The sequence below is a fragment of the Mycobacterium paraffinicum genome, assembly GCF_025822865.1.
In the GTDB taxonomy this organism is placed as follows: Bacteria; Actinomycetota; Actinomycetes; order Mycobacteriales; family Mycobacteriaceae; genus Mycobacterium; species Mycobacterium paraffinicum.
This window is the reverse complement of record NZ_JACKUR010000021.1, coordinates 571280-684676: the sequence shown is the minus strand read 5'-3', so window position 1 is coordinate 684676 and position 113397 is coordinate 571280. Positions and strand designations below refer to the sequence as shown.

General features: G+C 68.9%; 111 protein-coding genes, 1 tRNA gene and 2 pseudogenes (2 of these 114 only partly in view). 37 read left to right on the top strand and 77 right to left on the bottom strand.

Features of this window, described 5'->3' with window-relative positions; genetic code table 11:
- Together H7J89_RS11790 and H7J89_RS11785 are read left to right on the top strand one after the other, a co-directional pair.
- Nucleotides 1–2858: the 3' portion of a Kelch repeat-containing protein gene (locus tag H7J89_RS11790; RefSeq protein WP_264043620.1), read on the top strand. The gene continues 292 nt to the left of window position 1, outside the view; the window shows 2858 of its 3150 coding nt (coding positions 293–3150); its start codon lies beyond the left edge, outside the window; the stop codon is at nt 2856–2858.
- Nucleotides 2858–3388 carry a nitroreductase family deazaflavin-dependent oxidoreductase gene (locus tag H7J89_RS11785; RefSeq protein ID WP_264043618.1) on the top strand — a complete coding sequence of 177 codons (531 nt, stop codon included), beginning with the start codon at nt 2858–2860 and terminating at the stop codon, nt 3386–3388. The genes H7J89_RS11790 and H7J89_RS11785 overlap by 1 nt, the downstream gene beginning before the upstream one ends.
- On the opposite strand, the gene H7J89_RS11780 is transcribed toward H7J89_RS11785, so the two are convergent.
- Nucleotides 3333–3755 carry a hypothetical protein gene (locus H7J89_RS11780; RefSeq protein WP_264043616.1) on the bottom strand — a complete coding sequence of 141 codons (423 nt, stop codon included), beginning with the start codon at nt 3753–3755 and terminating at the stop codon, nt 3333–3335. The genes H7J89_RS11785 and H7J89_RS11780 overlap by 56 nt on opposite strands.
- Before the next feature lie 194 nt (nt 3756–3949).
- Here H7J89_RS11780 and H7J89_RS11775 point away from each other — a divergent pair, with 194 nt between their 5' ends.
- Nucleotides 3950–4411, top strand: a complete 462-nt coding sequence (locus H7J89_RS11775; protein WP_264043614.1) for a hypothetical protein — start codon at nt 3950–3952, stop codon at nt 4409–4411.
- Nucleotides 4412–4414: 3 nt separating this feature from the next.
- On the opposite strand, the gene hsaB is transcribed toward H7J89_RS11775, so the two are convergent.
- From hsaB to hsaA, 4 genes are read right to left on the bottom strand one after another with little or no spacing between them, the layout of a single operon-like run.
- Nucleotides 4415–4978 carry a 3-hydroxy-9,10-secoandrosta-1,3,5(10)-triene-9,17-dione monooxygenase reductase subunit gene (hsaB, locus tag H7J89_RS11770; RefSeq protein ID WP_264043612.1) on the bottom strand — a complete coding sequence of 188 codons (564 nt, stop codon included), beginning with the start codon at nt 4976–4978 and terminating at the stop codon, nt 4415–4417.
- Nucleotides 4979–4980: 2 nt separating this feature from the next.
- Nucleotides 4981–5883: an iron-dependent extradiol dioxygenase HsaC gene (gene hsaC, locus H7J89_RS11765; RefSeq protein ID WP_264043610.1), complete on the bottom strand. Its 903-nt coding sequence runs from the start codon at nt 5881–5883 to the stop codon at nt 4981–4983.
- Nucleotides 5883–6755, bottom strand: coding sequence for a 4,5:9,10-diseco-3-hydroxy-5,9,17-trioxoandrosta-1(10),2-diene-4-oate hydrolase (gene hsaD / locus H7J89_RS11760; protein ID WP_264043608.1), 873 nt, complete (start codon nt 6753–6755; stop codon nt 5883–5885). Before hsaD ends, hsaC begins: the two co-directional genes overlap by 1 nt.
- Nucleotides 6756–6757: 2 nt before the next feature.
- Nucleotides 6758–7942, bottom strand: coding sequence for a 3-hydroxy-9,10-secoandrosta-1,3,5(10)-triene-9,17-dione monooxygenase oxygenase subunit (gene hsaA / locus H7J89_RS11755; RefSeq protein WP_264043606.1), 1185 nt, complete (start codon nt 7940–7942; stop codon nt 6758–6760).
- A 157-nt stretch (nt 7943–8099) separates the two neighbouring features.
- Between hsaA and H7J89_RS11750 the strand changes: the two genes are divergently transcribed.
- Together H7J89_RS11750 and H7J89_RS11745 are read left to right on the top strand one after the other, a co-directional pair.
- Nucleotides 8100–9182 (top strand): ferredoxin--NADP reductase, encoded by a 1083-nt coding sequence (locus H7J89_RS11750; RefSeq protein ID WP_264043604.1) that lies wholly within the window; start codon nt 8100–8102, stop codon nt 9180–9182.
- A 50-nt stretch (nt 9183–9232) separates the two neighbouring features.
- Nucleotides 9233–9766, top strand: a complete 534-nt coding sequence (locus H7J89_RS11745; RefSeq protein WP_264043602.1) for a hypothetical protein — start codon at nt 9233–9235, stop codon at nt 9764–9766.
- A 139-nt stretch (nt 9767–9905) separates the two neighbouring features.
- On the opposite strand, the gene H7J89_RS11740 is transcribed toward H7J89_RS11745, so the two are convergent.
- The 4 genes from H7J89_RS11740 to H7J89_RS11725 all read right to left on the bottom strand — a co-directional run bounded on the left by H7J89_RS11740 (nt 9906) and on the right by H7J89_RS11725 (nt 14342).
- Nucleotides 9906–10466: a hypothetical protein gene (locus tag H7J89_RS11740; RefSeq protein WP_264043600.1), complete on the bottom strand. Its 561-nt coding sequence runs from the start codon at nt 10464–10466 to the stop codon at nt 9906–9908.
- A gap of 5 nt (nt 10467–10471) precedes the next feature.
- Nucleotides 10472–11056 (bottom strand): hypothetical protein, encoded by a 585-nt coding sequence (locus tag H7J89_RS11735; RefSeq protein WP_264043598.1) that lies wholly within the window; start codon nt 11054–11056, stop codon nt 10472–10474.
- Nucleotides 11057–11181: 125 nt separating this feature from the next.
- Nucleotides 11182–11928: a TIGR04255 family protein gene (locus tag H7J89_RS11730; protein WP_264043596.1), complete on the bottom strand. Its 747-nt coding sequence runs from the start codon at nt 11926–11928 to the stop codon at nt 11182–11184.
- Between the two features lie 290 nt (nt 11929–12218).
- Nucleotides 12219–14342 carry an acyl-CoA dehydrogenase family protein gene (locus H7J89_RS11725; RefSeq protein WP_264043595.1) on the bottom strand — a complete coding sequence of 708 codons (2124 nt, stop codon included), beginning with the start codon at nt 14340–14342 and terminating at the stop codon, nt 12219–12221.
- A 347-nt stretch (nt 14343–14689) separates the two neighbouring features.
- Between H7J89_RS11725 and kstR the strand changes: the two genes are divergently transcribed.
- On the top strand, nt 14690–15289 hold the full coding sequence (gene kstR, locus H7J89_RS11720) for a cholesterol catabolism transcriptional regulator KstR (protein ID WP_040621610.1): 600 nt from the start codon (nt 14690–14692) through the stop codon (nt 15287–15289).
- 48 nt (nt 15290–15337) lie between these two features.
- Here kstR and H7J89_RS11715 read toward each other — a convergent pair whose 3' ends face one another.
- Nucleotides 15338–16417, bottom strand: a complete 1080-nt coding sequence (locus H7J89_RS11715; protein WP_264043591.1) for an Rv3575c family transcriptional regulator — start codon at nt 16415–16417, stop codon at nt 15338–15340.
- Nucleotides 16418–16546: 129 nt separating this feature from the next.
- Between H7J89_RS11715 and H7J89_RS11710 the strand changes: the two genes are divergently transcribed.
- Genes H7J89_RS11710 through H7J89_RS11680 form a run of 7 tightly spaced genes read left to right on the top strand, consistent with a single transcriptional unit; the run spans nt 16547 to nt 22906 of the window.
- Complete coding sequence (locus tag H7J89_RS11710; protein WP_264043589.1) at nt 16547–17485, top strand: metal ABC transporter solute-binding protein, Zn/Mn family; 939 nt, start codon at nt 16547–16549, stop codon at nt 17483–17485.
- On the top strand, nt 17482–18306 hold the full coding sequence (locus H7J89_RS11705; RefSeq protein ID WP_264043587.1) for a metal ABC transporter ATP-binding protein: 825 nt from the start codon (nt 17482–17484) through the stop codon (nt 18304–18306). Before H7J89_RS11710 ends, H7J89_RS11705 begins: the two co-directional genes overlap by 4 nt.
- Nucleotides 18303–19163 carry a metal ABC transporter permease gene (locus H7J89_RS11700; protein WP_264043585.1) on the top strand — a complete coding sequence of 287 codons (861 nt, stop codon included), beginning with the start codon at nt 18303–18305 and terminating at the stop codon, nt 19161–19163. The genes H7J89_RS11705 and H7J89_RS11700 overlap by 4 nt, the downstream gene beginning before the upstream one ends.
- A 37-nt stretch (nt 19164–19200) precedes the next feature.
- Nucleotides 19201–19914 (top strand): sensor domain-containing protein, encoded by a 714-nt coding sequence (locus H7J89_RS11695; RefSeq protein ID WP_276042032.1) that lies wholly within the window; start codon nt 19201–19203, stop codon nt 19912–19914.
- Between the two features lie 59 nt (nt 19915–19973).
- Nucleotides 19974–20732 (top strand): LamB/YcsF family protein, encoded by a 759-nt coding sequence (locus H7J89_RS11690; protein WP_264043581.1) that lies wholly within the window; start codon nt 19974–19976, stop codon nt 20730–20732.
- A complete protein-coding gene (locus tag H7J89_RS11685) occupies nt 20732–21649 on the top strand; it encodes an MBL fold metallo-hydrolase (RefSeq protein ID WP_264043579.1) in 918 nt (305 codons plus the stop codon). Before H7J89_RS11690 ends, H7J89_RS11685 begins: the two co-directional genes overlap by 1 nt.
- 33 nt (nt 21650–21682) lie before the next feature.
- On the top strand, nt 21683–22906 hold the full coding sequence (locus tag H7J89_RS11680; protein WP_372513768.1) for an SLC13 family permease: 1224 nt from the start codon (nt 21683–21685) through the stop codon (nt 22904–22906).
- Nucleotides 22907–23114: 208 nt separating this feature from the next.
- Here the strand turns inward: H7J89_RS11680 and H7J89_RS11675 are convergent, their stop codons facing one another.
- Nucleotides 23115–25733: a helix-turn-helix transcriptional regulator gene (locus H7J89_RS11675; protein ID WP_264043574.1), complete on the bottom strand. Its 2619-nt coding sequence runs from the start codon at nt 25731–25733 to the stop codon at nt 23115–23117.
- Nucleotides 25734–25912: 179 nt separating this feature from the next.
- Here H7J89_RS11675 and H7J89_RS11670 point away from each other — a divergent pair, with 179 nt between their 5' ends.
- Entirely contained in the window at nt 25913–27391 is a 1479-nt protein-coding gene (locus H7J89_RS11670; RefSeq protein WP_264043572.1) for an FAD-dependent oxidoreductase, read from the top strand.
- Here H7J89_RS11670 and H7J89_RS11665 read toward each other — a convergent pair.
- The 6 genes from H7J89_RS11665 to carD are packed head-to-tail and all read right to left on the bottom strand — an operon-like array spanning nt 27312 to nt 32358.
- Nucleotides 27312–28271, bottom strand: coding sequence for a glycerophosphodiester phosphodiesterase (locus H7J89_RS11665; RefSeq protein ID WP_264043570.1), 960 nt, complete (start codon nt 28269–28271; stop codon nt 27312–27314). The genes H7J89_RS11670 and H7J89_RS11665 overlap by 80 nt on opposite strands.
- A gap of 20 nt (nt 28272–28291) precedes the next feature.
- Nucleotides 28292–29224, bottom strand: coding sequence for a 23S rRNA (guanosine(2251)-2'-O)-methyltransferase RlmB (gene rlmB / locus H7J89_RS11660; protein ID WP_066955427.1), 933 nt, complete (start codon nt 29222–29224; stop codon nt 28292–28294).
- Entirely contained in the window at nt 29225–30643 is a 1419-nt protein-coding gene (gene cysS / locus H7J89_RS11655) for a cysteine--tRNA ligase (protein ID WP_264043567.1), read from the bottom strand.
- A gap of 50 nt (nt 30644–30693) precedes the next feature.
- Nucleotides 30694–31170, bottom strand: a complete 477-nt coding sequence (gene ispF / locus H7J89_RS11650; RefSeq protein ID WP_264043565.1) for a 2-C-methyl-D-erythritol 2,4-cyclodiphosphate synthase — start codon at nt 31168–31170, stop codon at nt 30694–30696.
- Complete coding sequence (ispD, locus tag H7J89_RS11645) at nt 31167–31853, bottom strand: 2-C-methyl-D-erythritol 4-phosphate cytidylyltransferase (RefSeq protein ID WP_264043563.1); 687 nt, start codon at nt 31851–31853, stop codon at nt 31167–31169. The genes ispF and ispD overlap by 4 nt, the downstream gene beginning before the upstream one ends.
- Before the next feature lie 16 nt (nt 31854–31869).
- A complete protein-coding gene (gene carD, locus H7J89_RS11640) occupies nt 31870–32358 on the bottom strand; it encodes an RNA polymerase-binding transcription factor CarD (RefSeq protein WP_007166539.1) in 489 nt (162 codons plus the stop codon).
- Between the two features lie 297 nt (nt 32359–32655).
- Here carD and H7J89_RS11635 point away from each other — a divergent pair, with 297 nt between their 5' ends.
- Genes H7J89_RS11635 through disA form a run of 3 tightly spaced genes read left to right on the top strand, consistent with a single transcriptional unit; the run spans nt 32656 to nt 35764 of the window.
- Entirely contained in the window at nt 32656–33204 is a 549-nt protein-coding gene (locus H7J89_RS11635; protein WP_264043561.1) for a copper chaperone PCu(A)C domain-containing protein, read from the top strand.
- 59 nt (nt 33205–33263) lie between these two features.
- The gene (gene radA / locus H7J89_RS11630; protein WP_264043559.1) at nt 33264–34694 is read left to right on the top strand and encodes a DNA repair protein RadA; all 1431 of its coding nucleotides are present in this window, start codon (nt 33264–33266) and stop codon (nt 34692–34694) included.
- Nucleotides 34691–35764 (top strand): DNA integrity scanning diadenylate cyclase DisA, encoded by a 1074-nt coding sequence (gene disA / locus H7J89_RS11625; protein WP_264043557.1) that lies wholly within the window; start codon nt 34691–34693, stop codon nt 35762–35764. The genes radA and disA overlap by 4 nt, the downstream gene beginning before the upstream one ends.
- Here disA and H7J89_RS11620 read toward each other — a convergent pair.
- Entirely contained in the window at nt 35761–36564 is an 804-nt protein-coding gene (locus H7J89_RS11620) for a hypothetical protein (protein WP_264043555.1), read from the bottom strand. The genes disA and H7J89_RS11620 overlap by 4 nt on opposite strands.
- 125 nt (nt 36565–36689) lie before the next feature.
- Nucleotides 36690–37307 carry a carbonic anhydrase gene (locus H7J89_RS11615; protein ID WP_264043553.1) on the bottom strand — a complete coding sequence of 206 codons (618 nt, stop codon included), beginning with the start codon at nt 37305–37307 and terminating at the stop codon, nt 36690–36692.
- Between H7J89_RS11615 and H7J89_RS11610 the strand changes: the two genes are divergently transcribed.
- Nucleotides 37306–38217, top strand: a complete 912-nt coding sequence (locus H7J89_RS11610; protein ID WP_264043551.1) for an iron-sulfur binding domain-containing protein — start codon at nt 37306–37308, stop codon at nt 38215–38217. The two genes, H7J89_RS11615 and H7J89_RS11610, sit on opposite strands and share 2 nt — an antisense overlap.
- Here H7J89_RS11610 and H7J89_RS11605 read toward each other — a convergent pair whose 3' ends face one another.
- From H7J89_RS11605 to H7J89_RS11570, 8 genes are all read right to left on the bottom strand, one after another.
- Nucleotides 38218–39696, bottom strand: coding sequence for a hydrogenase large subunit (locus H7J89_RS11605; RefSeq protein ID WP_264043549.1), 1479 nt, complete (start codon nt 39694–39696; stop codon nt 38218–38220).
- On the bottom strand, nt 39693–41159 hold the full coding sequence (locus H7J89_RS11600) for a proton-conducting transporter transmembrane domain-containing protein (RefSeq protein WP_264043546.1): 1467 nt from the start codon (nt 41157–41159) through the stop codon (nt 39693–39695). The genes H7J89_RS11605 and H7J89_RS11600 overlap by 4 nt, the downstream gene beginning before the upstream one ends.
- Nucleotides 41159–41821, bottom strand: a complete 663-nt coding sequence (locus tag H7J89_RS11595; protein ID WP_264043544.1) for a hypothetical protein — start codon at nt 41819–41821, stop codon at nt 41159–41161. Before H7J89_RS11595 ends, H7J89_RS11600 begins: the two co-directional genes overlap by 1 nt.
- On the bottom strand, nt 41818–42768 hold the full coding sequence (locus H7J89_RS11590; RefSeq protein ID WP_264043845.1) for a respiratory chain complex I subunit 1 family protein: 951 nt from the start codon (nt 42766–42768) through the stop codon (nt 41818–41820). The genes H7J89_RS11595 and H7J89_RS11590 overlap by 4 nt, the downstream gene beginning before the upstream one ends.
- 5 nt (nt 42769–42773) lie before the next feature.
- Nucleotides 42774–44669 (bottom strand): proton-conducting transporter transmembrane domain-containing protein, encoded by a 1896-nt coding sequence (locus H7J89_RS11585; protein ID WP_264043843.1) that lies wholly within the window; start codon nt 44667–44669, stop codon nt 42774–42776.
- Between the two features lie 77 nt (nt 44670–44746).
- A complete protein-coding gene (locus tag H7J89_RS11580; RefSeq protein ID WP_264043543.1) occupies nt 44747–45226 on the bottom strand; it encodes an NADH-quinone oxidoreductase subunit B family protein in 480 nt (159 codons plus the stop codon).
- A gap of 5 nt (nt 45227–45231) precedes the next feature.
- Complete coding sequence (locus H7J89_RS11575; RefSeq protein ID WP_264043540.1) at nt 45232–45567, bottom strand: lsr2/espR transcriptional regulator; 336 nt, start codon at nt 45565–45567, stop codon at nt 45232–45234.
- Between the two features lie 102 nt (nt 45568–45669).
- Complete coding sequence (locus H7J89_RS11570; protein ID WP_264043538.1) at nt 45670–46440, bottom strand: alpha/beta fold hydrolase; 771 nt, start codon at nt 46438–46440, stop codon at nt 45670–45672.
- A 63-nt stretch (nt 46441–46503) separates the two neighbouring features.
- On the opposite strand from H7J89_RS11570, the gene mhuD reads away from it, so the two are divergent.
- The 3 genes from mhuD to H7J89_RS11555 all read left to right on the top strand — a co-directional run bounded on the left by mhuD (nt 46504) and on the right by H7J89_RS11555 (nt 48864).
- The gene (gene mhuD, locus H7J89_RS11565; RefSeq protein ID WP_264043536.1) at nt 46504–46824 is read left to right on the top strand and encodes a mycobilin-forming heme oxygenase MhuD; all 321 of its coding nucleotides are present in this window, start codon (nt 46504–46506) and stop codon (nt 46822–46824) included.
- Nucleotides 46799–48163 carry a serine hydrolase gene (locus tag H7J89_RS11560; protein ID WP_264043534.1) on the top strand — a complete coding sequence of 455 codons (1365 nt, stop codon included), beginning with the start codon at nt 46799–46801 and terminating at the stop codon, nt 48161–48163. Before mhuD ends, H7J89_RS11560 begins: the two co-directional genes overlap by 26 nt.
- A gap of 260 nt (nt 48164–48423) precedes the next feature.
- Complete coding sequence (locus tag H7J89_RS11555) at nt 48424–48864, top strand: pyridoxamine 5'-phosphate oxidase family protein (protein WP_264043532.1); 441 nt, start codon at nt 48424–48426, stop codon at nt 48862–48864.
- Between the two features lie 23 nt (nt 48865–48887).
- Here the strand turns inward: H7J89_RS11555 and H7J89_RS11550 are convergent, their stop codons facing one another.
- From H7J89_RS11550 to H7J89_RS11460, 19 genes are all read right to left on the bottom strand, one after another.
- A complete protein-coding gene (locus H7J89_RS11550) occupies nt 48888–49433 on the bottom strand; it encodes a histidine phosphatase family protein (protein ID WP_264043530.1) in 546 nt (181 codons plus the stop codon).
- Nucleotides 49430–50221 carry a CbtA family protein gene (locus tag H7J89_RS11545; protein ID WP_264043528.1) on the bottom strand — a complete coding sequence of 264 codons (792 nt, stop codon included), beginning with the start codon at nt 50219–50221 and terminating at the stop codon, nt 49430–49432. Before H7J89_RS11545 ends, H7J89_RS11550 begins: the two co-directional genes overlap by 4 nt.
- Before the next feature lie 4 nt (nt 50222–50225).
- A complete protein-coding gene (locus H7J89_RS11540) occupies nt 50226–50441 on the bottom strand; it encodes a CbtB domain-containing protein (protein WP_066955490.1) in 216 nt (71 codons plus the stop codon).
- Between the two features lie 139 nt (nt 50442–50580).
- Nucleotides 50581–50961, bottom strand: a complete 381-nt coding sequence (locus H7J89_RS11535; RefSeq protein WP_264043526.1) for a YbjQ family protein — start codon at nt 50959–50961, stop codon at nt 50581–50583.
- Nucleotides 50962–51030: 69 nt separating this feature from the next.
- The gene (gene clpC1 / locus H7J89_RS11530; RefSeq protein ID WP_264043524.1) at nt 51031–53565 is read right to left on the bottom strand and encodes an ATP-dependent protease ATP-binding subunit ClpC; all 2535 of its coding nucleotides are present in this window, start codon (nt 53563–53565) and stop codon (nt 51031–51033) included.
- Nucleotides 53566–53877: 312 nt separating this feature from the next.
- A complete protein-coding gene (gene lsr2 / locus H7J89_RS11525; RefSeq protein WP_066955505.1) occupies nt 53878–54216 on the bottom strand; it encodes a histone-like nucleoid-structuring protein Lsr2 in 339 nt (112 codons plus the stop codon).
- Between the two features lie 124 nt (nt 54217–54340).
- On the bottom strand, nt 54341–55843 hold the full coding sequence (gene lysS / locus H7J89_RS11520) for a lysine--tRNA ligase (protein ID WP_264043522.1): 1503 nt from the start codon (nt 55841–55843) through the stop codon (nt 54341–54343).
- 48 nt (nt 55844–55891) lie between these two features.
- On the bottom strand, nt 55892–56707 hold the full coding sequence (locus tag H7J89_RS11515) for a type III pantothenate kinase (RefSeq protein ID WP_264043520.1): 816 nt from the start codon (nt 56705–56707) through the stop codon (nt 55892–55894).
- Nucleotides 56708–56709: 2 nt separating this feature from the next.
- Nucleotides 56710–57129 (bottom strand): aspartate 1-decarboxylase, encoded by a 420-nt coding sequence (gene panD, locus H7J89_RS11510; protein ID WP_264043518.1) that lies wholly within the window; start codon nt 57127–57129, stop codon nt 56710–56712.
- On the bottom strand, nt 57129–58067 hold the full coding sequence (gene panC, locus H7J89_RS11505) for a pantoate--beta-alanine ligase (RefSeq protein ID WP_264043517.1): 939 nt from the start codon (nt 58065–58067) through the stop codon (nt 57129–57131). The genes panD and panC overlap by 1 nt, the downstream gene beginning before the upstream one ends.
- Nucleotides 58064–58975: a Rossmann-like and DUF2520 domain-containing protein gene (locus H7J89_RS11500; RefSeq protein WP_264043840.1), complete on the bottom strand. Its 912-nt coding sequence runs from the start codon at nt 58973–58975 to the stop codon at nt 58064–58066. Before H7J89_RS11500 ends, panC begins: the two co-directional genes overlap by 4 nt.
- 116 nt (nt 58976–59091) lie before the next feature.
- Nucleotides 59092–60465 carry a DUF6779 domain-containing protein gene (locus H7J89_RS11495; RefSeq protein ID WP_264043515.1) on the bottom strand — a complete coding sequence of 458 codons (1374 nt, stop codon included), beginning with the start codon at nt 60463–60465 and terminating at the stop codon, nt 59092–59094.
- 86 nt (nt 60466–60551) lie between these two features.
- Entirely contained in the window at nt 60552–61028 is a 477-nt protein-coding gene (locus H7J89_RS11490) for a DUF3180 domain-containing protein (protein WP_264043513.1), read from the bottom strand.
- Nucleotides 61028–61576 carry a 2-amino-4-hydroxy-6-hydroxymethyldihydropteridine diphosphokinase gene (folK, locus tag H7J89_RS11485; protein ID WP_264043511.1) on the bottom strand — a complete coding sequence of 183 codons (549 nt, stop codon included), beginning with the start codon at nt 61574–61576 and terminating at the stop codon, nt 61028–61030. The genes H7J89_RS11490 and folK overlap by 1 nt, the downstream gene beginning before the upstream one ends.
- Before the next feature lie 121 nt (nt 61577–61697).
- Nucleotides 61698–62099, bottom strand: a complete 402-nt coding sequence (folB, locus tag H7J89_RS11480; RefSeq protein WP_067205910.1) for a dihydroneopterin aldolase — start codon at nt 62097–62099, stop codon at nt 61698–61700.
- Nucleotides 62092–62925, bottom strand: coding sequence for a dihydropteroate synthase (gene folP / locus H7J89_RS11475; protein WP_264043509.1), 834 nt, complete (start codon nt 62923–62925; stop codon nt 62092–62094). Before folP ends, folB begins: the two co-directional genes overlap by 8 nt.
- A gap of 19 nt (nt 62926–62944) precedes the next feature.
- Nucleotides 62945–63559 carry a GTP cyclohydrolase I FolE gene (folE, locus tag H7J89_RS11470; RefSeq protein ID WP_264043507.1) on the bottom strand — a complete coding sequence of 205 codons (615 nt, stop codon included), beginning with the start codon at nt 63557–63559 and terminating at the stop codon, nt 62945–62947.
- 15 nt (nt 63560–63574) lie between these two features.
- Nucleotides 63575–65965 carry an ATP-dependent zinc metalloprotease FtsH gene (ftsH, locus tag H7J89_RS11465; protein WP_264043505.1) on the bottom strand — a complete coding sequence of 797 codons (2391 nt, stop codon included), beginning with the start codon at nt 65963–65965 and terminating at the stop codon, nt 63575–63577.
- A gap of 265 nt (nt 65966–66230) precedes the next feature.
- Complete coding sequence (locus H7J89_RS11460) at nt 66231–66647, bottom strand: VOC family protein (protein ID WP_264043503.1); 417 nt, start codon at nt 66645–66647, stop codon at nt 66231–66233.
- Between the two features lie 132 nt (nt 66648–66779).
- Here H7J89_RS11460 and H7J89_RS11455 point away from each other — a divergent pair, with 132 nt between their 5' ends.
- From H7J89_RS11455 to H7J89_RS11445, 3 genes are read left to right on the top strand one after another with little or no spacing between them, the layout of a single operon-like run.
- Nucleotides 66780–67751 (top strand): alpha/beta fold hydrolase, encoded by a 972-nt coding sequence (locus tag H7J89_RS11455; RefSeq protein ID WP_276041909.1) that lies wholly within the window; start codon nt 66780–66782, stop codon nt 67749–67751.
- A complete protein-coding gene (locus H7J89_RS11450) occupies nt 67748–68935 on the top strand; it encodes an LLM class flavin-dependent oxidoreductase (protein ID WP_264043501.1) in 1188 nt (395 codons plus the stop codon). Before H7J89_RS11455 ends, H7J89_RS11450 begins: the two co-directional genes overlap by 4 nt.
- Nucleotides 68935–69948, top strand: coding sequence for a zinc-binding dehydrogenase (locus H7J89_RS11445; protein WP_264043499.1), 1014 nt, complete (start codon nt 68935–68937; stop codon nt 69946–69948). Before H7J89_RS11450 ends, H7J89_RS11445 begins: the two co-directional genes overlap by 1 nt.
- A 22-nt stretch (nt 69949–69970) precedes the next feature.
- Here H7J89_RS11445 and H7J89_RS11440 read toward each other — a convergent pair whose 3' ends face one another.
- The 4 genes and pseudogenes from H7J89_RS11440 to H7J89_RS25745 all read right to left on the bottom strand — a co-directional run.
- On the bottom strand, nt 69971–70255 hold the full coding sequence (locus tag H7J89_RS11440; RefSeq protein ID WP_046184805.1) for a WXG100 family type VII secretion target: 285 nt from the start codon (nt 70253–70255) through the stop codon (nt 69971–69973).
- A 29-nt stretch (nt 70256–70284) separates the two neighbouring features.
- Nucleotides 70285–70537 (bottom strand): annotated as a pseudogene (locus tag H7J89_RS11435) (WXG100 family type VII secretion target).
- Between the two features lie 72 nt (nt 70538–70609).
- Entirely contained in the window at nt 70610–71722 is a 1113-nt protein-coding gene (locus tag H7J89_RS25645; RefSeq protein ID WP_276041908.1) for a PPE family protein, read from the bottom strand.
- 695 nt (nt 71723–72417) lie between these two features.
- Nucleotides 72418–72699: pseudogene (locus H7J89_RS25745) on the bottom strand (PE family protein); the annotation flags it as partial.
- A 161-nt stretch (nt 72700–72860) separates the two neighbouring features.
- Here H7J89_RS25745 and H7J89_RS11415 point away from each other — a divergent pair.
- Both H7J89_RS11415 and H7J89_RS11410 read left to right on the top strand, forming a co-directional pair.
- Entirely contained in the window at nt 72861–73211 is a 351-nt protein-coding gene (locus H7J89_RS11415; RefSeq protein WP_264043495.1) for a hypothetical protein, read from the top strand.
- A 51-nt stretch (nt 73212–73262) separates the two neighbouring features.
- A complete protein-coding gene (locus H7J89_RS11410; protein ID WP_264043492.1) occupies nt 73263–74840 on the top strand; it encodes an HNH endonuclease signature motif containing protein in 1578 nt (525 codons plus the stop codon).
- A gap of 24 nt (nt 74841–74864) precedes the next feature.
- Here the strand turns inward: H7J89_RS11410 and H7J89_RS11405 are convergent, their stop codons facing one another.
- Together H7J89_RS11405 and H7J89_RS11400 are read right to left on the bottom strand one after the other, a co-directional pair.
- On the bottom strand, nt 74865–76097 hold the full coding sequence (locus H7J89_RS11405; RefSeq protein WP_264043490.1) for a PPE family protein: 1233 nt from the start codon (nt 76095–76097) through the stop codon (nt 74865–74867).
- Nucleotides 76098–76107: 10 nt separating this feature from the next.
- The gene (locus H7J89_RS11400; protein WP_264043488.1) at nt 76108–76407 is read right to left on the bottom strand and encodes a PE family protein; all 300 of its coding nucleotides are present in this window, start codon (nt 76405–76407) and stop codon (nt 76108–76110) included.
- A gap of 383 nt (nt 76408–76790) precedes the next feature.
- On the opposite strand from H7J89_RS11400, the gene H7J89_RS11395 reads away from it, so the two are divergent.
- Nucleotides 76791–77537, top strand: coding sequence for an SIMPL domain-containing protein (locus tag H7J89_RS11395; protein WP_264043486.1), 747 nt, complete (start codon nt 76791–76793; stop codon nt 77535–77537).
- 139 nt (nt 77538–77676) lie between these two features.
- Here the strand turns inward: H7J89_RS11395 and hpt are convergent, their stop codons facing one another.
- The 4 genes from hpt to dacB are packed head-to-tail and all read right to left on the bottom strand — an operon-like array spanning nt 77677 to nt 81708.
- Nucleotides 77677–78288 (bottom strand): hypoxanthine phosphoribosyltransferase, encoded by a 612-nt coding sequence (gene hpt, locus H7J89_RS11390; protein WP_264043835.1) that lies wholly within the window; start codon nt 78286–78288, stop codon nt 77677–77679.
- 50 nt (nt 78289–78338) lie between these two features.
- Nucleotides 78339–79301: a tRNA lysidine(34) synthetase TilS gene (gene tilS, locus H7J89_RS11385; RefSeq protein ID WP_264043484.1), complete on the bottom strand. Its 963-nt coding sequence runs from the start codon at nt 79299–79301 to the stop codon at nt 78339–78341.
- Nucleotides 79280–80326 (bottom strand): Rv3626c family coenzyme F420 biosynthesis-associated protein, encoded by a 1047-nt coding sequence (locus H7J89_RS11380; protein ID WP_264043482.1) that lies wholly within the window; start codon nt 80324–80326, stop codon nt 79280–79282. The genes tilS and H7J89_RS11380 overlap by 22 nt, the downstream gene beginning before the upstream one ends.
- Complete coding sequence (dacB, locus tag H7J89_RS11375) at nt 80323–81708, bottom strand: D-alanyl-D-alanine carboxypeptidase/D-alanyl-D-alanine endopeptidase (RefSeq protein WP_264043480.1); 1386 nt, start codon at nt 81706–81708, stop codon at nt 80323–80325. Before dacB ends, H7J89_RS11380 begins: the two co-directional genes overlap by 4 nt.
- 114 nt (nt 81709–81822) lie before the next feature.
- On the opposite strand from dacB, the gene H7J89_RS11370 reads away from it, so the two are divergent.
- Both H7J89_RS11370 and H7J89_RS11365 read left to right on the top strand, forming a co-directional pair.
- Nucleotides 81823–82311: an inorganic diphosphatase gene (locus H7J89_RS11370; protein ID WP_066955591.1), complete on the top strand. Its 489-nt coding sequence runs from the start codon at nt 81823–81825 to the stop codon at nt 82309–82311.
- Nucleotides 82312–82375: 64 nt separating this feature from the next.
- A complete protein-coding gene (locus tag H7J89_RS11365) occupies nt 82376–83068 on the top strand; it encodes a hypothetical protein (protein WP_264043477.1) in 693 nt (230 codons plus the stop codon).
- Here the strand turns inward: H7J89_RS11365 and H7J89_RS11360 are convergent.
- Nucleotides 83065–84144, bottom strand: a complete 1080-nt coding sequence (locus tag H7J89_RS11360) for a DUF475 domain-containing protein (RefSeq protein WP_264043832.1) — start codon at nt 84142–84144, stop codon at nt 83065–83067. The two genes, H7J89_RS11365 and H7J89_RS11360, sit on opposite strands and share 4 nt — an antisense overlap.
- A 92-nt stretch (nt 84145–84236) precedes the next feature.
- Between H7J89_RS11360 and H7J89_RS11355 the strand changes: the two genes are divergently transcribed.
- The 3 genes from H7J89_RS11355 to H7J89_RS11345 are packed head-to-tail and all read left to right on the top strand — an operon-like array spanning nt 84237 to nt 86594.
- Nucleotides 84237–85514: a hypothetical protein gene (locus tag H7J89_RS11355; RefSeq protein ID WP_264043830.1), complete on the top strand. Its 1278-nt coding sequence runs from the start codon at nt 84237–84239 to the stop codon at nt 85512–85514.
- A gap of 23 nt (nt 85515–85537) precedes the next feature.
- The gene (gene ppgS / locus H7J89_RS11350; RefSeq protein ID WP_264043474.1) at nt 85538–86239 is read left to right on the top strand and encodes a polyprenyl-phospho-N-acetylgalactosaminyl synthase PpgS; all 702 of its coding nucleotides are present in this window, start codon (nt 85538–85540) and stop codon (nt 86237–86239) included.
- A gap of 13 nt (nt 86240–86252) precedes the next feature.
- On the top strand, nt 86253–86594 hold the full coding sequence (locus tag H7J89_RS11345) for a DUF2304 domain-containing protein (protein WP_066955604.1): 342 nt from the start codon (nt 86253–86255) through the stop codon (nt 86592–86594).
- Here H7J89_RS11345 and H7J89_RS11340 read toward each other — a convergent pair.
- Nucleotides 86591–87535: an NAD-dependent epimerase/dehydratase family protein gene (locus H7J89_RS11340; protein WP_264043471.1), complete on the bottom strand. Its 945-nt coding sequence runs from the start codon at nt 87533–87535 to the stop codon at nt 86591–86593. The two genes, H7J89_RS11345 and H7J89_RS11340, sit on opposite strands and share 4 nt — an antisense overlap.
- Here H7J89_RS11340 and H7J89_RS11335 point away from each other — a divergent pair.
- Complete coding sequence (locus H7J89_RS11335; protein WP_264043469.1) at nt 87501–89309, top strand: hypothetical protein; 1809 nt, start codon at nt 87501–87503, stop codon at nt 89307–89309. The two genes, H7J89_RS11340 and H7J89_RS11335, sit on opposite strands and share 35 nt — an antisense overlap.
- A 22-nt stretch (nt 89310–89331) precedes the next feature.
- On the opposite strand, the gene H7J89_RS11330 is transcribed toward H7J89_RS11335, so the two are convergent.
- Together H7J89_RS11330 and H7J89_RS11325 are read right to left on the bottom strand one after the other, a co-directional pair.
- Nucleotides 89332–89407, bottom strand: a tRNA-Thr gene (locus tag H7J89_RS11330).
- Between the two features lie 54 nt (nt 89408–89461).
- The gene (locus H7J89_RS11325; protein ID WP_264043467.1) at nt 89462–90670 is read right to left on the bottom strand and encodes a DNA polymerase III subunit delta'; all 1209 of its coding nucleotides are present in this window, start codon (nt 90668–90670) and stop codon (nt 89462–89464) included.
- Between the two features lie 94 nt (nt 90671–90764).
- Between H7J89_RS11325 and H7J89_RS11320 the strand changes: the two genes are divergently transcribed.
- Nucleotides 90765–92450, top strand: coding sequence for an adenylate/guanylate cyclase domain-containing protein (locus H7J89_RS11320; protein ID WP_264043465.1), 1686 nt, complete (start codon nt 90765–90767; stop codon nt 92448–92450).
- 6 nt (nt 92451–92456) lie between these two features.
- Here H7J89_RS11320 and topA read toward each other — a convergent pair whose 3' ends face one another.
- The 3 genes from topA to cspA form a co-directional block, all read right to left on the bottom strand.
- Nucleotides 92457–95255 (bottom strand): type I DNA topoisomerase, encoded by a 2799-nt coding sequence (gene topA, locus H7J89_RS11315; protein ID WP_264043463.1) that lies wholly within the window; start codon nt 95253–95255, stop codon nt 92457–92459.
- A gap of 193 nt (nt 95256–95448) precedes the next feature.
- The gene (locus H7J89_RS11310; RefSeq protein WP_264043461.1) at nt 95449–96039 is read right to left on the bottom strand and encodes a hypothetical protein; all 591 of its coding nucleotides are present in this window, start codon (nt 96037–96039) and stop codon (nt 95449–95451) included.
- 143 nt (nt 96040–96182) lie between these two features.
- Nucleotides 96183–96386 (bottom strand): cold shock protein CspA, encoded by a 204-nt coding sequence (gene cspA / locus H7J89_RS11305; RefSeq protein ID WP_066955621.1) that lies wholly within the window; start codon nt 96384–96386, stop codon nt 96183–96185.
- Between the two features lie 258 nt (nt 96387–96644).
- Between cspA and sftH the strand changes: the two genes are divergently transcribed.
- Together sftH and H7J89_RS11295 are read left to right on the top strand one after the other, a co-directional pair.
- On the top strand, nt 96645–98975 hold the full coding sequence (gene sftH / locus H7J89_RS11300; protein ID WP_264043458.1) for a DEAD/DEAH box helicase: 2331 nt from the start codon (nt 96645–96647) through the stop codon (nt 98973–98975).
- A 237-nt stretch (nt 98976–99212) separates the two neighbouring features.
- A complete protein-coding gene (locus H7J89_RS11295; protein WP_264043456.1) occupies nt 99213–100250 on the top strand; it encodes a PAS domain-containing protein in 1038 nt (345 codons plus the stop codon).
- Here H7J89_RS11295 and H7J89_RS11290 read toward each other — a convergent pair.
- The 10 genes from H7J89_RS11290 to ssd are packed head-to-tail and all read right to left on the bottom strand — an operon-like array spanning nt 100247 to nt 107530.
- Nucleotides 100247–101788 carry a radical SAM protein gene (locus H7J89_RS11290; protein ID WP_264043828.1) on the bottom strand — a complete coding sequence of 514 codons (1542 nt, stop codon included), beginning with the start codon at nt 101786–101788 and terminating at the stop codon, nt 100247–100249. The genes H7J89_RS11295 and H7J89_RS11290 overlap by 4 nt on opposite strands.
- A gap of 5 nt (nt 101789–101793) precedes the next feature.
- Nucleotides 101794–102228 (bottom strand): hypothetical protein, encoded by a 435-nt coding sequence (locus H7J89_RS11285; RefSeq protein ID WP_264043454.1) that lies wholly within the window; start codon nt 102226–102228, stop codon nt 101794–101796.
- Nucleotides 102225–103010 carry a prolipoprotein diacylglyceryl transferase gene (locus H7J89_RS11280; RefSeq protein ID WP_264043452.1) on the bottom strand — a complete coding sequence of 262 codons (786 nt, stop codon included), beginning with the start codon at nt 103008–103010 and terminating at the stop codon, nt 102225–102227. The genes H7J89_RS11285 and H7J89_RS11280 overlap by 4 nt, the downstream gene beginning before the upstream one ends.
- Nucleotides 103011–103048: 38 nt before the next feature.
- Complete coding sequence (locus tag H7J89_RS11275; RefSeq protein WP_264043450.1) at nt 103049–103339, bottom strand: Rv3654c family TadE-like protein; 291 nt, start codon at nt 103337–103339, stop codon at nt 103049–103051.
- A gap of 31 nt (nt 103340–103370) precedes the next feature.
- Nucleotides 103371–103673 carry a TadE family type IV pilus minor pilin gene (locus tag H7J89_RS11270; protein WP_264043448.1) on the bottom strand — a complete coding sequence of 101 codons (303 nt, stop codon included), beginning with the start codon at nt 103671–103673 and terminating at the stop codon, nt 103371–103373.
- Nucleotides 103674–103696: 23 nt separating this feature from the next.
- Nucleotides 103697–103888: a DUF4244 domain-containing protein gene (locus tag H7J89_RS11265; RefSeq protein ID WP_264043446.1), complete on the bottom strand. Its 192-nt coding sequence runs from the start codon at nt 103886–103888 to the stop codon at nt 103697–103699.
- Nucleotides 103889–103915: 27 nt separating this feature from the next.
- The gene (locus H7J89_RS11260; RefSeq protein WP_264043444.1) at nt 103916–104512 is read right to left on the bottom strand and encodes a type II secretion system F family protein; all 597 of its coding nucleotides are present in this window, start codon (nt 104510–104512) and stop codon (nt 103916–103918) included.
- Nucleotides 104509–105312 (bottom strand): type II secretion system F family protein, encoded by an 804-nt coding sequence (locus H7J89_RS11255; RefSeq protein ID WP_264043442.1) that lies wholly within the window; start codon nt 105310–105312, stop codon nt 104509–104511. The genes H7J89_RS11260 and H7J89_RS11255 overlap by 4 nt, the downstream gene beginning before the upstream one ends.
- Nucleotides 105309–106481, bottom strand: coding sequence for a TadA family conjugal transfer-associated ATPase (locus tag H7J89_RS11250; RefSeq protein WP_264043440.1), 1173 nt, complete (start codon nt 106479–106481; stop codon nt 105309–105311). The genes H7J89_RS11255 and H7J89_RS11250 overlap by 4 nt, the downstream gene beginning before the upstream one ends.
- Nucleotides 106478–107530, bottom strand: coding sequence for a septum site-determining protein Ssd (ssd, locus tag H7J89_RS11245; RefSeq protein ID WP_264043826.1), 1053 nt, complete (start codon nt 107528–107530; stop codon nt 106478–106480). Before ssd ends, H7J89_RS11250 begins: the two co-directional genes overlap by 4 nt.
- A 513-nt stretch (nt 107531–108043) precedes the next feature.
- Here ssd and H7J89_RS11240 point away from each other — a divergent pair.
- The gene (locus H7J89_RS11240; protein ID WP_264043438.1) at nt 108044–108889 is read left to right on the top strand and encodes an HAD-IB family hydrolase; all 846 of its coding nucleotides are present in this window, start codon (nt 108044–108046) and stop codon (nt 108887–108889) included.
- Between the two features lie 444 nt (nt 108890–109333).
- On the opposite strand, the gene H7J89_RS11235 is transcribed toward H7J89_RS11240, so the two are convergent.
- The 4 genes in view from H7J89_RS11235 to H7J89_RS11220 are tightly spaced (at most 22 nt apart) and all read right to left on the bottom strand, a layout consistent with a single transcriptional unit that may run on beyond the window.
- Nucleotides 109334–110092 (bottom strand): oxidoreductase, encoded by a 759-nt coding sequence (locus H7J89_RS11235; RefSeq protein ID WP_264043435.1) that lies wholly within the window; start codon nt 110090–110092, stop codon nt 109334–109336.
- A 22-nt stretch (nt 110093–110114) separates the two neighbouring features.
- Nucleotides 110115–111743, bottom strand: coding sequence for a dipeptide ABC transporter ATP-binding protein (locus H7J89_RS11230; protein ID WP_264043433.1), 1629 nt, complete (start codon nt 111741–111743; stop codon nt 110115–110117).
- Nucleotides 111740–112603 carry an ABC transporter permease gene (locus tag H7J89_RS11225; RefSeq protein ID WP_264043431.1) on the bottom strand — a complete coding sequence of 288 codons (864 nt, stop codon included), beginning with the start codon at nt 112601–112603 and terminating at the stop codon, nt 111740–111742. The genes H7J89_RS11230 and H7J89_RS11225 overlap by 4 nt, the downstream gene beginning before the upstream one ends.
- Nucleotides 112596–113397, bottom strand: the 3' portion of a protein-coding gene (locus H7J89_RS11220; protein WP_264043429.1) for an ABC transporter permease. 125 nt of this gene lie beyond the right edge of the window; only the last 802 of its 927 coding nucleotides appear in the window; the start codon falls outside the window, past its right edge; its stop codon occupies nt 112596–112598. Before H7J89_RS11220 ends, H7J89_RS11225 begins: the two co-directional genes overlap by 8 nt.

Sequence of the window (113397 nt, the reverse complement as noted above, 5' to 3'; positions counted from 1 at the left end):
AACCCTACATCGTGATGCCGTATCACTCGGCGGACTCGCTGGCAGTCCGGCTGCGCCGGGAAGGGCCGGTCGCCTGGCCCGAGGCGTTGCACATCGGCGTAAAGCTCTGCGGCGCACTGGAAACCGCGCACCGGACCGGGACCTTGCACCGCGATATCAAGCCGGCCAACGTCCTCGTCAATGACTACGGCGAGCCGCAACTAAGCGATTTCGGCATCGCCCACATCGAAGGCGGATACGAGACCGCGACCGGGTTCTTCTCCGGGACGATCGATTTCACCGCGCCGGAGGTCATGACGGGCAACCCGGCGACGATCGCGTCCGACATGTATTCGCTTGGCGCCACGCTGTATGCGCTCATCGCGGGCAACGCCGCGCACGAGCGCAAGAAGGGCGAGGACCTGATCGCGCAGTATCTGCGCATCAGCACCACCGGGATCCCGGACATGCGGCCCGACGGCATCCCGGACGCGGTGTGCTCGGCGATCGAGAGGGCGATGTCGATCGACCCCGCCGAGCGGCCCGCCTCGGCCGAGGAGTTCGGCCGCGAGCTACAGGCCGCCCAGCGCCGCAACGGTCTGAAACCCGACGCGATGGCCATCACCGGGCGCCCCTCGGCCGTGGCGGCGGAAACCCCGTATGCCGCGCCGGTCCCGCCCGGAGGCCACAGCGAGGTGGCGCACCCGCCCCTCCCCAACACGTCGAGCATGCCCGCACCTACGCGTGCGCCGAGCGGGCACGACGACCCGACCTCCGCGATCAGCGCCCCGCTCGGGCACGAACATGCCCTGGAAACGGCGGCCCTTCCGCAGTCGGCACCCGCGGAGCTGGCGAGCTTGCTGCGTGGCGGGCAGGCGTCCGCGACGCAACCGAAGGTGCGGCCACCCCACGCCGCCCCGCCGTCGCGCCGAAACGGCGGCGCCCAGGGCCCGCCGCGCGGTCCCAGGGACCGGGCCGCCGCGTGGTTCGCGGAGCCGGGGAAGAAGCGGAACCGCATCGCGCTGGTGGCCGGAGCGGCCGCCGCGGTCGTGCTGCTGGTCATCGGCGGCGTCTTTTTCGCGCTTTCGCCGGACAACAAAGCCGGGTCGAAAGGGACGTCGGGCCAGCCGACCGCGCAGCCGCCCATGCAATGGAAACCGATCACCAACGCGCGCATTTCGCGGGACGCCGCGGCCACCACGCAGGCCGACGGCACCATCTGGATCTTCGGCGGCATCCGCAGCGACGGTGGCCTGACCGGACTGCAGGAGGGCTACGACCCCGTGATCGACAGCTGGAAGGTCGGCGACGACCTGCCGGTCCCCGTTGCGCACGCGATGGCGGTCACCTGGCAGGGCAACCCCGTGGTGCTCGGCGGCTGGAAGTCCGAGGGCGGCAAAAACGTTGCGAGCGACCAGGTTTGGCGGGTCATCAACAGCCGCTGGGTCGAGCTTCCGCACCTGTTGCAGCCCCGGGCGGCCGCGGCGGCGGCCGTGGTCGGCGACCGGCTGGTCGTCACGGGCGGCGTCGACGCAGGCGGCGCGCTGCTGAACACGACCGAGGTGTTCGACGGCAACGCCTGGACCCTCGGTGCGCCCATCCCGACGCCGCGTCAGATGCTGGCCGCGGCCTCGGACGGGAAGCTGGTGTACACCGTGGGCGGTGCCAGCGGCTCCACGGATCTGGCGACGGTCGAGGCGTACGACCCGGCCGCGAAGACGTGGACGCCGTTGCCCGCGCTGAGCCAGCCGCGCAGCGACCTCGGCGCGGCGATCGTCGACGGGCGGCTGGTCGCGGTCGGCGGCGTGTCGGCCGGACAACTTCTCAAGAGCGTCTCCGCCTTCGACCTGATGACGAAGGTCTGGTCCGCTCTGCCCGACATGACCACCGCGCGGCACGGCATGGCCGTCGACGCGGTGGAGAAGTCCGTGTACGCGATCGGCGGGTCGACCGCCGTCGGCGACGGCCAGCTGACGTCGTCGGCCGAAGCGCTGAAGCTGCCGGCCCGCCGGATCCAGCCGGCGTCGCAGTGGCGGTCGCTGCCGGACGCGCCGACGCCCCGGCTGATGACGGCATGGGCCGTGGTCAACGACAAGATCTGGATCGTTGGCGGCCTGCGCAACGGCGTCGCACTGCAGACCGTGGAGAGCTACGACCCGCACACCGGCGCCTGGGAGACCGGGCCGCCCCTGCCCATCCCGCTGCATCACGCGGCGGCGGCGGCCTACCGCGGCGAAGTGGTGGTGCTCGGCGGCACCAGTGATCAACTGGCCAACGCGTCCGACAAGGTGTTCGCGCTGCGCGGCGGCTCCTGGGTTGAGCTGCCGCATCTGACGCACGCGCGGGCGGCGCCCGCCGCGGCGGTGGTGGGCGACAAGCTCGTCGCGGTCGGCGGCCAGAACGCCAAACAGGTTGTTCCGCAGACCGAGGTCTTCGACGGCAGTTCGTGGAACGACGCCGCCGACATGCCGACACCGCGCGAACATCTGGCCGCGGTGTCGGATGGCACCTACGTGTACGCGATCGGCGGTAGGTTCCTTTCCGCCGACAAGAACTCCGCGGCGAACGAGCGGTTCGATCCGCAATCGGGCAACTGGACCAAGCTGGTGGGCATGCCGACCCCGCGCGGGAGCTACGGCGCGACCTACATCGACGGCCGCATCGTGGTCGTCGGCGGCGAGGAACCGACGATGGTGCTGAACGTCGTCGAGATGTACGACATCGCCGACGCGAAGTGGAGCACCCTGCCCCCGATGCCGACCGCGCGCCACGCCGAGGTGGTGGCGACCGTCGGGAACACCGTCTACTGCATCGGCGGCGCGAACCGGCCGACCCACGAGGGCCCGATCGCGACCGTGGAGGCGCTGGACTTCATGTAGTGACGGTCAGCTTGGTTGTCGGCTGGCTGTACGCCGCCAAGCGGTGGATGTATCGCGGGGGGAGACCGGGATTTCCGGCCAGAGTGATGAATCGGCTTTCCGCGCTGCAGTATTCAGCGGGTATGCTGTCCCCGACGCGGGCGATGACGCTCGAGGTGCTGGGACGGCGGTCCGGACGAGTGATCTCGGTCCCCGTGGTCGCCGTCGATCACGATGGCGGGCGCTACCTGGTATCGATGCTGGGCGATGACGCGAACTGGGTGCGCAATGTTCGCGCGGCGGGCGGGCGTGCGGTCATGCGCCGCAGGCACGCCGTGCCCGTACACCTGCTCGAGGTCGCCACCGACGCCCGCGCACCCATCTTGCGCCGCTACGTCGCGGTGGCGCCCGGAGCGCGCCCACACATTCCGCTGGGCAGCGACGCTCCGCTGACGGAATTCGAGCGCATCGCCGCCCACTACCCGGTCTTCCGGATCACCCCCGACGATCCGCCTCTCCCGCGAGGAAGCGGGCGCGCCGGTGGGCACTGAGGAACAGCACCGCAAGACCCAACTGGATCGCCAGGATGGGCGCCATAAAGCCGACCCGAACGAGCCCGCTGCTGATCGCATAACCCCCTGCGGCCGCGAGCCCCACGAGCACCGGGCACACCGTGAGCAGCAATACCCCTCGCCGGTCGACAGGTGCGCGGCCGGCCCACAGCAGCAGCGCCGTCCAGCCAGCCATCAAAGCCGCACACAGCGCGGCAGCGTAGCGGTAATCGGGTGCCGGGGTGAACCCGTGGAGACCGAGCATCGCGGCGGCCACGCGCGGCACCAGCAGTGGCACCACCATTACGGCATCCGCCACGGCTCCGGCCCAGTACGCGAAACGCAGCGTGTCACAGCGACCTGCCATCGACCTCACCTGCCAGTAGCCCTCGGCTTACGCGGTCTCATGATTTCGGCGTCAGCGGCGACCGGGTAGAGCCCAAGGTCACCTGGTCAGAGCCCCCGATCCCACCCCATTGTTTTACTTGCGCCAGATACGGGGATTCCACCAACGAGCCGGCGCCGCGCGCCAGGCGAAAACCGACCTGATGGGAGCCCATGATGAATAGCAGCGCTATCTGGATCGTGGTCGCCGCCGCGGCGGTCTTGGTGATTCTCGTTGCCCTAGTCGCACTGAGCAGGATGCGGCGCCGCCGACGGCAGCGGCAGGCCGAACAGATCCGCGAGCAGGCCAAGCTGGAGACGGCAAAAGTCGAGCGGCGCGAAGCCCTTGCCCAGGAAACGGCCGCCAAGGCCCGCGCCGCCCAGGCCGAGGCGGAGGCCAAAGCGGCCGAAGCCGCCCGGCTGCAGGAGCGAGCGGCCAACCATCAGAGCGAGGTCGCGGCGTCGCGCGAACAACTGCAGGAGCAGTTCAAACGCGCCGACGAACTGCATCCGGAGGCCACCGCCAAGCCGGCTGGTGAGCACGACGATCCCGACGCGGGACGGTCCTTCCAGTCGCACGAGCCGACGACCGACGCCGAGACCGTCGGGCACGACACCTACCGTGGGACGCCCGGCTGATCTCTAGAGCCAGGTGTCCTGGGTGGTGGCGGTGAGGAACGCTTCCAGGTCGTCGCGCCACTGGGCGGGTGTGGTCTTGTCCGGTTCGATCCCGGTGTATTCGCCGCGATAGAACAACAGCGGGCGCGGCTTGATCTTGGGTGCCTCCGACAGCGACTGGACCGCGCCGAACACGACGAAGTGGTCGCCGCCGTCGTGCACCGACGCCACCGTGCAGTCGATGTAGGCTAGCGACCCGTCAATGATCGGTGAGCCGAGATCGGAAGCGTGCCAGTCGATTCCGGCGAACTTGTCGGGCTCCTTCGACCCGAATCGCGCTGAAACGTTCTTTTGCTTCTCGGTCAGCACGTTGACGCAGAACCGGCCGCTGGCCTCGATGGCCTGCCAGGACCGCGAGACCTTGGTGGGGCAGAACAACACCAACGGCGGGTCCAGCGACAGTGCCGCGAACGACTGGCAGGCGAAGCCGACAGGGGCGTCGTCGTGCACCGTGGTGATGATGGTGATGCCGGTGCAGAACTGACCCAGCACCTGCCGGAAGGACCGCGGATCGATCGGCGCAGACATGACTATCCGCGGGCGCCGACCGTGAAGTCGTGGCCCCACAGGCTGACGGCCGTGCTTTCCCGGGCGACCCAGTCGTTATCCTCGACTTGCCTTCCCTCGCAGCCGAATTCGACGTCGAACCCGCCGGGTGTCTTCATGTAGAAGGACAGCATCAGGTCGTTGACGTGCCGGCCAAGCGTGGCCGACATGGGCACCTTGCGGCGCAACGCCCGGTCCAGGCAGAGCCCGACGTCGTCGGAGTTCTCGACCTCCAGCATCAGGTGCACGATGCCGCTCGGCGTCGGAAGCGGCAGGAAGGCCAGGCTGTGGTGACGCGGGTTGCAACCGAAGAACCGCAGCCACGCGGGCGCACCGTCGGCCGGCCGGCCGACCAATTGGGGCGGCATCCGCATGGAGTCGCGCAGCTTGAAGCCGAGCACGTCACGGTAGAAGTGCAGGGCCTCGTCGTCATCGCGGGTGGACAACACCACGTGGCCCAGGCCCTGCTCGCCGGTGACGAACTTGTGCCCGTACGGGCTGACCACGCGGCGGTGCTCCAGCGCGACGCCGTGGAAGACCTCCAGGCAGTTGCCGGACGGGTCGGCGAACCGGATCATCTCGACGACGCGGCGATCCGCCAGCTCGGCGGCGGTGGCCTCCTTGTAGGGCACGCCCTCGACATCGAGGCGGTTCCGGATCTCTTGCAGCCCTTCGGCATTGGCGCATTCCCAGCCGGCCTCCATGAGGTGGTCGCGCTCGCCGGGCACGATCACCAACCGGGCCGGGAAATCGTCCATGCGCAGGTAGAGCGCGCCGTCGGTGGGGCCGCTGCCCTCGACCATGCCGAGCACCTTCAGGCCGTACTCACGCCAGGCCGCCATGTCGGTGGCCTCGATGCGTAGATAGCCCAGCGATCGGATGCTCATCACGCACCTCCCAGGAAATCAACGGTCAACTTGTTGAACTCGTCGAACTTCTCCACCTGCGCCCAATGTCCACACTGCCCGAAAACGTGGAGCTGCGCACGCGGAATGGTCTTCAGTGCGACCAGCGCACCGTCCAGCGGGTTGACCCGATCCTCGCGACCCCAGATCAACAGCACGGGCTGGCGCAGCCGGTGCACCTCGCGCCACATCATCCCGAGCTCGAAGTCGGCCCCCGCGAACGACATTCCCATCGCCCGGGTCGCCGTCAGCGATTCCGGCGTGCTGGCCAGCGCGAACCGCTCGTCGATCAGCTCCTGCGTGATGAGCTTCTGGTCATAGACCATGACCCGCAGGAAAGCCTCAAGGTTTTCCCGGGTGGGTTCGACGGAGAACTTCCCCAGCCGCTTGACGCCCTCGGTCGGATCGGGGGCGAACAGGTTGATGCTCAGCCCGCCGGGCCCCATCAACACCAGCCGGCCGGCCCGATCGGGATAGTCGAGGGCGAACCGCACGGCGGTGCCCCCGCCCAGCGAATTCCCCACCAGCGGAACGCGTCCCAGCCCGAGCTGGTCGAATAGCCCCTTGAGCGCCCGCGCGGCGTAGTGGTTGAACTGCCCGTGCTCGGCGCGCTTGTCCGAAAGCCCGTAGCCGGGCTGATCGACGGCCAGCACATGGAACCGCTGCGCCAGCACTGGAATGTTGCGCGAGAAGTTCGTCCAGCTCGCGGCGCCGGGACCGCCGCCGTGCAGCAGCACCACCGTCTGGTCGTTGCCGACCCCGGCCTCGTGGTAGTGCAGCGTCAGCGGTCCGTCGACATCGACATCGGCAAAGCGCGAGGTGGACTCGAACGTCAGCTCTTCGGTAGCCGTCACGGCTAGACCATCGTGTCGCCCGGCGGCAACCCGAACTCGTTGTTCCCGAAGATCTGGTAAGCCCGCTCGGGATCGTTGGCGGCGTGCACCCGGCCGGCATGCGCGTCGCGCCAGAACCGTTGCACCGGTTGGTCGTTGCCCAGGGCGGTGGCGCCGGAAGCCTCGAACAGCCGGTCGATGGAAGCGATCGCACGTCCGGTCGCCCGCACCTGGTCGCGGCGGGCGCGGGCGCGCAGCTCGAACGGGATCTCCTTGCCCGCGGACAGCAACGAGTACTCGTCGGCGACGTTGCCGCTCAACTGGCGCCAGGCCGCGTCGATGTCGCTGGCCGCTTCGGCGATGCGCACCTTGGCGAACGGATCGTCCTTGGCCTTCTCCCCGGCGAACGCCGCGCGCACCCGCTTGCCCTGGTGCTCCACGTGCGCGTCGTACGCGCCGTAGGCCATGCCGACGATCGGCGCGGAGATGGTGGTGGGGTGCATTGTGCCCCAAGGCATCTTGTAGACCGGGGCGGTGTTCGTCTGGTACCCGCCGGCGGTCCCGTCGTTCATCGCCTTGTAGGACAGGAACCGGTGCCGGGGCACGAAGACGTCCTTGACGACCACGGTGTTGCTGCCGGTGCCGCGCAAGCCGACAACATGCCACACGTCGTCGATGCGGTACTCGCTGCGCGGGATCAGGAAGCTGCCGAAGTCGACCGGACGGCCGTCCTTGATCACTGGACCGCCGAGGAAGGCCCACGTGGCGTGGTCACATCCCGACGACCAGTTCCAGGAACCGTTGACCAGATATCCGCCGTCGGTCACCACGCCCGCGCCCATCGGCGCGTACGACGACGAGACCCGCACGTTCGGGTCGTCGCCCCAGACTTCCTCCTGGGCCTGCTGGTCGAACAGCGCCAGGTGCCAGTTGTGCACGCCGATGATGGAGCTCACCCAGCCGGTGGAGCCGCACGCGCTGGCCAGCCGCCGCACCGCCTCGTAGAACAGGGCGGGATCGCATTGCAGTCCACCCCACTGTTCGGGCTGGAGCAGGGTGAAGAAGCCGATGTCCTGCAGATCCTGAACGGTCTCGTCGGGCAGCCGCCGCAAATCCTCCGTCGCCTGAGCGCGCTCCCGAATCCGGGGCAGCAGATCATCGATGCCAGCCAAAACCGACTGCGCGTCGCGTTGTTGAATGGACGTCACTAGGTTTGCCTCCTGGGCCAAACTTACTCAGCGGACTTACACCAGAGACTAGAACACGTTCCGATTTGTGTCGAGCAGGGTATTCCTGCGGCTGGTAGCGATAGGAATCCGCTTTTCTGTAACATGTTCTAGTTGTAACGAGAGGGAGGATTGGGTCTTGGCCGAGGCCAATCTCGACGAGCCGCTCGGTGACCACGTCCTTGAACTGCAGATCGCCGAGGTCGTCGCCGAAACGGACGATGCGCGGTCGCTGGTGTTCGCGGTACCCGACGAGCCGGGCGATCCCGACATCCCGCCCGAGCGGCTGCGCTACGCACCGGGCCAGTTCTTGACGTTGCGCGTTCCCAGCGAGCGCACCGGATCGGTGGCCCGCTGCTACTCGCTGTGCAGTTCGCCGTTCACCGACGACGCGCTGACCGTCACGATCAAACGGACCGCCGACGGATACGCGTCGAACTGGCTGTGCGAGCACGCGCGGGCGGGCATGCGGATCCACGTGCTCGCGCCGTCGGGAAACTTCGTACCCAAGACGCTCGACGACGACTTCCTGTTGATGGCCGCGGGCAGCGGGATCACCCCGATCATGTCGATCTGCAAGTCGGCCCTCGCCGAGGGCAGCGGCCAGGTGACGCTGCTCTATGCCAATCGCGATGACCGGTCGGTGATCTTCTCCGACGCGCTGCGCGAGCTGTCGGCCAAATATCCCGACCGGCTCACGGTGGTGCACTGGCTGGAATCGCTGCAGGGCATGCCGAGCGTGACCGCGCTGGCGAAGCTTGCCGCCCCCTATACCGATCGCCCCGTGTACATCTGCGGGCCCGGCCCCTTCATGGATGCCGCCCGCGAAGCGCTGGAATCGCTGAAAGTTCCTGCGGCGCAGGTGCATATCGAGGTGTTCAAGTCGCTGGACTCCGACCCGTTCGCGGCGGTGAAGATCGACGACACCGCGCCGGGCGACCAGCCGCCGGCCACCGCCGTGGTGCAGCTCGACGGTGAGACCCACACCGTGTCGTGGCCGCGCAACGCCAAGCTGCTCGACGTGCTGCTAGCCAAGGGTCTCGACGCGCCGTTCTCCTGCCGCGAGGGCCACTGCGGCGCGTGCGCGTGCACTTTGCGCAGCGGCAAGGTGAGCATGGAGGTCAACGACGTGCTCGAGCAGCAGGACCTCGACGACGGCCTGATCCTGGCCTGTCAATCTCACCCGGAATCTGATTCGGTAGAAGTCACCTACGACGAGTAGTGGCGGGGTTAGGTTCACCGCTAGGGTTGGCGAACCGAGAGGGGAACGGCATGAAGCGGCTGATGACCGGGTTTGCGGTGGTCGGATCGGCGCTGACGTTCCTGCCCGGCCCGGTCGCCGGCGCGGCCAGCAACACCGCGACCACGTTGTTCCCGCTGGACGGCCCCAACCAGCTGGAGACGCGCACCATCCTGAATTGCTTCAAGTCCGACGGCCACTGCGACTTCACCGCCGGCGCGGACATGCTGACGCCCGACGGGGTGACCGGCTTCCCGCACGAGCTGTGGGCCCGCCAGACCACCGAGATCCGGTCGTCGAACCGGCTGGCCTACCTGGACGCGCACGCCACCGGCCAGTACGAGCGGGTGATGAAGTCGATGGGATCCGACGAGATCACCACCGTCTACTTCGGTGAGGGCCCGCCGGACAAGTACCAGACGACCGGGCGCATCGACTCCACCGATTGGCAGACCGGCCAGCCCAAGACCGACAACAACGTCATCGTCTGCACCCACATCCAGGTGGTCTACCCCGGGGTCAACATCACCTCCCCCAGCACCTGCGCACAGACCACGTTTTCCTAAGGACAAGAACTTAAACCGAGATCCCGATCTAGGCCTTTCCAGATACGCGAAGGCCTCCGTTCCGCTGTCGGTATTGAGCGGGGCCGGCTCCTCCAAGGACGGTCACAACTCGGTCGCCAAACAGTAGAACGACTTCCAGTCAGACTGAGTAGTGCTCGAACTCGGAGAGATTTGAGGGGAGGGTGACTCGCATCATGAACCGTGCGAATGCCTGGCCTAAATGCTCGCGATACGGACTAGCCAGTCCCACGAACGCATCGGCCGCCGCGGTCCGGTCACGGTCGATGGTGTAAAGCTCGCGAAAATTCACTACGGACCAGTCATCGAGCACGTCCTGAGCCGGGGGCAACAGGAACTCAGCGATAGTTCGCCCGGCGATCAAATCCTTGCGGTATCCCTTTTCGCTGACCGGCTTTCCCAATTCCTCAGCGAGCCGTCGATAGCTCTGGATCTCGGCCACTAGCAACCTGTTCTGTGCTCGCTTATCGATATCGCAAGACTGGGTCAGAATTATTGCGTCAGCTCTGCGAGACACCACGCGTGGAGGCTTGCCTTCTTCAAACTTGCCAGATTCTTCGAACACCCGTGTCCCTCGTAGGAGGGTGCCCTGCCAGAGTTCGTCCGTGCGCTCATACCAGTCGGCATACTTATCGGCGCCGCCAGTCTGCTCGCTATCCTCAGCATCCGGATTGATGGCCATGGAGGCTATGTCCTCCAGACCTGATGATCCTCATCGGTATAAGTACGGGGCTTCATTTCATCTTCACCGACGATCACGACGTCGACGTCCTCGTACTCGCGACTAAGCGCTGGAAGGTCAGCGAGAATATCGGTGTAGGCCAGCTCATTGGTAGCGTCCTCTCCGATAGCGCCGCCGAGCACATGCTGAATGAAGCCTGCGTTCTTGAATGCCGTTTCGAGCACGACAGTCACCACGTGCATAACCGAGCTGATGACCAACTCAATGTTCACCAAGTCTGACAGGTGCGCGCTGTGAAAATCTTTGTGCACCAACATCGGAAGCAAATCGGCGTCGACTGTATCGAGTCTGCCGGCGGTCGCTAAGACGCCAGGTGCGGTGTCTGGTGTGGATATCGCACGAAACACCGCGGGCTCGCCCCAGACACGCAGAGGCCCCGCCTCAGCTTTGACCTCGTGACACTCTGACACGTGCCGCGAATCATGCCACGCCGACAAGGGCTGCGACACCGCACCGCCGGCGACTCGTCCAAAAACCCCGCCACCACCGACGGTCGACATAGTCCCGCTACGCCTGTTCAGCAGCGTCAACTCGCCTGGATGTATGTCAACGATCCCGCCGCAAAGCAGGGGGGCATCGTCGTCGGCCCAGCCAAGAAACCTTGTCGGCCTGGCGGTCCCACCTCTGGCCCTCATTTCCGGTGCTGTCATCTCAGTCATCCGAACAACTTCCTGCATGCATCAGTGATGCTCGACTCGAATTCATGGTTCTCCCACTTATGCAGGACTGTCGCCAGCTCGACCATTTGGTCTACATCAGCGTCCGACGGCGCGGGGATAGAAAGGTCGATGTCTAGCATGAATGCAGATTCCCCCTCGACAGCGTGAGCGACGCTCGCGAAAGTCACTGTGGTCTCGATCGACGTCTCCGCCGAAATCGACTCAGAGCGAGACACGAAGGCTCGTGTCCGTGAGTCCGGTTGATGCGCCATTACAACGGGCACATTGAAATAATCAGTGGGCCTTACCGACTCGCCCGGGACGATCACCCGATTGATGTAGCGCAGGCTCACGGCTGCTGGCGTGAAGGCGCCGAATTCGTCTCGAAATGCTTTCAAAGCTTCGCGAAAACGCGTGGCTAGGCTGTCCCAGTTCTCGTACGGAGGAAGCGCATTGACACTCAGGTTGTCCTCATTCGCAACAAGCCGTCGATTCTGGTCAGAATTCGAATAGACGAACCGCAGTCCTCCGCGTTTGACTTGCAGCTGCCCGTTCTCACCGTCGACGGAGGCTTCGATTGCGGTCTGCGCGTTGGGTTCAGCCGGATAGTCGTCGCGGATCCTCGCGTACAGCAACCCCGGCGACGCCGCGGACCACGACACAGCTTCCGTGAACGTGACTTGGCAGATCACTTCAACGATCGGTGGGTTCGGGTACTTACGGCGCGGCGCAACGTCAGTCACGTCCCCACTTCCCTTCCCTCGCCCGCTTGGTTGGTCAACGAAGGTGAGCAGAGATTACCCTCGCACACTCCATTTGCCCGTTCGGCACATGCGCACATTATGAATAACGTCGGGTTGGTACCCATTCGTTCCTGCAATAACACGCCGTAAAACGGCGCACCGCATCCGTCAACCGACGGTATCGCGCCTGGTCGCAGTGTGCCACAGCTTCATAGTGACGTACCCGGACCTCTCCACAATGTTGCTGAGCCAACCTCTCAAGGGTCCCCGCGGACAAGCCTCTAGAGGGCTCAGCGCGGCAGGCCGAGGAGCCGCTCGGCGGCCACGGTGAGCAGGATCTGCTCGGTGCCGCCGGCGATGGTGAGGCAGCGGGTGTTGAGGAAGTCGTACACCGCGTGGTTGCGGACCAGCCCGCCGCCGTCGGAGACGTCCATCATGTACTCGGCCAGCGCCTGCCGGTAGCGCACCCCGATGAGCTTGCGGACGCTGGACTGCGCCCCCGGGTCCTGCCCGCCCACGGCGAGCTGGGCGATCCGCTGGTCCAACAGCGCACCGGTCTGGGCGATGACGATCAACCGCCCGAGCCGGTCCTGTTGCGCGGCGTCCAGGACGAGCTCACCCAGCACCTTGAGCAGTTCCTCCATCGGGTTGCCCAGCGCGGTGCCGGTGGCCATCGCGATCCGCTCGTTGGCCAGCGTGGTCCGCGCCAGCCGCCAGCCGTCGTTCACCTCGCCCACCACCATCTCGTCGGGGACGAGCACGTTGTCCAGGAAGACCTCGTTGAACAGTGAGTCACCGGTGATCTCGCGCAGCGGGCGGATCTCGATGCCCGGCGATTTCATGTCCACCAGGAAGTAGGTGATGCCCTTGTGCTTCGGGGCGTCGGGGTCGGTGCGCGCCAGGCACACGCCCCACCGCGCCTTGTGCGCAGCCGACGTCCACACCTTCTGCCCGGTGAGCAGCCAACCGCCGTCACCGCGCACCGCCTTGGTGCGCAGCGACGCCAGGTCGGAGCCGGCCCCCGGCTCGGAAAACAGTTGGCACCAAAGGAATTCACCGCGCAGGGTGCCCGGCACGAAGCGCTCGATCTGCTCCGGCGTGCCGTGCTCAAGGATGGTCGGCGCCGCCCACCAGCCGATCACCAGGTCCGGCCGCACCACGCCGGCCGCCGCCAGCTCCTGGTCGATCAGCAACTGCTCGGCCGGCGACGCGGCACGCCCGTGCGGCGCCGGCCAGTGCGGCGCCTGCAGCCCGGCCTCGGCGAGCGCCGCCTGCCGCTTCTCTTCGGGCAGCGCGGCGATTTCGGCGATGGCGGCGGCGATCTCCGCACGCTGCGCCTCGACGTCGGTGAGGTCTATCCCCAGGCGCCGCCGCACACCGCCCTGCGTCAGTTCGGTGACGCGGCGCAACCAGCGCTCGGCGCCGCCGAGGAAGCTGCCGATGGCGTGCGCCCGCCTCAGGTACAGGTGCGCGTCGTGTTCCCAGGTGCAGCCGATGCCGCCGAGCACCTGGATGCAGTCCTTGACGTTGGCCTTCGCGGCGGCGATGCCGATGCTCGCCGCCAAAGCGGCCGCAATCGAAAGCTGGTCAGCATCGCTGTCCGCTGCGGCGCGGGCGGCGTCGGCGGCGGCCACCTCCGCCTGCTCGGCACGACACAGCATCTCCGCACACAGGTGCTTGACGGCCTGGAAGCTGCCGATCGGCTTCCCGAACTGTTCGCGAACCTTGGCGTAGTCGACGGCGGTGTCCAGCGACCACCGGGTCACGCCCGCCGCCTCGGCCGCCAGCACGGTCGCCGCCAGTTCCTCGACACGCTGTGGCGAGGCCGTGATCTTGGTGGCCGCCGCCGACGTCAGCACCACCCGGGCCAACGGCCGGGAGAAGTCGGTGGCGTCCAGCGGCGCGATCTGCACGCCGTCGCTCTCGGAGTCGACCTGCACCCATGTCCCGCCGGCCGGCAGCAGCAGGACGCCCCCACTCGCGGCACCCAACACCAATGGCAGCACGCCCGAGGCCCGCGAGGTTTCGCTGTCGAACTGCGCGTCCCCGTCCAGCGCCAGCCCGGCGAAGCGTTCGCCGGCCGCCAGTTGCGCGAGCAGTTCGGGGTCGGAGACGACGAGCGTTGCCAGCGCCGTGGTCGCCACCGGCCCGGGCACCAGCGCCTTGGCCGCTTCCTCCACCATCGCGCACAGGTCCTCGACGCTGCCGCCGGCCCCGCCGTGCTCCTCCGGGATCGCGACACCGAAAATGCCCAGCTCGGCGAGGCGGGCGAACACCGGACGCCACGCGTCGGGGTTGCCCTGCTCGACCTCGCGGATCGCGGTGGTCCCACCGGGCCCCGCCGCCGAATTGCGGGCCCAGTCGCGCACCAGCGCACGCGCGGCGAACTGCTCGTCTGTGACGGTCGCTACCACCCTCGGGACCTCCGCGTCCTTCGACTCGACATGACGTTGGGGCCTAAGACCACCTAAGACCCCTAGCTCTCGATTCTCCTGCGTGTCTCGGGTCGCTGCGCAACTCGCCTCGTCGCAGACTAGAACGTGTTCTAATAGTGCCAGCGATCGACCGTCAAGTCGAACGCCATCACAGCAGCACATGCGGCTGTCCCGGCGGTACGGAGGTGGGAAATTCACACTCAGCATGCGTATCGTTTGCAAGCGAGCCGCCAGGAACAGGAGCAACCCGTCATATGCCAGCCGGTGCCAACTCGAGGGCCAGCGCGAGCCGCGCTTCTGACTCGCAACCGCGCGAGGTCATGAACGTGGCGGTATTGGCGGAGTCCGAACTCGGCTCGGAGGCGCAGCGGGAACGTCGCAAGCGGATCCTGGACGCCACCATGGCCATCGCTTCCAAGGGCGGCTACGAGGCGGTCCAGATGCGCGCGGTCGCGGACCGCGCCGATGTGGCGGTGGGGACGCTGTACCGGTATTTCCCGTCGAAGGTGCACCTGCTGGTGTCGGCGCTGGGCCGGGAATTCAGCCGCATCGACGCCAAGACCGACCGCTCATCGGTTGCCGGGGGCACGCCGTTTCAGCGGCTGAACTTCATGGTCGGCAAGCTCAACCGCGCGATGCAGCGCAATCCCCTGCTCACCGAAGCCATGACGCGGGCCTACGTGTTCGCCGACGCCTCCGCGGCCAGCGAGGTCGACCAGGTTGAGAAGCTCATCGACTCCATGTTCGCCCGGGCGATGGCCGACGGCGAACCGACCGAGGACCAGTACCACATCGCCCGGGTGATCTCCGACGTCTGGCTGTCCAACCTGCTCGCCTGGCTCACCCGGCGCGCCTCCGCCACCGACGTGAGCAAGCGGCTGGATCTGGCCGTGCGGTTGTTGATCGGCGACCAGAACGGCGGCTAGGCGGCGATCGCAAGCGCGGCGGCGCTGGGGGACGGGTCGCCGCCAAGACTAGGCCGGCGGACCGGCGGTGCGGCCCCGGATCAGCTCGGTGGCCAGGACCTCCGCGACCGGCAGGCCTGACCGCGGCGGACTCAGCAACAGCTCACCGGCCCGGCGGCCCTTCTGCAGGCTCGGCTGAGACACGGTGGTCAGCCCACGGCCGATCGCGTCGGGCACGCCGTCGAACCCGGTGACGGTCATCTGCCCGGGCACGTAAATGCCATGTGCGCGAAGGTAATCCATGGCGGACAGGGCCAATATGTCGGCCGTGCACATCAGCGCGGTGATCCGCGGATTGGCCTCCAGCGCCGCCTTGGCGGCGGCTCCACCGGAATCCGGCAGATGCTCGTAGCTCTCCACCACGGTCAGCGCATCGGGGTCGACGCCGGCGGCCGTCATCGCCTCCCACACGCCGATGATGCGTTCACGCTGCACGTCGAAGGCCGGCGACCGCAACCGGTCCGCGTCCACCAGCCCCTGCCGGCGGTCCCGGCCCAGCCGCATCGTCAGCAGCCCGAGCTCGCGATGCCCCAGCCCGAGCACGTAGTCCGCCAGCTCGCGCATCGCCGCCCGGTCGTCGATGCCCACCCGGGACACACCGGCGAGCCCCTTCGGCTGGTCGACGACCACGACCGGCAACCGGCGCTGCAAAACGACCTGCAGGTACGGATCCTCTTCGCACACCGAATACACGACGAAGCCGTCCACACCGGCGCCGAGCACCGCACCCGTACCGTCCTGGATGCTGCGGCCCGGCCCGACGGCCACCAGCAGCAGTCCCTGCCCCAGCTCTTCGCAGGACTGGGCGACCCCGGCGACGAAATCCCGTGCCGCCGGGTCACTGAAGAAGTAGGTCAGCGGTTCGGCCATCACCAGCCCGACCGCACCGGCCTTGCGGGTGCGCAGCGAGCGCGCCACCGGATCGGGACCGGGGTAACCCAGCCGCTTGGCCGTCGCTAGCACGCGCTCACGCAGGTCGGAGGAGAGCTGATCCGGCCGGTTGAAGGCGTTCGAGATCGTGGTGCGCGAAACCTTCAGTTCGTCCGCCAACGACGCCAGAGTCGCACGCCGGCGCGGTGCGGGGCTCACAGTCGGTGACGCTACAGCGAATCCGCACGCGCGCCTAAGCGGCTTCCACTCGTCACTTTGTAATGGAAACGATTTTCATTAGTATTATGTGTCGGCCAGTCGGCCAGCGAGAGGACATCGGACGTGCGCATGGCGCTGAAGCGGGGACGAAGCGCGGGCGCCAACGCACTGCGTTGGCTGCCTGCCGTGCTGGTCCTGCTCGTTGCCGGCACCGCGCCCACCGGCTGCGCCAGCCCGGCGCATCCGCACGCGGCCGCCGTCGTGGCCTCCACCGGCGTATGGGGCAGCGTGGCCCGGGCCATTACCGGCCGTCGCGTCGCGGTCAACGCGCTACTGGCCGGCGGCGACACCGACCCGCACTCCTATCAGGCCAGCCCGTCGGACGCGGCCGCCATCACCGACGCCAGCCTGGTCGTCTACAACGGCGGCGGCTACGACCCGTGGGTCGACCAGGTGCTGGCCGGGCATCCCGGCGTGAAATCGATCGACGCCTATGCGTTCCTGAAAAACGCCGGCACGGCAGAGCAGGCCAACGAGCACGTGTTCTACAACCTGGACGTCGCCAAATCGGTCGCGTTCGCCATCGCCGACCGGATGGCCGTCGTCGACCCGGCCCACGCCGCCGACTACCGCGCCAACGCCGCCGAGTTCTGCCGCGGCGCCGACGCGATCGCCATTTCCGAACACGCCATCGCCAGCGCCTACCCCGGCACCGGGGTCATCACGACCGAACCTGTCGCGTACTACCTGCTGGCGGCGACCGGCCTGATCAACCGCACGCCGCAAGCCTTCACCGCGGCCAACGAGAACGAAACGGATCCCGCGCCGGCCGACATGGCGTTCGTCCTCGACCTGATCGACCACCGTCAGGTGTCGGCGGTGCTGATCAACCCGCAGACCTCGACCACCGCGATCAACGGCGTGCGGGATGCCGCGCGCCGCGCCGGCGTGCCGGTGACCGAGGTGAGCGAGACGCTGCCCGACGGGTCCGATTACCTGAGCTGGCAGCGCAACACGGTCAACCAGCTGCTGACGGCGCTGCAGTCCGGCCGGTCAGTTCAGCCGTGAGCCTCGATGCGGTCCCGGCCGTCGACCGCTACCCGGATACCGTCGCGCTGCGGGGGGCCCGGCTGGCGTTCGGTGACCGCGTGCTGTGGGATCACCTCGACCTGTCGGTGTCGCGCGGCGAGTTCATCGCCGTCCTCGGTCCCAACGGCAGCGGCAAGACGTCACTCCTCAAGGTGCTGCTGGGCCAGCTGTCGCTGTCCGCCGGGGTCGCGCTGGTGGACGGCAAGCCGATGAACGCGGGCAGCGGACGCGTCGGCTACGTGCCGCAACACCGACCGATGGACCACGACGTGATGCTGCGTGGACGCGACCTGGTTCGGCTGGGCGTCGACGGACACCGTTGGGGCGCCATGCCCTTGAGATCCGCCGACCGGGCCCGCCGGCGCGCGGCCGTGCGCGAGGCGCTGCGACAGGTCAACGCCGAACACCTGGGCGACGTCCGGGTGGGGGTGATGTCGGGCGGCGAGCTGCAGCGGATTCGCATCGCGCAGGCGCTGGTCAGCGACCCGATGCTGCTGCTGTGCGACGAGCCGCTGCTGGCCCTGGACCCGGCGAACGCGAAGCTGGTGTCCGCCCTGATCGACCGCCGCCGCCGCGATGCGTCGACCACCGTCATCGTCGTCACCCATGACGTCAACCCGATCCTGTCCTACGTGGACCGGTTGATCTATCTGGTCGACGGACGATTCCGGATCGGCACCGTCGAAGAAGTGATGACCACCCGGACCCTGTCCATGCTGTATGGGGCCGACATCCAGGTGGTGAAGGTCAAGGACCGCTACGTGGTGGTGGGCGAGCCGACCGACTGGGCCCACCAGTGAACCATCGGCTCACCGGCGTCCTGGCCCACCTGCTCGACTTCGACGTCACCGCCCACCTGCTCGGCCACGACTTCGTCCAGCAGGCCCTGCTCGCGGCCGCGCTGCTGGGGCTGGTGGCCGGGCTGATCGGGCCGTTCATCGTGATGCGTCAGATGTCGTTCGCCGTGCATGGTTCCAGCGAATTGTCGTTGACGGGAGCGGCTTTCGCACTGCTGGTCGGCGTCGAGGTGGGGGTGGGGGCGCTGGTCGGCAGCGCTTTGGCGGCCGCGCTGTTCGGAGTTCTGGGGCGGCGGGCCCGCGAACGCGATTCGGTCATCGGCGTGGTGCTGGCATTCGGCCTAGGCCTGGCGGTGCTGTTCATCTACCTCTACCCGGGCCGGACCGCGACCAGCTTCGCGCTGCTCACCGGACAGATAGTCGGCGTCGGCTACACCGGGCTGAGCATGCTGGCGCTGGTTTGCCTGCTCGTCATCGCCGTCATCGCCATGTGCTACCGCCCGCTGTTGTTCGCCACCGTCGACCCCGACGTCGCGGCGGCCCGCGGCGTGCCCGTTCGCGCGCTGGGCATCGTGTTCGCCGCATTGGTCGGCGTGGTGGCCGCTCAGGCCGTGCAGATCGTCGGGGCGCTGCTGGTGATGTCGTTGCTGATCACGCCGGCCGCCGCGGCCGCCCGAGTGGTGGCCTCGCCGGCGGCGGCGATGGTCGCCTCGGTCGTCTTCGCCGAGGTTTCCGCCGTCGGCGGCATCGTGCTGTCGTTGGCGCCGGGTGTCCCGGTGTCGGTCTTCGTCGCGGGGATTTCGTTCGCGATCTATCTGTTCTGCTGGCTGCTGGGACGACGGCAGGAAGTCGCCTCCTAAGCTTGTCGGCACAGACGGGCCCCGCGTCCGAAAGGCTCTGGTGCGTAGGCAACTTCCAATCGTCCTGCAGGCGGCGGTGTGCGCCCTCGCGGCCGGCTGCACCACCGTCGTCGGCGGTAGCGCCGCGCCCGCGGACACCCGCGGTCCGCTCACGCAGGCCCCGGTGCCCGTCACTGCCCTGGACGGGCTGCTGCTCGACGACCGGAAGGTCAACGACATCCTGGGGGCGGGCATGCGAATCCGGTTTCGCACGCAGGAGATGTGGGACTCGAGCCAGACGTTCAGCGAGAAGAGCTGCCTGGCGATGGCCGGGCCCGCCCAGCAGGCCGTATATGCCGACACCGGATGGACCGCGGTGCGCGGTGAGCGACTGGACGACAGCTATGACAACCCCCAGGTGCGCAACGACTCCGTCAACCAGGCCGTGATCGCCTACCCGACGGCCCGCCAGGCCAACGCGTTCTACGAGGCCTCGGTCCGGAGGTGGGCCGCCTGTGCCAACCGCCGCTTCGTCGACCATCCCGCCGGCCAGCCCGAGATCGCGTGGGCGGTGGCCGATTCCCACCAGGTCGGCGGCACGCTCAGCACGTCCGAAGAGCAGGTGGGCAGCGTGGACGGCTGGCGGTGCCAGCGCGCGCTCACCGCGCGCAACAACATCGTCATCGACGTGGCAGCCTGCGGCTCCTTCCTGCCCGGTGCGTCCGCGGTCGACGTCGCCCAACAGATCGCGGCCGCGGTCGTCACCCGGTAGCGACGGAAAAGCAGACCGCCTCTCCGGATGGCGCTGGCGCCGCCCCATAAGCTGGGCGGGTGGCCCGCATCGACCTCAACGCCGACCTGGGCGAGGGCTTCGGCGTCTGGCGCCTCGGTGATGACGAGGCCATGCTGCGGATCGTCACCAGCGCCAACGTGGCGTGCGGGTTCCACGCCGGGGATCCAGCCGGCTTGCTGCGGGTCTGCCGGTCCGCCGCCGAGCGCGGCGTCCGCATCGGGGCACAGGTGAGCTATCGCGACCTGGCCGGTTTCGGCAGGCGCTTCATCGACGTCGCCGCCGACGACCTGGTCGCCGATGTGGTGTATCAGATCGGTGCGCTGCAGGCGGTCGCGCGCGCATCGGGTTCCGCCGTGTCCTACGTCAAACCCCATGGCGCGCTGTACAACACGACCGTGACCAACCGCGATCAGGCGGCCGCCGTCGCGGAGGCGGTGCGGCTGGTGGACCCGGCGCTGCCGGTGCTCGGCATGGCGGGCTCGGTGTTGTTCGACGAGGCCTCGCGCCGCGGCCTGCGCACGGTGGCCGAGGCCTTCGCCGACCGCGCCTACCGGGCGGACGGCCAGTTGGTGTCCCGCCGCGAACCCGGCGCGGTGCTGCGCGACCCGGCGGCGATCGCCGACCGCGTGGTGGGCATGGTGGCCTCCGGCCGGGTCACCGCCGTTGACGGCACACCGATCGCGGTCAGCGTGGAATCGGTCTGCGTGCACGGCGATTCGCCCGGTGCGGTGCAGATCGCGACCGCCGTCCGCGACCGGCTCGCGACCGCCGGCGTCGAGATCGGGGCGTTCGGCTGATGCGGCTGAAACTCGGCCGGCCCGACATCGGACGGTATGCGGATCGGTTCGACGCGCCCGGCGCCGAACCCGGATCCCTGTCCGTGACGTGGATGGGCGTGGCGACGTTGCTCATTGACGACGGGTCGTCGACGCTGCTGACCGACGGCTACTTCTCCCGGCCGGGCCTCGCGCGGGTGGCGGCCGGCAGGGTGGCGCCGTCGCCGGCCCGCGTGGATGGTTGCCTGGCCCGGGCCAAGGTGTCCCGGCTGGAGGCCGTGATCCCGGTGCACACGCACATCGACCACGTGCTGGATTCCGCGCTCGTCGCCGACCGCACCGGGGCACGACTGGTCGGCGGCCGGTCCGCGGCCAACGTCGGGCGCGGATACGGACTCCCCGAGGACCGGATCGTCCTCGCCGTTAGCGGCGAGCCGATTGCGTTGGGCGCCTTCGACGTAACGCTGGTCGAATCGCATCACTGCCCGCCGGACCGGTTTCCCGGCGTGATCGACACGCCGGTGACCCCGCCGGTCAGGGCGTCCGCCTACCGCTGCGGGGAGGCCTGGTCGACGCTGGTGCACCACCGCCCGTCGGGCCGGCGGCTGCTGATCCAGGGCAGCGCCGGTTTCGTCAAGGGCGCGCTGGAAGGCCACCGCGCCGAAGCCGTCTATCTGAGCGCCGGGCAGCTGGGGCTGCAACCGAGGCCGTACCTGGTCGACTACTGGACCGAGACCGTGCGCGCGGTGGGGGCGCGCCGGGTGATCCTCATTCACTGGGACGACTTCTTCCGCCCGCTGTCAAAGCCGCTGCGGGCCTTGCCCTATGCGGGCGATGACCTGAACGTCTCGATCCGCATCCTGGACGAGTTGGCCGCACAGGACGGTGTCGCGCTGCACCTGCCGACGGTGTGGCGGCGCGAGAACCCCTGGGCGTGAAGCGGTTATAAAACCTTGAACCTGACCCTTGCGATGGTGCTGCTGGCTGCCGTCCTGGCCTTCGCCGTCGTGCGCCCGAAGGGCTGGCCCGAGGCGGCGGCGGCGGTCCCCGCGGCCCTCATCCTGATCGCGGTCGGCGCCATATCGGTGCATCAGGCGGTCGAGGAGGTGGCCGGTCTTTCGGGGGTGGTCGGGTTCCTGGGCGCGGTGCTGGTGCTGGCGAAGTTGTGCGACGACGAGGGCCTGTTCGAGGCGGCGGGTGCGGCGATGACGCGCGGCCGCGTCGGGTCGAGCGGACTGCTGCTGCGGGTTTTCGCCATCGCCTCGCTGATCACCGCCGTCCTGAGCCTGGACACCGCGGTGGTGCTGCTGACCCCGGTCGTGCTGGCCGGGGTCCGCCGGCTGCGAACCCCGGTGCGCCCCTACGCCTACGCCACCGCGCACCTGGCCAACGGCGCCTCCCTGCTGCTGCCGGTGTCGAACCTGACCAACCTGTTGGCGTTTCACACCGCCGGGCTTTCGTTCACACGGTTCACCCTGTTGATGGCGTTGCCGTGGGTGGGCGCTGTGGTCACGCTGTATGCGGTATTCCGCTGGTTTTTCGCCGCCGACCTGCGCGTGCAGCCGCACCCTGAGCAACCCGGGCCGGCGCCGCGGCCGCCGATTTTCGTGTTGGCGGTGGTCGGGCTGACGCTGGCCGGCTTCGCGGTCGCCCAGTCCATCGGGGTGGCCCCCGCCTGGGTGGCGCTTGCGGGCGCCGCGGCCCTGGCCGTGCGCAGCCTGAGCCGCGGGCACACCTCGGTGGTGGACATCGCGCGCTCGGCGCACGTGTCGTTCCTGGTGTTCGTGCTCGCGCTGGGCGTCGTCGTGCGGGCGGTCATGCTCAACGGCATGGACAGGGCGATGTCGGCTGTGCTGCCGGCCGGTTCGACGCTGCCCGCGCTACTCGCCATCGCCGCGGTGGCCGCGGTGCTGGCCAACGTGGTGAACAACCTGCCCGCCACCCTGGTGCTGCTGCCACTGGTCGCGCCGAGCGGACCGGTCGCGATCCTGGCCGTTTTGCTCGGAGTCAACATCGGACCCAACCTGACCTACGTCGGATCCCTGTCGAACCTGTTGTGGCGGCGGGTGCTTCGCCAGCATGACGTCGATGCGGGCGTTGGCGAATACACGCGCCTGGGACTGTGCACCGTGCCGGTGTCGCTGGTGGTAGCGGTGCTCGCGCTGTGGGCGTCAGCGCGGCTATTCGGCGTCTAGCCCATCGCCTCCCTGAATTCTGCGCCCTGCTGCAGCGCGTGCGCGGCTTCGGCGATATCCACCATGGGATAGACGTGGTAATCCAGGATCGTGGCGGAATTGGCTTGTGGTCTCAACCATCGCGCTCTCCTTTTCTCGTTGGGATCGCAACGATGTGGCCGATTCCCGTGGTGCTCAAGAGTATTCGACTACTCGAATATCCCGTGCGTCAGTCAGACACCGGTCCCGATCGGATTATCGATGCCAGTTCCTCGCGGGACTGGGCGCCCACCCGCTGGCAGGCCCGGTAGACATGACCCTCCACTGTGCGCACGGACATCACCAATTTCTCGGCGATCTGGCGGTTGGACAGGCCGGCCACGACGAGTTCGATGACATCGCGCTGGCGACCCGAGAGTTTGAGACCCACCGGAGTCCGCAACGCGGGCGTGCACAAACCGCCACATTCCTCGGCCAATTCACGGGCCAGCGCCGACGCATAGAGCCCCCGCTTGTGCTGCTGCCCTTCGATGAACGCAACAGAGGCCTGCGCCGCCGCGTCGGCGGCCGCGGCTCGATCGCCGATTGCGCGGTAGGCGGACGAAACCGCCAGGAGCCCTTCGCCGTTCGCGGCCCGCAGGGCCTCGGCGTGCGAGGCGATGGCCTCGGCCAGCGGCAACGACAGCACGTCGGCCAGCGCCCGGGCCCGCGCCGCGCCCGAGGCATCCCCCAATTGCACCGCGGCCTGCAGGCAGGCCAGTTCGTGGGTCGGCTGGCCGCGGTCGCGCGCGAGTTGCGCAGCCGCCTGCGCGGTCGCCACGGCCTCGCCCAGGCGACCGCTTGCCGCCAGGGCCCACCCACCGGCCAGCGACAAGCCGGTGTGCATGAACAAAAAGTCGGCGGGCACGCAGGCCCGCGCCCCGGCGACCGCGTCGTTCGCTTCCGCCGCGCGCCCGAGCTTGCCGTGCGCCTCGGCCAACGCGAAATAGCTCGCCGGTCTTAAACCGGTTGTTATGGCGTGTATTTGCGCCCCGGCGAGTGCTTCGTGCAGCAGCCGGACCGCGTCGGCGACGGCCCCGCGCGCCAAGTCAGCGTTTCCAAGCAGGAGGGCCAGGTTCGCGTAGGCCAGACCCGGGATTTCGCGCGCCGAGTCGGCCACTTCCTTTGCCAGGGTGACGAATTCGTCGATACGCCCAGTCAACCGGCAGGCCCGGCCGTACACCGCGCCGAACCAGAACCGCATGTGCGACGCCTCAAACGACGTCGTCGCCCGGCGTAGCGCCTGCTCGGCCACGCTTGCCAGGCAGTCGACCTCCCCCAACGCCCCCATGGCCATGATCAACGCCAGCGACGCCATCATCGCGTGGAAGTCTGGCAGCGTGTCTGAATTCAATGCAACCCTGGCTCTTTCGGAGGCAATCTCGCAGCGCGCGGCCACCGCATCAAGGCACGCCTGCACGGCCAAACGCTCGGCGACCTGCGCCGGCGTCTCGCGGGTCGCGGCCAGGCCGTCAAGGATCTCCGAGGCGTCCGCCGGCCTGCCGAGCATCCACACCAAGTTTGCCGCGCGCAGGGTCGCCCAGTGATGGCCATCGGGTGGATCGCCGTCGGTCATCGCGCGCAACGCCAACTCGGCCTGCTCGCCGCGGCCGAGCAGCATCAGGTTCATTACCCGCACCCCCGCCGCCCCCGGTGCCCCGGCCTGCGCCGCGGCGTTGGCCAGCCGGTCGGCCAGATCCAGATCCAACAGCGTCATCGCATGCCGCGCCGATTCCAGATACAGCTCGGGTTGCGGGGCCAGATCCGACTCCAGGCTCAGCAACGCCCGACGCACCGTGGCTTGCACGTCGGCGTCACCGTCCCGCCCCAGCCGCGTCGCCAACCGGCCCCGCACCTTCGACAAATACATCTCGCCGGCGCCCGCGCGGCGAAGCTCACAGAACAGCGGGTGTGCGAGTCTGGCCATCAACCCGCCGGCTGTGCGTTCGACGTTCACCAGGCCCATCGCTTCGGCGGCCACCAGGTCCTCGCGACATACCAAGTCGCACAACAAGTCAACGGGTAGCGGCTCGCATTGGGAGAGCGTGTCGACCACCAGCGCCATCCGTGGCGTCAGGCGGCCAAGCTGACGCCCCACCGTGTCGGACAAGCTCGCCGAGACCGCGACGTCTCCGTCCCACAGCCACACCCCGGCCACTTGCCGAACCCGTCCGGCCGCCATCTGATCGCTCAACAGCTGCCGAAGAAACAGCGTGTTCCCCCCGGTGAGCCGCCGGAACCGGGCCGCGCAGCGCGCATCCACCGGACCGCCCAGCGTGCGCTCGATCACCTCGCGCGTCGCGGCAGCCGAAAGCGGCTCCAAATCCAGGCGAGCCAGCAGGCCGTCCTTCCACAGCGCAGTCACCGCATCAGGCTCTTCGCTGCCGGAGCGCACCGTTACCACCAGCCGGACCCCGCCGGACTGTGCCAGCTGGTGAATCACGAGCGCGGACAACCCATCCAGCAGGTGCGCGTCGTCAACGCCCACCACCACCCGGCCCCGGCGTTGTCGCGCCACAAACGAGTCGATCACGCGCCGCACGTTGGACAGCGGATCCGACATCCCGTCACCCAGTAGGCCGATAAACGCCCCGAGGGGCAGCGCATGGGCCGACTGGGTGCCGACAATCCATTGGGTGCGCTCGCCCGACGCCCCGGCGCGCCGCAGCGCTTCGCGGGCCAACCGGGTCTTGCCCACCCCGGCGGCGCCCGCGATGAACACCCCGGAGTGCTGGTCAGCGCCGCTCAGGGCGCGGCGAATGATTGCCAACTCGCTGTCGCGCCCAATCAGCAGGTCACCGCCGATCACGCGGCGACTATAGCCGCGCGGCGGCACCGCCCGGGCCGGATTGCCACCGTTTCGGGTGTGCTTTGACCGGCCGCTGTCCGCTGCCGGTGCCCGACTCGCGTACCCGACTACGCTATCGGCGCCCACCGAGCGCTGTGAGCATGACTTTTGTCAGCCAGCGGTCAGAAAGGCGGAGTGCCATGTTCGACATGAAGGCCAGGATCGGTAGTCACGCGGTGGTGTTGGGAGCGAGCATGGCCGGTTTGCTGGCCGCGCGATCGCTAGCCGACTTCTTCGACACGGTGACGGTCGTGGAGCGTGACCCGCTGCCCGACGCCCATTCCGCTCGCCGGGGCGTCCCGCAGGGACGGCACCTGCACGCCCTGTTGGCCCGGGGAGCACAGGTGATCGAGGGGATGTTCCCCGGCGTCCTCGACGAGATGGTCCACGACGGCGCCCATCACTTTGACGGCCAGGATCTCTCCGAGCTCTACTACAACGTCGGCGGGCATCTGATCGCGCGGCGCGGCAGCGCCACCGCGCTGACCGCCTACAGCGCGACACGACCGTTCCTCGAGGACCACGTCCGCACGCGGCTGCGCGAGATTCCCAACGTCACCCTGCTCGACGACCACGTGATCCTGGGCCCGGTATCCACACAGGACCGCCACCGCGTCACGGGAGTGCGGGTGGTCTGCGGCCGCACCGGCGAACCCACCACGCTGCCCGCCGAGTTGGTCGTCGATGCCACCGGGCGCGCCGCCCGCACCCCGACCTGGCTGGACGACTTGGGGTACGACCGCCCGCGTGAGGATCGCGTCGACGTCCAGTTGACCTACGCGAGCCAGGCGCTGCGCATGACGGCGGAAGCGCCGCGGGAGCTCGGCTTCCTCATCGGTATCGTGCCCGGCAGGCCGAGGGGTTGCGGCCTGTTGCACTGCGAGAACGACACGTGGCTGCTCACCGTGATGGGGGTGGCCGGCCAGGAGCCGCCGTCGCTCGATCTTGCGGCGATGTGTGATTTCGTGGCGGACTGCGCGCCGGCCCATCTGCTCGCCGCGGTGCGAGCCGCCGAACCCATCGGGGATCCGGTGCGGCACCGGACGCCGTGCAGTCGATGGCGCCGCTACGACAAGCTGCGGCGCTTCCCCGAGGGCCTGCTGGTCATCGGTGACGCGATCTGCAGCTTCAATCCGATCTACGGCCAGGGCATGACGGTCGCCGCCCTCGAGGCGTTGGCGCTGCGCGACTGCTTGTCTGCCGGTACCGACGATCTGGCGCGGCGCTTCTTCCGCGCCGCGGCCGCGCCGATCCGCCAGGCCTGGCAGCTGTCGACCAACCCCGACCTTGCCCTGCCCGAAATCCACGGCACCGCACCGCTGGTCGCGCGGCTGTTCAACAAATACGTCGATCGGGTGCTCGCCGCGGCCGAAAGCGACACCGCCGCACTGAATCAGTTCATCAGAGTGACCTCGCTCGTGGACCCCGCGACGCGGCTGTTACGCCCGAACATGCTCTGGCGCGCCGCCCGCGGGCCCCGACCGGCCATCGATGCCGATGTCGCGCCCGCCGACGTTCCGATGACGGCGGTGCCTGAAGCTAAGCCCGGTGGTAGGCCGGCGGAAGCGGCATCCCGAGCTCGGCCAGCACACCGCGCAGCAGCGTCGGAAAGTCGGTGATGATGCCGTCTACGCCGTCGGTGATCTGTTCGCGCATCGCGGCCGCATCGTCGACCGTCCACGGGATCACCTTGAGCCCCAACGCATGCGCGCGATCGACATACGGTCTGCCCGCGACCAGCTGATACCGGGGCGAGATGATCTCCGCGCCAACCAGCTTCGCCCCGATCATCGGGTCGCCGATGGCGGCGGCGTCCTCCCCGGCCAGCCATGGCGAATCCGGCACCCAGGTCTCCTCGTTGTACAACGCCACCAACGGAATGGACGGCTCTTCCCGGTGCACCAGCGGCAGGGTACGCCAGTCGAAGCTCTGGATCTCCACCCGGTCGACCTTGCCGGCCGACCTGACCGCCGCCAGTATCACGTCGACGAACTGTTGGGGATCGGCCGAGGAGCCGGGCTTGTCGGCTGCCACCTTCGTCTCGACGTTGTAACGCACGGCCGCATGGTAGGAATCGGCCAGCGCGAACACCTCGGGCAGGACAGCTATCTTGTTGCCCCGCACCACTTCAGCATCGGGAAATTCGGCCAGCCGCCGCCCGCAGTCCAGCGTGCGAATCTGGTTCAGGGTGAGTTCGTGCACCAACTTGCCGACGTAGGGATACTGCGGATCGCCGGGGAATGCGGGCCCGGTGTCGGCGCATTTCTCGCCGTCGATCGTCGGATCGTGCCACACCAGCGGTTGCCCGTCTCTGGTGATGTTGATGTCGAGTTCGATTGTGCTGACGCCCAATTCGATTGATTTCGCGAAGGCGTGCAACGACTCTTCAGTGGTCTCCCCGCGCCCGCCGCGATGAGCCTGCAGGTCGAATTCGGGGGCTTGGGCGCCGGCGGCGGGCGCCAGCACAATGAGGAGGGCCAGCGCGACGACGAGGCGCACTGGCCACCGGCACACCGGAGCTAAGCCCTGCGCTGGCGCGCGATTTCGGCGAGCACCACCCCGGCGGCCACCGAGGCGTTCAGCGACTCGGCGTGCCCGGCCATCGGGATGGACACCACCTCGTCGCAGTTCTGCCGCACCAGTCGTGACAGCCCTTTGCCTTCCGATCCGACGACGACCACCAGCGGGTCGGCGCCGTCGATGTCGTCGACGACGGTGTCACCGTCGGCGTCCAGGCCGATCACCCGGATGCCGCGGTCGGCCCAATCCTTGAGCGTCCTGGTGAGATTGGTGGCCCGTGCCACCGGTATCCGCGCCGCGGCCCCGGCGCTGGTGCGCCAGGCCACCGCCGTCACCGACGCCGAGCGTCGCTGCGGGATCAGCACACCGTGACCGCCGAACGCGGCGACCGAACGCACGATCGCGCCGAGGTTGCGCGGATCGGAGATGTTGTCCAGCGCAACCAGCAGGGCGGGCGGTGAGTTGATCGCGGTGGTCAACAGGTCGTCGGGGTGGGCGTAGTCGTACGGCGGCACCTGCAGCGCGATGCCCTGATGGAGGTGGTTGCTCGTCATCCGGTCCAGGTCGGCACGCGGCACCTCGAGGATCGAGATGCCCGCATCCGCTGCGCGGGTGACGCTTTCGGTGACCCGCTCGTCGGCCTCGGTGCCCAGGGCCACGTATAGCGCGGTCGCCGGCACGCCGGCCCGAAGGCATTCCAGCACCGGGTTGCGGCCGAGCACCGTCTCCGTCTCGTCGGTGGCACGCTTGGCCGGCCGCCGGGGCGGCGACTGGGCGCGTTTGGCGGCGGGATGGTTCGGACGCAGGTGCGCCGGCGGTGTGGGACCGCGGCCCTCGAGCGCACGGCGACGCTGGCCGCCCGAACCGACGGTGGGCCCCTTCTTGCTGCCCGCTTTGCGTATTGCCCCGCGGCGCCGCGAATTGCCGGCCATCTAGTTGCCGGGCTTTTCTTCGCGGGCCAACAGCTCCCACTGCGGCCCGTCCGCGGTGTCGGTGACCTCGATGCCGGCGATCTTCAGCCGGTCCCGAATCTCGTCGGCGAGCGCCCAATTGCGTTGCTCGCGAGCCTTTTCCCGGTTCTGCAGTTCTGCACGCACCAACACCTCGACCGCGGCCAGCGCGGCCGTCGTCTCGTCGCGGGTTTCCCAGCGTTCGTCAAGCGGGTCGCAACCGAGGATGCCCATCATGGTGCGGATCGCGCGGGCTTGCTGCAACGCACCGTCGTGGTCGCCGGTGTCGAGCGCGCGATTGCCCTCGGCCCGGGCGTGGTGCACCTCGGCCAGTGCGGCCGGAACCGCCAAGTCGTCGTCGAGCGCCTCGGCGAACCGGGGGGGCCATTCACCGGGCTGGACGGCTCCGACGCGAACGCGGACGCGGTGCAGGAATTCCTCAACTCCCACATAGGCTTTCACCGCGTCCTGCAGCGCGGTGTCGGAGAATTCCAGCATCGAGCGGTAGTGCGCGCTGCCCAGGTAGTAGCGCAGCTCCGCCGGCCGCACCCGCTGCAACAATGCCGGTATGGCCAACACGTTGCCCAGCGACTTGCTCATCTTCTCGCCGCCCATGGTGACCCAGCCGTTGTGCAGCCAGTAGCGGGCGAATCCGTCACCGGCGGCGCGGCTCTGCGCGATCTCGTTCTCGTGGTGCGGGAAGACCAAGTCCATCCCGCCGCAATGAATGTCGAACTCCGGCCCCAGGTAGGTGCGGGCCATCGCGGAGCATTCCAGGTGCCAGCCCGGGCGGCCGCGCCCCCAGGGTGTGGGCCACGACGGCTCGCCGGGCTTGGCGGCTTTCCACAGCGTGAAGTCGCGTTGATCGCGCTTGCAGGTCGCCACGCCTTCGCCCTGGTGGACGTCGTCGATCTTGTGGCCGGAGAGCTGGCCGTACTCGGGGTAGCTGAGCACGTCGAAGTACACGTCGCCGCCCGCCGGGTACGCGTGGCCGGTTTCGATCAGGCGGTCCATCAACTCGACCATCTGGGTGATGTGCCCGGTGGCGCGTGGCTCGGCCGACGGCGGCAAGACGTCCAGGGCGTCGTAGGCGGCGCTGAACGCGCGCTCGTAGGTGGCCGCCCACTCCCACCACGGCCGGTCGGCGGCGGCAGCCTTGTTGAGGATCTTGTCGTCGATGTCGGTGACGTTGCGGATGAAGGCGACGTCGCAGCCGCGCGCCATCAGCCAGCGGCGCAGGATGTCGAAGGCCACGCCGCTGCGGACATGGCCGATGTGCGGCAGGCCCTGAACGGTGGCGCCACACAGGTAGATGGAGACGTGGCCCTCGCGCAACGGAACGAAATCACGCACGGCACCGGCCGCCGTGTCGTGTAGCCGCAAGCGGGCGCGATCGGTCACGACGTGCCAGCTTACCGGGTGGTTCCGAGTTGCCCGGCGCTGCGCGCGCCTTAGCCGGCGGCGATTATCAACGCGGTGGCGATGGCGGCGCGGCCCTCGCCGCGGCCGGTCAGGCCCAGCCCGTCGGTCGTCGTCGCCGCCACCGAGACCGGAGCCTCCAGCAGCTCCGATAGCACGCGCTGCGCCTCGGCCCGGCGCGGACCGACCTTCGGCTGGTTGCCGATCAGCTGCACAGCGGCGTTTCCGACCCGAAAACCCTCCCGGGTCACCAGATCGGCGACGTGGCGCAGCATGTCGGCGCCGCTGACCCCCTTCCAGCGCGGGTCGTCGACCCCGAAGACGGCCCCGATGTCGCCCAGCCCCGCGGCCGACAGCAGCGCGTCGCACAGCGCGTGCGCCCCCACGTCGCCGTCGGAGTGGCCGGCGCAGCCGTCGGCGTCGGGAAACAGCAGACCCAGCAGCCAGCAGGGCCGCCCGGGTTCGATCGGGTGCACGTCGACCCCGAGGCCGACCCGAAACTCGTTCACCGGCGCACGACCGCTTCGGCCAGCAACAGATCGAGCTGGGTGGTGATCTTGAACGCCAGCACGTCGCCGTCGACCACCTGGACCTGGCCGCCGACATGCTCGACGAGCGAGGCATCGTCGGTGAAATCGGCGGTGCCCGCGCGCTGGTAAGCCCGCAGCAGCAAGTCTCGGGCGAAGCCCTGCGGCGTCTGCACGGCGCGCAGTCCGGCCCGCTCGGGCGTACCGAGGACCACACCGTTGGCGTCCACGGCCTTGATGGTGTCATGCAGGGGCAGCGCGGGCACGACGGCGTTGTGCCCGGCCCGCAACGCGTCCACCACGCGCACGATCAGTTCGGGCGGCGTCAGGGCGCGGGCGGCGTCGTGGACCAGGACGTAATCGGGTTCACCGGCGAGGGCCGCCAGCGCGAGGCTCACCGATGTGGTGCGGTCGGCACCGCCGGGGACGACGGTCGCTCGCTCCCCCAGGGTCTTCCGGGCCTCGTCGACCCGGGCCGCCGGGACGGCCACCACCACGCTGTCGACGACTCCGGATTCCAGCAAACCCTCGACGGCGCGGTCCAAGAGTGTGCGCCCGCCAACCTCGCAGAATGCCTTGGGGATGCCTGCGCCCAGTCGCTCCCCCGACCCTGCGGCCGGGACCACTGCGACAACCGTGCCCGAGGAGATCGTCCCCGTGACCACCGGAAAATCAGGGCCTTCAGGAAGCGGCGGCCAGAACCTCGTCGAGGATGGTTTCCGCCTTGGCGTCGTCGGTGCTCTCGGCCAACGCCAATTCGCCGACCAGGATCTGGCGGGCCTTGGCCAGCATGCGCTTCTCGCCGGCGGACAGGCCACGTTCCTGGTCCCGACGCCACAAGTCGCGAACTACCTCGGCCACCTTGTTGACATCGCCGGAGGCCAGCTTTTCCAGATTGGCCTTGTAGCGGCGCGACCAGTTGGTCGGCTCTTCGGTGTGCGGAGCCCGCAGCACCTGGAACACCTTGTCGAGGCCTTCTTGCCCGACGACGTCGCGAACACCGACGTACTCAGCGTTGTCGGCGGGTACTCGAACTGTGAGGTCTCCCTGCGCCACCTTCAAGACGAGATATTCCTTTTGTTCCCCTTTGATGGTGCGGGTTTCAATCGCCTCGACTAACGCAGCACCGTGATGCGGGTAAACAACGGTGTCGCCGACCTTGAAGATCATCTGATTCGAGCCCCTTTCGTTACTTCAGTCTAACACGGCCGCCCAATCGCGCGTGGAGCAACGATGCAGGTCAGGGGCACAACACGCGCAGATTAGGGGTTGACAGGGGGAGCAGAACGTGCAGTGCTGCACATTACCAATGCGCCCATTCGGCTCCGAGGGCGGCCCCTGAGCGCCGCAACGGACCCCGCGGGATGGGCTCCCGCGCTGGTCTTGCGCCCCGCGCTACCGCGCGCGAAACCTTCCTACTACTGTGCATAGTTGCATCAGTAGAACCCGCCCAGCAGGAGGCATTGAGTGAACCGATTCGAGATCAGCCTCTCGTTCCGGGCCGCGCTCGTCGGCCTGGTCGCGGTGCTCGCGGTCCTGCTGAGTGGCTGCGGGGCCGGCCAGGTTTCGCAGATGGCCGTCCAGGAGCCCGCCATCAACGGCAACAAGGTCACCTTCAACAACGTGGCGCTGCGCGACATCCGCATGCAGGCCGCGCAGACCGGTGAAGCCGTGCAGCCGGGCCGGACGGTCGATCTGGTGCTGGTGGCCATCAACCAGTCGCCGGACGTGCCGGACAGATTGGTGAGCATCACCAGCGACGTCGGTTCGGTGGCCTTGAGCGGAGACGGCCGCCTGCCCGCCGGCGGAACGCTGATGATCGGGACGCCGGAGGGACAGCGGGTGGCCCCCGGGCCCTTGGGGGCCAACACCAACGCCGCCAAGGCGACGGTCACCCTGGCCAAGCCGGTCAGCAACGGCCTCCTGTACAACTTCACCTTCAATTTCGAGAAGGCCGGGCAGGCTACCGTGCTGGTGCCGGTTTCGGCCGGGTTGAACCCGCCCCAGCAAAGCTAGGCGCGCGTAACCGCCTGTCATAGCCGGGATTTGTCGTACCGGCTCGATACCGTCATGGCGTGGCAAATCCGCGCTCGCAATACCGCTGCTCCGAATGCCAGCACGTCACCGCCAAGTGGGTGGGCCGCTGCCTGGAGTGCGGCACCTGGGGCACCGTCGACGAGGCGCCGGTACTGACCGCGGTCGGCGGCCGCCGAGCGGGTTCGGCCTCGGCTTCCGCCTCCCGGCCGGTCCCGATCACCTCCGTCGAACCCAACGCCAGCCAGCACCGCTCGACCGGCGTCGGGGAACTCGACCGGGTGCTCGGAGGCGGCGTGGTGCCCGGTTCGGTCACGCTGCTGGCCGGCGATCCCGGCGTGGGAAAGTCGACGCTGCTGCTCAAAGTCGCCCATCGCTGGGCGCTTTCGGGCCGGCGCGCGCTGTACATCTCCGGTGAGGAGTCCGCCGGCCAGATCCGGCTGCGTGCCGACCGGATCGGCTGCGGCGCCGACGAGGTCTACCTGGCCGCCGAATCCGACGTGCACACCGTGCTGGACCACATCGCGACCGTGCGGCCGGCCCTGGTGATCGTGGACTCGGTGCAAACAATGTCCACGACCGAGGCCGACGGCGTCGCGGGTGGGGTCACCCAGGTCCGCGCGGTCACCGCCGCGCTGACCGCGGCCGCGAAGGCCAACGGCGTCGCGCTGATCCTGGTCGGCCACGTCACCAAGGACGGCGCCATCGCCGGGCCGCGCTCGCTGGAACACCTGGTCGATGTGGTGCTGCATTTCGAGGGCGACCGCAACGGGTCGCTGCGGATGGTCCGCGGGATCAAGAACCGGTTCGGCGCGGCCGACGAGGTCGGGTGTTTCACGCTGCACGACAGCGGAATCGAGGATGTATCCGACCCGTCGAACCTCTTCCTCGATCAACGGCCGGCGCCGGTCGCCGGGACCGCCATCACCGTGACGCTGGACGGGAAGCGGCCGCTGATCGGGGAGGTGCAGGCGCTGCTGGCGACGCCGGGCGGCGGCTCGCCGCGCCGGGCCGTCAGCGGGATCGACCACTCCCGGGCCGCGATGATCGGCGCCGTGCTGGAAAAGCACGGCAGGCTGAGCCTCAGCGTCCACGACATCTACCTGTCCACCGTAAGCGGCATGCGGCTGACGGATCCCTCGTCGGACCTGGCCGTCGCGATGGCGCTCGCCTCGGCCTACTCCGATCGGCCGCTCCCGACAACGGCGGTGATGATCGGCGAGGTGGGGCTGGCGGGCGACCTGCGGCGGGTCAGCGGCATGGAACGGCGCCTGGCCGAGGCCGCGCGCCAGGGATTCAGCATCGCGCTCATCCCGGACGGCGACGACCCCCGCCGCGAGATCGTGCCCGACGGGATGCGGGCGCTGCGGGCACCGACCATCGTCGCGGCGCTGCAACACATGAAAGCCATCGCCGAGCCGCGCAACGGCTGGACGCGTGACGCGGCGGGGCCGCACAATGACACGCTGTGACACGTCCGACACTGCGTGAGACCGTCGCCCGCCTGGCGCCGGGCACCGGGCTGCGAGACGGTCTGGAGCGCATCCTGCGTGGCCGCACCGGTGCGCTGATCGTCATCGGCAACGACGAAAACGTCGAGGCCATCTGTGACGGCGGCTTCGCCCTCGACGTCCGGTACGCGCCGACCCGGCTGCGCGAGCTGTCGAAGATGGACGGCGCCGTCATCCTGTCCACCGACGGCAGCCGGATCGTGCGGGCCAACGTGCAGCTGGTGCCGGACCCGTCGATACCCACCGACGAATCCGGCACGCGCCACCGCTCGGCGGAACGGGCGGCGATTCAGACCGGTTACCCGGTGATCTCGGTGAGCCACTCGATGAACATCGTGACCGTCTACGTCGGCGGGGAGCGCCACGTGGTGGCCGATTCCGCGACCATCCTGTCACGGGCCAACCAGGCGATCGCGACCCTGGAGCGGTACAAGACCCGGCTCGACGAGGTCAGCAGGCAGCTGTCGCTCGCCGAGATCGAGGACTTCGTCACCCTGCGCGACGTGATGACGGTGGTGCAGCGGCTCGAGCTGGTCCGGCGGATCGGCCTGGTGATCGACTACGACGTCGTCGAGCTGGGCACCGACGGTCGCCAGCTGCGGCTGCAGCTCGACGAGCTGCTGGGCGGCAACGACATCGCGCGGGAACTGACCGTGCGCGACTACCACGCCAGCCCCGAGCCGCTGTCCAAGGCGCAGATGACCGCGACACTCGATGAGCTGGACGCCCTCTCGGACACCGAGCTGCTCGAACTCACCGCGCTGGCAAAGGTTTTCGGCTACCCGACCACGGCCGAGGCGCAGGATTCGGCCGTGAGCCCGCGCGGCTACCGCGCGCTGGCCAGCATCCCGCGGCTGCAGTTCGCCCACTCCGACCTACTGGTCCGATCGTTCGGGACGCTGCAGGGCTTGCTGGCGGCCAGCGCCGGCGACCTGCAGTCGGTCGAGGGCATCGGCGCGATGTGGGCCCGCCACGTGCGTGAGGGACTATCGCAGCTCGCGGAGTCGACGATCTCCGACCCGCTGAGTTAGCCGGCTGGGACCGGGGGTGCCTCCGGCGGCGGCGCGGCGGCCGGCTGACCCGGCCCGGGCACCGGGCCCGGCGGCGGTGGCGGCTGGTTCATGATGAACGGAACCGGCTGCGAGCGCAGGTTGCCCAGCTGCACGACGAGGTTGTAGGTGCCCGGCCCGATGGCCGGCCGGGGCAGCGGGCAGTGCGGCGCCGACCCCATCCCCGTCCACGTCACCGCCGTCGTCACCTGCTCGCCCGGGGTGAATGTCTTGATCAGCGTCTCGTTGGAGGGCGCGCAGTCCAGGTTCGACCACAGGCGCTTGTTGTCCAGCGAGTACACGTATGCCGCCAGCACCGCGGCGCCGACGTCCCGCTTGCAGGACACCAGGCCGATGTTGGTGACGACCATGGTGAACTTCGGCTGATCGCCGATGAAGTACTGAGGCGCATTGGTCAGGCCCTTGACGGCCAGCGTCGAATCGGGGCAGTCGTCGCCCTCTTTCAGCACCGGCGGCGGCTGCACCGCAGCGGTCGGGGTGGGCATCTCCGGGTTCTGGCCCTGTTGCGGCGGCACCCCCGGGTTGGGTTGTTCCCCGGGCGCCCCCGGCGGAGGCGCCTGCGGCGCGGGCGAGCCGGGCTTGCTCTGAGCGGAATTGGGTTTGTCGGCACTGGCGGGCTTGGCGCCCGTGTTGTGTCCCATGAAGGCGATGACCGCGGCGACCACGATCCCTACGACGACGACCGCGACGCCCACGGCCAGGCCACGGCGCCGCCAATAGATCTCGGTAGGTAGCGGGCCACGCGGTTCCAGATCCAGCACGTTTGCAGCGTAGGTCCAGGTCACGTCGAGTTGCCTGACCCGCCTCGGCGTGTCGCGGGGTTTGCTGACTGACCGCCGTGTTAGTGACGGCCGCTGAGGCCGGCTATTCGGCCGCTATTCGCCCGCTATTCGCCTATGTCGCCGACGTGATCGACCAGGGCCGCGCGCCCGTCGGCGAGGTGATAGGTGGCGCCCGCTAGCGCCAGGGTGCCCTCGGCAATCCGATCGGCGATCGCCGACGAACGCGACACCAGCTGGGCGACCGTTTCCCGGACATGCCGTTCCTCGAACTCGTCGACGCGGCTCAGGCCGTCGCGGCGGCCCATCAGGATCGATGGCGCGACCCGCTCCACCACGTCGCGCACGAAACCGCCCGGTATCGCACCGTCGTCGATGGCGGCCAGGGCGGCCTTGACGGCCCCGCAGCTGTCATGCCCCAGAACAACGATCAGCGGCACGTCGAGGACCGTCACGGCAAACTCGATGGAGCCCAGCACCGCCGAGTCGATGGCCTGCCCGGCGGTGCGCACCACGAACATGTCGCCCAGGCCCTGGTCGAAGATGAGCTCGGCCGCCACCCGGCTGTCCGCGCAGCCGAACACGACCGCTGTGGGCTTCTGCCCACCGGCCAGGCTGGCCCGGTGTTCGACGCTCTGGCTGGGATGCTGGGGCTTCCCGGCGACGAATCGCTCGTTACCCTCTTTGAGTGCTTTCCACGCGGTTACCGGGCTGGTGTTAGGCATGGCTGACATCATGCCGCATCCGCCGGTAAACGGACGGCCAACTATTGCGGCCGACGAGTTGCTCGACTGGTACGAGCGGTCCCGGCGCGACCTGCCCTGGCGGGAGCCCGGCGTCAGCGCATGGCAGATCCTGGTCAGCGAATTCATGCTGCAGCAGACGCCGGTGTCGCGGGTGCTGCCGATCTGGCCGGACTGGGTGCGGCGGTGGCCCACCCCTTCGGCCACCGCCGAGGCCAGCGCCGCCGACGTGCTGCGCGCGTGGGGCAAGCTGGGTTATCCGAGGCGGGCCAAGCGCTTGCACGAGTGCGCGACCGTCATCGCACGGGAGCACGGCGACGTGGTTCCCGACGACGTCGACACCCTGCTGACCCTGCCCGGCATCGGCAGCTACACCGCACGCGCCATCGCGTGTTTCGCTTACCGTCAACCGGTTCCGGTGGTGGACACCAACGTTCGCCGGGTGGTGGCACGCGCCGTGCGCGGGCTGGCCGACGGGGGTTCGGCGGCGGCGGCGCGGGACATGGCCGACGTCTCCGCGCTGCTGCCCACCGACGATAGGGCGCCGCGATATTCCGTCGCCCTGATGGAACTGGGCGCGACGGTGTGCACCGCGCGAACGCCGCGGTGCGGGTTGTGTCCGCTCGCCCGGTGCGCGTGGCGGGATGCCGGTCATCCCCCGGCGCAGGGGCCGGCGCGACGTGTTCAGACGTACGCCGGGACCGACCGGCAGGTCCGCGGACTCCTGCTGGACGTGTTGCGCGGCAACGATTCTCCGGTCACCCGGGCGCAGCTGGACGTGGCGTGGCTGACCGATACGGCCCAGCGGGACCGGGCCCTGTATTCGTTGCTGGCCGACGGCCTGGTCACACAGACGGCCGACGGCCGCTTCGCCCTGGCGGGCGAAGCGTAGTCAGAGGTCGTTGCCGGCGTAGGACTGGTTGAAGCTCTTGTTGGCCAGCGGGAAGTCGGGGACGATCGTGTCGGCCATCGCGACCGGCAGCGCGGGCCAGTTGAACCACGACGGGTCGACGATCTTCGCGCGGGTGATCCGGTTGGCGGCGCCGGTTTCGACGCGGTGGACGATGGTGCCGCGCCACCCCTCGACGACGCCGATGCCGCTGCCGGGTGCGCGCGCCGCGGCCACGTTTTCGGCGTATTCGGTTGGGCCGCCATGTGATTCGATCAGATGGCAGGCCAGCTCGGTGGATGCGGCGAATTCGTCGCGCCGCACGGTGTAGCGGGCCAGCACGTCACCGGCGGCGGCGTCGGTCTCGGTGACGGGCAATGCGGTGGTGGGGTGTTCGAGCCGGGCGTCGGTGCGCATACCGCTGGCCCGGGCGACGTAGCCCAGGCAACCGAGAGCCTGGGCGTCGTCTCGCTGCAGGACGGCGGTCCCGGCGAATCGGTCGTACACGACGGAGTTGCGCAGGGTCAGCTCGGCAACCTCCGCGACGTCGGCCGCAATGGACCGCAGGTCGGCGACGTCGGGTAGCCCCCGCAGCGCGACCCCGCCCGGGCGGATGGCACCGCGCAGCAGCCGGTGCCCGGTGATATTCGCGTTGAGCCGCAGCAGTTGTTCGCGGATGCGTTGAGCGTGGGCGTTGGCGAGCCCGAACCCGACGTCGTTGGCCAGCGCGCCCAGATCGGCGGCGTGGTTGTAGAGGCGTTCGAGTTCGACCAGCAGTGCCCGCAACCGGTGCACCTCGTCGGGAAGTTCCATTCCGAGCGCGTCTTCGACGGCGAGGCAGTGGGCTAGCGCGTGCGCGGCGGAGGTGTCGCCGCTGACGCGCTCGGCCAGGTCGACCGCGCCGCCGGCCGGCCGGCCCTCGAAAAGCTTCTCCACGCCGCGGTGGACGAACCACAGTCGGGCCTTGAGCCGCAGCACGGTTTCGCCGGCGACAGAGAAACGGAAATGGCCGGGTTCGATCAACCCGGCATGCACCGGACCCACCGGGATTTCGTACACGCCGGGACCCTCGACGGTGACGAACGGGAAGCGGCCGGCGCCATCGAATGTGGGGGCGGGCGACGCGTCACCACGCATCGGATACCAGTCCTCGGGCCAGTGGGCGTGACGCACCAGCCGGCGCGCCTTGGGATGCCCCACGGGCCGGATCCCGTACAGGTCCGCGATCTCGCGCTCGAACCGGCTGGCCGGAAAGGACAGGTAGGCCAGCGATCGGACCGTCGGATCATCCTTCGGCACAACGCATTCGAGCTCGACGCGGCGATCGGGGTATCCGGCGAGGAACAGGTAGACGACACGTAGAGCGGCGCCGTCGTCGTGGCCGGCCACCAAGGCCAACCGAAATCCCTTGCCCAGCAAATCTTCTGTCGTTTCGGCCAATCTCTCCTGAGACAGCCGGTGGCGCTGCCACTGCGCCTTCATCGCGTTCCCCCGACGCCGCTGGCCGCGGCGGTGAACAGGTCGGTGAGAGGGCCGGCGGTGACACCGAGAGCGATCGACGCGGCAATGCCGACGAGTAGGGCGGCCGCCACCGTTCGCGGGACGGCGATTTCGGGAGCGCCAGCGGGGCCGCCCAGCAGGATGCGGCCCGAGTTGCGGGCCAGCGCAGCGAAGGCGACCGCAACCAGCGCCATGCCCGCGGCGAGCACCCAGGTGAGCCGCGCGTCGGCCAGCGACCGGCCGATGGCCAGCTCACTGGCGAACATCGCGAACGGCGGCATGCCGAGCAGCACGATCACGCCGACGGCGAGCGACACACCGATGAGGCGAGACCGCCGCAGCACGGCGCGGATGTCGGCTATCGCGGTCGAGTTGTGCGCGGCCTGCAGCTGGCCGCTCGCCAGGAAGAGGACCGTCTTGCCGATCCCGTGCGCCAGGACGTGCAGCAGCAGCGCGGCGATGGCCAGCGTGGTTCCGGCCGCGGCGGCGATCGCGATCAGGCCCATGTTCTCCATCGAGGAGTAGGCCAGCATGCGTTTGATGTCCGTTGTCACCGTCAGCATCAGGGCGGCGACCAGCAGCGTCGCGAGCCCGAGAACCAGCAGGCCCGACCGCATGAAAGTGGGTCCGGTGGCCGTGCCGATGATCGGCTTGAGGCGGATCAGTACCGAGAAGGCCACCGACAGCAGCACCCCGCTCATCAGGGCCGACACCGGTGCCGGAGCCTGGCTGTGGGCGTCGGCCAACCAGGTGTGGAAGGGGAACAGCCCGGCCTTGGCGCCGTACCCGACGAGCAGCAGCCCGCCCGCAAGTCGTGCGATGCCGGGATCGAGCCCGCCCGCATGGGCCGCCAGCACATCGAGGTTGAGGGCCGTACCGGCCGGCGCCCCGGCATGTTCGGCGGCGTAGTAAAGCAGGACCGTGCCCAGGAAGGCGATGGCGATGCCGACCGAGCAGATCACGACGTACTTCCACGTCGCCTCGAGCGCGCCGCGGGTGCGGCGGTGCCCGACCAGGAAGGCGGTGATCACCGTGGTCGCTTCGATCGCGATCCAGATCACGCCGATGTTGTTGGCGCACACGGCGACAACCATCGCGGACAGGAACCCCGCCGTCAGGGCCCCGTACACCCGGGCGCCGCGCGCGTCGGTGTGGCCGTGGGCGAGTTCGGCATCGAGGTACCCGATGCTGGCCCAGGTGGCCAGTGTGGCAACGATTCCGATGACGATCAGCATCGTGACGGTGAGCGCATCGAGCCGCAGCAGGCCGCCCAACGCGAACCGCGTTCCCGACCCGACCCGGAACGCGAGCGCCGCGCCACATCCGAGCACCGTCACCGCCGAGAGCACGATCAGCGTCGCTGTCGCGCGGCGCCATCCGGCAATCAGGACGGTGAGTGAGGCGCCGACCGGGGTGAGGATCGCCGCGAGCAGTAAACCGGTCATCAGTCGTGCAACTCCTGCAACGCGTCCAGGTCCGCGCCGCCGAACGCGCGGGATAGCCGGCCCGTCAGTACGCCGATCACGATGACCGCGAACAACACGTCCAGCGAGGCGCCGAGCTCGACGATCAGCGGCACCCCGGCGGTGAGCAGAAACGCGGTGGCCGCGATCCCGTTGTCCAGCATGAGGAATCCAGCGGCCTGCGACACCGCGTGCCGCCGCGTGACCATCACGAGCAGTGCGATGAGCACCACCGCGGTGGCGGCCGGCACGGCGGTGGTCGTGGCGGCGGGCTGCAGATTCACCAGGGGCCGGGTGGTGGCGAACGCGGCCAACGTCAGCGCGGCGGTGATGAGGAGCGACGTGGCGGTGTTCACCAGCGGGGTGGCCTCCCGGCGCGATCGCGCTTCGGTGCCGCCCGCGCGGGCCAGCAGCCGCGGCAGCACCGCAACCCGCAAAATCAGCACGGCCACGCCGACACCGATGAGCGCACCGTCGCCGTCGTACACCCCCCGCAGGACGGGAATGGCCGCCAGGGCGACGCCCTGCCATGCCAGCAGACGGATGATGGCGACCAAATCGCGGCGCCACACGATCAGCACGGCGGCCAGGAGCAGCCCGCCGGCGGCGAGGTCGACGAGTACCGAAAACGACCCGTACGTCATGTCGGAACCACGAAGAAGTTGGCGGCGACGACCGCAAGCAACGCCAGCAGGAACGATCCGGCCAGCAACTCGGGCACCCGGAACAGCCGCAGCTTGGCGACGAACACCTCGACGGTGGCCAGCAGCCCCGCCAGGAACGCGACCTTGGCCGCCACGGCCACGACACCGATGACGATGTCAACGGCACCGGGCCGGCCCCCCGCAATGCCCCACGGCGCGAACAGGTTTGCCAGCAGCGCCAGGAGAACGGTCAGCCGCATCCCGGCCGCCCACTCGACCAGGGCCAGCCGCGGACCGGCGTACTCGAGGACCATCGCCTCGTGAACCATTGTCAGCTCGAGATGGGTGGCCGGGTTGTCCACTGGTAGCCGACCGGTCTCGGCGACGATCACGATCACCAGCGCGGCGAACGCCAGCACCGCCGCCAGCGACACCACCTGCCCGGGGTGGGTGATCGTATGCGCCACCAGCGCACCAAGATTCGCCGATCCCGCCGGCATGGAGAGCGCGAACACCGCCAGCAGAATGGTGGGTTCGACCAGCGCGGCGATGGTGATCTCGCGGCTGGCACCCATGCCCCCGAACGAGGTGCCGGTGTCGATGCCGGCCAGGGTCAGTGCCACGGTGCCGACGAACAGCAAACCGACCACGGCGAACAGGTCGGCGCCGGCATCCAGTGGCGATCCGGTGGCTACCAGCGGCGCGATCGCGGCGATCAGCAACGTGGTTCCGGCGACGATCGCGGGTGCCGCCGCGAACACCACCGTGGTTCCGCGCGGCGTGATCTGTTGCTTGCCAAGCTGTTTGACGATGTCGCGCCACGGCTGCAAGATGCCGCCGCCGGCGCGGCCTTCCCAGCGCGCGCGCACCTGCCGGGTCAGCCCGACCACCAGCGGCGCCCCGGCCACGACGCCACCGATCTGGGCCGCGCCCGCGACATAGGACAGGACATTCATCGGGCCACCACCAGCACGATCAGCACACCGAGCGCACCGTAGGCCAGATACAGGTGCACGCTGCCGGTGTGGGCGCGCCGCACCAGCCCCGCCGCCGCCCCGACCGCCCGGATCACCGGCGCGTAGCAGCGTTCCTCGATCGCGTCCGCGATTCTGGTGCGGTAGATGATTTTGTCGGCCAGATAACGGGATTCGACGCTGTGGGTGATTTCGATGTCGGTGTCGGGTCGCAGGACGTCGTCGAAGATCCGTTGCAGCGGCTCGGCGAACGACGTGGCCGTGTATTGCATTCGCGCAGTGAGATCGTCGGCGCCACAGGCCCACAGCGGCAATGTGGCGGGCACCGGCCGCCGCCTCCGGCGCCAACGGGCGAGCGCGGCCGCGGTCAGCGTGGCCACCACGACGCCGGCGGCGATCGCGCCGGGTGCGATCGAGCCCTGGACGCCCGGCAAGCGCACCATGGCGCCAAGACCGCTGAATTCCATTGCCCGGGACGCCGGCAGCGCGGCGACCGCCTGGCGCAGCGCGGGAGCCACCACCGCGGGCGCCACGGCCAGCAGCAGGCAGGCGGCCGCCGCGATGGCCATACCGGCCAGCATGGTGTGCGGCGCCTCGCGTGCCTGCGCGGCCTGTTCGGAGCGCGGCCGCGCCAGAAATCCGATACCGAACGCCTTCACCATTGCCGCCACGCCCAGCCCCGTGGTGAGCGCGACCGCGCCGACCGCGAGCGGCGTGGTCAATGCCAAGACGGCCGAATGCTCTCGCGCAGTGTGGATCAGCGACTGCACCAGCAGCCACTCGCTGACGAACCCGGCACCCAGCGGCAGCCCGGAAGCGCCTAGCGCGGCTACCCCGAAAAGGCTTGTCGTGACCGGCATCCGGCGGGCCAGACCGCCGAGGCGGTCGAGGTCACGCAGGCCGGTGGCGGCCAACACCGATCCGGCGGCGAGGAACCCGAGGCTCTTGAATGCCGCGTGCGCGACGAGGTGCAGCATGGCGGCGGCCGCGGCGATCGTCGCCGGGCCGTTCGCGCCGGCGGCCGCGAACAGCGTGGCCGCTCCCAGCGCCAACGTGATCAATCCGAGGTTCTCGGTAGTCGAATAGGCAAGTAGCCGTTTGAGATCCGTGGCCACCGAGGCCTGCACCACGCCGTAGAGCGCCGACACCCCGCCGACGACCATCAAGGTGAGCCCCCACCACCGCGGCCCCGGGCCGAGCAGCTGCAAGTCGACGCGGCAGATGCCGTAGACCCCGAGGTTGACCATCGCCGCGCTCATCAGCGCCGAAACGGGACTGGGCGCCTCCGGGTGGGCGCGCGGCAACCACGCATGCAGCGGCACCAGCCCGGCCTTGGAGCCGAACCCCGCAAGCGTCAGCAGGAACACCGCGGTGCACGACCCCTGCGGTATCCGGTGCAGGTCCGCGAACCGGTCCGCGCCGCCCGCCGCCGACAACGCCAGCAGGCCGACCAGTATCGCCACGAATCCCAACTGGGTCATCACGGCATACACCAGGCCGGCCGAGCGCACCATCGGACGGGTGTGGTCGGTCAGCACCAGCAGCAGCGACGCGACTGCCATCAACTCCCACACCAGCAGGAAGGTCGTGACCGACCCCGCGGCGGGCACCAGCAGCATCGCCGCGACGAACGCCGGCAGGATGGCCAGGGTGACGGGGCCCAGCCGCTCGCGCCGGGCGTACCCGATCGTGTACAGCCCGACCACCACTGCGACCGCCCCGGTGATCGCCATGAAGAATCCGCCCAGCGGATCGAGCCTCAGCTCGACGCCCGCCAGCGGAAGCAACCACCCGATTCGGACGGCGTGCACCGACCCGAACATCCCCAGCCCGCCGGCCCATACCCCCGCCCCACCCAGCAGGGAGGTCAGCATCCCCGTGCTGATGTAGCTAGAGTGCTTGCCACGCAACAGGTTTGGCTCCGGCGCCACGCTGGTCGCCAAGACAGCGGTCACCTGCCGGTCACCGATCGCAGGGCCGCGACGATTTGGCTCGGCGTCGGCGGGCATCCCGGGATTTCCAGGTCCACGCACACCGTCTCGCCGACCGAGCCGGCCACACCGTAGGCGTCGCCGAATACTCCCCGATCGATGGCGCAGTCCCCGCAGGCGATCACCCGCCGGGGCCGCGGCGTGGCCTCGATCGTCGCGCGCAAGGGGCCGGCCATGTTGCGTGTCACGACACCGGTGACCAGGAGCGCGTCGGCGTGCCGCGGGGAGGCCACCAGGCGGGCGCCGAATCGCTCGGCGTCATAGACCGGACCGAAGGCGCCCGCGATCTCCACCTCGCACCCATTGCACGAACCCGCGTCGACGTGCCGGATCTGCAGCGAACCACGCACCCCCGCGGGCGGCTCGGTCGTCGCCTCCGGTGCCGGGGGTGCGGGTTCGGTGATCCGGCCGACGCGCAATGCTTTGCTGATCCAGCCCATCGGCGCTACTCCGCACCGCCGGCGCGCAGGCCTTCCAACATCGCGACGCGGTCGCTGAGCACCCCGGTGAGCACCTTGCGTGCCACCGTCAGCAGTTCGGCGATGTCCGGGGAGGCGATCGAGTAGATCATCGTGTTGCCATCCCGCAGCGCCTCGACCACCCCGGCCCGGCGCAGAACGCCGAGCTGTTGGGACAGGTTCGATGCTTCGAGCCCGACCTCGGGCAGCAGTTCGGCGACCGACTTGTCACCAACCACCAGAAGCTCCAGGATCCTGATCCGCGCCGGGTGCCCCAGCGTCTTGAAGAACTCGGCCTTGAGCTGGTACAGCGGCTCCGTCACCCAAATCTCCTGAAGATTACAAGCTTTCTATATTCGAACAATTGAAGAATTTATCATATGATGCTGCGCGTCGTCACATCGAGCGGCCAGACACCGCGACAGTCAGTCGCGTGCAGGCAGCGTCCCCAAGAAGGATTCGACCGCGTCGCGGTACACCTGCGGCGCCTCGTCGTGAATCAGGTGGCCGGCCTGGGGCACATGCAAATACGTTGCGACCGGGTTTATTTCGGCCATTTCCCGCATCTGCCCCGGCGGCGTTACCGAGTTGCCGGCCTCGATGAGCAACGCCGGGGCTCGCACCGCCCGCCACTGCTCCCAGTAGTGGCGCGTGCCCCATTCGGCGGCGATCTCGATCCATCGCGCGGTATGTCCGTGCAGGCGCCAACCGGTGGCAGTGCGGTCGAAGGCCTCCAGGAAGTACCGTCCGGCGACGGCCCCGAACTCCTCGAATACCCGCTCGGCGGAACCGAATTCGACTGGCAAGGCGTGCAGCCACGGTTCCCATGGACCCGTGGTGCGGCCCCGGAAGTCGGGGGCCATGTCTTCGAGCACCAGCGCGGAGACCAGTTCGGGACGCTGCGCGGCCAGACACCACGAGTGCAGCGCGCCCATCGAATGGCCGACCAGCGTGACCGGCGCTTCCAGTTCGCTGACCGCGTCGGCCAGGTCGTCCACGAAACGTTCGGTGCCGACCGGGTTCGGGTCGTCGACGCCGCGCCCCCGATGCCACAACGCGTCGTAGGTGTACACCACGCCCAGCCGAGTCAGCCACGGCAGCTGCCGCGACCACGTGGTACCCCGCCCCATCAGGCCGTGCACCAGCACCAACGGCGCGCCTTGACCTCCGCGGCAAGTCAGCAGTTCACTGGGCATGTCACCATCCTGCGTGCCCCGCCCTGCAGATGGACAGGCCGGGCGAAGGGGTAGCCTAGCGGCATGCCGCCAGTGGTGAAGATCAACGCAATCGAAGTGCCCGCCGACGCCGGCCCGGAGCTGGAGAAGCGGTTCGCACACCGGGCACACGCGGTCGACAACCAGCCCGGCTTCCTCGGGTTTCAGCTGCTGCGCCCGGTCAAGGGCGAGGACCGCTACTTCGTCGTGACGCAGTGGGAGTCCGAGGACGCATTTCAGGCGTGGGCGCAAGGGCCCGCCATTGCTGCCCATGCGGGCGAGCGGGCCAACCCGGTGGCGACCGGGGCCTCGCTGCTGGAATTCGAGGTTGTGATGGACGTTGCCGGCAACAAGCAGGCTGGCTAAGGGGTACTCGGCCCGGCGCCGCGCGGTGGCGCTGAGTGCCGCCGCCGCACTGGTAGTCACGCTCGCGCCCGGTTGCGCCTCCTCCCCCTCACCGCAGGCGAACGCGGCCAATCCCGGCCGGCAGATCGACGTGCGGACGCCGCCCGGTATCCGGGCACAGCAGACGCTGGACATGCTCAACTCGGACTGGCCCATCGGCCCGGTCGGTGTCGGCACCCTCGCCGCGCCCGACATGGTCAAATCGGTGGAGACCACCATGGAGTCGCTTTGGTGGGACCGGCCGTTCACCCTCAACGGCGTTGATCTGGGCGCCAGCGTGGCCACGTTGCACCTGACGTCCTCCTACGGTGCGCGACAAGACATCCGCATCCACACCGACGACGGCGGATGGGTAGATCGGTTCGACCTCGACACGCAGGCGCCGAAGATCGATTCGTGGCACGACATCGATGCGGTGTTGAGCAAGACCGGCGCCCGCTACTCCTACCAGGTCGCCAAGGTCGACAACGGGCACTGCGATCCGGTCGCGGGCACCAACACCGGTGAATCTTTGCCGCTCGCATCGATTTTCAAGTTGTACGTGCTGCACGCTCTGGCGCGTGCCATCAAGGACGGAACGGTCTCCTGGGACGATCAGCTGACCGTCACCGACAAGAGCCGCGCGGTGGGCTCGTCCGGTTTGCAACTGCCCACCGGAGCGCAGGTTTCGGTTCTGACGGCCGCCGAGAAGATGATCGCGACGAGCGACAACATGGCGACCGACCTGTTGATCGGAAAGCTGGGCACACACGCCATCGAAGAAGCGCTCGCCACAGCGGGCCACCACGACCCGGCCAGCATGACGCCGTTCCCCACGATGTACGAGCTGTTCTCCGTCGGGTGGGGTAAGCCGGACCTGCGCACCCAATGGCAGCATGGGTCAGCGCAAGTCCGCGCCCAACTGTTGGAGCAGGCGAATTCGACTCCCTACGAACCCGATCCGATCCGCGCCCACTCCCCGGCATCGTCCTACGGCGCGGAGTGGTACGGCAACGCCGAGGACATCTGCCGCGTCCATGCGGCCCTGCAGGCCGACGCCGTCGGCAAGGCCGCACCGGTCAGACAGATCCTCTCCTCAGTGGCGGGCATCCAACTGGACCGCAACGTCTGGCCTTACATCGGCGCGAAAGCCGGTGGGCTGCCCGGTGATCTGACCTTCAGCTGGTACGCCGTCGACAAAACCCAGCAGCCGTACGTGGTCAGTTTCCAGCTCAACTGGCCGCGCGACCACGGGCCGACGGTCACCGGGTGGATGCTGCAGGTCGCCAAGCAGGCCTTCGCGCTCATCGCACCGCGCTAGCGGTTGGCGCAGCGGCGGCGCATTCGGCCGATTGAGTGACGCAGACCACATACCACGCGGGACTTTTGGCCCTTCCCGACGGGTCCGGCGCCAGACGAGACTGCATAACCTGCCAGAGTCGGGGGTCCGGACGGAGGTAGCGCGGTCTTGTATGTGCAGATGGGCCGTCGGCGGCGGCAATCGAAAGTGGCTGCGCCTCATGATCTTCTCGACCACACAGGTCACACATGCGGTGGCGCGCATCGAGCGGAGACTGCCGAATGACAGCGCTGACACCGCCACGCGAGGTGAGCCAAATCGATGACCGCCAGGCGATGGGATTGCTGGCCAGTGTCGACCATGGTCGGGTGGTGTTCAACGAGAGGGCACTGCCCGCGATCCGACTGGTGAACCATGTCGTTGACGACGGGCGGATCATCGTGCGCACCCGCCTGGCAGCGAAGGTGTCCGCCGTGGTGCGGTCGGGCGCCGGCGCCGGTGTGGTGGTGGCCTACGAGGCCGACCGCCTCGATCCCGAGCGGCGGACCGGCTGGACCGTGGCGGTCACCGGGTGGGCAACCACGATCACCGACCCGCAGCAACTCGCGCGCTACGAACGACTCTTACACCCGTGGGTCAACATGACCATGGACACCATGATCGCGATCCAGCCGGAGATCATCACCGGCATCCGCATCGTCGACGACGCCGGCGGAGCATAGCCGCCCGGTCGGTCCGGCCGCAGTCAGAGGCGCAGCGTCCAACGGCCATCGCGAAAGTGCAGTCCGGTGCGACTCATCGGTGCAACGTCGATGCCCCAGAACGATTTCGGGGGTGAGTCGAGGCCGTGCAGGACCGCGGCCCGGATCACCGCGGGGTGCGTCACCGCGACGGCGGCCGACGCGCTCTCGGTCAACGAATTCAGCCACCCGGCCACCCGCCGCATCAGGTCGGTGATCGACTCGCCGCCGTGCGGGGCCCGGGTGGGATCGGTCAGCCAGACCGTCAGGTCGCCGGAGGACACGTCCTGAAGCCTCTTCCCGCGCCATCGACCGCAATTCAGGTCGGCCAGCAGCGGGTCGGGTGCGGCGTCCAATCCCAGCAGCTGCGCCGTTTGACGGGCACGTCGCTCGGGTCCGGTGAAATGCCGTGCGCCACGGACTAATTGGGCGGCGGCTTCGGCCTGTCGACGGCCCATGTCGTTGAGGGGTTCGTCGGCGGGGAAAAGCGCGGCCGCCATGGCATCGGTCATCGCGTGCGACACCAAGGTCAGCCGCACGACCTCCGTCACGCCGGGATGCTCGATGCCCGTCCGCTCCCGGCGCGCTCCTGAAGCAGCCGCCCGGCGAGCGTCGCGAACACCACGCCGATGGTCACCCACAACACCAGCTGGGTGGCCAGCGACAGCACCCTGAATTCGTAGAGGACGTCGGCGGGAAAGCCCGGATAGACGATCGCGCCCGCCGCGTCGCGCAGCGGTCCGGGCGTCTCGTCGACGTTCGGCAGCAACATCATCAGCACCGCCACCGCCGCGACGTATCCGCCCACCGCGAGCAGCCGGCCGTTCCACGCGCCGAACCGGGCCGTCAGCCGCCGCGCCAGCCACGCCGCGGCGACGGCCAGCACCACCGACGCCAGCACCATCACCAGATACCAGCCGGTGCGCGCCCCGATCGTGTCCGCCTGCCCCACCGCCGGTGGGTTCGGTGGATACTTCACGAACGGCACCAAATACACCGCGACGAACGCGGCCGCCGCCAGCAGCAGCGAAAGCGCCCGCGCCCCAACATTTGTCGCGCGCGCGGCGGCGACGCAGAACAGCACTCCGAACAGCGCGCCCATCGCGAGGCCGAAGATGAGCACACCGAAGCCCAACCCGGCGTTGGACTGGACTCCGCGGCTGAACAACTCGGCGCCGTGCTCGTGCACGCCATGGGCGTTCTCCGCGTCGGCGCGGCCGTCCTCGAAAGCGATCGCGCGGCCGGTCACCGGCTCGGCGCACAGGCGGGCGAAGGCGAACGCCAGCGCCGCGCCGACTGCACCGGCCAGCAGGCCGCGTCCGATCAGACGCTTCTCCACGCGATCAGTGGCAGGGGAAGCCGAGCAGGTGCCGCGCGTCGTGCATGAACTCGTGCACGTGCGAATCGCTGCCGAAGAGCGACACCGCTCCCTGGTCGACGCCGACGAAGTAGAGCGCCAACAGCGCCAGGAAGGCGGTTGCCGCCAACCAGACCGCGGCGCTTGCCGCCGACAGGTCAACCGATCGGGTGCGGCTGCCGGTCAGCTCGGGATTCGACACGATGGCGCTCCTTCCGGGGATATACGCGTCCCCGCTGGTGATGACGGGCCATGGGTCTGACTATCGACAGTGGCGCGACCGTTCTGGACTTTCACCAGATTCCGTTGCCCGTCAGGACGAAGTCAGTGTAAACCGGGGGTCAATGCTGTGGCGGTGGGGCACCGTAGCCCAGCTGGCTCGCCGTGTATTTCGCGGCCTCGGTGACCGGTGTGGCCTGAACCGCCGTGCCGTACGCGCAGATCTCGGTCCACACGTCGCCGATTTCGGTCGTGTCGAAACGCATTGCGACAATCGCGTTGCCGCCGCGTTTACGCGCCTCGTCGATCAACCGGCCCATCGCTTCGTTCCGGCTTTCGGCCAGGTTCTTGGTCATGCCGGCCAGCTCACCGCCGAACATGGCCTTGAAGCCCGCACCCATCTGGGAAATCGCGTTGCGCGAGCGGACGGTCAGCCCGAACACCTCGCCGCAGACGCGCTGAATCTCCCAGCCCGGGAGGTCGTTGGTGGTGACGATCAGCACAGGCGGGCTCCTTGCATGCGAAACGGGTGGTCAATCCCGTCAGAGATTAACCACCCGTTTGCTGCAGTGCTACGGCGTTTCTGGGGCCGCGTGCGCCCCGGCCTTCGCCAGGTCCGGCTCGGCCGGCGGCTTGCGGGTACCGGTGAAGGTGAACACCGCGTCCTCGCCGGCGCTCTCGCCGTCCCAGTTGTCCACGTCGACCGTGACGATCTGTCCCGGCCCGACCTCCTCGAAGAGGATCTTCTCGGACAGTTGGTCCTCGATCTCGCGCTGGATGGTGCGCCGCAGCGGGCGGGCACCCAGCACCGGGTCGAAGCCCCGCTTCGCCAGCAACGCCTTCGCCTTGTCGGTCAGCTCCATGGCCATGTCCTTGGCCTTGAGCTGCTTGCCGACCCGTTCGATCATCAGGTCGACCATCTGGATGATCTCTTCCTTGGTGAGCTGGTGGAAGACGATGATGTCGTCGATGCGGTTGAGGAACTCCGGGCGGAAGTGCTTCTTCAGCTCGTCGTTGACCTTCTGCTTCATCCGCTCGTAGTTGTTCTCACCGCCACCCTGGGTGAAGCCCAGGCCGACCGGCTTCGAGATGTCCGACGTACCGAGGTTCGAGGTGAAGATCAGCACAGTGTTCTTGAAGTCCACCGTGCGTCCCTGGCCGTCGGTGAGCCGGCCGTCCTCGAGGACCTGCAACAGGCTGTTGTAGATCTCCTGGTGGGCCTTCTCGATCTCGTCGAACAGCACCACCGAGAACGGCTTGCGCCGCACCTTCTCGGTGAGCTGGCCGCCCTCCTCGTAGCCGACGTATCCCGGCGGGGCACCGAACAGCCGCGACGCGGTGAACCGGTCGTGGAACTCGCCCATGTCGATCTGGATGAGCGCGTCGTCGTCGCCGAACAGGAAGTTGGCCAGCGCCTTGGACAGCTCGGTCTTACCGACACCGGACGGGCCGGCGAAGATGAACGAACCGGAGGGACGCTTCGGATCCTTCAGCCCGGCACGGGTACGGCGGATCGCCTTGGAGACGGCCTTGACCGCGTCCACCTGGCCGATGATCCGCTTGTGCAGCTCATCCTCCATGCGCAGCAGCCGGGTGGTCTCCGCCTCGGTGAGCTTGAACACCGGGATGCCGGTCCAGTTGCCCAGCACCTCGGCGATCTGCTCGTCGTCGACCTCGGCGACCACGTCGAGATCACCTGAGCGCCACTGCTTTTCGCGCTCGGCGCGCTGAGCGACCAGAGTCTTTTCGCGGTCGCGGAGGCTGGCCGCCTTCTCGAAGTCCTGGGCGTCGATGGCCGATTCCTTCTCGCGGCGGGCCTCGGCGATCTTCTCGTCGAACTCACGCAGGTCTGGCGGCGCGGTCATCCGACGGATCCGCATCCGGGCGCCGGCCTCGTCGATCAGGTCGATCGCCTTGTCCGGCAGGAACCGGTCGTTGATGTAGCGGTCGGCCAGGGTGGCCGCGGCCACCAGCGCCGAGTCGGTGATGGACACCCGGTGGTGCGCCTCGTAACGGTCGCGCAGACCCTTGAGGATCTCGATGGTGTGCTCCACCGTCGGCTCGCCCACCTGCACCGGCTGGAAGCGCCGCTCCAGGGCGGCGTCCTTCTCGATGTACTTGCGGTACTCGTCGAGCGTGGTGGCGCCGATGGTCTGCAGCTCACCGCGGGCCAGTTTGGGCTTGAGGATGCTGGCCGCGTCGATCGCGCCCTCGGCGGCACCCGCTCCGACCAGCGTGTGCAGCTCGTCGATGAACAGGATGATGTCGCCGCGGGTGTTGATCTCCTTGAGCACCTTCTTCAGGCGTTCCTCGAAGTCACCGCGGTAGCGCGAGCCGGCCACCAGCGAACCGAGGTCCAGCGTGTAGAGCTGCTTGTCCTTCAGCGTCTCGGGCACCTGACCGTGCACGATGGCCTGCGCCAGGCCCTCGACGACGGCGGTCTTGCCGACGCCGGGCTCGCCGATCAGCACCGGGTTGTTCTTGGTGCGCCGGCTCAGCACCTGCATCACCCGCTCGATTTCCTTCTCACGGCCGATGACCGGGTCGAGCTTGCCTTCCATCGCGGCGGCCGTCAGGTTGCGCCCGAACTGGTCGAGCACCAACGAGGTTGACGGGCTGCCCGATTCGCCGCCGCGGCCACCGGTCCCGGCCTCCGCGGCCTCCTTGCCCTGGTAACCGCTCAGCAGCTGGATGACCTGCTGGCGCACCCGGGTGAGCTCGGCGCCCAGCTTCACCAACACCTGGGCGGCCACGCCCTCACCCTCGCGGATCAGGCCCAGCAGGATGTGCTCGGTGCCGATGTAGTTGTGGCCGAGCTGCAGCGCCTCGCGCAGGCTCAGCTCGAGGACCTTCTTGGCGCGCGGCGTGAACGGGATGTGGCCCGACGGCGCCTGCTGGCCCTGGCCGATGATCTCCTCGACCTGGCTGCGGACGCCCTCGAGGGAGATACCCAGCGACTCCAGCGACTTGGCGGCGACGCCCTCGCCCTCGTGAATCAGACCCAACAGGATGTGCTCGGTGCCGATGTAGTTGTGGTTGAGCATCCGGGCCTCTTCTTGCGCCAGGACGACGACCCTGCGGGCACGGTCGGTAAATCGTTCAAACATCGGTGGTTACCTGCTCTCCCTCACCATCGGTACTAGCCTTTCAGTGGCCCACCGGTCCCCGTTGGGGCCGGAATCGCATACCTGCCATCCACTGTAATGGTCGGCCTGCCAGGGGGCATAACCTTGCGGTTCCTTGCTGTTCAAGACCCGCGGGGCCCGCTTCGGGCGATCTCCCTGTGATTACAGCGCCGTAACCGAATCAACGTGGCGCAGTGCCAATTCGTTTCCTTACTCACCGGCGATCATTTTCGCGGCCAGCGAAATGACAAACCGGCGCCCAGGCTTCTCGCCCGGACGCCGGTGAGAGGTTTGTCAGGTCGCCGCGTGGAACGCGTCGATGACGTCGGCCGGGATGCGGCCGCGCGTCGAAACGTTGTGACCGTTTCGGCGAGCCCACTCGCGGATCGCCGCGCTCTGTTCACGGTCGATCGCGCCACGGCCGCGGCCGGATCCGGAACGCCCACGCCGACGGCCGCCGACCCGACGGCCGGCTTCCACCCACTGCTTCAGGTCGCTGCGGAGTTTCGCGGCATTCTTAGACGAAAGGTCAATCTCATAGGTCACCCCGTCAAGCCCGAATTCGACCGTTTCGTCGGCTGCGCCGGCACCGTCGAAATCATCGACCAAGGTGACGGTCACTTTTTTCGCCATTAGCTTATCCTCGCATTTCGTCCTGAACAGTTGCCGAGCAGATTGGGTGAGCCTCCCCGGGTCATCAATCTGCCATAACAACGGAGCATACTCAATCCGGCCCCAAGCCGCACAGTTGCACTTTTCAAGTGGAGTGCGGCCGAACAATCGGGAACAAAACTGTCTCTCGAATTGACAGTCCGGTCAAAGACATCAACAACCGATCGATACCCATTCCCGTTCCGGTACACGGCGGCATCGCATACTCGAGGGCGGCAAGAAAGTCCTCGTCGAGCACCATCGCTTCGTCGTCGCCGGCAGCCGCGGCGCGGGCTTGCGCGGCGAATCTCTCCCGCTGCACCACGGGGTCGTTCAATTCGGAGTAGCCGGTGGCCAGTTCGACACCGCGCACGTAGAGGTCCCACTTCTCGGTCACCCCGGGGATGCTGCGGTGCTGGCGGGTCAAAGGCGTTGTCTCAACCGGGAAGTCCCGCACGAAGGTGGGCGCGGTCAGCGCATCTCCCACCGTGTGCTCCCAGAGCTCCTCGACGAGCTTGCCGTGCCCGTAGCCGCGATCGCGGGGAATCTCGACTCCGAGCCGGTCCGCGATGACCCAAAGCCGGTCGACCGACGTCTCGGGCGTGATCTCTTCGCCGAGCGCCGCCGACAGCGACGGGTACATTTGAATCGACGCCCATTCTCCGTCTATGTCGTAGACACTCCCGTCGGGCAGCGGTAGTTGTCTGGTTCCGATCGCCTCATCGGCGACCTCTTGAATAAGCTCACGGGTGACCACTGCCGAATCGTCATAGGTTCCGTACGCCTGGTAGGTCTCCAGCATGGAGAATTCCGGAGAATGGGTGGAATCGGCGCCTTCGTTTCGGAAGACTCGATTTACTTCGAAGACCTTGTCAAAACCCCCGACGATGCAGCGCTTGAGGAACAGTTCCGGCGCGATCCGCAGGTACAGATCCATGTCGAGAGCATTGGAGTGCGTGACGAACGGTCGCGCCGCCGCGCCCCCCGCCAGCGTCTGCAGCATAGGCGTTTCGACTTCGAGAAACCCGCGCCGTTCCAGCGAGTTGCGTATGGCGCGCACGACGGCGATCCGCTGCCGCGCCACCGTGCGCGCCTGGGGCCGGACGATGAGGTCGACGTAGCGCTGCCGCACCCGCGCCTCTTCGCTCATCTCCTTGTGGGCCACGGGCAGCGGTCGCAACGATTTCGCCGCCATTTGCCATGAATCGGCCAGGACGGACAATTCGCCGCGGCGTGAGCTGATCACGTTGCCGTGTACGTAGACGATGTCGCCGAGGTCGACTTCGGCTTTCCACTCATCGAGCGCTTCGGGTCCCACCTTGTCGAGGCTGATCATCACCTGCAGGCTGGTGCCGTCGCCCTCCTGAAGTGTCGCGAAGCACAATTTCCCGGAGTTGCGCGCGAACATCACCCGTCCCGCGACGCCGACGACGTCTTCGGTCGCGGTGTCGGTCGGCAGGTCGGGATGCTCGGCGCGGACCTGCGCCAGGGTGTGGGTGCGTTCGATCGCGACCGGATACGGCTCACGACCCTCCGCCAGCAAGCGAGCCCGCTTGTCCCGGCGGATGCGGAACTGCTCGGGCAGGTCTGCGGGGTCGGCGTCACTCACGACGTGCCAGCTTAAATGACTGGTCTTCGAGCTTGCGTTGACGCCGTCTCAGCGCGCGGTTTTCAGCCGACCGCGCTGGGTGTCCCGGTTGCGTTCGAACACCAGGCGCAGTCCCTGCAGGGTCAGATGCTGGTCGTAATGGCTGGGCGTGTGCAGCTCGGGCAGCAGCAGCGGGGCTGTGTGGCCCGTCGCGACCACCGCGACGTCGTCTCCGGCGAAGCCCTCGATGTCCTCGCGAATGCGCCCGACCAGCCCGTCGACCAGACCGGCGAAGCCGAACACGGCTCCGGCCTGCATGCATTCGACGGTGTTCTTGCCCACTACCGAACGGGGGCGGGACAGCTCCACGCGGCGCAGCGCCGCGGAGCGGGCCGCGGCGGCGTCCGAGGAGACCTGCACGCCGGGCGCGATCGCGCCGCCGAGAAATTCGCCCTTGGCCGACACCACGTCGACGCAGATCGATGAACCGAAGTCGATGACGATGGCGGCGCTTTGAAAGCGATGAAATGCGGCCAGGCAGTTGACGATTCGGTCGGCGCCGACTTCTTTTGGATTGTCGACGAGCAGTGGGATGCCGGTGCGCACCCCGGGTTCGATCAACACGTGCGGCACCGACGGCCAGTACTGGTCGAGCATGATCCGCACTTCGTGCAGCACCGACGGGACGGTGGAGAGGGCGGCCGCGCCGGTGAGCCGCTCGGAGTCGTCGCCGATCAGGCCGTCGATGGTCAGGGCCAGCTCGTCCGCGGTCACCTCGGACTCGGTCCGGATCCGCCAGTGCTGCACGACCTTTGCGTGCTCCTTGGACCCGGAGATCAGCCCCACGACGGTGTGGGTGTTACGGACGTCGATGGCGAGCAGCACGGTTACCGCGCAACGATTCGGGGATCCAACAGCTCGGCGACGTCCGCGGGCACGAAGGCCGGATCGTGGCCCAGGTCGATCGGCTTGTTGTCGGCGTCGACGAACACAATCCGCGGCTGGTAGGACTTCGCCTCGGCCTCTTCCATGGTCCCGTACGCGATCAGGATCACCAGGTCGCCGGGGTGCACGAGATGGGCTGCGGCGCCATTGATTCCGATCACGCCGCTGCCCCGCTCCCCGGTGATCGCATAGGTCACCAGGCGGGCGCCGTTGTCGATGTCGACGATGGTCACCTGCTCGCCCTCGAGCAGGTCCGCAGCGTCCATCAGGTCGGCGTCGATGGTCACCGAGCCGACGTAGTGCAGGTCAGCCTGGGTGACGGTGGCGCGGTGGATCTTCGACTTGAGCATCGTCCGTAGCATCAATTCCTCCAAGATGATTCACGGGTGTCCCGATATCCGTCCGGCCCCACGGGTGCCGGCGAAGTTTCGATCTCGATCGAGATGTTGTCCAGCAGCCTGGTGCCGCCCAGCCGGACCGCGACGAGCAACCGGCCGGTTCTGTTGCTGCCCAACGGGCCCAGGTCCGCGTCGCGCAACTCGAGGTAGTCGACCGTGAGCTCGGGCACCGCATCGAGCACCTCGCGCGCCGCGTCCAGCGCGGCCTGCGGCCCGGCGTCGGCGGCGTGCGCGGCCGCCGTCAGCGCCGCGGAGACCGCCACGGCCGCCTCACGCTGCGCCGGATCGAGGTAGCGGTTGCGCGACGACATGGCCAGCCCGTCGGCTTCGCGCACGGTGGGCACGCCGACCACCGCGACGTCGAGGTTCAGGTCGGCGACCATCTGCCGGATCAGCACCAGTTGCTGATAGTCCTTCTCGCCGAAGAACACTCGGTCCGGGCGCACGATCTGCAGCAGCTTGCAAACCACGGTCAACACGCCGGCGAAGTGGGTCGGTCGCGGACCGCCCTCTAGGTCGGCGGCCAGCGGACCGGGCTGCACGGTGGTGCGCAGGCCGTCGGGATACATGGCCGCCGCCGTTGGGGCGAACACGATTTCGACGCCTTCGCGGCGCAGCAGCGCCAGGTCGTCGTCCAGGGTCCGCGGGTAGGCGTCGAGATCCTCCCCGGCGCCGAACTGAAGCGGGTTGACGAAGATCGACACCGCCACCACCGAGCCGGGCACCCGCTTGGCGGCGCGGACCAGGGTGAGGTGACCCTCGTGCAGCGCGCCCATCGTCGGCACCAACATCACCCGGCGGCCGGTATGGCGCAGAGCCCGGCTGACGTCACTGACGTCGCGCGGCCGCGAGTACACGTTGAGTTCGCCGGCGTTGAAGGCGGGCGGCTTGCCTGGTCTCATCCCGCCAGGACCTCGACGACGTCGGCGGGGGCGTGGGCGCGCCGGGCGGTCCGCAGGGCGTTCACCCGGTACGCCTGCGCCAGTTCCGGGTCGGCCTGGTTCAGCGCGTCAAGGTGCCCTGCGACCGCGGCGGCGTCACCGCGCGCGACCGGACCGGTCAGCGCGGCCTGCCCGCGTTGCAGGGTGTTCTCCAGCGCCGCCCGGGCCAGCGGGCCGACGATGCGTTCGGCGATCCCACCCGGCTGGTCTTCGACGGACTGCTGCCCGAGTAGTTCGCTGCCGCGCAGCGCGGCCCGCAACGCTTCAAGGGCGTCGGCGAGCACCGTCACCAGGTGGTTGCCCGCATGCGCCAGGGCGGCGTGGTAGAGCACCCGCGCTTCCTCACGCACGCAGAACGGCTCGCCGCCCATCTCCAGGACGAGCGACTGCCCGATCGCGTAGCCCACATCGTCGGCCGCGGTGATGCCGAAGCAGGTGTCGGGCAGCCTGCTGATGTCCTCATCGGAGCCGGTGAACGTCATCGCTGGGTGAATCGCGAGCGGGATGCAACCGTCCTGGGTCAGCGGCGCGAGGATGCCCACCCCGTTGGCGCCGGACGTGTGGGCGACGATCGTGCCCGGCCGCACCGACGACGTCGCGGCCAGCCCGGACACCAGGCCGGCGAGTTCGCTGTCGGGAACGGCCAGCAGCAGCAGCTCGGCGCCGGCGGCCACGTCCGGCGGGGCCACCACCGGGGTATCGGGCAGCCAACGCTGTGCGCGCTGCCGCGACGCGTGGGAGATGGCGCTGCATGCGACCACGACGTGGTCGGCGCGCTCCAGCGCGACCCCGAGTGCGGTGCCGACCCGGCCGGCGGAAATGACTCCCACCTTGAGCCTGGCCGGGCGCAAACCGTCGAACTGCACCATCGCAGACGACCTCACAGATTTCTTCGTTCGTTCCGGTCCCACTTTGGTGGGTACCGTTCGGTCACTAAAACTGTAGTCGATTACCGGGCGGCACCCAATGTGAGGAAGCTCCCAGCTCAGCCGTCGCGGCGGCGGCGCCGGCCGCCCTCGGACGGCTGCACCTGCAACCGCGCCAACAGGTCGGCAACCGACTGGCCCCCGGTCGAGGGGCCCTCGCCCATCCCGTTCAAGGCCTCCTCCTGCGGGTCCACGCCGCCGTGGCGGGGTGTGTGTTCCGGCGCGGGCGGCGGCGCCAGCCGAGGTGGTTGCTCGGCGGCGGGGGGTGGCGACTGCGGTGGCGGCGGGGGCGGGGGCGTGGCCGGAACGGGGGGCGGCGGCGTGAAGGCCGGCTCGTTTGTGGGCGTGAAATTGCGCACCCCGTAGTCGCGGTATTCCGCCGAGTGGCGCGATCGTGCCCGGCGACCCGATTCGCCGTACGGCGGCGTCACCGGCTCAGCGGGCGGGCCGGCCCAGGCCTCGTCCGACTCGGTGTGGCGGGCGCGCCGCCGCCCCCCCGACGCTTCGTCGGCCGGTGTGACGGACGGTTCGGAGCCGGCCCAGTTGCTGCCCGGCGTTCCGGGCGGCAACCACAGTCCCGACGCACCCGCCGGCTGCCAGCCCTGCACATGCGGCTGAGGCTCCGGCTGCGGCTGGGGCGGTGGCGGTGGCGGCGGCTGGCGAGGTTCGAATCGCGGCTCCGGCTGGGGCGGCGCGGCGCTGTACGACGGCTCCGATTGGGGCGGCGGCGGCGCCGGCTCCTGTGGCGCTTCGTACTGGTGACGGACCTGCTCGCGGCGGGGCTGCGCCTGCCGGGGCGGCAACAGCGGTTCCTCGGGCACGTCGATGATCGCCGTTTCGTCGGCGCGGCCCGGCGGGTTGTCCTGGACGGAGGCGACCCGGTCGCTGGAGACCCAGTCGTAGGGCGCGTCGCGCGGGGTCTCGCCGTTGCGGTCCCACTCGCTGTACGCGCGCTCGCGTGGCGCCTCGTTCTCCGGCGTCTCGAGCGCCGGGCGCTGGGCGAGGTCGGTGTCGAACAGGATCTCCAGGCTGGTGCGCAACGCGCTCAACTCCGCCCGCAGCTCGGCCAGGTCGTCGGCGGCCTGGGCGCGCAGCTCGGAAGCCAACTCGCGGCGCAGCTGGGACTCCACGGTCAGTTCATACTCGCGGCGGGCCGAGATCTCGCGATCCAGCTGCAGGTCGTACACCAGCTTCAGGTCGCGGACGCGGGATTGATCCGCGTCGCTCTGGCGGCGGTACAGCACCGAGACGAAGGCACCGGCGACTGCGGCCCACAGCGCCAGGATTACAGCGAGCTTGAGGAGTTCCACCCGATTGGTGAAAACCAGTGCGGAACTGGCCCCCATCGCGAGGACCAGCAACGCGGTCAAGAGCACCCAACCCGGCCTGCGGCCGCCGCGCCGCACCCGGGCGCCGCGGGACAGAACGGTCATGGCCTGACTGTACCTGCGCGAGGTCATTCCGCGTGTCGCCCTACTCCGGCGATTCTCACGCCGGTTGTCGGCGGCACACGAGTGGGCTAGTTTTCCGCGCCTTCGCCGTGCTCGGTCTGATCCGGCGGGGACTTGCAGCAATGCTGCAGCCACAGCGCGGCGACGAGTAGCGCCAGCGCGCTGACGGCCGCGACGACGGCGCCGCTCGTGTCCTCGGCGGCCGAACGCAGCCAGGACCGCCGCGGCAGGAAGTACACGAGCACGCCGGCCCACCAGCCCAGCACCAGCGCGCCCACCCAGGCCGACGCCTTGGCGACCATGAGGCTGCGCGCCACCGCCAGCGGGTGCAGCGAGCCGGGGCCGATGCCGATTTCGCCGTCGGCGATCTTGGCCCGCACATGGCGCGCCCATAACGCTTCTGCGATGGCCACCGCCAGCAGCGACAGGCCCGTCCAGACCGTGATGGGCGGAAACCACCGGTAGAGGGCGTTGACCAGCAGATAACCCACCACCGCAGCGCCGACGACCGCGGCCGTCAGGTCACGCTTGCGGGTCGGGCCCATCAGGCTTCCGGTTCCGGGTCGGCCGGGGAGCCGCCCGCCCGCTCGAGCGTCAGGCTGGTCAACCGGACGCTTTCCCGGTCGGCCGGCTCCAGTTCGGCGAGCAGGCTCGCGACCGGTCGCGGGCCCTCCCCGACGGTCAGCTGGGCATCGGGGTCGACGGCAAGCCACGGGATCATGACGAAGGCCCGCAAATGGGCCAGCGGGTGCGGCAGCGTGAGGTTGTTCTCGCGGGACACCACCTCCGCCTCGCCGTAACAGGCGATCAGGTCGACGTCGAGGGTGCGCGGGCCCCAGCGCTCGCCGCGCACGCGGCCCGCCGCCCGCTCGAATTCCTGGGCCCGGCGCAGCCAGCACTGCCCGTCGCACGCCGGGTCGTTGGCGATCAGCACCGCGTTGAGGAACGGCGCCTGATCGACCCGGCCCCACGGGTCGGTCTCGTACACCGGGGACACCGCGAGCACCTTCTCGCCCAGCCCGTCGACGACCGACTGCAGACGCGCCAGTCGGTCGCCCAGGTTGGACCCGATGGACAGCACCACCCAAGTCATAGGCGCCGCTTCCCCCACAAGTGGGTGGGGGTACCTCCCTCTGGGGGCGTGCCCCCACCCCCGCAAGCGGGTGGTACCCCCATGACCGCGGCTACGCCGGCGTCATCGTCGACGTCGCGCGTCATAACGCCCGGCCCGCCGGAACCACCGAACCGCGACCGCCGCGCCGCGACCGTCGCACCACCACCGCGACGTCGGCGAACTGCTGCGGGATCGGGGCCTGCGGCTTGTGCACCACCACCTCGACGGCGTGCACTCTGTCGTCTTCCATCACCCGGTCGGCGATCTCGCCCCCGACCGCTTCGATCAAGTTGCGCGGCGGCCCGGCCACGACGTCGGCCGCCAGCTCGGCCAGGGCAGCGTAGTCGTAGGTGTCGGCCAGCTCGTCGCTGGCGGCGGCCCCGGCGAGGTCGATCCACACGGTCATATCGACAACAAAGTCTTGCCCGTCGGCCCGCTCGTGATCGAAAACTCCGTGTCGTCCACGAATCGTCAACCCCCGCAATTCGATTCGGTCAGCCATCGTCTCCAGCCAGGTCGGTCTGCTGCGTTTCGCTTTGCGTCCACGCCCCCACCACCTTGAGCGCGTCGGCCGTGGCCCGCACGTCGTGGACGCGAACACCCCACGCCCCGTACAGCGCTGCCAGCGCGGAGATCACCGCGGTCGCCGTCTCACGGCCGGCGGGCGGGCGCGGCAAGCCGTCGGGCCCGGCCAACAACGTACCGAGGAACCGTTTGCGCGATGCGCCCAGGAGCACCGGGATCCCGGTGCTGACCAGCTGCGGCAAGGCGCGCAGCAGCGCCCAATTGTGTTGACCCGTCTTGGCGAACCCGAGTCCCGGGTCGATCACCAGATTGGCGGGGTTCACGCCGGCGGCCACCGCGGCGTCGACGCTGGCGAGCAGCTCGGCGCGCACTTCGGCGACCACGTCGTCGTACGGCGGGGGCGCATGCGGGCGGTCGGCCGACACCGACCGCCAATGCATCAGCACCCAGGGCACCCCGGCGTCGGCCAGCAGTGGCGCCATACCGGGATCGGCGCGTCCCCCCGACACATCGTTGACGATACGCGCACCGTTCTGCAGCGCCGCCCGCGCCACGTCCGCGTGCATGGTATCGATGCTCACGGTGATGCCTTCTGCCACAAGCTCTTTGACGACGGGGATCACACGGAAGGTCTCGACCCGTGGGTCGATCCGCGTGGCGCCGGGCCGAGTCGACTCCCCTCCGACATCGACGATGTCCGCGCCGTCGGCGGCCAGCGCCAGTCCGTGCGCCACTGCGTCGCCGGTGTCCAGATAGCGGCCGCCATCGGAGAACGAGTCGTCGGTGACGTTCAGGACTCCCATAACCCGCACAGGCGCCGACTCACTTACGCAGGATGAGATCGAGGGCTTCGGCTCGGGAAGCGGCGTTGGATTTGAACTGTCCGCGCACCGCCGAGGTGGTGGTGACCGCGCCGGGCTTGCGGACACCGCGCATGGCCATGCACAGGTGCTCGGCCTCGATCACGACGATCACGCCGCGCGGGTTGAGTTTCTTCATCAGGGCGTCGGCGATCTGGCTGGTCAGCCGCTCCTGCACCTGCGGCCGCTTGGCGTAGAGGTCGACCAGTCGCGCGATCTTCGACAGCCCGGTCACCCGGCCGTCGTTGCCCGGGATGTAGCCGACGTGGGCCACACCGTGGAACGAGACCAGGTGGTGTTCACAGGTGGAGTACAGCGGGATTTCCTTCACCAGCACCAGCTCGTCGTGATCTTCGTCGAACATCGTGTTCAGCACGCTGTCCGGATCGGTGTAGAGCCCGGCGAACATCTCCTGGTAGGCACGGGCTACCCGAGCCGGCGTCTCCCGCAGACCGTGCCGGTCCGGGTCCTCGCCGATGGCGTACAGCAATTCCCGGACCGCGGCCTCGGCGCGCTGATGGTCGAACGCCCGAGTGGTGGGAGTGGCGGTGTCCGGCCCCAAACCAGTTAAGGCCATCGAATCCTCCGTTCGTCAGCCGTGCGCCGGTGGGTTGGACCGGCTCACGTCGTCGTCCTGCTGGTCGGGAGACTTTCCGCCGTTCGGGTCGGGCAGCCCGGGCGGCGGGTAAGGCGGATACGGCGGGTAGGGGGGCTGCGCCTGACCCTGCGGACCCTGCTGACCCGGATGAGCGGGCTGGCCCGGATAGCCCGGGTAGCTCCCCGCCGGCTGCGGCCAGTAGGGCTGCTGCGGGGCCTGGGGAGGCGGATACCAGGGATTGGGCTGCTGATCATGCGGTGGCCATCCCGGCGCGTGCCAGCCCGCCGGCGCACCGTAGTCCGGTTGAGTGGGGCCGTGCGGCACGACCGGACGGGGGCCGTTTCCTTGAGAACCATTGCCGCCGTTGTTGTTTCGGTCGGCGTCCGCACCCGCGGCCGCGGCGGCTTGGCTGGCGCGCGCGATGGCCGCCTTGAAAGCCGGTTCGGGAACCGGTGGTGGCCACGGCTCGCCGCGTTCGATGGCCAGCTCGCCCGGCGTCTTGATCGGCGGTTTGTCGGACGGGATTCGCCCACCGAAGTCGTCGAACATGGTGAGTCGGGGCCGCTTTTCGACGTCGGCGAAGATGCCCTCCAGCTCGGCGCGGTGCAGCGTTTCCTTTTCCAGCAGCTCGCCGGCCAGCGTGTCGAGTACATCGCGGTATTCGGTGAGGATCTCCCACGCCTCGGTGTGGGCCGCCTCGATGAGCTTGCGGATTTCGTCGTCGATGTCGCGGGCGACCTCGTGGGAGTAGTCGGCCTGCGTCCCCATGGTCCGGCCCAGGAACGGGTCACCGTGTTCGGTGCCGTATTTGACCGCACCCAGCTTCGAACTCATCCCGAATTCGGTGACCATCGCGCGGGCCACCTTGGTGGCCTGCTCGATGTCGGACACCGCGCCGGTCGTCGGCTCCCGGAACACCAGTTCCTCGGCCGCACGCCCGCCCATCGCGAACACCAGCTGCGCGATCATCTCCGAGCGCGTTCGCAGGCCCTTGTCTTCTTCGGGCACCGCCACGGCGTGCCCGCCGGTACGTCCCCTCGCCAGGATCGTCACCTTGTAGATCGGCTCGATATCCGGCATCGCCCAGGCGGCCAGGGTGTGACCGCCCTCGTGGTAGGCGGTGATCTTCTTTTCCTGCTCGCTGATGATGCGGCCCTTGCGGCGCGGCCCACCGATCACCCGGTCCACCGCCTCCTCGAGCGCGGCGGTGGTGATTACGGTGCCGTTCTCGCGGGCGGTCAGCAGTGCCGCCTCGTTGATGACGTTGGCCAGGTCGGCGCCGGTCATGCCGACGGTCCGTTTGGCCAGCCCGTCGAGGTCGGCGTCGGGCGCGATGGGCTTGCCCTTGGAATGCACTTGCAGCACCGCGCGGCGGCCCGCGAGGTCCGGGTTGGACACCGGGATCTGCCGGTCGAAGCGGCCGGGCCGCAACAGCGCGGGGTCGAGGATGTCGGGCCGGTTGGTGGCCGCGATCAGGATGACCCCGGCGCGCGGGTCGAACCCGTCCATTTCGACCAGCAACTGGTTCAGCGTTTGCTCGCGCTCGTCGTGGCCGCCGCCGAGGCCGGCGCCGCGCTGACGGCCCACCGCGTCGATCTCGTCGACGAAGATGATGCACGGGTTGTTCTGCTTGGCCTGCTCGAACAGGTCGCGTACCCGCGACGCGCCGACGCCGACGAACATCTCGACAAAGTCGGAGCCGGAGATGGTGAAGAACGGAACTCCGGCCTCCCCGGCCACCGCGCGGGCCAGCAGCGTCTTGCCGGTCCCGGGCGGGCCGTAAAGCAGCACGCCCTTGGGGATCTTGGCGCCGAGCGCCTGATAGCGGCCGGGGTTCTGCAGGAAGTCTTTGATCTCGTAGAGCTCTTCGACGGCCTCGTCGACGCCCGCAACGTCGGCGAACGTGGTCTTGGGCATGTCCTTGTTGAGCAGCTTGGCGCGGGACTTGCCGAAGCCGAAGCCCATGCGGGCGCCGCCCTGCATCCGGGAGAACATCACGAACAGGCCCACCAGCAACAGCAGCGGTAACACGTAGACCAGCAGCTCGCCCAGGATGCTGCCCTGGTTGACGACCGTACTGACCTTCGCGTTCTTAGCGCTCAGCGCGTTGAACAGGTCGACCGCGTACCCGCTCGGGTATTTGGTGATGACCTTGTCGGAATTGTCGGTGTCGTTGTTGCCCTTTTTCAGGGTCAGCCGCAGCTGCTGCTCGCGGTCGTCGATCTGCGCGCTCTTGACGTTGTCGCCGTTGATCTGCGCCACCGCCACCGACGTGTCGACGGGCTTATAGCCGCGAGTGTCGTCGCTGAAATAGAAGAACGACCAACCGAGCAGCACCACGACTGCAATCGCCGTGATGGTGCGAATAACGTTTTTCCGGTTCATCAATCATCGGCCTCGCCGGCCAGGTCCTTCCCCGATATACACGCAGCTAGAAAAGTCCAGGTTACCGCTAGTGGCGATCGCCAGCTCCGGCAGAGCCGGGCGCTGGGGGTACCGCCCGCTTGCGGGGGCCGGGTCGCCACCATTCGTCGATATAACGAGCGGGGGTTCCCCTGGGCGTGCCGAGTATCACGCCAGCGTGACGTTGGGCGGCGAGTGTCACGCCAGCGTGACGTTGGGCGGCGGGCGCTCACGTCGGCCGGATCGATCATTCGTAATACCGGGCCTCAATGACATTGCCGTCCGGATCGGTGAAGTAGTACCCCTGCGGCGCCCAGCCCCGGGCCCCGAAAGTGCGACTCAACCGTGCGCTGGTGTCCACTCCCTCGGCTTGCAGACGCTGATCCAGCGCCTCGTACTCGGCCTTCGACAATGCGAGGCAAACATGGTTCACCGGATGGCCGGTGCTGCCTTGCGCCCGTGTCATCGACTCGGTGGCGGCGGCAGCGGCATGCGGCGACAGGTCGATGATCGAGTCCTCACACACTCGCACGCTTGGGAACGGCGCATCGCCGGCCTCGAATTCGGCAAACCGGACCGGCTCCAAGCCAACCACCCTCGTATAGAAATCCATCGCCGCTCGTGGATCTCCCGTCCAGAGGACGACGTGGTCGAGCCGCTTCATCTCCGGATTCACCTGCTTTCAGTCGTGCGGGCGCTCACGGCGATATCTACCAGGCGACCAAAGCCGTTGGAATGCAAATCGCGATCAAACTGCGAATACTTCTCAGCCCCGTGGGGGGTGTGCTTTGGTGACATGGTGCTCAAATCAACCGAACGGTTAGTCGAGACCAACGGTGTGCAGCTGAGGGTGGTCGAGGCGGGAGACCGCGGCGCCCCCGCGGTGATCTTGGCCCACGGCTTTCCCGAACTGGCCTATTCGTGGCGCCACCAGATACCGGTCCTCGCCGAGGCCGGCTACCACGTGCTGGCACCGGATCAGCGCGGCTACGGCGGCTCCTCGCGCCCGGACGCCATCGAGGCTTACGACATCCACCAGCTGACGGCCGACCTGGCCGGTCTGCTCGACAATGTCGGCGCCGAACGCGCCGTCTGGATCGGACACGACTGGGGCGCCGCCGTCGTGTGGAATGCGCCGCTCCTGCACCCGGATCGGGTCGCCGCCGTCGCCGCCCTCAGCGTCCCGGCCGTGCCCCGCTCGCACGTAGCGCCGACGAAGGCTTGGCGCAAGATGTTCGGCGACAGGTTCTTTTACATCCTGTACTTCCAGGAGCCCGGCGTCGCCGACGCGGAGCTCAACGGTGACCCCGCCCGCACGATCCGCCGGATGCTGGGCGGGCTGCGCACATCGGGTGACGCGCTCTCCGCAGCGCGCATGGTGGCGCCCGGTCCCGAGGGGTTCATCGATCGCCTTCCGGAGCCCGACCGGCTGCCGGACTGGCTCAGCCAGGACGAGCTCGACCACTACATCGACGAGTTCTCTCGCACCGGGTTCACCGGTGGCCTGAACTGGTATCGCAATTTCGACCGCAACTGGGAGACTACCCCCGAGCTCACCGACGCGAAAATCACTGTGCCGGCGCTCTTTATCGGTGGGACCGCCGATCCGGTGCTGACGTTCACCCGCGCCGACCGCGCGTCGCAGTTGATCACCGGTCCCTATCGTCAGATCATGATCGACGACGCCGGACACTGGCTGCAGCAGGAGCGCCCGAACGAGGTGAACGTCGCCCTACTGGACTTCCTCAACGAATTGGAGCTGCGATGAGTGCCCCCCTGCGCTTCGGTGTCTTCATCACACCGTTTCACCCGATTGGCCAATCGCCAACGGTGGCTTTGGAATACGACATGGAACGAGTGGTCGCGCTGGATCGGCTCGGCTTCGACGAAGCGTGGTTCGGCGAACATCACTCCGGTGGCTACGAATTGATCGCCTGCCCGGAAGTTTTCATCGCGGCGGCGGCCGAGCGGACGAAGCACATCCGGTTGGGCACCGGAGTGGTTTCGCTGCCCTACCATCATCCGCTGATGGTGGCCGATCGCTGGGTGTTGCTCGACCACCTCACCCGCGGCCGGGTGATGTTCGGCACCGGCCCGGGCGCGTTGCCATCGGACGCCTACATGATGGGCATCGACCCGGTCGATCAACGGCACATGATGCAGGAGTCGCTGGAAGCGATCCTCGCGCTGTTCCGCGCCGGGCCCTCCGAGCGAATAGACCGCCATGCCGACTGGTTCACCCTGCGTGACGCGCAGTTGCACATCCGGCCCTACACCTGGCCCTACCCCGAAATCTCCACGGCGGCAATGATTTCACCGTCCGGGCCGCGGCTGGCGGGTGCACTGGGCACGTCATTGTTGTCGCTGTCGATGTCCGTGCCGGGTGGCTACGCCGCCCTGGAAACCACCTGGGACGTGGTGCGCGAGCAGGCCGCCAAAGTCGGCCGCGACGAGCCAAATCGGTCCGACTGGCGTGTTCTGAGCATCATGCACATCGCGGACAGCCGCGAACAGGCCATCGACGATTGCACTTACGGGTTACAGGATTTCGCCAACTACTTCGGTGCGGCGGGTTTCGTCCCGTTGGCCAACGCCGTGGAAGGCGCCCAGACGCCGCACGAGTTCGTGGAGGACTACGCGGCCAAGGGCAATTGCTGCATAGGTACCCCCGACGACGCGATCGCCCACATCGAAGACTTGCTCGACCGCTCAGGCGGGTTCGGCACGCTGCTGATGCTGGGCCATGACTGGGCATCCCCCGAGGCGACTTATCACTGCTACGACCTGATGGCGCGCAAGGTGATTCCCCATTTCAAGGGCCAGCTCGAGGCGGCGCGTTCGTCGCACGACTGGGCCAAGGGCAATCGCGACCAGTTGATCGGCCGAGCGGGTGAGGCCGTGGTGAAAGCCATCACCGAGCATGTCGAGGAGCAGAAGGGCGCGGAAAGCTGATGCGCGCGGCGGTACTGCGAGATGGACGGATGATCTACCGGGACGACGTGCGGGAGCCCGTGCCCGAGGCAGGGCAGGTGCTCGTCGGCGTGCGGGCGTGCGGGATCTGTGGGTCCGACCTGCATTTCGCCGCTCACGGCGCACAGGTGCTCGAAATGAGCAATCGAGTGGCCGCGGGTGCGGGCGGCATGCACGTCGACCTGGACCACGACGTCTTCATGGGACACGAGTTCAGCGCCGAGGTGCTCGAGGCCGGACCCGACACCGAAACCCACCCGCCGGGCACACTGGTCACCTCGCTTCCGGTCTTGCTGTCCGCCAAGGGTGTGGAGCCAATCGTCTACAGCAACAGCACAATCGGCGGCTACGCCGAACGAATGCTGCTCTCGGCGCCGTTGCTGCTCCCCATCCCGAATGGCCTGGACTTCAAACATGCGGCCCTGACGGAACCGATGGCGGTGGGGTTGCACGCCGTCAACAAGTCCAATATCGCGGCCGGCGAGACAGCGCTGGTCATCGGCTGCGGCCCGATCGGCATCGCGATCATCGCGGCCCTGCGTGCCAGGGGCGTCGAAAACATTGTGGCGGCCGACTTTTCACCGAAGCGGCGTGAACTCGCCACCGCCATGGGCGCCCATCGGGCGCTCGATGCCGCACAGGGTTCGCCGTTCGACTCGGTCAAACCCGCGGTGGTGTTCGAGGCGGTCGGAGTGCCGGGGATCATCGACGACGTGTTGCTTCGGGCCCGGCCCGGCACCCGCCTGGTAGTCGCCGGTGTTTGTATGCAGCCCGACACGGTGCATCCGTTCTTCGCGATTGCCAAAGAGATGAGTGTTCAGTTCGTACTCGCCTACACCCCGGAGGAATTCACCGACTCGCTGCGCGCGCTGGCCGAGGGCGACATCGACGCGACCCCGCTGATTACCGGCGAGGTCGGCCTCGACGGGGTCGGCGCGGCCTTCGACGACCTCGCCGACCCCGAGCGACACTGCAAAGTCCTCGTCACTCCTTAGGTCGATGGTGGGGACCCGGCCACTAGGCCCAGCTGGAGCCGACGGCGCTGTCGGTGCTGGCCATGTTGTTGCCAGCGCTCTGCACCTTCTGGCCGTGGGCGTTGGCCTGCTCGTAGATCACCTGGAAGTTGCGACCCAACTGGGTGATGAACTCCTGGCAGGCCACCGAACCGGCACCGCCCCAGAAGTCCCCGGCGGCAAGCACATCGCGAACGATGGCCTGGTGCTCAGCCTCCAGAGACGCGGCCTGGGCGCGGATCAAGGCACCGTGGGCGTCGACATCGCCGAATTGATAGTTGATGGTCATGGTTGATCGTCTCCTGTTGTGTTGGTGGGCTAGCTGCCCAGGATCTGCTGTGAGGCCTGCTCTTGCTGCTCGTAGTTGTTCGCGTCGCGGATCAGTCCGTCCCGCACGCCGTGCAGCATGTTGACGATGTTGCGGAACCTGACCGCTCCAGCCGGAGCCGGCGATGTTCATCGAGGACGCCCACATCTTGCGAGCCTCGTCCTCAACCGTCTGGGCGTGCACCTCAAAGCGGCCCGCCATCGCCCGCATTTCGTGCGGGTCGGTCATAAAACGTGTTGCCATTCAATGTCTCCTTCGAAAGTTGTTGTCAGGTTCGAATTTTGGTCACCGATACTTGGAGTTTTCTCCCTTCCCTCATCCGACCACGCGCGGCAACACACTGGCGGGAGCCGGCATGGTGGCGCCGAATCCGCGCATCTCCATACCGCTGATCTGAGCCGCAGAGCTACTCCGGGGACTCAGCATTCGGGCCGCGGCGCCGGCACCCGCCAGTGGGGCCCCGGCCGGTGCGGCAGCCTCGGGAGTCGCCGCGGTCCAGCTCGGCGGCACCGAAAGACCGCCGATTCCAGTGGACTGGCCCATGACCGCCGACGGCATCAGCCGCGCCGGCGCGAGCCTCTGCGGTGTGTTCATCAGCGGCTGGGCGGGGATGAAACGTTCGGACATCGCCGCCGGGGCGTAGGCCCCGGACGCCGGGATGCCGGTGGCAAATCCCGCGTTGGATGCGGCCATCCCGCCCACCCCCGAAGTGGCGGCGCCGCCGCCCTGCCCGAACGGCATACCTAGCAAGTCGGAAAAGCTGCTGACCGCCGAGGGGAAGCTGCTGGCCAGCGATGACGTGGACGAATTGAGCGTTGACGGCAGCCCCATGGTCGCTTGGGTGGCCAATCCCTGCATGTTGGCCTCGCCCGCCGCCATCGCGCTGGCCGCGACCCCGCCGGGATTGGTGGTGGGCGGGGCGACCATCATCGGCGCCAGCATGGACGCCGCCGCCGAGGAGCCGGCGTAGGCGTACATGGCCATCGCGTCCTGGGCCCACATCTCGCCGTACTGCGCCTCGGTGGCCGCGATCGCCGCGGTGTTTTGACCCAGGAAGTTGGTGGCGACCAACATCATCAGCAACGAGCGGTTCGCCGCGATCACCGGCGGAGGCACGGTAGCCGCAAACGCCACCTCGTGCGCGACGGCGGCTGCGGTCGCCTGCATCCCCGCCTGCTCGGCCTGCGCCGCCGTGGCGTGCATCCAGGCCACGTAGGGGGATGCGGCGGCCGCCATCGCTTCCGACGACGAGCCCTGCCAGGCGGCATCGGTGAGTTCGAGGATCACCGTCCCGTAGCTCGTCGCGGCTGAACGCAGCTCCGCCGCCAGTCCCTCCCAGGCCATCGCAGCCGCCAGCATCGACGCTGGTCCCGGCCCCGCATACATCAGGCCGGAATTGATCTCCGGGGGCATCGCACCGAAATCCATGACTACCTTCCTTTTCTTTGGGTCGTTCGCTATGCCAGCGCCGGCAAGGGCTTCGGGCCGGCAGCAGCTTTGAGGGCCGCGCGCGTCTGCACGACGTGTTCGCCAGGCATGCCGGCTGGCAGGTGCATGGGGGCGACGTGTTCGGCGGGCAAGGCGGCCGCCAGCTGCATCCGGTGGATGGGCGCCGTCGGCGCCAGCTGAGAAGGCGAGACATGCTGGCCGGCACCTAAGTCGGCCCGCGCGACATGCTCCGCGGGCGCCGGGTGGGCGGGTGCCACGCGCTCGACATGCTGGGCCGGCGCCATGGGCGCCGGGTGGGCGACGGGCTCGACGGGAGCCGCCGGGTGGGCGCCATAGTTGCCGCGCCCGTACGGCGCCTGGTGGCGGCCGTAGTTCGCACCGGCATAGCCGCCGTGCTGCGGCGTCATGTGAGCGCCGTAGTTTGCACCGGCATAGCCGCCCTGCTGCGCTGTCATGTAACCGCCATAGCCACCGCCCCGATACGACCCCTCGCCCCCCGGCGTAGTGGCGACGGAGCCGACCGGAGTGCCGGGCACCGCCCGGCCGGGGACGTTCGGGGTCACGTGGCGAGGAGCAGCGGGCGAAACGTGAGCGGGCGCGGCGGGTGCCGGGCGAGCGGGCGCGACGGGGGCCATCCGCGCGGGGGCGACGTGGCCTCCCGCCATCTGCGTCCGGTTGGCGGCTTCGGTGGCGGCATACGAATCGGCGCTGAGTCCCAGGGCGCTGACGAACTGCTCGTGGATCATGCTGGCCTCGGCGCTGATCGCCTGATACTGCTGGCCGTAACCGGCGAAGGTGGCGGCGGTGGCCGCCGAGACCTCGTCGGCCGCCGCCGGGACCACTCCGGTAATCGAAAACGCGGCCGTGGAGTTTGCCGCGGTTACGGCCGAACCGATGGCCTGCAACTGGCCGGCCGCGCCTAGCAGCAGGTCCGGCAGCGTGGTCAGGAACGACATATGTCTTCTCCTAAATCTGGGGTGTCTCGTCGTGCTTCGGGAGACTATGTCATAAATCATGAATATCTGTCTAGTCTTGAGTAGATATTTCTTTTTTTCGTGCCTTGACTCGCATATCTGGATGCTTTGCCCGTCTTTCGGCACCGGGTTACTCTGGACGGATGCCACGCACGAATGCCGCAGGCTGGGGACTCAAGCGCCTGCTCGAGGCAACGCTGAACCGCGACATCACGGTCGAGCAGTTGCGCGACGCCTGCGGCGTCACCAAAGGACGCTGGTACGGGGGCGTCGGGCGCGCGAACGCGGACGACTTCCCCGATGCCGAGGAGGCCAGGCGCGCCGCGCACGCGTTCGGGCTCAGCGCCACCTGGCTACAGGTAGAACTGGGCCTGATCACTCCCGAAGATGTTCATGCGGCGTTGGGTGACGGGCAGTCGCTCGACCCGTTCCGCGCCACGACCCGGCAGCGAGTGTTGATGCCGAATCCCGCGGCGGAGACCTCGAGCGACTGAGTCGCGCCCGGGTGGCGCTGGTTGTCGGTGCCCGCACATATAGTCGAACACATGTTCGAATCATCGGCCACGCCCGCCGCCTTGGTGGAGCTGATCGAGTCGTCGCACCGGCAGGAATCCATGCTGGTGGCCCGCCGACTGGCCGCGGTAGCGGCGTTGCTGCGGCACCGGGTGGCCACCGCCGAGCGGCCCGAGCGGCCCCACGAATACGCGGCGATCGAAGGCTTCGAGCAGACCGCTGCCGAGGTCGCCGCCGCGATGAACCTTTCGCCGGTGGCGGCGAGCTATCTGGTGTCGTACGCGGAGGCGCTGGACACCAGGCTGCCCAAGGTTGCGGCCCTGCTCGCGGAGGGCCGGACGGACTGGCGGACCGTGCGCTTGATCATCAGCCGCAGTGATCTGGTGACCGATGAGGAGCTGATCACGAAGATCGACGGGTCGCTGGCCGAACGCATCGGCAGCTGGCACGGCTGGTCGAAGCAGCGCATCATCAACGCCGTCGACGCAACCGTGCGAGCCACCGACCCCGACGCAGCCCGTGAGCGCCGCCTTGCGGCCGAGAAAGACCGCCACATCGCAATCAGCACCAAAGAGGATGGGATGGCCGACATCTACGGGTCGGTCGCCGCCACGGCCGCAACCGTCTTTGATCGACGGCTCTCGCAGCTCGCCAAGCGGGTTTGCCCCTCGGACCCGCGGACACTGGATCAGCGCCGGGCCGACGCGCTGGCCGCGCTGGCCGAGGGCCGCGAGATGGCCTGCACCTGCGGGCAATCGGAGTGCCCATACCGGGTGGGTGACCATGTCGGGACGGGAGCGCGGGTGGTCATCAACGTGGTGGCCAGCGACCGGACCGTCCATGGCGAGGGCAATGAGCCCGGCTATCTGGAGGGTTACGGGGTCGTCGACGCCGAGCAGGTGCGCCGACTGGCCGCTGCCGCATCCTTACTCGTGGCCGATCCGGTGACCAGCCCGGTCGAGGCGCTGCGCTACCAACCATCCGCCGCCCTGGAGCGGGCCGTCCGGTGCCGCGATCTCACCTGCCGATTCCCCGGGTGCAGCCGGCCGGCCGTTGTCTGCGACCTCGACCACACCATTCCGTTCAACCACCGGAATCCGGCGGCGGGTGGGCGGACCGTCGCGGATAACCTCAAATGCCTTTGCCGACAACATCATCGCCTCAAGACCTTCGGCGGGTGGCGCGATAAGCAACTGGCCGACGGCACCGTCGTTTGGCAGTCCCCCACCGGGCGGACCTATCGCACCTCGCCCGCCGGCGCCGACCTCTTCCCCCAAACCCGCGGCCCGGCCTGCGCGGCACCCGCGCCCAGCAGAAGGAGCAGATCGCGGCAACGGAGCGCGCGGATCGCTCAGGCACGCAACCACAACCGGGTGCAGCGGCCGATCAACGAAGCGCGGCGAGCGTTGGAGGAGGCCCGCCAGCGAGAAATTTCGGCGCGCAAGTTCCGAAATCACATGCGCGACATGCTCTTTGCGTTCAAAGGCACACCGAGCACCAGCCCCTTCTGCACTTGGGTGAACGACCCCAAAGAACCCGAAGAACTACCGCCGGACTGGACTCCCGACGAACCAGCCCTCGACCCCTTGCCGGACGATCCGCCCTTCTGACGCGCACGGCGTGTGAGCCTCGAGTCAGCCTCCCGCGGGGGGTTGAGCAATGACCGTGGGCTTGAAGCCGTATCGCGGCGCGACGAAGTGGGCTGCTGCAGTGCGCCCCGCCCCACCGAAAGGCATCATCGGCACCCCACCAACCGCGTTCGTGGCAGGCCCGACGGCCCCTCCGGCCGTAAAGCCATTGACAGCCAAGGTAACCGGTGGCACTGCCGGGGTCGCGCTCGCCCATGCGGCCGGCACCGACAAGCCACCGATCGATGCGGCCTTGCCGACGGCTCCGCCAATCGAGCCGAGCGAACCCAGGCTGGCCCCTGGAATGACGGCGGGCAGAGCCGCTTCCGCGGCTTTGGCGGCCCCTTCGGCCGCGGACTTCGCGGCGGGCATCATGCCCTGGGCAATACCTTGGATGTCTTTGAACGAGGTGGTGAACAGCCGGGTCGGCGAAATCAATCGGATGAACGCGTCAAAGGGCGTACTGGCGTCCAGGGTTTGCGACCCGGTCAGACCCTCCAACAGGTCGCCCATCGGACCGCTGACGACAAGCCCGTCGCCCTCGGGGTTGAGGGCGACTCCGCCGAGGGAAAACGCGGGGTTGGGATTGTTCGCCGACCCGGCCAGCGACGACAACGCCTGGGGCACCGCGTCGAGCCCCTGCGTGCTGTTGCCTCCACCGCTGCCGGCCGCTTGGGCCACCGCGGCGGCCTGACTGGCGACCCCGGCCGGGTTGGTGCTGGGCGCCGCCGGTTCGAACGGTGCCAACGTCGACGCAGTGGCCGAGGTGCCGGCATATCCGTACATCGCGGCAGCGTCTTCGGCCCACATCTCGCCGTATTGCGCCTCGGTGGCCGCGATCGCCGCGGTGTTCTGCCCGAGGAAGTTCGTCGCCAGCAACTCGATCAACAGCGCCCGGTTAGCGGCGATCACCAACGGGGGGACTGTTTCGGCGAACGCCGCCTCGTATGCTCCCGCTGCCGCCACCGCTTGGGCGGCGGCATGTTCCGCCCGTCCCGCCGTGCCCTGTAGCCAGGCGACCTGCGGCAGGGCCGCGGTCAGCATGGATGACGCAGCCGGCCCCTGCCATGGTCCGTCGGTAAGGCCCGCGATCACCGAGCCGTAGGAGGATGCCGCGGAATGCAGCTCGGCGGCCAGTCCGTCCCAGGCCGCCGCGGCGGCCAGCAGCGGCCCCGAGCCGGGGCCCGCATACATCAGCGCGGAGTTGACCTCCGGCGGTAACTGCGCGAAATCCAGCATGTGTCCTCGCCTAACCGACCGCGGCCGTGTTGGCGATCTCCGTGGCGGCGTACGAGCCGGCGCTGATGCCAAGCGTGGTCGCCAACTGATCACGAACCGCGGCGGCTTCAGCGCTGATCTCCTGGAAGAGCTTTGCGTGCCAGGAGAACTGCGCCGCGGTCAGCATCGAAACCGCATCAGCGGCGGCGGGAACGACCCCGGTAGTCGGGCCTGCCACGGCCGAGTTCCCCTCGCGCACGGCCGCGTTGATGCTGTGCAGTTCGCCGGCGACCGCAGCCAGGATTTCCGGTTGCGCCATCAGATAAGACATTTCCCTCCTCTAATTCCCTTTGAGTCAACAGCTTTGAGCCCACATGCAGCACTGAGTCGGGCGCCTGGCCACGTTAGGTCAGCCCCTCCGGAGAAGACAGCCTCAGGCTCGCCAATTCATTACCGAGTCGATAACTGTTCACTTAGCTGGCAAGAAATCCTGCAACATTTGGATTCGATATGAAAGATATTGCAAACCAATATGTTTGGAGTCATATATGTACTTATATGTGCCCGCCAGTGAGTCGGAGAAGATTTGCCATCCAGCACCGGATCAATTGAATCTGTTGCACCACAAAATGATTCGAATCCTTCGGCCAGACGAACCGGCTTGCGGGGCCGGCCCGTAGCATCGGCGGGTCCCTTGCGGCTAGGGTGCCAGGCATGCCGGTCGCAAATAAAGCCCCGAGGTTTGCCCGCAGATTGATCGCCCTGGCCGTCGCCGGCTTGGCGGCCGCCATGCTGTCGGCCTGCGATTCGCCGCCTTCCGCGCCCGCACCCGGGGTCAATCCCCGTCAGGTCACGGTCTTCGGGTCAGGACAGGTCCAGGGCGTCCCCGACACCCTGACGGCCAATGTCGGCATCGAGTTCACGGCACCCGACGTGACCGCCGCGATGAACCAGACCAACGACCGTCAGCAAGCGGTCATCAACGCGCTGGTCGGCGCAGGCGTCGACCACAAAGACATCAGCACCACCGAGGTCACGCTGCAGCCGCAGTTCAGCAATCCCGGGCCCAACGGCACCGAGACCATCACCGGGTACCGCGCGACCAACGCCATCACGGTCAAGATCCACCCGCCCGACGCCGCGTCGCGGATGCTGGCCCTGATCGTCGGCACCGGCGGCGACGCCACCCGGATCAAGTCGGTCAGCTACTCCATCGCCGACGACTCGCAGCTGGTCAAGGATGCCCGCGCGCGGGCGTTCAACGACGCCAAGAATCGCGCCGAGCAGTACGCCCAGCTGTCCGGGCTCCGGCTCGGCAGGGTGCTGTCCATTTCGGAGGCGACGGAACCACCGCCCGGGGGACCACCCGCGCCGCCGAAGGCCATGCCGAGCATGGTCCCCCTGGAACCCGGGCAGCAGACGGTGAGCTTCTCGGTGACCGCGGTGTGGGAGTTGGACTAGCCCGACGGCGCCGACCCGCCGCGCCCGGCTCCGCCGCGCTTGCGATCGCCGCAAGCCCGACGGCGGCGACCCGCCGCGCCCGGCTCCGCCGCGCTTGCGATCGCCGCAAGCCCGACGGCGGCGACCCGCCGCCAAGCGACTACTGCTGGTACACCCTCGGGTCCAGGGTGCCGATGTACGACAGGTCGCGGTAGCGCTCGTCGTAGTCCAGGCCGTAGCCCACGACGAAGTCGTTCGGGATGTCGAAGCCCACGTAGGCGATGTCGACGTTGGCGCCCTTGGCATCGGGTTTGCGCAGCAGCGTGCAGACGCGCAGGGAACGCGGATGGCGGCTGGTCAGATTGCGCAGCAGCCACGACAGGGTCAGGCCCGAGTCGACGACGTCCTCGACGATCAGCACGTCGCGGCCCTGGATGTCGCGGTCCAAGTCCTTGAGGATTCGCACCACGCCCGACGACGACGTCGAGGTCCCGTAGGAGCTGACGGCCATGAACTCGAACTGGGTCGGCACCGGAATCGCCCGGGCCAGATCGGTGACAAAGATCACGGCGCCTTTGAGCACGGTGATCAGCAGCAGGTCCTGACCGGTCTCGGCCATGGCGTCGCGGTATTGCCCGCCGATCTCCTCGCCGAGTTCGGCGATCCGCGCCTGGATCTGCTCGGCAGTAAGCAGCACCGACTTGATGTCCCCCGGGTACAACTCCACGGGCTGGGCGGGGGTGATCGCCGAGGAGATCTGGGCCACGCCCACAGAGTGCCACGCCAACGGCCGAATAACCAACGGCGACCCCGGTATTGCGCCTATCTAACCGGTTCGCGCCACAGGGTGAGTACGCCGTCGCGCCGCCCCGCGATCAGCCGCTCGTCGCGCAGTGCGGACCCGACCGCCACCCCGCCCTGCCCGCGCCAGGCGGTGACAAGGGCGTCCACGGCGCGGATCTGCTTGTCGGTCAGGCCCGTTGCGCCGCCCGCCAGGAGCCAGCCACGGATAACCCGGCGCCGAACCGGGACGGGCAGCGCGGCCAGGGCCTGCGTCTGCAATCCCGCGCCCGCCTTCGCCTCGGGCAGCGCCTGGGCCGCGAGCGAGTCGATGAGCTCGGTGTCCTCCCGCAACGCCGTCGCCGTGCGGGCCAGCGCCTCGCCCACCCCGCCACCCAGCACATCCTCGAGCAGCGGCAGCACCTCCAGGCGCAGCCGGGTCCGGGTGAAGCGGTGGTCGGTGTTGTGCGGGTCCTGCCAGGCGGTCAGCCCCAGCTCGCGGCATACGTCGTGGGTCACGGCGCGCCGCACACCCAGCAGCGGCCGGCCCCAGGGCGGGTCGTACGGGCGCATCCCGGCGATCGACCGCACGCCCGACCCGCGGCCCAGCCCCAGCAGGACGGTCTCCGCCTGATCATCGAGCGTGTGGCCCAACAGCACCGGTCCGCCGTGGTACGCGCTCAGCGCCGCATATCGGGCGGCACGGGCGGCGGCCTCGGGACCGCCTTCGTTTCCGACGTGCACGCGAACGACTTGTGCCGCAACGCATCCCAAGCTGACGGCTTGCGCCCGGGCGGTTTCGGCGACCGCGGCGGAGTCGGGTTGCAGCCCATGATCGACGACCACGGCGGTGGTGGGCAGCAGCTGGGCCGCCACCGCCGTCAGCGCGAGGGAATCCGGGCCGCCGGACAGCGCCACGCACCATTGTTCGGCCGTGGCGACATGGGTCTGGATGAACGCCTCGACGGCAGCGCGCAGCTGCCCTACAGCACCCGGTCGATCCATCGCTGGGGTTCCTCGATTTCGGCGGGCAGGGGCAGCGTCTCGGGACCCGTCCAGATGGCGTTGAACCGCTCCATGCCGACCTTCCCCACCACGTGGTCGACGAACGCCTTGCCCCGCGTGTATTGGTTGAGCTTCTCGTCGAGCCCCAGCAGCGCGCGCAGCAGGCGCTGCAGCGGCGGTTGCTTGCGGTTGCGGCGCTCGTCGAATCGACGGCGGATGGTGGTCACCGACGGCACCACCATCGGCCCGACGGCATCCATCACGTGGTCGGCGTGGCCTTCGAGCAGCGTGCCGAGCACGAGCAGCTGATCGAGGGCCTGCCGCTGCGGCTCGGACTGCACCGCACGCACCAGACCGACGATTCCCGACGAGCTGCCATCCGCCGCCCCGTTGCCGCGGGTGCGGACGTACTCCGCCAGCCGGCTCGCCACCTGAGCGATGTCGTCACCGGCGTCCCGCGTCAACAGCGCCAAAGCGCGGGACATGTGCTTGGACAGCCACGGGTTGGCGGTGAACTGCACCCGGTGGGTCACCTCGTGCAGGCAGACCCACAACCGGAAGTCGGAGGGATCGACCCGGAGCTGCCGCTCGACGGCGATGACGTTCGGATACACCAGCAGCAGGCAGCCCTCTTTCGCGGCGGCGAACGGGTCGTACTGACCGAGGATTCCGGACGACACGAAAGCCAGCACGGCGCCCGTCTGCGCGCCGGTGACGCGGCCCGTCAGAAAGCCGCGCGGCTTCTCGGCCCCGTTCATCATCACCCGCATCGACTCGGCCGCCGCGCCGATCCATTCGGGGCGGTCGACGATGCGGGCGGCGGGCACGACACCGTTGGTGACCAGGCCCGTGACCTCGCGCACCGGCGGTTCGGCCTTGGCGGCCGAACTGGTGAGCTCGTCGATCACCTGACGCCGGGTGTATTCACTGGATGGCGGGCCGGGCCGGGCCAGCCGCTGCCCGACGGTGGCGGCGAAGCGCCAGTCGACGGCGGTACCGAGGGTCAGCTCAGAGGGCGCGCTCATGAGCAACCACACGACCAGAGCCGGCTCGCCAGGGCGTCCATCGCGTTGCGGCCGTTCGGGCCTGCGGCGTTCGAGATGAACGCGAACGTGAGTACCCGCCCGCTGCGGTCGGTGAGCACCCCGGCCAGGGCGTTGATGGCGGTCAGCGAGCCGGTCTTGGCGCGCAACCAGCCCGCCGGCCCCTGATTGGAGGCCGCGTCGGTGAAGCGGTCGGCCAGCGTCCCGCTACCGGCGGCGATCGGGAGCAGATCCAGCAGCGCCCGCAGGGTCGGCTGGTCGGGTCCGGCGGCGGCCTGCAGCACACCGTCGAGGGTCTTGGCGGTGAGCCGGTCGTCGACGGAGAGCCCGCTGGAATCCATCAGCGTGACGCCCCCGGTGTCGACGTGGGCGGTGCTCAACCGGTTCGTCACCGCGTCCGCCGCCCCGGCGAAGCTGCGCGGCCGGTTGATCGCGGCCGCCACCTCGCGGGCGATGCACTCGGCCATCACGTTGTCGGAGTGGTCCATCATCTCGGACAACCGCTGCACCAGCGGCGCCGATTGCACGACGGCGAGCTGCCGCGCCCCCGACGGCGCCGTCGCGATCGTCACGGCGCCGGGATCGAGGCCCAGCGCCTTGGCCAGCTCTCGCCCGGCGTCGAGCGCGGGGGTTCGCGACCGCCGGGAATTCACGGTGCTCGGCTGGATACGCCCGGCGTCGATCATCACCGACTCGATCGGCGCGATGTCGCCGTTGTCGACATCGGCGCCATCCCAGCCCTGCGCCATCGTCGGCCCGGTGAACGCCGAGGTATCCACCTGCACCGCGGTCGGCGTCACGCCGCTGCGGCGGATCTGCTCGACGAGGTCGCTGAGCCGGGCGGATCCGCGGTACCAGGTGTCCACGCCGGGAGGCGCCGCCGACAGCACCGGGTCGCCGGCCCCGACCAGCACGACGGGGCCCTGGGCGTTCTGGCTGCCGGCCACCACCCGCGTGCTGATCCGCGCCTGGTGGTCCAGGGTCAGCAGGGCTGCGGCCGCGGTCAGCACCTTGTTGGTCGACGCCGGCACCAGCGGCATGTCGCCGGCCACCTGCCAGAGCTCTTTCCCGGTCAGGGCGTCGGTGACCCGGGCGCCCAACCTGCCCAGGTTCGGATCGGCCGCCACGGGCGCCAGCGCGCCGGCCACCCCGGCCGGGCTCGGCGTCTCGGCGCTGTCACTGACCGGGATCATCCCCGGCTTGACCGTCGGCGCATGCGGGGGCGGTATCGGCGCGTGCGAGCTGTTGCCGCCGTGCCCCGCCGAAGTGAAAAACGTTGCCGCCGCCACCACGGCGGCGACAAACGCCAGCACGGCCAACCCGACGAACACGTGGGTGGATTTTTGCCAGCGAGTGGGACCCATCGCTCTCCTGACTGTCTGCGACCCATTCTGCCGAATCCGCCGCAAATGCCTCGACTAGGGTGATCCCCGACGCAAACGGACCACCGCGGTACGCCCAGATCTAAGGAGCACACAGTGCAATTCGACGTGACCATCGAGATTCCGAAGGGCCAGCGCAACAAGTACGAGGTCGACCACGAGACCGGCCGGGTGCGTCTGGACCGCTACCTCTACACCTCGCTGGCCTACCCCACCGACTACGGCTTCATCGAGGACACGCTGGGTGAGGACGGTGACCCACTGGACGCCATGGTGCTGCTGCCGCAGTCGGTGTTCCCCGGCGTGATCGTCGAGGCGCGCCCCGTGGGCATGTTCCGGATGGTCGACGAGGCCGGGGGCGACGACAAGGTGCTGTGCGTGCCGGCCGGCGACCATCGTTGGGACCACATCCAGGACATCGGCGACGTGCCCGAATTCGAACTGGACGTGATCAAGCACTTTTTCGAGCAGTACAAGGCGCTGGAACCGGGCAAGTTCGTCAAGACCGCCGACTGGGTCGGCCGCGCGGAGGCCGAAGCCGAGGTTCAGCGTTCGGTCGAGCGGTTCAAGTCGAACGGGCACTGACTGCTTACCTGCGGTAACGCTCGCGGCGTAACCGCACGCCGATTTCCGGTGGCATCCTGGCGATGTGACCCCGGTGTTGCATTTCGCCACCAATTTCTGGTGGCTGGTTTTTCCGCTGGGCGGTGCGATCGGCGGCGGCCTTCGGGCCATTGCCGCCGCGAACGAGCGCCGGGCCGAGCGCCGGCTGGAACGATATCGGCTGAAGCAGCAGGCCAAGATCGCGGTGGCCGAGGCGTCGGGACGGGCCCGGACGAACGAGGAAAGTGATCGGCGAGAGATCGCCAAACTCGTTGCGGCTCATGACCGTACCGACATCCGGTGGTTCGACTACGAAGTCGATATCGCGCGATTGCTGGATTTCCCGATGATGACCGATATGCGGGCCCCGCTGACCATCGCGTTCCATCGGGCGAAGCGGCACGCGGATTTGCTGCGGCCCGAGCCGCCCGAGAGCCTGGTCGGCAACCGGGACGCGTTGGTGGAATACCGCGACGCCGTCCACGAGTACATCAGTGCGTTCGAGATCGCCGAGGCCGAGGCGATTCGCCGGCGTCGCAGCGACTTCTCGGTGGACGAGCAGCAACGGATGGCGCGGGCCCAGAGCTTGTTGCACCTGGCGCAGGACGAGGCGGCCACCCGCGACGAACGACAGAATGCCTACGCGCGGGCGAGCAAGGAACTCGACGGTCTGATCGTGCTGCCGGCCCCCGCGAGGGCCGGAATCGAACGACGCATCGCGGGCCAGATCGAGGCCTAAGCCGGCGACGCGGCCTTCGCGTTGCGCCGATTGCGCAGCACGCTCCAGCTCAGCGCCGCGCCGATGAACACCACCCCCACCGACGCGGTGATCGCCTCGGGAACCTCGTATCGCGGGTTGACGGAGAGCAGCATGATCACGGCCAGCACCCCGATCGCCCAGTGTGCGCCGTGCTCCAGGTACACGTACCGGTCCAGCGCATCCTGCTTCACCAGGAAGATGGTGATGGACCGGACGAACATCGACCCCACCAGTCCGAGACCCAGCGCGATGACGATCGGGTCCGACGTGATCGCGAAGGCGCCGGTGACCCCGTCGAACGAGAAGGCGGCATCGAGGACCTCGAGATACAAGAACAACGTGAAGCCGGCCTTGCCGACCGCCGTGCCGGCCGACACCGCCTCGAGGTCCGGCGGGCGAAACGCCCGGCTGAGACCGTTGACGACCAGATAGGTCACCAGACCCAGCAGGCCCGCGGTAAGCACCGTCTGGCCTTCGTCGGTGGAGTGCGTCAGTCGCGTCCCGACGAGCACCAGCGCCACGACGGCCACCGCGACCGATACCTGGCCAAGCCGCCCGATGCGGGCGAAGGGAGCCTCAATCCACTTGAGCCATTTGATGTCTCGGTCGTAGACGATGAAGTCCAAGAACAGCATCAACAAAAACGTCCCACCGAACGCCGCGATCTGTGGGTGCGCGGCGACGATCAGCTTTTCGTAGCTCGGCGAGCCGTCGGGGAATTCCAGCGCGCCGTGCGGCGGGGGGTGCAGCGCCAACTCCATCGCCCGGACCGGATCGAGGCCCGCGGTCGCCCAAACGATCAGCAACGGGAAGATCAGCCGCATCCCGAACACCGCGATGAGAATCCCGACGGTCAGGAACATCTGCCGCCAGAACGGGCTCATCTGCTTCAGGATCGCGGCGTTGATGATGGCGTTGTCGAACGACAGCGATACCTCGAGGGTGGCCAGCACCAGCAGTAAAAAGAGGTCCTTCAGGCCGCCGTGGGCATACCCGACCGCGAGGGCCGCCACGCTGACCAACAGCGAGATTCCGAAGATGCGCAAGGCGGCCAAGGTGTCCTTTCCGACAGCCGCCCACGATAGCGAACCCCGGTCACCGTCGCCGACCAGCATCCACGGCCACTTACTATTTTCGAATTGTGGCCATGCCCGAAGTCGGCGGTACCCAAGCCTCCACTGGCGCCGGTCCGATCACGCGCGGCAGTGTGGCCCGGGTCGGGGCCGCGACGGCGGTCACCGGAGTGTGCGGCTACCTGGTGATATACCTGGCCGCCCGTGACCTGGCGCCGGGCGGCTTTTCGGTTTTCGGGGTCTTTTGGGGCGCTTTCGGCCTGGTCGCCGGCGCCGCTTTCGGACTGATGCAGGAGACCACCCGGGAGGTCCGCTCGAGCCGCCACCTCCCGGCGGCCCTGCCGGGCGGCGACGTACCGCGAACCCACCCGCTGCGGGTCGCCGCCCTGATCGGCGTGGGCGCGGCCGTCGTGATCGGCGGTAGCTCTCCGCTCTGGAGCGGGCGGGTGTTCGTCGAGCAGCGCTGGCTGTCGGTGGCGCTGCTCAGCGTCGGGCTGGCCGGGTTCTGCGTGCACGCCACCCTGCTGGGCATGCTGGCCGGCACCGATCGGTGGACCGGGTATGGGGCCCTGATGGTGACCGACGTGGTCATCCGGGTGACCGTCGCCGCGGTAGCCGTCGTGCTCGGCTGGGGCCTGGTCGGCTTCCTGTGGGCCACCGTCGCGGGCGCGGTCGCCTGGCTGATCATGCTGGTGGCCTCGCGGTCGGCGCGGGCCGCCGCCCGCCTGCTGACGCCCGGTAGTGCCCAGACCTTCCTGCGCGGGACTGCCCATTCGATCACCGCCGCGGGCGCGAGCGCGATTCTGGTCATGGGTTTTCCGGTGTTGCTGAAGCTGACCAGCAACGAGCTGGGGGCCGAAGGCGGGGTGATCATCCTCGCCGTGACGTTGACCCGGGCGCCGCTGCTGGTGCCGCTGACGGCCATGCAGGGCAATCTGATCGCGCATTTCGTCGACGCACGCAGCAATCGGGTTCGTGCCCTGGTCGCGCCGGCGGGGATCATCGGCGGCATCGGTGCGGTCGGCGTGGTGGCCGCCGGGGTCGTGGGCCCGTGGCTGCTGCGGGTGGGCTTCGGGGCGCAGTACCAGGCCAGCGGCGCGCTGCTGGCCTGGCTGACCGCCGCCGCGGTGGCTATCGCCATGCTGACACTCACCGGCGCCGGCGCGGTAGCGGCGGCGCTGCACCGGGCGTACTCGCTGGGCTGGGTCGGCGCGACGGTGGCGTCGGGGCTGCTGTTACTGCTGCCGCTGCCGCTGCAGACGCGGACCGTCGTCGGCCTGCTGTGCGGTCCGTTGGTGGGAATCGGTGTTCATCTGGTGGCGCTCTCGCGCGCCGAGCGCTTGACCGGCTGATCCTGGCTAACCTTGTGGGCTAGATGGTTACTGACTCCAAATACTCGGGCGCCTGGATCGTCATCCCCGCCTTCAACGAAGCCACCGTCATCGGCGAGGTGGTCGCCGATGTGCGCTCGATCTTCGACAATGTCGTCTGCGTGGACGACGGCAGCACCGACGGCACCGGCGAGGTCGCCAGGCGCGCCGGTGCTCATCTGGTGCGGCATCCGATCAACCTGGGCCAGGGCGCGGCCATCCAGACCGGCGTCGAGTACGCCCGCAAACAGCCTGGGGCGCAGGTGTTCGCCACGTTCGACGGCGACGGGCAGCACCGCGTCAAGGACCTGGCCGCGATGGTGGACCGGCTCTGCGCGGAGGACGTCGACGTGGTCATCGGGACGCGGTTCGGCGCGCCCGGCGGCACCCGGCCGCCGTTTGTGAAGCGGCTGGTGCTGCAGACCGCCGCGCGCCTGAGCCGTCGTGGCCGCCGACTTGGCCTGACCGACACCAACAATGGGCTGCGGGTCTTCAACAAGAAGGTTGCCGACGGGCTGGACATCACCATGAGCGGCATGAGCCACGCCAACGAGTTCATCATGCTGATCGCCGAAAACCATTGGCGCGTGGTCGAACAACCGGTCGAGGTGCTCTACACCGATTACTCCAAGTCGAAGGGGCAGCCGCTTCTCAACGGCGTCAACATCATCTTCGACGGGTTCCTGCGAGGGAGGATTCCGAGATGAAACGGATTGAAGAATGAACTGGATCCAGGTGCTGCTGATCGGATCGATCATCGCGCTGCTGGTCTATCTGCTGCGGTCGCGCCGGAACGCGCGGTCCCGGGCCTGGGTCAAGGTCGGCTACATCGTCTTCGTGCTGGCCGGTGTCTATGCCGTGCTGCGGCCCGACGACACCACGGTCGTGGCGCAGTGGTTCGGGGTGCGCCGCGGCACCGACCTGATGCTCTACGCGCTCGTGATGGCCTTCTGCTTCACCACGCTCAGCACGTACATGCGGTTCAAGGACCTGGAACTGCGCTACGCCCGGCTCGCCCGCGCCCTGGCGCTCGAGGGCGCGCAGGCGCCCGAACACAGCTAGACCTTCTGGCCGCTGCGGAAGTACTCGACCGTGCGGCGCACGCCGTCGTCGAGCCGGACCTGCGGCCGCCACCCCAAAACCCGTTCGGCCAAACCGATGTCGAGGCACGACCGCCTCAGGTCGCCCAGGCGGTCCGGATGAAACTCCGGGTCGTCGGGCCCCCCGACCGCCGCGGCCACCGCCGAATGCAGTTGCCGGTCTGAGGTTTCCAGTCCGGTGCCGATGTTGAACCGCTGCCCGCCGCCCGCCTCCCCGGCGGCCTTGACGAAGGCGTCCACCACGTCGTCGACGAACACGTAGTCGCGGGTCTTGCTGCCGTCGCCGAACACCTTGGTGGGCTTACCCGAGAGCAGCGCCTGGGCGAAGATCGCCACGACACCGGCTTCGCCGTGCGGGTCCTGCCGCGGTCCATAGACGTTGGCCGGGGCGATGTGCGAGCAGTCCAGGTCGTAGAGGTGCCGGAAGGTGTTCAGGTAGATCTCGCCGGCCACTTTTCCGGCCGCGTACGGCGAGGCCGGGTCGGTCGGCACGGTCTCGGGGGTCGGGTACACCGGCGGGGTGCCGTAGATGGATCCGCCCGACGAGGTGTGCACGACCTTGCGCACGCCCGTCCGCCGCGCCGCCTCGGCGAGGCGCACCGTGCCGATCACGTTGACCGAGGCGTCGAATTGCGGGTCGGCCACCGAGTGCCGCACGTCGATCTGGGCCGCCAGGTGGAACACCACCTCGGGCCGGTGCTCGTCGAGGATGGCCTGTAGATCGGCGGTGACGATGTCCGCCTCGACGAAGACGTACGCGGGGTTGTCGGCCAGGTGCTCGAGGTTGGTCGCGCGGCCGGTGGCGAAGTTGTCCAGCCCCACCACGGTGTGGCCGTCGGCCAGCAGACGGTCGACTAGCGTCGACCCGATGAATCCGGCTGCCCCGGTAACCAGTGCGCGCACCGGCCCACCATACATACCGGCCCTGGCCGCCGCGCTAATCGTCGCTGCGCTGGGCATACGCGCGGTGCTGGCGTTCGGGGGTTACTTCTACTGGGACGACCTGATCCTCATCGGGAAGGCCGGCACCCACAACCTGCTCTCGCCGGCGTACCTGTTCGACGACCACGACGGCCACGTCATGCCGGCCGCCTTCCTGCTCGGCGGCGCCATCGTCCGGCTGGCCCCGCTGAACTGGACCGGGCCGGCGATCAGCCTGCTGGTGCTGCAGCTGCTGGCCTCGCTGGCGCTGCTGCGCGCCCTGTACGTCATCCTCGGCCGGCGGCCGGTGCTGCTGGTCCCGCTGACCTTCGCGCTGTTCACCCCGCTGGCGGTGCCGGGGTTCGCGTGGTGGGCGGCGGCGCTGAACTCACTGCCGATGCTGGCAGCGCTGGCATGGGTGTGCGCCGACGCGATCCTGCTGGTGCGGACGGGCAACCAGCGCTATGCGATGACCGGGACGCTGGCCTACTTCGGTGGGCTGCTGTTCTTCGAGAAGGCGGCGGTCATCCCGTTCGTCGCGTTCGCGGTGGTAGCGCTGCTGCGCCACGTCGACGGGGATCGGGCGGCGCTGCTCACGGTGTGGCGCGCCGGGCGTCGGCTATGGGTCGCGACGCTGGCGCTCACCGCGGGCTGGATCGCGCTCTACCTGGCCGTGGTCAACCAAGGGCGGTGGAGCTCGGACCTGGCGATGACGGCGGACCTGCTGGCGCGATCGGTCACGCACGGCATCGTCCCCGGGCTGGCCGGCGGCCCGTGGCACTGGGACCGGTGGGCGCCGGCCTCGCCGTGGGCCACGCCCCCGCCACTCGTGATGGCGCTCGGCTGGCTGGTGCTGGGCGGTACCGTGGCGGTCTCACTTGTGCGCAAGCAGCGCATTGGACCGGTGTGGCTGACCGCGGCCGGCTACGCGGTCGCCTGCCAGGTGCCGATCTATCTGATGCGCTCGTCGAAGCTGACCGCGCTGGAACTCGCCCAAACCCTGCGCTATTTCCCGGATCTCGTCTTCGTGTTGGCGCTGCTGGCGGCCGTCGCGTTCTGCGCGCCGAACCGGCCCGCCGCGCCGCGCTGGCTGGACGCCTCGCCCGGACGCACCGCTGTGACGCTGGGTGTGACGGCGTTGTTCGTGGCCAGCAGCCTGTATTCGACGTCGACCTTTTTGACCAGCTGGCGGGACAACCCGGCCCAGGGTTATCTACAGAACGCCCGGGCCGATCTGGCCGCGGCCCACGCTGCCTCCACGGCGCCGCTGCTGGACCAGGAGGTCGATCCGCTGGTGCTGCAACGGGTGGCGGCGCCGGAGAACCTGGCCAGCCACCTGTTCGCCCTGCTGCACGACCGGCCCGAATTCGCCTCCGCCACAACCCAATTGCGGATGCTGGACAGCTCGGGCCGACTGGTCAAGGCGCGGGTGACCTGGGTGCGGACCATCGTGCCCGGACCCATGCCGCAATGCGGCTACTTCGCGCAGCCGGACAAGCCGGCACGCCTGGTCCTGGACGGCCCGCTGCTGCCCGCCGACTGGAGCGTCGAGCTCAACTACCTGGCCAACAGCGAGGGAACGATGACGCTCGCGCTGACGCAGGGACCCGACGTCAAGGTCCCCGTGCATCCGGGGCTCAACCGGGTCTTCGCGCGGCTGCCCGGCGCCGGGGACGCGATCACCGTGCGCGCCAACACCACCGCGCTGGCGTTGTGCGTCGCGTCGGGTCCGGTCGGGTTCCTGGCGCCGGCCTAGCCGGACGTCGAGTAGAGAATCGTGGAGCCGCCTGGGGGAATCGAACCCCCGACCTATTCATTACGAGTGAATCGCTCTACCGACTGAGCTAAGGCGGCACACCCTCACGCCGGGCGGCACGAGTCTACGGCAGGCGGGCGGGCACCCCCAAGTTAGTCGCGCAGTTCCTGGCCAAAGGTGGCCACCATGGCGTCGACGGCGAACTTGGGCTTGACGTTGATCGCCAACGCCTCGCGGCACTCCAGCACCGCCTCGATGCAGCGCAGCAACCGTTGCGGCGGGGCGTGGGCGGCCAGCGCCGCCACCCGATCGGCCATATCCGGATGATTCGGCCGCACCGAACCCGCGCCCGCCGAAACCATGAGCGCGTCCCGGAAATAGTTCGCCAAGTCGATCAGCGCCCGATCCAGCGCGTCGCGTGAGGCCCGGGTCTGACGCGACTTCTGCCGCCGTTCGAGGTCTTTCATCGCGCCCGTGGCGCCCCGCATCGCCCCGGCGGTGCCCTTGCCGGTGCCGCCGGCGCCCAGCGCCGTCCGCAACTCCTCGGTTTCGGCCTCCGCGCGGTCGGCCGTGAGCACCAAGGCCTCGGCTTCGGCCGCGGCCACCAGCTCCTCGGCGGCGGCGTAGGCCCGCGACGGCGTCGCGGCGTCGCGCACCAGCGCCAGCGCCCGCTCGCGGCGTTCCCGGGCTTCGGAATCGGTGGCCAGCCGCCGCGCCCGGCCCACGTGGCCGCCGCTGACCGATGCCGCCCAGTTCGCGGTGTCCGGAGTCAGGCCGTCGCTGTCGATCAGGACACGCGCGATCGCGTCGGTCGGCGGGGTGACCAGCGCGACGTGCCGGCAGCGCGAACGCAGCGTGATGGCGATGTCCTCGGGATCCACCGACGGCGCGCACAGCAGGAACACGGTCGACGGCGGCGGCTCCTCGACGACCTTGAGCAGCGCGTTGGCGGCGCCCTCGGTAAGCCGGTCGGCGTCCTCGATCACCACGATCTGCCGGTGCCCGGTGGCCGGACGTCGCGACGCGATCTGCACGATGGCGCGCATCTCGTCCACCCCGATGGACAGCCCTTCGGGGATCACCCGGCGCACGTCGGAGTGGGTGCCGGCCATGGTAGTCGTGCACGCCCGGCATTGCCCGCACCCCGGTTCCCCATCGGAGGTGCACTGCAGCGCGGCGGCGAAGCACAGCGCCGCGACCGAGCGCCCCGACCCGGGGGGCCCCGTGATCAGCCATGCATGTGTCATAGTCCCGGCGCCCGCATCGCTGTGAACCAGATCACCGCGGGCCGCCCTGGCGGCGGCGAGCAGCTCGGCCGTCACCACGTCCTGGCCTACCAGCCGCGTAAACACCCCGGACATCACCGGCAACAGTAGCCACCGCCGCCGACATATACCGATCGGCCACCGTATTGGGACAATCCCGTTACATTTCGGCTCTTTTCGGCGCGAACGGGTGCGCGTCGAGATCGTTGTAAGTTTCCGACAAGTCCGTGCTGACCGATACGGTGGGATCGTGGCAACAGCGGGAGCACTGCCCGGGCGGATCAGCGCATTCGTCCGGTGGGTGGTGCGTACCCCGTGGCCGTTGTTCTCGCTGAGCATGCTGCAGGCCGACATCATCGGCGCCCTCTTCGTGCTGGGCTTCCTGCGCTACGCCCTCCCCCCCGAGGATCGCATCCAGTTGCAGGATCTGCCGGTCCTGAACTTGGCGCTCTTCGGGACCGCGCTGGTGGTGTTGTTCCTGGCCGGCTGGATGGTCAACCTGAAGCTGCTGATGCCGGTCTTCCGCTGGCAGCGCCGCGACAACCTGCTCGCCGAGGCCGACCCGGCCGCCACCGAGCTGGCGCGCAGCCGCGCCCTGCGGATGCCCTTCTATCGCACGCTGATCAGCATGGCGGCCTGGGGCATCGGCGGGGTGGTGTTCATCATCGCCAGCTGGTCGGTGGCCCGGTTCGCCGCGCCCGTCGTCGCCGTCGCCACCGGGCTCGGCGCCGCGGCGACCGCGATCATCGGCTACCTGCAGTCCGAGCGGGTGCTGCGGCCGGTGGCCGTGGCGGCCCTGCGCAGCGGCGTGCCCGAGAACGTGCAGGCGCCGGGCGTCATCCTGCGGCAGATCCTGACGTGGATGCTGTCCACCGCCGTCCCGGTGCTGGCCATCGTGCTGGCGGTGATGGCGGACAAGGCGTCCCTGCTGCACGCCACGCCGGAGAAGCTGTTCACCCCGATCCTGTTGCTGGCGCTGGCGGCGTTGGGCATCGGCTTCGTCAGCACCCTGCTGGTGGCCATGTCGATCGCCGACCCGCTGCGCCAGCTGCGCTGGGCGCTGTCCGAGGTGCAGCGCGGAAACTACAACGCGCACATGCAGATCTACGACGCCAGCGAGCTGGGTCTGCTGCAGGCCGGCTTCAACGACATGGTGCGTGACCTGTCCGAGCGGCAGCGGCTGCGCGACCTGTTCGGTCGCTACGTCGGTGAAGACGTCGCCCGCCGCGCCCTGGAACGCGGCACCGAGCTGGGCGGTCAGGAGCGCCACGTCGCGGTGCTGTTCGTCGACCTGGTCGGTTCCACCAAGCTGGCCGCGACCCGCCCGCCCGCCGAGGTGGTCCACCTGCTCAACGAGTTCTTCCGCGTGGTGGTCGAAACCGTGGGCCGGCACGGCGGTTTCGTCAACAAGTTCCAGGGCGACGCCGCCCTGGCCATCTTCGGTGCGCCGATCGAACACCCCGACGCGTCGGGCGGCGCGCTCGCCGCGGCACGCGAGCTGCACGACGAGCTGCTCCCGGTGATCGGCTCGGCGGAGTTCGGGATCGGCGTCTCGGCGGGCAGGGCGATCGCCGGGCACATCGGCGCGCAGGCGCGCTTCGAATACACCGTGATCGGCGACCCGGTCAACGAGGCCGCCCGGCTGACCGAGCTGGCCAAACTCGAGTCCGGCCACGTGCTGGCGTCGGCGATCGCCGTCAGCGGGGCGCTGGATGCCGAGGCGTTGTGCTGGGACGTGGGCGAAGTGGTCGAGCTGCGGGGCCGCACCGCCCCCACGCAGCTGGCCCGGCCGGTCAAGCTGGCGGGCACCACGGACTCCCAGCCCGTGCGGGCCCCCGAAGAGGTGCACAGCGAGTCGATCGGTCCGGGCTACTAGGCCGGGCTAGCTGCTGCGCTTGGCGGCCTTCTTGGCCGGGGCCTTCTTTCGGGCGGCCTTCTTCGCGGGACGCTTCACCGGACCGCGCGCACGCCGGTCGGCGAGCAATTCGGCGGCGCGTTCGTCGGTGATCGACAGGACGTCGTCGCCCTTGCGCAGGCTCGCGTTCGTCTCGCCGTCGGTGACGTAGGGCCCGAATCGGCCGTCCTTGATCACCATCGGCTTGCCGGTCGCCGGGTCGGCGCCCAGCTCCCGCAACGGCGGCGCGGCCGCGGCCTGCCTGCCGCGCCGTTTGGGCTCGGCGTAGATCTTCAGCGCCTCGTCGAGCGTGATCTCGAAAATCTGGTCCTCGGTGGCCAGTGAACGAGAGTCGGTGCCGCGCTTGAGGTATGGGCCGTAGCGGCCGTTCTGCGCGGTGATCTCCTCACCGGTCTGCGGGTCCACGCCGACCACCCGCGGCAGCGAAAGCAACTTCAGCGCGTCCTCGAGGGTGACGGTCTGCAGGTCCATGCTGCGCAGCAGCGAGCCGGTCCGTGGCTTGGGTCCCGTCGGCTTCTTCCCCTTCTTGGCCGGGGCGCCACCCTCGTCCTCTTCGGGCGGCGCGGGCAGGATCTCGGTCACGTAGGGGCCGTACCGGCCGTCCTTGGCGACGATCTCGTGACCCGTCTCCGGGTCGACGCCCAACGCGCGTCCCTCCTGCGGCGTGGCGAACAGCTGCTCGGCCACCTCCAGCGTCAGCTCGTCCGGCGTCAGCGAGTCGTTGAGGTTGGCGCGCTGCGGCCCGAGCTCACCCTCGTCGTTGGTGACCATGCGTTCCAGGTAGGGCCCGTTCTTGCCCACCCGGACGTACACGGGACGACCGTGATCGTCGTCAAATAGCTTGATGGAGTTGACTTCTCGGGCATCGATGCCTTCGAGGTTGACGCCGACGAGCTTTTTGAGACCGCCGGAGCGCGCCACCGAATCGGCCACCCCGTGGTCGCCGCCGAAGTAGAAGCGGTTGAGCCAGTCGGTGCGCCGCTCCTGCCCCGAGGCGATCGCGTCGAGCTCGTCCTCCATCGCGGCGGTGAAACCGTAATCGACCAGTCGGCCGAAATGCCGCTCCAGCAAACCGATTACGGCGAACGCGACCCACGAGGGCACCAGCGCGCTGCCCTTCTTGTGCACGTAGCCGCGGTCCTGGATGGTCTTGATGATCGACGAGTACGTCGACGGGCGGCCGATCCCCAGCTCCTCGAGCGCCTTCACCAGCGACGCCTCGGTGTAGCGCGCCGGCGGGTTGGTGGCGTGGCCGTCGGGCGTCAGCTCGATGGCGTCCAGCCGCTGGCCCTGCGTCAACTGCGGCAGCCGGCTCTCGGCGTCATCGGCCTCGCCACCGGCCAATTCGTCGACGGTCTCCACGTAGGCCTTCAGGAACCCGGCGAACGTGATGGTGCGCCCGCTGGCGCTGAAGACGACCTGGCGGCCGTCGGATTCGCCGTTGATCCGCAGGCTCAGCGTCGTGCCGCGCGCGTCGGCCATCTGCGACGCCACGGTGCGCTGCCAGATCAGCTCGTAGAGCCGGAATTCGTCGCCGTCGAGCTCGCGGCGCACCGCGTCCGGGGTGGCGAACGTCTCCCCGGCGGGCCGGATCGCCTCGTGCGCCTCCTGGGCGTTCTTCACCTTGCGGGTGTACTGGCGCGGCGACGGTGAGACGTACTCCTCGCCGTAGAGCTGACGCGCCTGCGTGCGCGCGGCGTTGATGGCCGACTGCGACAGCGTCGTCGAGTCGGTACGCATATAGGTGATGTAGCCGTTCTCGTAGAGCCGCTGGGCGATGCTCATGGTGCGCTCCGAGGAGAACCGCAACTTGCGGCCGGCCTCCTGCTGCAGCGTCGACGTCATGAACGGCGCGTAGGGCCGGCGGGTGTAGGGCTTCTCCTCCACCGAGGCGACCGACAGCTGCGCGCCGTGCAGCCCGGTGGCCAGCTCGGTCGCCCGCGCCTCGTCCAGCACGGTCACTTCGTCGGCCTTGCGCAGCTGGCCCAGCGAGTCGAAGTCGCGGCCGGTGGCAACGCGCAGGCCGTCGACGCTGCTCAGACGGGCGGTGAAGGTCGGCGGTGTGGCCTGCGGGTCGGACACGCTGGCGTCCAGACGGGCCAGGATGTCCCAGTAGGAGGCGCTGCGAAACGCCATCCGGTCGCGTTCCCGCTGCACGATGATGCGCGTGGCCACCGACTGGACCCGCCCCGCCGACAGCTTGGGCGCCACCTTCTTCCACAGCACCGGGCTGACCTCGTAGCCGTACAGCCGGTCCAGGATGCGGCGGGTTTCCTGCGCGTCGACCAGGTCGATGTCCAGGTCGCGGGGGTTCTCGGCCGCCTCGAGGATGGCCGGCTCGGTGATCTCGTGGAACACCATCCGCTTGACCGGGATGTTGGGCTTCAGTGTTTCCAGCAGGTGCCAGGCGATGGCTTCGCCCTCGCGGTCACCATCCGTGGCCAGGTAAAGCTCGTCGACGCCCTTGAGCAGGCCCTTCAGCTCGCTGACGGTGCTCTTCTTCTCGGGGCTGATGATGTAGAGCGGCTCGAAGTCGTGATCCACGTTGACACCAAGCCGGGCCCAGGGCTCCGACTTGTATTTCGCCGGCACGTCGGCCGCGGCGCGGGGCAGGTCGCGGATGTGGCCACGCGAGGATTCGACGATGTAGTTGGAGCCCAGGTAACCGGCCAATTTGCGCGCTTTGGTCGGCGACTCGACGATGACGAGTCGCCTACGGCTCCCAGCCCGGCCGCTCTCGCGGTCCTTGAGATTCGGGTCGGCCAACTACGCTTACGCTCCATCCTTGATCTCGGCCCCCCTGCGAGGCCGCCCCGCAGAAGAATGACAGGCCGGCGTCAAAAATTCCGCGGAAATTCAGATACGCCAGCGTTCCTTCGCCCTCGGGCACCTGACAATTTCGCACCCTGAGGCGCGACTGCGCAAACCGGCCGCCGGAAACGCAAATCGTTTTCCGCGGTTATACCCGCGGCCACACCGATGACGCGTCGACGCCGTCGGGGGCGTCGCCCACGTTCTCTACCAGGCGCGATAGCCGGCGACGGCCGCTGATCCGCAGCGCCGGGCGGCCGCCGCGGGTGCCGATCAAAGTGGGGGCGATTCCGACCCGCATCAAAGCCGACGCCAGCGGGGAATGGGTATCGGGCGCGTGGGGATCCAGGCCCAACAGGTAATGGTCGCCCTCGGGATGACCGGCCGCTAGCGTCCAGGCCCGCAATTCCCGCGGCCCGGGCAGCCACCGCGGCGGCACCGTTTTGACCGCGCCGCGCGTCCATTCGGCGGCCAGATTCAGCAATGCCGCGGTGACCGCCGTGCGCACCAGCGGGGTGTCCTCGTCGGTGCGGCCGATCTCGGGCTCGAGCCCCGCCTCGCGGATCATGTCGGCCAGCGCGGCGGCCCGCCAGGCCTGGTCCACCACCACGGAAAGCCGCGCGCCCTGCGCCCCCGGACCGCCGACCATGACGATCTGACCGGAAGCCGCCAGCACCCCGGAGAGGTCGGCTACCGCGGGCGGCACCGACTCCGCTGTGAAGAAGGAAAGCTGGCTCACGCCACCGACAGTAGGCCAGGTCGACCATCCGCGTCTTGAGGCAACCGGCGCGGCGGCGGTTCGGCACCCGACGGAATACCAAAACCCCCCGACGGGCCCGCTGGGCGGGACTGCACGGGGGGTTCGTGGAAGACCTGCTCCGATTAAGCGGGGCGGACTCCGGTGGCCTGGGGGCCCTTAGGGCTGTGGCCGATTTCGAACTCGACCTTCTGGTTTTCTTCGAGGGTGCGGAAGCCCGAACCCTGGATCTCCGTGTAGTGGACAAAAACATCTGCGGAACCGTCTTCGGGGGCAATGAACCCGAAGCCCTTCTCCGCGTTGAACCACTTCACAGTTCCCTGTGGCATCTCTCGATCTTTCCTTTTCTTCTGGGTGCGGGGCACCGCCTGCCGATGCCCCGGGCCTGGTACGACCGCCATACCTCGCTCAGTCGCCGGAACTTCACCCGACCGATTAACCTCGCAGGAACCGCGGCCGCAACGTCGATCCTGCGAAAGTTTGACACGAACACAGAAGCTGCGACCGCGAATAGTCAACCATGTTCATCGCTTCGGCGACAGACTTGCGTCTTGGACGGAGTCTCAGCCGGTCCCAGGAGGGTGCGAATGGCGAGTTTCGGCAGCGACCTGCTCGCCGCCGCGCTCGCCGGTACCGGCGCCGACGAGCACCCGCTGCGACACGTCGCCGAACTCCCGCCACGAAGCGGCCGTCCGCACAGTTGGCCGGGGTGGGCCGAGCCGGACGTGGTGCGCGCGTTCACCGACCGCGGGGTGAGTTCGCCCTGGTCACACCAGTCGGCCGCCGCGGAATTGGCGCACGCCGGCCGTCATGTGGTGGTGAGCACCGGGACGGCGTCGGGCAAGTCATTGGCGTATCAGCTTCCCGTCCTCAATGCGCTGGCCACCGATCCTCGCGCCCGGGTGCTGTACCTGTCCCCGACGAAGGCGCTGGGCCACGACCAGTTGCGGGCCGCGCACGCGCTGACGGCCGCCGTTCCGCGGCTGCATGACGTGGCGCCCACGGCCTACGACGGCGACAGCCCCCCGGAAGTCCGCCGGTTCGCGCGGGAGCGATCCCGCTGGCTGTTCTCCAATCCCGACATGATCCATTTGTCGATTCTGCGCAACCACGCCCGGTGGGCCGTGCTGCTGCGCGGTCTTCGCTTCGTGATAGTTGACGAATGCCATTACTACCGTGGGGTTTTCGGCTCCAACGTGGCGATGGTGCTGCGGCGGTTGCTGCGGCTGTGTGGGCGATACTCGTCGGCTCCCACCGTCGTCTTCGCCAGCGCGACGACGGACGCACCGGGCGCGACGGCGGCCGAGCTCATCGGGCTTCCGGTCGAGGAGGTCACCGAGGACGGTTCGCCGCAGGGCGCCCGGACGGTCGCGTTGTGGGAACCGGCGCTGCGCGCCGACCTGCTCGGCGAGAACGGCGCGCCGGTGCGCCGCTCGGCCGGAGCGGAGGCGGCGCGGGTGATGGCCGACCTGATCGCCGAGGGCGCGCAGACGCTGACGTTCGTGCGGTCGCGCCGCGCCGCGGAGCTGACCGCGTTGGGCACCCAGGCGCGGTTGGACGAGATCGCCCCCGGGCTGTCCGGCAAGGTGGCGTCGTATCGGGCCGGCTATCTCGCCGAGGACCGCACCGCGCTGGAGCGGGCCCTCGCGGAGGGTCGGCTGCGCGGTCTGGCCACCACGAACGCCCTGGAGTTGGGTGTCGACATCGCCGGGCTGGACGCGGTGGTCCTCGCCGGGTTCCCCGGCACGGTCGCCTCGTTCTGGCAGCAGGCCGGCCGGTCGGGCCGGCGCGGGCAGGGCGCGCTGGTGGTGCTGATCGCCCGCGACGATCCGCTGGACACGTATCTGGTGCACAACCCCGCCGCGCTGCTGGGCAAGCCGGTCGAGCGGGTGGTGATCGACCCCGCCAACCCTTACATCTTGGGGCCCCAACTGCTCTGCGCCGCAACCGAAATGCCGCTCGACGAGGCCGAGGTGCGCGACTTCGGCGCAACCGAAGTGGCCGAGGGTCTGATCGACGACGGATTGCTGCGGCGGCGCAACGGCAAGTACTTTCCAGCGGCAGGCCTAGCACCCCATGGGGCGGTGGACATTCGGGGATCCTCGGGCGGCCAGATCGTCATCGTCGAGGCCGACACCGGGCGGCTGCTGGGCAGCACCGGTGTCGGTCAGGCCCCGGCTTCGGTCCACCCGGGCGCCGTCTACCTCCATCAAGGGGAAAGTTATGTCGTCGACTCGTTGAATCTCGAGGATGCGATCGCCTTCGTGCACGCCGAGGACCCCGGCTACGCGACGTTTGCGCGGGAGATCACCGACATCACGGTCACCGGTACCGGCGAACGCGCACAGTTCGGGCCCGTCACCCTGGGTCTGGTGCCCGTCACCGTCACTCACCAAGTGGTGGGGTATCTGCGTCGCCGGCTTTCTGGAGAGGTGATCGACTTCATCGAGTTGGACATGCCGGAACACACGCTGGCGACCACCGCGGTGATGTACACCATCACCGAAGAGGCCTTGCTGCGCAAGGGGATTGACGCGCCGCGGATACCCGGATCACTGCACGCCGCCGAGCACGCGGCGATCGGCCTGCTGCCGCTGGTGGCCAGCTGCGATCGGGGCGATATCGGCGGCTTGTCCACGGCGGCGGGACCGGACCCGGCCGGTCTGCCCAGTGTCTTCGTGTACGACGGCTATCCGGGCGGCGCCGGGTTCGCCGAGCGCGGTTTTCGCCAGGCGCGTACCTGGCTGGGTGCGACCGCCGCCGCCATCGAGGCATGTGAGTGCCCCCGGGGGTGTCCGTCCTGCGTGCAGTCCCCGAAATGCGGCAACGGCAACGACCCACTGGACAAGGAGGGTGCGGTGCGGGTGTTGCACCTGGTCCTCGCGGAGCTGTCGCATGCTGAACGATCCGGCGGATGACGACCGACCCCTCGACGGTCGACCCCACGGATGCCGCTGACGGGCTAACGGGCGCTCATCGGTGAGCGGCGGCAGCCCCTACCTCGCTGGCGCAGCAGCAAACTACCAAGGCCACAACGTCATTGGCAAATTCACCGGCTCGCCGGTGGGACGACCACCGAGGCCCGCGGACGGCGCCGACATGGCCGGTAGGGCCGAGGTCCCAACGATGCGGGCCGTCGCCGTAAAATCGGCCGCATGGGCCACGACTGGTTGCTCGTGGAGACGCTGGGGGGTGAACCCACCGTGGTGGCGCAGGGACGCCAACTTAAGAATCTCGTCCCGATCACCACGTTCATGCGCCGCAGCCCCTATCTCTCCGCGGTTCGGACGGCGATCGCCGAGTCGGTACAGACCGGTCAGCGCTTGACCAGCATCACTCCCAAGCGCGACCGCGTCATTCGCACCGAACCGGTGGTGATGTCCGACGGCCATATCCACGGGGTGCACGTGTGGACCGGCCCCGCGGACGTCGAACCACCCGAGCGGCCGACCCCCGGGCCGCTCAAGTGGGATCTGACCATGGGGGTCGCCACCGACACCCGGGAGTCGTTGGCCAACAGCGGAAAGAATCCCGAAGTCGAGGTCACCTTCGGCAGGGCCTTCGCGGAAGACCTTCCCTCGCGCGAGCTCAACCCCAACGAAACCAAGGTGCTGGCCATGGCCGTGAAGGCCGAGCCGAACCAAACACTCTGCAGCACCTGGGATCTCACCGATTGGCAGGGCAACTCCATGCGGATCGGTTTCGTCGCGCGCACCGGCCTGGAGGCGGGCCCCGACGGTCGGGACCATCTGGTCGCGCGGGCGATCAACTGGCGCGCCGAACTCAAGGGCCCGGGGGTGTCGACAGACGATCTGGCGCAACGGATCCTGAGCGGGCTCGCTCAGGCCGGCGTCCACCGCGCGCTGATCGACCTGAAGAACTGGGCCCTGCTGAAGTGGCTGGACGAGCCCTGCACCTTCTACGACTGGCGCGGCAGTGAGACCGGCAAGCCGAAAGTTCACCCCGACGATCAGCACCTGGTGTCCTCGATGACCGAGGAATTCGGCCACGGTGCGACCAGCCGGGTGCTGCGAATGCCCGGCGATGACAACGATTGGGTACCGGTGCACGTCACGGTCAACAGGGTGGAACTCGAACCGGATACCTACGCCGGGCTGGTCTCGCTGCGGTTGCCCTCGGACGAGGAACTCGCCGCCGCCGGGTTGCCGGGCGGCCCCGACCCGACGGCCTAACCCACGACGGGCAGCAAGCGGTCGGCGGCGGCTGACAGCCGCTGGCCGCCGAGTTGCGGCCACGCCTGCACCGCGCAGAACGGCGCGCACTGATCCTGCGACGACCGCGTGCCGACGTGCACGCAGCACTGCACCAGCCGCTCTTCGATCATCGTCGACATGTCCATGAACGGTTTGACCGTGACCCGAACGACACGCTCACCCAGCATCCGCCTCAGTTGGCGTCGCCGCCCCGGCAGGGCGGCGGACGCCACGGTGAGCAACGTCGCCATGCCCAGGTCGCAGTTCTCGCAGATCATGCGCCACACGTCCGACATCGCAGGATGCGACAACGAAGACTGCTCCGACAACAACCCCATCAGGGATTCCCGCACGGCCAGCCGCAAGTCCCGGGGAATGTCGGAGTCGGCGATCCGGTTGGCGATCAATCCCAGTTTGTCCTTGAGGTTGTCGTGGCCCATCAGTGCGACCAGCGAGCGCCAATTCCCGTTGTCCTCGCGAAGCATGTACCCGACCGAGCAGCAATGGGGGTGCGAGCATGGCAGCGCGGTCAAATCCCGCCAGGTGATCAGGTCGCTTGTCTGCGGTCCCAACCGCTTCAGCACACCCGTGTGGGTGAGGCGCCTGGCCGGGTCAATGAGACCCGAACGCCCGGAACCGAATTGCGGCTGGATGCAAACCCCGCCGACGTAGGGCGTGTCCAGCGCCAGCTTGACGATGTCGCCGATCTCTGTGTCGTTGACACCGAGTGCCGCCGTCATCACGAGCGTGCTGAAAACCTCACGTTCGGAAAGTCGCCGCAGCGCCGACTCCTTGATACGCGACAGGTCCCCGCCACGGTGATACCGGTGCGCGGCCGGCGAAAGCCCGTCGTACTGCAGGTACACCTCGGCGCGTTCGCGGTGCGCGGTGAGCAGGTCGAGCAGTTCGTCGTCGTGAGCTACCCGGATACCGTTGGTGTTCAATAGGATTCGTGTTATCGGTCGCGCGCTGAGTTCGGCGAGCAGCTCGGGCAGGTGCGGGTGCAGGCTGGGCTCGCCTCCGCTGAGCATCACCACATCCAGGCGGCCGTTCTCCCGTGCGAGCCGCTGGTCGACGTTGGCCAGCACGTCACCGACCGCGACGACATTGCGGAGGTCCGGCGAGGAATCGGCGAAACACGTTGGGCAGCGCAGGTTGCAGGTCGCGGCGATGTCCTCCAGCAGGATGCAGGTGTGCTGAGTCTGCATCGGCGGCAGGCCGCGTAGATAGGCCGACGGGATCGGGTCGAAGTTGCCCGGCTCGTCGGGGACGTGCGCCTTGGTGGGCGCGGTCCACTCCTCGAGGTAGGCAAGGATTTCGGCGTCTTCGTCGTACAGCGTTCGAACGTGCCCGTGTCTCGGACAGCCCCGTTCGAGCCAGACCTGCCCGTCGCCGCGCACGGCCAGCCAACCGCTGAGCCGCGCCACGTCGCCGAGCGGACGGTCGGGTTCCTCGGCGTGACATTGCGGGCAAAACGCGTTGACGTAGCGGTGGATTCGGTCGCCCCGCAGTTCCATGCCGCTCATCGGGTGATGTGATACAGCATCGGGTTCAATCCGGTACAGATGCCGACAGTGAAGATGGAGGTGAGTGCCCAACCGATCATCAATCCCATGCCGATTCCCCTCGCCCAGCCACTCTTCTTCACGAACAACAGCGCTCCCCCGCCGGCGAAGGCGATCAACCCGAGCATGACGGCTCCGGCCGCGAACGCGATCCTCGGAGCGACGGCATTGGCGAGCCCGAACAGCACCAGCGGACCGACGACGGTGTTGATACCGGCATACAGCGCCATCCCGGCGATGGCCGCGCCGAAGATTTCCCCGCCGCTCGGCTTGCTCGGCGGCGGTTGCCAGCCGGGGTAGGGCCGGTTCATGTCATAGGGATAACCCGGTGGGGGCCAGCCCGGGGGGCGCCAGCCGTCCGGCGGAGGCGGACCCGGCGGTGGGTTCGTCATGCAGGAACCGCCTCCCGTCGCAGCAGGGTGCCGTAGTGGCCCCGCCGATACCCCAGGCGCAGCCGGACGGCGATGAGCAGGAGCGAGGGCAGGAGAAACCACTGCGGCCGGGTCAGGCCCAGCCACACGGTCTCGTTGGCCCGGACAAACTCGACCAGCAACCGGAACACCGCATAGCCCGCCACGTAGAGGACGAACAGCTCACCCGGGTGACTTATCCGGTTGCGCAACCACAGCAGGACCGCGAACGCGGCCAGCTGGAAGGCGATTTCGTAGAGGAACGACGGGTGCATTGCCACGCCCGCGAGGCAACCGGGACATTTCGGTGTGCCGGCCGGGGCGTGGATGCCCCACGGCAGGCCGGTCGGGCGTCCCGGCGCTTCGGTGAGGTGGCAGCCGACGCGGCCGATCGCCATGCCCAGCGCGACCGCCGGGGCGAACAAGTCACCCGTCTTGCCGGTGTAGCCGCCGATCCGCTTGGCGATCAGGACCCCGAGGTAGGCGCCGCAGAGTCCGCCCAGAATGCTGCGCGACCCGAATTCCCACGCCTGCAGCAACGACGGGTTGAGGCGGACGTCGAGGTGCTCGGCCCAACCGGAGAGGCGCATGCCCACCGCGCCGCCGACCAGGGCGCCGGTCACCGCCACCAACGATTGTTCGTTGACCGCTCCACGCCGGCGGGCCTCGGCGATGAACACGACGGCGGCGGCTAGGACGCCCAGCGCCACGAAGACACCATGCACCGGCAACACCAACGGGCCGATCCGCCACTGCGGCACCACGTCGACAGACTATTACGCCCGGCGCGTGGGGGCCCGCGTCAGCCGCCAACGGGCCCCGCCCGCGCGGCGGCGATCGCCGCGCCGCCGAAGACCGCCACCCGAACCCTGACGACGACGTCGAGTTCGTCCACCGCACAACTGGCGTCGCCGGTTTGCATCTGGCGGGCCACCGCCGCCGCGCGGGCGCAGGCCGCTTCGGCGCCCGCCGGCAGCCGGGCCGCCGCGGCCAACGCGGCCAGGTCGGCCGCCGCCTGTGCGCGATGCCGCGCCACCACCACCGAACCGAGGTACGCCCCGCCCCCCGTGACGCACAGCAGCACCGCGACCATCCAGGCCGCGACCAGGGTGGCGGAGCCCCGATCATCCCGACGGCTCCGCCATCGAGACCGCCCTGGCCGCAATGTCGAGCGCCGGCAACAACTTCGAGCGCGCGACGACGGTGGCCACCAGGAACTCACCGTCACGGTGCACCTCGACCCGCGCCCCGCCGGGGGCGATGCGGCGAGCCGCGCCGAGCGCCGAGCGTTCGTCGCCGCGGGCCGCGAGCCGGGCCGCCTCGCGGGCGGCGTCCACGCAACGAATCTGCATCGACACCGCGGTGACGCCGGAAAGACACAGCACCAGCACGACGACCAGCGTGGCCACGCCCAGCGCCGCCTCCACGGTGCTGGCACCCGCACTGCCGGCTAGACCTTGGTGTTGAGCGCGCGACCGATGATGTTGGTCAGCGCCGACACGACGGAGTCGCCGGTCACGACTGTGTACAGGATCGCACCGAAGGCGGCGGCGGCGATCGTGCCGATGGCGTACTCGACCGTGGACATCCCCGACTCGTCGGACACCAGGACCGTCACGCGGGCCACGAATACTCGAACCATGTTGTGCAGCAATGCTTTCCTTTCTCCTCACCACAATCCCGACTGCAAGACGTCACCGGCGAGCCCGGCCACCACGGGAATGATCCCCAGGCACACGAACGCCGGCAGGAAGCACAATCCGAGCGGTCCGGCGATCAGCACCCCCGCGCGCTCTGCGGTTGCGGTGGCCGCGTGCGCGGCGTCGTGACGGGCCTGGTCGGCCAGGTCGGCGACGCCCTCGGCCAGCGCCGCACCCGAGGCCGCCGACCGCCGAGCCAGCCGCAGCAACGCTTCGGCCTGGGCATCGGCGGAGTTGGCCCGGGCATCCGGCGTAATCGTCCAGGCGACAACGGGATCGGCGCCCAGCGCCAACAGATCGGCCGCGCGCCGCAGCACGCGGGCCAACGTCGGCGGTGCGGACGCGGCGGCGGCCGCCGCGGCGGTGGCCACCGCCATGCCCGCTCCCAGGCACACGGCCAGCACGTCGAGGCAGGACGCGACCGCCAGCGGGTCGGGCCCGTGCGCCGGCCCGCTCCCCGGACGCGCTCGATGCTCGCGGACCGCCATCCGCGCCCGCGCCCGCACCAGCGACGGACCCGGGCCGATCCACGTGGCCACCGCCAGCAACACCGCCGCCGTCGTCATGACTCGAGCCGATCGGTGATGCGGTCGGCCCACAGTAGGCCGCCGCACGCCAGGGTTGAACCGACCACCAAGAGCCATCCGCCCGCGTGCCCGCCCAGCAGGAAGGCCAGCGGTCGCGCCCCGATCAGTTGGCCAAGCAGCACACCGAGCACCGGCAGGCCCGCCAGGATCACCGCGGTTGCGCGCGCGCCGGCCATGCTCGATGTCACCCGCGCCGAGAACCGTTGCCGATCGGCGATATCGCGCTGCGCGGCACGCATCAGGGTGGCGATCGCCAGGCCGTGGTCGCTGGCCAGTTGCCAACACAGCGCGAGGCGATCCCAGTGCGCGGGTAGCGCAGACGACTTCGCCGCCGCGCGCAGGCCGGCCGCGACGTCGGCCCCCAACCTGGCGCGGGCGGCCACCGCCCGCAACGACTCCGCGACGGCGCCGGCGGTTTCACCGGCGGCCACGCCGAACGCGCGCACCGGATGCGACCCGACCCGCAATTCTCCGACGAGCACATCGAGTGCACCTTCCAGCGCCTGCCCCTCGCGCTGGGCGGACCGGATGCGGTGGCGGCGGTGATAGCGCAGGGCCGAGGTCGCCCCAACGACCGCGACCGCCAGCAGCGTCGTCAACGGCAGCAGCACGGCGGCGGCGCCCACGAGCGCCGCGGCAAGCCAGCCGGCCCCACCCGGCCCGGTGCGCGGGTGCCACCGACGGCCCGGCGCCGCCGGCGCGAGTCGGCGCCTCGGCGACGGCGGAAGGACAATGAGCGCGAGCGCCAACAGCAGCGCGCCCGCTATCGGGCCGTTCATGCCGGCATCCGGCTTTGCAGTAGGCGATGCAGTAGGTCGGCGTCGTCGGTCATGCCCCCGTCGGCATGCCACACCGTGACCGCCCGCACCCGGCCGGCAACCTGTCGCAGCATGGCAACTTCACCGAGCCGACGCCGCCCGGTGCGATCCCTGGTGACATGCAACAGCACCTGCACGGCCGCGGCGAGTTGACTGTGCAGCGCGGCGCGATCGAGACCGCCCAGCGCGCCCAGCGCCTCCAGCCGGGCCGGAACTTCGGCCGGATTGTTCGCGTGGACCGTGCCCGCTCCCCCGTCGTGGCCCGTGTTCAGCGCCGCCAGCAGATCAACCACCTCGGCGCCCCGCACCTCGCCGACCACGATGCGGTCGGGCCGCATCCGCAGGGCTTGGCGCACGAGTTGGCGCACCGGAACCTCGCCGATGCCTTCGACGTTGGCGCACCGCGCGACCAGCTTCACCAGGTGCGGATGCCTGGGCGCCAGCTCGGCGGCATCCTCGACGCACACGATCCGTTCGGTTGGCGCGACGGCACCGAGCATCGCCGCGAGCAAGGTCGTCTTGCCCGCTCCCGTGCCGCCGCACACCAGAAAGGCCAGCCGGGCGGCGATGATGTCGGCGACCAGGGCGGCCGCCTCGGGAGTCAAGGAGCCCGCGGCGGCCAGGGCGGCCAGGTCTTGGCTGGCGGGCCGCAGCACCCGCAGCGACAAGCACGTGCCCGCGGCCGCCACGGGCGGCAGCACCGCGTGTAAGCGCACCGCGAACCCGGTGCCGATGCCGGTGAGTTGCCCGTCCACCCACGGCTGCGCGTCGTCTAGCCGCCTGCCGGCGGCCAGCGCCAGCCGCTGCGCCAGGCGCCGCACCGCCGCCTCGTCGGCGAACCGAACTTGCGTGCGGCGCAGGCCATTCCCGTCGTCGACCCACACCGCATCGGGCGCGGTGACCAGGACATCGGTGGTGCCGTCCGCGCACAACAACGGCTCGAGGATGCCGGCGCCGGTCAGCTCGGTCTGCAACACCCGGAGATTGGCCAGCACCTCGGTGTCGCCCAGCATCCCGCCGGACTCGGCCCGGATCGCGGCGGCCACGGCGATCGGCCCCAAGGGAGCGCCCAGCGGCGCGGCTTCGGCGGCCAGCCGCTCACGCACCCGGTCAATCAGCGAACCGTTCACGCGGCCCTGCCGTTTCGTGCCGGCCCTGACGAGCCCCGCGGTAGCACGGCGAGCACCTCGCGGGCCGCGGCGGCGAGCGCGGATCGCCGTCCAACCCGTAGGCCGCCGCGCTCCAGCTGCCCGGCGAAGCGCGGCTCCGCCCTCATGGACGCCAGCAACGGCAGCCCCGTGATGTCGGCGATCTCGCCCGCACGCAGCCCGCCCGGCGACGGACCGCGCACCACCAATCCGACGTTGGGGTTGACGGTGCCCAGCACCGGAGCCAGTGCGCCCGTTGTTGCGCACGAGCGCACATCGCACCGGCTGACCACGACGACGAGGTCGGCGGCATCGAGCGCCGCTTGCACCGCCTCGGTGAGGCGACGCGGAAGGTCGCAGACCACCGTGACCGGGCCGCGGCGACCGGCATCGACGACGGCTTGCACGGGCCCCGCCGCCAGCTCGTATCCGCGCCGGGTGCCGGACAGGACGCTGACTCCGCGGTGCCGCGGCAGCGCCGCACGCACCGACGACCAGTTGAGCCGGCCGCCTTGCAGCGCCAGATCCGGCCAGCGCAGGCCCGGCAAGCTCTCGGCGCCCAGCAGTAGATCGACGCCGCCGCCCCACGGGTCGAGGTCCACCAACAGCGCGTCGGTGGTGGCCTGCGCCAGGGCGACCGCCAGCGACGAAGCCCCGGCCCCGCCACACCCCCCGACGACGGCGACGACGTCGCCGCGCGACCCGTCGTCGCGGGACGCCTCGGCGGCCTCGGCGAGCGCGCCCACCAATTCGCGCTCCTGCTCGGGCAGCCGCAATACAAGCCCTGCCCCCACCGCAACGGCCGCCGCCCATGTCGCGGTCGCCGGGTCGGCCGCCGTGAGCACCATCACATGCGGGCGGCGCGGGAATGTCGCCCGCACGCACGTGTCGGCCGCCGCCTCGTCCAGCACCACGGCCGCGGCAGCCGACCACGTCTTGCGACTCAGCGCGCCGCCGGCGTGTACCACCCGGACACCGACGGCCGCGGCAACGCGATCTAAATCCCGGCGCAGTCCCGGATCCGCCAACACCGCCAAGACGCCCGCGGATGCCGTCACTTCGGCCGGAGAGGTGCTAGTCACGCGCCCACTCTGGCGGGCTCGCGATGTTGGACACCAGTCCCAAATGCGGATCTGGGGATAGAGACGCGAGTGTGCACAAAGACATCGAGCGGCGCCCTGTTCGGCACAAAGGAGAGGTAATGTCCGCAACCAATTGGACCGTCGGGGCGCACGGTCCGTATGCGCGGAACCGACCTTGGAAAGACCCGAAAAAGACCCCAGAAAAGGGACGACCCCCGCCAGGGGGGGAGGAGGCGAGGGTCGTCGTGCATCAGCCCCGGGGGGTCGGGCTGATACACCCTCGGCTCAGGCCGAGTAATGCTTACTATACACATGACAAGCCGCGGTAACGCAATAGCTCTTTCTATGAAAGAACACGTTGAGCCGCAAAAACACTGGCGCTACCGGCGGTCCCACTTTGCTGAGCGGCCTTTTCGGGCCCAGAATCCCGGCGCCGCCGCGCGACCGACCTATGCTGGGTCGGTGACCGTCTTCGACCCGGCCGGGGAGCAGCACACGTCGGCAACGCCCGCTTCCCGGGCCCGCACCGCGGCCTTCTTCGACCTGGACAAGACGATCATCGCCAAGTCCAGCACGCTGGCGTTCAGCAAACCGTTCTTCAACCAGGGACTGCTGAACCGCCGCGCCGTGCTCAAGTCGAGCTACGCCCAGTTCATCTATCTGCTCTCCGGTGCCGATCATGACCAGATGGACCGGATGCGCCTCCACATGACCAACATGGTCACCGGGTGGGACGTCGATCAGGTCAAGTCGATCGTCAACGAAACGCTGCACGACATCGTGACGCCGCTGGTGTTCGCCGAAGCCGCGGACCTGATCGCCGCCCACAAACTGTGCGGCCGCGACGTGGTGGTGGTCTCCGCCTCCGGAGAGGAAATCGTGGCGCCGATCGCCCGGGCCCTCGGCGCCACCCACGCGATGGCGACCCGCATGGTCGTCGAGGACGGCCGGTACACCGGCGAGATAGCGTTCTACTGCTACGGCGAGGGCAAGGTGCAGGCGATCCGCGAGCTGGCCGCCCGAGAGGGCTACCCGTTGGAGCATTGCTACGCGTACTCCGATTCGGTCACCGACCTGCCGATGCTCGAATCCGTCGGCCACCCCAGCGTGGTGAATCCCGACCGCGGATTGCGCCGGGAAGCCGTCGAACGCGGTTGGCCCGTGCTGTCGTTCTCGCGACCGGTGTCGCTGCGCGACCGTATCCCGGCGCCGTCGGGTGCGGCGATCGCGACGACCGCGGCGGTGGGGGTCAGTGCGCTGGCCGCCGGCGCGGTCACCTATTCGCTGTTGCGCCGCTTCGCGTTCTAGCCTCCACCAAGGCAACCCTCAGCAAACACATTTCGGCCTGGCTTCGCAATTTTCGCAAAATTTGGGCCTTGCTGCGTTAAGGGTCTAGTAGTACAAAGGAACCACGGAAGCCCGGTGAGGCCTAGGTCGATCCGGAAGAGAAGGTTCGATCTCCCGACCCGGGCGCCCAGCACGGTGCTCGGCACCCACGCGGAGTCATAGCCGCGATAATGGCAGAAGTGTTGCGGGCCTGCGTAATTGCGAAATGTGGACGGTGTCGACGGCCCTTTGGGTGGGGTTGCCGCCGGAAGCATCGCAAGATCGCCGAGGCCAACCCACGCAGCCCCGAAATGCACGCATGGTAACCGAGTTCCGTGCTAGCGGGCGGCGGACCGAATACTTCGGGACGTCGCCCGCTTCGTTATTGTCCGGTGGTGTTTCTGCGGCCGCCGGCTACCGATTCAGCTATCGATTCGACAGCGACTCGGCGATCGTCAACGCCTCCTGCGCGCCGGCCCGCATCGCCCGGCAACAGAGCACCAGCCAGGCTCCCACCCCGGCCGGTGTGCCGTCGGCGAAGCCTTGTGCGGCGTCGCGATAGTCGGCCGGCTGGCGCATCCAACTCACCTCGGGCACACCCAATCCGTGTGGATCCAACCCGCTGGCAATGGTCACCAACCGCGACACCGCGCGGGCGACCACGCCGTCGGCGCTGCCGAACGGCTTGAGCGTCAGCAGTTCGCCGTGCGCGACCGCGGCGACCACCGGCGCAGGCGCCTGAGTGCCGCCGCTCACCAGATCCGCCAGCAACTCCAGTCGCGGCCCGACGCCGGCATCGGCGCGGGGCCGGCCCAGCCGGTCCTCGTCCACCTGGTCGGCCGCCGCCAGCACGTGCAAGCGGGCCAGCGCCTGCAGCGGTGCCCGCCGCCAAATCCCGACCAGGGGCCCCCCACCGCCTTCCAGCGCCTGGGCCACCCGCAGCGCCCCACCGAACACCGGATCACTGACGGCCCCGGCGTCCGCGAGGTCTTCCAGCCGGACCGGGCCACCGTCCAGCACCGACGAGGCGCGGGCCGCCCGCAAGGCCGCTTCGGCCGCGGTCACCGGCCATCCGCGCAGGTTGGCTCGGTGCCGGTGGGCGCGGCCCAGCGCGTCGCGGGCCCGGTCGCTGGCCTCGGCGACGCCCGGCAACTCCATCAACGGAGCGAGTGGATCAGCGGTCACAGGGTGCCAACCTATCCCGGCGTCAACGATCGGATGCCGGTGCGTGCGGGATGGCCTCCAGCAGCCGACGGGTGTATTCGTGCCGGGGCCGGGTGAACAGCTCGTCGGTGGCGGACTGCTCTACCACCCGCCCGGCGCGCATCACCAAGACGTCGTCGGCGATCTGCCGGATCACCGCCAGGTCGTGGCTGATGAACAAGTACGTGAGGCCCAGTTCGGTCTGCAGCTCGGCCAGCAAATCCAGGATCTGCGCCTGCACCAGCACGTCGAGCGCGGAGACCGCCTCGTCGCAGACCAGCACCTCGGGCCGCAGCGCCAGCGCCCGGGCTATCGCGACCCGTTGCCGTTGGCCGCCCGACAGCTCCCGGGGCAGCCGGCCCAGAACCGATGACGGCAGTGCCACCTGGTCGACGAGTTCGTGCACCGCTCGCTCGCGTTGCCCGCGGTCGCCGATGCCGTGGATGCGCAGCGGTTCTTCGATGGCGCGAAACACCGTATACATGGGATCCAGGCTGCTGTAAGGATTTTGGAAGACCGGCTGCACGCGCCGCCGGAAGGCCAATTGCTGATCCCGGCTCAGCGAATCATCGATGCGGGTGCCGTCGAAAACGACGGTGCCCGAGCTCGCCGGCAGGAGGCCGAGCACCATCTGCGCCAGGGTGGACTTGCCCGAACCCGACTCCCCGGCGATCGCCAGCGTGCTCGCCCGCCGCAGCCGAAACGAAACCCCGTCGACCGCAAGGAATTCCGCTCGCCGCTTGACCTGCCAACCAGGCGCGCCGCGCGACTCGCGGTAGACCTTGGTCAGCTCCGAGGCGACCAGAATGTCGTCGGACGCCCCGCGGTCTGCCGCACGCGGGCGGGCCGGGCTCTGCACCGTCAGCGACGGCGCGGCCGCCACCAGCCGCCGGGTGTACTCGTGCTGCGGCTCCCGCAAGATCGACCGCGCCGCGCCGGATTCCACCACGACTCCCCCGCGCATCACGACGACGGACTCGGCGCGTTCGGCGGCCAGCGCCAGGTCGTGGGTGATCAGCAGCAGCGCGGTGCCGAGTTCCGCGGTGAGCCCCTGCAGGTGGTCGAGCACCTGGCGCTGGACGGTGACGTCGAGCGCGGACGTCGGCTCGTCGGCGATCAGCAGCCGCGGCCGTCCCGCCAACCCGATAGCGATCAGGGCCCGTTGACACATGCCGCCGGACAGCTGATGGGGATAACGACCCGCTTGTTTCGCCGGGTCCGGCATGCCCGCCTGCCCGAGCAACTCCACGGCGCGCCGCCGCGTCCGTCGGTCGGAGCTGTTGGCCCGCAACGCTTCCGAAACCTGGAAGCCGACCTTCCAGACCGGGTTGAGGTTGGTCATCGGGTCCTGGGGTATGTAGCCGATCTCGCGGCCCCTGATACAGCGCAGTGTCCGGCGGTCGGCCCGGGCGATGTCGGATCCGTCGAAGACGATGCGCCCGGCGGTGATTCGGCCGCCGGGGGGAAGCAGCCCGAGGATCGCCGCCGCCGTGGTGGATTTCCCCGATCCCGACTCGCCCACCACCGCGACCGTGTGGCCGGGCAAGACGGTGAAATCGACGCTGTGGACGGCGGTGTGATCGCCGAAGCTGACTTTGAGGCCCTCGACTGACAGCAGCGGCGTGTCGTTCATGGCCGCCACGCCCGCGACGCCGGATCGAGGGCGTCGCGCAACGCGTCGCCCATCATCATGAAGGCCAGCACCGTGGTCGCCAGCGCGCCGGCGGGATAGAACAGGATGGGCGAGCCCGCGCGCAGCCGCGTCTGATCGAGGTTGATGTCGCCGCCCCAGGACACCACCGACGTCGGCAGTCCGACGCCCAGGTAGGACAGCGTGGCCTCGGTGACGATGAAAACGCCCAAGGCGATGGTGGCCATCGCGATGACGGGGCCAAGCGCGTTGGGCACGGCGTGGCGCAGCAGAATATGAAAGCGGCTCAGCCCCAGCGCTTTCGCGGCGAGCACGTAATCGCTGGTGCGCACCGTGAGCACCGATCCACGTGCGATGCGGGCTATCTGCGGCCAGCCGAACAGGGCGAGGATGGCGATCACGGTCCACACCGTGCGGTGGTGCATCACCTGCATGAGCACGATGGCGGCCAGCAGCAGCGGCAGGCCGAAGAACACGTCGCTGATGCGGGACACCACCGCGTCGATCCAGCCGCCGTAGAACCCGGCCAGTGCGCCGAGCGCACCGCCGACGACGAACACGACCAGGGCGGCCCCCAAGCCGACGGTGACCGAGGCCCGCGCGCCGTAGACGGTGCGGGCGTAGACGTCGTGGCCCTGCAGGTCGGTGCCGAACCAGTGCGCGCTCGACGGCGGAAGCAGGCTCTGGCTGGGGTCGGCGTAGCTCGGGTCGGCCCCGGTGAACAGCGCCGGAAACATCGCGATCGCAACGATGAACAGGATCAGCAGGCCCGCGACGACGAACTTCGGGCGGCGGCGCAGCCCGCGCCACGTGTCGCGCCAAAAACCCGATCGCTCAGCCATACCGGATCCTCGGGTCCAGCGCGGCGTACAGCAGGTCCACCGCCAGATTGGTGATCAGGTAGATGAGCACCAGCACCGTCACTATCGACACCACGGTCGGCGCCTCCTGCCGGGTGACGGCCTGATACAGCACACCGCCCACACCGTGGATGTTGAAGATGCCTTCCGTCACAATGGCTCCGCCCATCAGCGCGCCCAGGTCGGCGCCCAGGAAAGTGATCACGGGGATCAGCGAATTGCGAAGGATGTGCACCGTCACCACGCGCGGCCGGGACAACCCTTTGGCGGTGGCGGTGCGGACGTAATCGGCGTGCGCGTTGGCGGCCACCGCCGATCTGGTCAGCCGCACCACATAGGCGAACGACACCGAGCCCAGCACGATGCCGGGTAGCAGCAGACGCCCGAACGTCGACCGCTCCCCCACAGTGACCGGCGCGATGCCCAACCTCACCCCGAAAACGAATTGGGCAAGGAACCCCAGCACGAAGATGGGGATCGCGATGATGACGAGTCCGGCGATCAGCACGCCTGAATCGAAGACTCCCCCCGTGCGCAGTCCGGCGATCACACCGAAGCCGATGCCCAGCACCGCCTCGACGCCCAGGGCGATCAGCGCCAGCCGTGTTGTCACCGGAAAGGCATGTGCGAGAACATCACTCACCGGAAGTCCGGAATAGGAACGGCCCAAGTCGCCGTGCAGGACGCCGCCGAGGTAGCGCAAGTACTGCACCAGGAACGGATCGTCGAGGTGATAGCGGGCCCGCAGTTGCGCGGCGACCTCGGGTGTCAGCGGC

What these genes read in the sequence shown, in the direction of transcription:
- H7J89_RS11745 (WP_264043602.1), top strand. Translation starts at nt 9,233, where the DNA reads ATGAAGCGGCTGATGACCGGGTTTGCGGTGGTCGGATCGGCGCTGACG.
- H7J89_RS11405 (WP_264043490.1), bottom strand. Translation starts at nt 76,097, where the DNA reads ATGCTGGATTTCGCGCAGTTACCGCCGGAGGTCAACTCCGCGCTGATG.
- H7J89_RS11325 (WP_264043467.1), bottom strand. Translation starts at nt 90,670, where the DNA reads ATGTCCGGGGTGTTTACGCGGCTGGTAGGCCAGGACGTGGTGACGGCC.
- H7J89_RS11555 (WP_264043532.1), top strand. Translation starts at nt 48,424, where the DNA reads ATGACAGCGCTGACACCGCCACGCGAGGTGAGCCAAATCGATGACCGC.
- H7J89_RS11580 (WP_264043543.1), bottom strand. Translation starts at nt 45,226, where the DNA reads ATGGGCTGGATCAGCAAAGCATTGCGCGTCGGCCGGATCACCGAACCC.
- H7J89_RS11595 (WP_264043544.1), bottom strand. Translation starts at nt 41,821, where the DNA reads ATGACGTACGGGTCGTTTTCGGTACTCGTCGACCTCGCCGCCGGCGGG.
- lsr2 (WP_066955505.1), bottom strand. Translation starts at nt 54,216, where the DNA reads ATGGCGAAAAAAGTGACCGTCACCTTGGTCGATGATTTCGACGGTGCC.
- H7J89_RS11355 (WP_264043830.1), top strand. Translation starts at nt 84,237, where the DNA reads ATGCCCGAAGTCGGCGGTACCCAAGCCTCCACTGGCGCCGGTCCGATC.
- H7J89_RS25645 (WP_276041908.1), bottom strand. Translation starts at nt 71,722, where the DNA reads ATGGATTTCGGTGCGATGCCCCCGGAGATCAATTCCGGCCTGATGTAT.
- H7J89_RS11230 (WP_264043433.1), bottom strand. Translation starts at nt 111,743, where the DNA reads ATGAACGACACGCCGCTGCTGTCAGTCGAGGGCCTCAAAGTCAGCTTC.
- H7J89_RS11265 (WP_264043446.1), bottom strand. Translation starts at nt 103,888, where the DNA reads ATGGTTCGAGTATTCGTGGCCCGCGTGACGGTCCTGGTGTCCGACGAG.
- dacB (WP_264043480.1), bottom strand. Translation starts at nt 81,708, where the DNA reads ATGGGTCCCACTCGCTGGCAAAAATCCACCCACGTGTTCGTCGGGTTG.
- H7J89_RS11780 (WP_264043616.1), bottom strand. Translation starts at nt 3,755, where the DNA reads ATGGCAGGTCGCTGTGACACGCTGCGTTTCGCGTACTGGGCCGGAGCC.
- H7J89_RS11445 (WP_264043499.1), top strand. Translation starts at nt 68,935, where the DNA reads ATGCGCGCGGCGGTACTGCGAGATGGACGGATGATCTACCGGGACGAC.
- clpC1 (WP_264043524.1), bottom strand. Translation starts at nt 53,565, where the DNA reads ATGTTTGAACGATTTACCGACCGTGCCCGCAGGGTCGTCGTCCTGGCG.
- H7J89_RS11605 (WP_264043549.1), bottom strand. Translation starts at nt 39,696, where the DNA reads ATGAAGGCGCAGTGGCAGCGCCACCGGCTGTCTCAGGAGAGATTGGCC.
- ppgS (WP_264043474.1), top strand. Translation starts at nt 85,538, where the DNA reads ATGGTTACTGACTCCAAATACTCGGGCGCCTGGATCGTCATCCCCGCC.
- H7J89_RS11285 (WP_264043454.1), bottom strand. Translation starts at nt 102,228, where the DNA reads ATGACGAACCCACCGCCGGGTCCGCCTCCGCCGGACGGCTGGCGCCCC.
- H7J89_RS11610 (WP_264043551.1), top strand. Translation starts at nt 37,306, where the DNA reads ATGGCTGACATCATGCCGCATCCGCCGGTAAACGGACGGCCAACTATT.
- H7J89_RS11775 (WP_264043614.1), top strand. Translation starts at nt 3,950, where the DNA reads ATGAATAGCAGCGCTATCTGGATCGTGGTCGCCGCCGCGGCGGTCTTG.
- folK (WP_264043511.1), bottom strand. Translation starts at nt 61,576, where the DNA reads ATGACTTGGGTGGTGCTGTCCATCGGGTCCAACCTGGGCGACCGACTG.
- H7J89_RS11685 (WP_264043579.1), top strand. Translation starts at nt 20,732, where the DNA reads ATGCGGCTGAAACTCGGCCGGCCCGACATCGGACGGTATGCGGATCGG.
- H7J89_RS11570 (WP_264043538.1), bottom strand. Translation starts at nt 46,440, where the DNA reads ATGCCCAGTGAACTGCTGACTTGCCGCGGAGGTCAAGGCGCGCCGTTG.
- H7J89_RS11400 (WP_264043488.1), bottom strand. Translation starts at nt 76,407, where the DNA reads ATGTCTTATCTGATGGCGCAACCGGAAATCCTGGCTGCGGTCGCCGGC.
- cspA (WP_066955621.1), bottom strand. Translation starts at nt 96,386, where the DNA reads ATGCCACAGGGAACTGTGAAGTGGTTCAACGCGGAGAAGGGCTTCGGG.
- H7J89_RS11680 (WP_372513768.1), top strand. Translation starts at nt 21,683, where the DNA reads ATGGTGCTGCTGGCTGCCGTCCTGGCCTTCGCCGTCGTGCGCCCGAAG.
- tilS (WP_264043484.1), bottom strand. Translation starts at nt 79,301, where the DNA reads ATGGATCGACCGGGTGCTGTAGGGCAGCTGCGCGCTGCCGTCGAGGCG.
- H7J89_RS11710 (WP_264043589.1), top strand. Translation starts at nt 16,547, where the DNA reads ATGGCGCTGAAGCGGGGACGAAGCGCGGGCGCCAACGCACTGCGTTGG.
- H7J89_RS11600 (WP_264043546.1), bottom strand. Translation starts at nt 41,159, where the DNA reads ATGACCGGTTTACTGCTCGCGGCGATCCTCACCCCGGTCGGCGCCTCA.
- H7J89_RS11450 (WP_264043501.1), top strand. Translation starts at nt 67,748, where the DNA reads ATGAGTGCCCCCCTGCGCTTCGGTGTCTTCATCACACCGTTTCACCCG.
- H7J89_RS11345 (WP_066955604.1), top strand. Translation starts at nt 86,253, where the DNA reads ATGAACTGGATCCAGGTGCTGCTGATCGGATCGATCATCGCGCTGCTG.
- H7J89_RS11275 (WP_264043450.1), bottom strand. Translation starts at nt 103,339, where the DNA reads ATGGTCGCGGTGCTGCTGTGCGTCACGGGGGGCGGGGCGTACCTCGGT.
- H7J89_RS11335 (WP_264043469.1), top strand. Translation starts at nt 87,501, where the DNA reads ATGAATCCGGCTGCCCCGGTAACCAGTGCGCGCACCGGCCCACCATAC.
- H7J89_RS11225 (WP_264043431.1), bottom strand. Translation starts at nt 112,603, where the DNA reads ATGGCTGAGCGATCGGGTTTTTGGCGCGACACGTGGCGCGGGCTGCGC.
- H7J89_RS11585 (WP_264043843.1), bottom strand. Translation starts at nt 44,669, where the DNA reads ATGCTGACCTCCCTGCTGGGTGGGGCGGGGGTATGGGCCGGCGGGCTG.
- folB (WP_067205910.1), bottom strand. Translation starts at nt 62,099, where the DNA reads ATGGCTGACCGAATCGAATTGCGGGGGTTGACGATTCGTGGACGACAC.
- H7J89_RS11500 (WP_264043840.1), bottom strand. Translation starts at nt 58,975, where the DNA reads ATGGTGCAGTTCGACGGTTTGCGCCCGGCCAGGCTCAAGGTGGGAGTC.
- H7J89_RS11395 (WP_264043486.1), top strand. Translation starts at nt 76,791, where the DNA reads ATGCCGGTCGCAAATAAAGCCCCGAGGTTTGCCCGCAGATTGATCGCC.
- H7J89_RS11670 (WP_264043572.1), top strand. Translation starts at nt 25,913, where the DNA reads ATGTTCGACATGAAGGCCAGGATCGGTAGTCACGCGGTGGTGTTGGGA.
- mhuD (WP_264043536.1), top strand. Translation starts at nt 46,504, where the DNA reads ATGCCGCCAGTGGTGAAGATCAACGCAATCGAAGTGCCCGCCGACGCC.
- panD (WP_264043518.1), bottom strand. Translation starts at nt 57,129, where the DNA reads ATGCTACGGACGATGCTCAAGTCGAAGATCCACCGCGCCACCGTCACC.
- H7J89_RS11495 (WP_264043515.1), bottom strand. Translation starts at nt 60,465, where the DNA reads ATGACCGTTCTGTCCCGCGGCGCCCGGGTGCGGCGCGGCGGCCGCAGG.
- H7J89_RS11615 (WP_264043553.1), bottom strand. Translation starts at nt 37,307, where the DNA reads ATGCCTAACACCAGCCCGGTAACCGCGTGGAAAGCACTCAAAGAGGGT.
- H7J89_RS11290 (WP_264043828.1), bottom strand. Translation starts at nt 101,788, where the DNA reads ATGGAACTGCGGGGCGACCGAATCCACCGCTACGTCAACGCGTTTTGC.
- folE (WP_264043507.1), bottom strand. Translation starts at nt 63,559, where the DNA reads ATGGCCTTAACTGGTTTGGGGCCGGACACCGCCACTCCCACCACTCGG.
- H7J89_RS11295 (WP_264043456.1), top strand. Translation starts at nt 99,213, where the DNA reads ATGGGCCACGACTGGTTGCTCGTGGAGACGCTGGGGGGTGAACCCACC.
- folP (WP_264043509.1), bottom strand. Translation starts at nt 62,925, where the DNA reads ATGGGAGTCCTGAACGTCACCGACGACTCGTTCTCCGATGGCGGCCGC.
- H7J89_RS11260 (WP_264043444.1), bottom strand. Translation starts at nt 104,512, where the DNA reads ATGACGACGGCGGCGGTGTTGCTGGCGGTGGCCACGTGGATCGGCCCG.
- H7J89_RS11455 (WP_276041909.1), top strand. Translation starts at nt 66,780, where the DNA reads ATGGTGCTCAAATCAACCGAACGGTTAGTCGAGACCAACGGTGTGCAG.
- carD (WP_007166539.1), bottom strand. Translation starts at nt 32,358, where the DNA reads ATGATCTTCAAGGTCGGCGACACCGTTGTTTACCCGCATCACGGTGCT.
- hsaC (WP_264043610.1), bottom strand. Translation starts at nt 5,883, where the DNA reads ATGAGCATCCGATCGCTGGGCTATCTACGCATCGAGGCCACCGACATG.
- H7J89_RS11380 (WP_264043482.1), bottom strand. Translation starts at nt 80,326, where the DNA reads ATGAGCGCGCCCTCTGAGCTGACCCTCGGTACCGCCGTCGACTGGCGC.
- sftH (WP_264043458.1), top strand. Translation starts at nt 96,645, where the DNA reads ATGGCGAGTTTCGGCAGCGACCTGCTCGCCGCCGCGCTCGCCGGTACC.
- H7J89_RS11490 (WP_264043513.1), bottom strand. Translation starts at nt 61,028, where the DNA reads ATGGGCCCGACCCGCAAGCGTGACCTGACGGCCGCGGTCGTCGGCGCT.
- hsaB (WP_264043612.1), bottom strand. Translation starts at nt 4,978, where the DNA reads ATGTCTGCGCCGATCGATCCGCGGTCCTTCCGGCAGGTGCTGGGTCAG.
- H7J89_RS11255 (WP_264043442.1), bottom strand. Translation starts at nt 105,312, where the DNA reads ATGAACGGCCCGATAGCGGGCGCGCTGCTGTTGGCGCTCGCGCTCATT.
- panC (WP_264043517.1), bottom strand. Translation starts at nt 58,067, where the DNA reads ATGAGACCAGGCAAGCCGCCCGCCTTCAACGCCGGCGAACTCAACGTG.
- H7J89_RS11415 (WP_264043495.1), top strand. Translation starts at nt 72,861, where the DNA reads ATGCCACGCACGAATGCCGCAGGCTGGGGACTCAAGCGCCTGCTCGAG.
- H7J89_RS11460 (WP_264043503.1), bottom strand. Translation starts at nt 66,647, where the DNA reads ATGAAGCGGCTCGACCACGTCGTCCTCTGGACGGGAGATCCACGAGCG.
- H7J89_RS11740 (WP_264043600.1), bottom strand. Translation starts at nt 10,466, where the DNA reads ATGGCCATCAATCCGGATGCTGAGGATAGCGAGCAGACTGGCGGCGCC.
- H7J89_RS11440 (WP_046184805.1), bottom strand. Translation starts at nt 70,255, where the DNA reads ATGACCATCAACTATCAATTCGGCGATGTCGACGCCCACGGTGCCTTG.
- H7J89_RS11410 (WP_264043492.1), top strand. Translation starts at nt 73,263, where the DNA reads ATGTTCGAATCATCGGCCACGCCCGCCGCCTTGGTGGAGCTGATCGAG.
- ftsH (WP_264043505.1), bottom strand. Translation starts at nt 65,965, where the DNA reads ATGAACCGGAAAAACGTTATTCGCACCATCACGGCGATTGCAGTCGTG.
- rlmB (WP_066955427.1), bottom strand. Translation starts at nt 29,224, where the DNA reads ATGGCCGGCAATTCGCGGCGCCGCGGGGCAATACGCAAAGCGGGCAGC.